Annotated in this window: 84 protein-coding genes, 1 tRNA gene and 5 pseudogenes (2 of these 90 running past the window's edge); 41 read left to right on the top strand and 49 right to left on the bottom strand. The window is 70.7% G+C overall.

What is annotated here, in order from left to right; genetic code table 11:
- Positions 1–1,148 carry the 3' portion of an FtsX-like permease family protein gene (locus tag LN251_RS08190; RefSeq protein WP_458243809.1) on the top strand. The gene continues 211 nt to the left of window position 1, outside the view, so the window shows 1,148 of its 1,359 coding nt (coding positions 212–1,359); the start codon falls outside the window, past its left edge; the stop codon is at positions 1,146–1,148.
- 98 nt (positions 1,149–1,246) lie between these two features.
- Here the strand turns inward: LN251_RS08190 and LN251_RS08195 are convergent, their stop codons facing one another.
- On the bottom strand, positions 1,247–1,783 hold the full coding sequence (locus LN251_RS08195) for an HNH endonuclease (protein WP_058925247.1): 537 nt from the start codon (positions 1,781–1,783) through the stop codon (positions 1,247–1,249).
- A 321-nt stretch (positions 1,784–2,104) separates the two neighbouring features.
- Between LN251_RS08195 and LN251_RS08200 the strand changes: the two genes are divergently transcribed.
- The 14 genes and pseudogenes from LN251_RS08200 to LN251_RS08265 all read left to right on the top strand — a co-directional run bounded on the left by LN251_RS08200 (position 2,105) and on the right by LN251_RS08265 (position 20,954).
- Complete coding sequence (locus LN251_RS08200; protein ID WP_458243810.1) at positions 2,105–3,208, top strand: mechanosensitive ion channel family protein; 1,104 nt, start codon at positions 2,105–2,107, stop codon at positions 3,206–3,208.
- Positions 3,209–3,442: 234 nt separating this feature from the next.
- Positions 3,443–4,654, top strand: coding sequence for an ROK family transcriptional regulator (locus LN251_RS08205; protein WP_458243811.1), 1,212 nt, complete (start codon positions 3,443–3,445; stop codon positions 4,652–4,654).
- Between the two features lie 55 nt (positions 4,655–4,709).
- A complete protein-coding gene (locus LN251_RS08210) occupies positions 4,710–6,071 on the top strand; it encodes an ABC transporter substrate-binding protein (protein ID WP_458243812.1) in 1,362 nt (453 codons plus the stop codon).
- Entirely contained in the window at positions 6,072–7,013 is a 942-nt protein-coding gene (locus LN251_RS08215; RefSeq protein WP_458243813.1) for a carbohydrate ABC transporter permease, read from the top strand.
- A 2-nt stretch (positions 7,014–7,015) separates the two neighbouring features.
- The gene (locus tag LN251_RS08220; RefSeq protein ID WP_458243814.1) at positions 7,016–7,909 is read left to right on the top strand and encodes a carbohydrate ABC transporter permease; all 894 of its coding nucleotides are present in this window, start codon (positions 7,016–7,018) and stop codon (positions 7,907–7,909) included.
- Between the two features lie 7 nt (positions 7,910–7,916).
- On the top strand, positions 7,917–9,182 hold the full coding sequence (locus LN251_RS08225) for a 6-phospho-beta-glucosidase (protein WP_458243815.1): 1,266 nt from the start codon (positions 7,917–7,919) through the stop codon (positions 9,180–9,182).
- Positions 9,173–10,144 (top strand): N-acetylglucosamine kinase, encoded by a 972-nt coding sequence (locus LN251_RS08230; RefSeq protein WP_458243816.1) that lies wholly within the window; start codon positions 9,173–9,175, stop codon positions 10,142–10,144. The genes LN251_RS08225 and LN251_RS08230 overlap by 10 nt, the downstream gene beginning before the upstream one ends.
- Positions 10,145–10,360: 216 nt before the next feature.
- Positions 10,361–11,806, top strand: a complete 1,446-nt coding sequence (locus LN251_RS08235) for a hypothetical protein (protein ID WP_458243817.1) — start codon at positions 10,361–10,363, stop codon at positions 11,804–11,806.
- Between the two features lie 80 nt (positions 11,807–11,886).
- Positions 11,887–12,864, top strand: coding sequence for a glutamate ABC transporter substrate-binding protein (locus LN251_RS08240; protein WP_458244151.1), 978 nt, complete (start codon positions 11,887–11,889; stop codon positions 12,862–12,864).
- A gap of 55 nt (positions 12,865–12,919) precedes the next feature.
- On the top strand, positions 12,920–14,248 hold the full coding sequence (locus tag LN251_RS08245) for a hypothetical protein (RefSeq protein WP_458243818.1): 1,329 nt from the start codon (positions 12,920–12,922) through the stop codon (positions 14,246–14,248).
- Positions 14,245–16,737, top strand: a complete 2,493-nt coding sequence (locus LN251_RS08250) for a tetratricopeptide repeat protein (RefSeq protein ID WP_458243819.1) — start codon at positions 14,245–14,247, stop codon at positions 16,735–16,737. The genes LN251_RS08245 and LN251_RS08250 overlap by 4 nt, the downstream gene beginning before the upstream one ends.
- A 3-nt stretch (positions 16,738–16,740) precedes the next feature.
- Complete coding sequence (locus LN251_RS08255; protein ID WP_458243820.1) at positions 16,741–18,033, top strand: PP2C family serine/threonine-protein phosphatase; 1,293 nt, start codon at positions 16,741–16,743, stop codon at positions 18,031–18,033.
- Positions 18,034–18,130: 97 nt separating this feature from the next.
- Positions 18,131–19,476 (top strand): annotated as a pseudogene (locus LN251_RS08260) (vWA domain-containing protein).
- Positions 19,477–19,531: 55 nt separating this feature from the next.
- A pseudogene (locus tag LN251_RS08265) lies at positions 19,532–20,954 on the top strand (FHA domain-containing protein).
- 4 nt (positions 20,955–20,958) lie between these two features.
- On the opposite strand, the gene LN251_RS08270 reads toward LN251_RS08265, so the two are convergent.
- Positions 20,959–21,948 (bottom strand): methyltransferase domain-containing protein, encoded by a 990-nt coding sequence (locus LN251_RS08270; protein ID WP_458243821.1) that lies wholly within the window; start codon positions 21,946–21,948, stop codon positions 20,959–20,961.
- 67 nt (positions 21,949–22,015) lie between these two features.
- Here LN251_RS08270 and LN251_RS08275 point away from each other — a divergent pair, with 67 nt between their 5' ends.
- The 4 genes from LN251_RS08275 to LN251_RS08290 all read left to right on the top strand — a co-directional run bounded on the left by LN251_RS08275 (position 22,016) and on the right by LN251_RS08290 (position 29,621).
- Entirely contained in the window at positions 22,016–22,429 is a 414-nt protein-coding gene (locus tag LN251_RS08275) for a globin (RefSeq protein ID WP_058925234.1), read from the top strand.
- Between the two features lie 113 nt (positions 22,430–22,542).
- On the top strand, positions 22,543–25,788 hold the full coding sequence (locus LN251_RS08280; protein ID WP_458243822.1) for an FtsX-like permease family protein: 3,246 nt from the start codon (positions 22,543–22,545) through the stop codon (positions 25,786–25,788).
- 1 nt (position 25,789) lies between these two features.
- Entirely contained in the window at positions 25,790–28,504 is a 2,715-nt protein-coding gene (locus tag LN251_RS08285) for an ABC transporter permease (RefSeq protein ID WP_458244152.1), read from the top strand.
- Positions 28,505–28,652: 148 nt separating this feature from the next.
- Positions 28,653–29,621 carry an ATP-binding cassette domain-containing protein gene (locus LN251_RS08290; protein WP_458243823.1) on the top strand — a complete coding sequence of 323 codons (969 nt, stop codon included), beginning with the start codon at positions 28,653–28,655 and terminating at the stop codon, positions 29,619–29,621.
- Here the strand turns inward: LN251_RS08290 and LN251_RS08295 are convergent, their stop codons facing one another.
- The 9 genes from LN251_RS08295 to LN251_RS08335 all read right to left on the bottom strand — a co-directional run bounded on the left by LN251_RS08295 (position 29,622) and on the right by LN251_RS08335 (position 38,975).
- Positions 29,622–30,299 (bottom strand): hypothetical protein, encoded by a 678-nt coding sequence (locus tag LN251_RS08295; RefSeq protein WP_458243824.1) that lies wholly within the window; start codon positions 30,297–30,299, stop codon positions 29,622–29,624.
- Positions 30,296–30,709: an acyl-CoA thioesterase gene (locus tag LN251_RS08300; RefSeq protein ID WP_362995444.1), complete on the bottom strand. Its 414-nt coding sequence runs from the start codon at positions 30,707–30,709 to the stop codon at positions 30,296–30,298. Before LN251_RS08300 ends, LN251_RS08295 begins: the two co-directional genes overlap by 4 nt.
- Before the next feature lie 2 nt (positions 30,710–30,711).
- Positions 30,712–32,376 (bottom strand): energy-dependent translational throttle protein EttA, encoded by a 1,665-nt coding sequence (gene ettA, locus LN251_RS08305; protein WP_058925228.1) that lies wholly within the window; start codon positions 32,374–32,376, stop codon positions 30,712–30,714.
- Positions 32,377–32,501: 125 nt separating this feature from the next.
- On the bottom strand, positions 32,502–32,726 hold the full coding sequence (locus LN251_RS08310) for a hypothetical protein (protein ID WP_458243825.1): 225 nt from the start codon (positions 32,724–32,726) through the stop codon (positions 32,502–32,504).
- A complete protein-coding gene (locus LN251_RS08315) occupies positions 32,723–33,085 on the bottom strand; it encodes a hypothetical protein (RefSeq protein ID WP_458243826.1) in 363 nt (120 codons plus the stop codon). Before LN251_RS08315 ends, LN251_RS08310 begins: the two co-directional genes overlap by 4 nt.
- 60 nt (positions 33,086–33,145) lie before the next feature.
- Positions 33,146–34,564 (bottom strand): TQXA domain-containing protein, encoded by a 1,419-nt coding sequence (locus tag LN251_RS08320; RefSeq protein ID WP_458243827.1) that lies wholly within the window; start codon positions 34,562–34,564, stop codon positions 33,146–33,148.
- A gap of 267 nt (positions 34,565–34,831) precedes the next feature.
- Positions 34,832–35,296, bottom strand: a complete 465-nt coding sequence (locus LN251_RS08325) for a single-stranded DNA-binding protein (protein ID WP_458243828.1) — start codon at positions 35,294–35,296, stop codon at positions 34,832–34,834.
- A gap of 178 nt (positions 35,297–35,474) precedes the next feature.
- Positions 35,475–37,364: a GTP-binding protein gene (locus tag LN251_RS08330; RefSeq protein WP_458243829.1), complete on the bottom strand. Its 1,890-nt coding sequence runs from the start codon at positions 37,362–37,364 to the stop codon at positions 35,475–35,477.
- A gap of 3 nt (positions 37,365–37,367) precedes the next feature.
- Complete coding sequence (locus tag LN251_RS08335) at positions 37,368–38,975, bottom strand: dynamin family protein (RefSeq protein ID WP_458243830.1); 1,608 nt, start codon at positions 38,973–38,975, stop codon at positions 37,368–37,370.
- A 321-nt stretch (positions 38,976–39,296) separates the two neighbouring features.
- On the opposite strand from LN251_RS08335, the gene LN251_RS08340 reads away from it, so the two are divergent.
- From LN251_RS08340 to LN251_RS08350, 3 genes are all read left to right on the top strand, one after another.
- A tRNA-Arg gene (locus tag LN251_RS08340) sits at positions 39,297–39,369 on the top strand.
- A gap of 600 nt (positions 39,370–39,969) precedes the next feature.
- A complete protein-coding gene (locus tag LN251_RS08345) occupies positions 39,970–40,461 on the top strand; it encodes a hypothetical protein (RefSeq protein WP_458243831.1) in 492 nt (163 codons plus the stop codon).
- Between the two features lie 384 nt (positions 40,462–40,845).
- Positions 40,846–41,127: a chaplin gene (locus LN251_RS08350; RefSeq protein WP_458243832.1), complete on the top strand. Its 282-nt coding sequence runs from the start codon at positions 40,846–40,848 to the stop codon at positions 41,125–41,127.
- Between the two features lie 62 nt (positions 41,128–41,189).
- Here LN251_RS08350 and LN251_RS08355 read toward each other — a convergent pair whose 3' ends face one another.
- The 7 genes from LN251_RS08355 to LN251_RS08385 form a co-directional block, all read right to left on the bottom strand.
- Positions 41,190–42,056, bottom strand: coding sequence for a tyrosinase family protein (locus LN251_RS08355; protein ID WP_458243833.1), 867 nt, complete (start codon positions 42,054–42,056; stop codon positions 41,190–41,192).
- A complete protein-coding gene (locus LN251_RS08360) occupies positions 42,040–42,540 on the bottom strand; it encodes a tyrosinase cofactor (RefSeq protein ID WP_458243834.1) in 501 nt (166 codons plus the stop codon). The genes LN251_RS08355 and LN251_RS08360 overlap by 17 nt, the downstream gene beginning before the upstream one ends.
- Before the next feature lie 293 nt (positions 42,541–42,833).
- On the bottom strand, positions 42,834–43,052 hold the full coding sequence (locus LN251_RS08365; protein ID WP_458243835.1) for a hypothetical protein: 219 nt from the start codon (positions 43,050–43,052) through the stop codon (positions 42,834–42,836).
- A 68-nt stretch (positions 43,053–43,120) separates the two neighbouring features.
- On the bottom strand, positions 43,121–43,618 hold the full coding sequence (locus LN251_RS08370; protein WP_458243836.1) for a DUF5949 family protein: 498 nt from the start codon (positions 43,616–43,618) through the stop codon (positions 43,121–43,123).
- Between the two features lie 154 nt (positions 43,619–43,772).
- Positions 43,773–44,063 carry a hypothetical protein gene (locus LN251_RS08375; protein ID WP_458243837.1) on the bottom strand — a complete coding sequence of 97 codons (291 nt, stop codon included), beginning with the start codon at positions 44,061–44,063 and terminating at the stop codon, positions 43,773–43,775.
- 202 nt (positions 44,064–44,265) lie between these two features.
- Positions 44,266–44,907 carry a hypothetical protein gene (locus LN251_RS08380; protein WP_458243838.1) on the bottom strand — a complete coding sequence of 214 codons (642 nt, stop codon included), beginning with the start codon at positions 44,905–44,907 and terminating at the stop codon, positions 44,266–44,268.
- A gap of 176 nt (positions 44,908–45,083) precedes the next feature.
- On the bottom strand, positions 45,084–45,323 hold the full coding sequence (locus tag LN251_RS08385; RefSeq protein WP_458243839.1) for a chaplin: 240 nt from the start codon (positions 45,321–45,323) through the stop codon (positions 45,084–45,086).
- A gap of 340 nt (positions 45,324–45,663) precedes the next feature.
- On the opposite strand from LN251_RS08385, the gene LN251_RS08390 reads away from it, so the two are divergent.
- From LN251_RS08390 to LN251_RS08425, 8 genes are read left to right on the top strand one after another with little or no spacing between them, the layout of a single operon-like run.
- The gene (locus LN251_RS08390) at positions 45,664–46,998 is read left to right on the top strand and encodes a glycosyltransferase (protein ID WP_458243840.1); all 1,335 of its coding nucleotides are present in this window, start codon (positions 45,664–45,666) and stop codon (positions 46,996–46,998) included.
- Positions 46,995–48,422 carry an exopolysaccharide biosynthesis polyprenyl glycosylphosphotransferase gene (locus tag LN251_RS08395; protein WP_458243841.1) on the top strand — a complete coding sequence of 476 codons (1,428 nt, stop codon included), beginning with the start codon at positions 46,995–46,997 and terminating at the stop codon, positions 48,420–48,422. The genes LN251_RS08390 and LN251_RS08395 overlap by 4 nt, the downstream gene beginning before the upstream one ends.
- Positions 48,423–48,431: 9 nt before the next feature.
- On the top strand, positions 48,432–49,802 hold the full coding sequence (locus LN251_RS08400) for an O-antigen ligase family protein (RefSeq protein ID WP_458243842.1): 1,371 nt from the start codon (positions 48,432–48,434) through the stop codon (positions 49,800–49,802).
- A complete protein-coding gene (gene murJ / locus LN251_RS08405) occupies positions 49,793–51,694 on the top strand; it encodes a murein biosynthesis integral membrane protein MurJ (protein ID WP_458243843.1) in 1,902 nt (633 codons plus the stop codon). The genes LN251_RS08400 and murJ overlap by 10 nt, the downstream gene beginning before the upstream one ends.
- Complete coding sequence (locus LN251_RS08410) at positions 51,684–52,439, top strand: polysaccharide deacetylase family protein (RefSeq protein WP_458243844.1); 756 nt, start codon at positions 51,684–51,686, stop codon at positions 52,437–52,439. Before murJ ends, LN251_RS08410 begins: the two co-directional genes overlap by 11 nt.
- On the top strand, positions 52,436–53,587 hold the full coding sequence (locus LN251_RS08415) for a glycosyltransferase (RefSeq protein ID WP_458243845.1): 1,152 nt from the start codon (positions 52,436–52,438) through the stop codon (positions 53,585–53,587). Before LN251_RS08410 ends, LN251_RS08415 begins: the two co-directional genes overlap by 4 nt.
- Positions 53,584–54,234, top strand: a complete 651-nt coding sequence (locus tag LN251_RS08420; protein ID WP_458243846.1) for a lipopolysaccharide biosynthesis protein — start codon at positions 53,584–53,586, stop codon at positions 54,232–54,234. The genes LN251_RS08415 and LN251_RS08420 overlap by 4 nt, the downstream gene beginning before the upstream one ends.
- Complete coding sequence (locus LN251_RS08425) at positions 54,231–55,316, top strand: GNAT family N-acetyltransferase (RefSeq protein ID WP_458243847.1); 1,086 nt, start codon at positions 54,231–54,233, stop codon at positions 55,314–55,316. The genes LN251_RS08420 and LN251_RS08425 overlap by 4 nt, the downstream gene beginning before the upstream one ends.
- Positions 55,317–55,335: 19 nt before the next feature.
- Here LN251_RS08425 and LN251_RS08430 read toward each other — a convergent pair whose 3' ends face one another.
- The 9 genes and pseudogenes from LN251_RS08430 to LN251_RS08470 form a co-directional block, all read right to left on the bottom strand.
- Positions 55,336–56,634, bottom strand: coding sequence for a glycoside hydrolase family 26 protein (locus LN251_RS08430; protein WP_458243848.1), 1,299 nt, complete (start codon positions 56,632–56,634; stop codon positions 55,336–55,338).
- A 471-nt stretch (positions 56,635–57,105) separates the two neighbouring features.
- Positions 57,106–58,119: a chaplin family protein gene (locus LN251_RS08435; protein WP_458243849.1), complete on the bottom strand. Its 1,014-nt coding sequence runs from the start codon at positions 58,117–58,119 to the stop codon at positions 57,106–57,108.
- Between the two features lie 115 nt (positions 58,120–58,234).
- Positions 58,235–58,462, bottom strand: a complete 228-nt coding sequence (locus LN251_RS08440) for a chaplin (RefSeq protein ID WP_458243850.1) — start codon at positions 58,460–58,462, stop codon at positions 58,235–58,237.
- Between the two features lie 406 nt (positions 58,463–58,868).
- Complete coding sequence (locus LN251_RS08445; RefSeq protein ID WP_458244153.1) at positions 58,869–60,140, bottom strand: glycosyltransferase; 1,272 nt, start codon at positions 60,138–60,140, stop codon at positions 58,869–58,871.
- Between the two features lie 29 nt (positions 60,141–60,169).
- Positions 60,170–61,123 (bottom strand): alpha/beta hydrolase, encoded by a 954-nt coding sequence (locus LN251_RS08450; protein WP_458243851.1) that lies wholly within the window; start codon positions 61,121–61,123, stop codon positions 60,170–60,172.
- Between the two features lie 497 nt (positions 61,124–61,620).
- Positions 61,621–65,109, bottom strand: coding sequence for an SDR family NAD(P)-dependent oxidoreductase (locus tag LN251_RS08455; RefSeq protein ID WP_458244154.1), 3,489 nt, complete (start codon positions 65,107–65,109; stop codon positions 61,621–61,623).
- A 279-nt stretch (positions 65,110–65,388) separates the two neighbouring features.
- A pseudogene (locus tag LN251_RS08460) lies at positions 65,389–66,666 on the bottom strand (acyltransferase domain-containing protein); the annotation flags it as partial.
- A gap of 4 nt (positions 66,667–66,670) precedes the next feature.
- Positions 66,671–68,326 (bottom strand): type I polyketide synthase, encoded by a 1,656-nt coding sequence (locus LN251_RS08465; protein WP_458243852.1) that lies wholly within the window; start codon positions 68,324–68,326, stop codon positions 66,671–66,673.
- 34 nt (positions 68,327–68,360) lie between these two features.
- On the bottom strand, positions 68,361–70,094 hold the full coding sequence (locus LN251_RS08470) for a fatty acyl-AMP ligase (protein ID WP_458243853.1): 1,734 nt from the start codon (positions 70,092–70,094) through the stop codon (positions 68,361–68,363).
- A 726-nt stretch (positions 70,095–70,820) separates the two neighbouring features.
- Between LN251_RS08470 and LN251_RS08475 the strand changes: the two genes are divergently transcribed.
- The 3 genes from LN251_RS08475 to LN251_RS08485 all read left to right on the top strand — a co-directional run bounded on the left by LN251_RS08475 (position 70,821) and on the right by LN251_RS08485 (position 73,915).
- Entirely contained in the window at positions 70,821–72,227 is a 1,407-nt protein-coding gene (locus LN251_RS08475) for an MFS transporter (RefSeq protein ID WP_458243854.1), read from the top strand.
- 523 nt (positions 72,228–72,750) lie between these two features.
- Positions 72,751–73,077 carry a hypothetical protein gene (locus LN251_RS08480; RefSeq protein ID WP_458243855.1) on the top strand — a complete coding sequence of 109 codons (327 nt, stop codon included), beginning with the start codon at positions 72,751–72,753 and terminating at the stop codon, positions 73,075–73,077.
- Between the two features lie 31 nt (positions 73,078–73,108).
- On the top strand, positions 73,109–73,915 hold the full coding sequence (locus LN251_RS08485; protein ID WP_458243856.1) for a DUF2637 domain-containing protein: 807 nt from the start codon (positions 73,109–73,111) through the stop codon (positions 73,913–73,915).
- A 941-nt stretch (positions 73,916–74,856) separates the two neighbouring features.
- On the opposite strand, the gene ccrA is transcribed toward LN251_RS08485, so the two are convergent.
- Complete coding sequence (gene ccrA / locus LN251_RS08490) at positions 74,857–76,182, bottom strand: crotonyl-CoA carboxylase/reductase (protein WP_458243857.1); 1,326 nt, start codon at positions 76,180–76,182, stop codon at positions 74,857–74,859.
- Positions 76,183–76,565: 383 nt separating this feature from the next.
- Between ccrA and LN251_RS08495 the strand changes: the two genes are divergently transcribed.
- From LN251_RS08495 to LN251_RS08505, 3 genes and pseudogenes are all read left to right on the top strand, one after another.
- Positions 76,566–76,973 carry a rodlin gene (locus LN251_RS08495; protein WP_458243858.1) on the top strand — a complete coding sequence of 136 codons (408 nt, stop codon included), beginning with the start codon at positions 76,566–76,568 and terminating at the stop codon, positions 76,971–76,973.
- A 162-nt stretch (positions 76,974–77,135) separates the two neighbouring features.
- Positions 77,136–77,556, top strand: a pseudogene (locus LN251_RS08500) (LCP family protein).
- Between the two features lie 332 nt (positions 77,557–77,888).
- Entirely contained in the window at positions 77,889–78,293 is a 405-nt protein-coding gene (locus tag LN251_RS08505; RefSeq protein ID WP_458243859.1) for a rodlin, read from the top strand.
- A gap of 63 nt (positions 78,294–78,356) precedes the next feature.
- On the opposite strand, the gene LN251_RS08510 is transcribed toward LN251_RS08505, so the two are convergent.
- The 4 genes from LN251_RS08510 to LN251_RS08525 form a co-directional block, all read right to left on the bottom strand.
- Positions 78,357–80,276 (bottom strand): AMP-dependent synthetase/ligase, encoded by a 1,920-nt coding sequence (locus tag LN251_RS08510; protein ID WP_458243860.1) that lies wholly within the window; start codon positions 80,274–80,276, stop codon positions 78,357–78,359.
- Positions 80,277–80,348: 72 nt separating this feature from the next.
- Positions 80,349–81,908, bottom strand: a complete 1,560-nt coding sequence (locus tag LN251_RS08515) for a YfbK domain-containing protein (protein ID WP_458243861.1) — start codon at positions 81,906–81,908, stop codon at positions 80,349–80,351.
- Between the two features lie 172 nt (positions 81,909–82,080).
- Positions 82,081–82,941: an ABC transporter permease gene (locus tag LN251_RS08520; RefSeq protein ID WP_458243862.1), complete on the bottom strand. Its 861-nt coding sequence runs from the start codon at positions 82,939–82,941 to the stop codon at positions 82,081–82,083.
- The gene (locus LN251_RS08525; RefSeq protein ID WP_458243863.1) at positions 82,938–85,589 is read right to left on the bottom strand and encodes a CocE/NonD family hydrolase; all 2,652 of its coding nucleotides are present in this window, start codon (positions 85,587–85,589) and stop codon (positions 82,938–82,940) included. The genes LN251_RS08520 and LN251_RS08525 overlap by 4 nt, the downstream gene beginning before the upstream one ends.
- Before the next feature lie 29 nt (positions 85,590–85,618).
- Between LN251_RS08525 and LN251_RS08530 the strand changes: the two are divergent.
- Both LN251_RS08530 and LN251_RS08535 read left to right on the top strand, forming a co-directional pair.
- Positions 85,619–85,780: pseudogene (locus LN251_RS08530) on the top strand (NmrA family transcriptional regulator); the annotation flags it as partial.
- A gap of 807 nt (positions 85,781–86,587) precedes the next feature.
- Positions 86,588–87,895: a nucleotide sugar dehydrogenase gene (locus LN251_RS08535; RefSeq protein ID WP_458243864.1), complete on the top strand. Its 1,308-nt coding sequence runs from the start codon at positions 86,588–86,590 to the stop codon at positions 87,893–87,895.
- Here the strand turns inward: LN251_RS08535 and wecB are convergent.
- From wecB to LN251_RS08565, 6 genes are all read right to left on the bottom strand, one after another.
- The gene (wecB, locus tag LN251_RS08540) at positions 87,883–88,983 is read right to left on the bottom strand and encodes a non-hydrolyzing UDP-N-acetylglucosamine 2-epimerase (RefSeq protein ID WP_458244155.1); all 1,101 of its coding nucleotides are present in this window, start codon (positions 88,981–88,983) and stop codon (positions 87,883–87,885) included. The two genes, LN251_RS08535 and wecB, sit on opposite strands and share 13 nt — an antisense overlap.
- Positions 88,980–89,633, bottom strand: a complete 654-nt coding sequence (locus LN251_RS08545; RefSeq protein ID WP_458243865.1) for an acyltransferase — start codon at positions 89,631–89,633, stop codon at positions 88,980–88,982. The genes wecB and LN251_RS08545 overlap by 4 nt, the downstream gene beginning before the upstream one ends.
- A 102-nt stretch (positions 89,634–89,735) precedes the next feature.
- The gene (locus LN251_RS08550) at positions 89,736–90,728 is read right to left on the bottom strand and encodes a Gfo/Idh/MocA family protein (RefSeq protein ID WP_458243866.1); all 993 of its coding nucleotides are present in this window, start codon (positions 90,726–90,728) and stop codon (positions 89,736–89,738) included.
- Positions 90,729–90,769: 41 nt separating this feature from the next.
- Positions 90,770–91,867, bottom strand: coding sequence for a DegT/DnrJ/EryC1/StrS family aminotransferase (locus LN251_RS08555; protein ID WP_458243867.1), 1,098 nt, complete (start codon positions 91,865–91,867; stop codon positions 90,770–90,772).
- A 159-nt stretch (positions 91,868–92,026) separates the two neighbouring features.
- Positions 92,027–92,560 (bottom strand): arsenate reductase/protein-tyrosine-phosphatase family protein, encoded by a 534-nt coding sequence (locus LN251_RS08560; protein WP_458243868.1) that lies wholly within the window; start codon positions 92,558–92,560, stop codon positions 92,027–92,029.
- Positions 92,557–94,347, bottom strand: a complete 1,791-nt coding sequence (locus LN251_RS08565) for a polysaccharide biosynthesis tyrosine autokinase (protein ID WP_458243869.1) — start codon at positions 94,345–94,347, stop codon at positions 92,557–92,559. The genes LN251_RS08560 and LN251_RS08565 overlap by 4 nt, the downstream gene beginning before the upstream one ends.
- On the opposite strand from LN251_RS08565, the gene LN251_RS08570 reads away from it, so the two are divergent.
- Complete coding sequence (locus LN251_RS08570) at positions 94,338–95,000, top strand: hypothetical protein (protein ID WP_458243870.1); 663 nt, start codon at positions 94,338–94,340, stop codon at positions 94,998–95,000. The genes LN251_RS08565 and LN251_RS08570 overlap by 10 nt on opposite strands.
- A gap of 270 nt (positions 95,001–95,270) precedes the next feature.
- On the opposite strand, the gene LN251_RS08575 is transcribed toward LN251_RS08570, so the two are convergent.
- The 4 genes from LN251_RS08575 to LN251_RS08590 are packed head-to-tail and all read right to left on the bottom strand — an operon-like array spanning position 95,271 to position 101,461.
- Complete coding sequence (locus tag LN251_RS08575) at positions 95,271–96,467, bottom strand: glycosyltransferase family 4 protein (RefSeq protein ID WP_458243871.1); 1,197 nt, start codon at positions 96,465–96,467, stop codon at positions 95,271–95,273.
- Positions 96,454–97,428, bottom strand: a complete 975-nt coding sequence (locus LN251_RS08580; RefSeq protein ID WP_458243872.1) for a D-glucuronyl C5-epimerase family protein — start codon at positions 97,426–97,428, stop codon at positions 96,454–96,456. The genes LN251_RS08575 and LN251_RS08580 overlap by 14 nt, the downstream gene beginning before the upstream one ends.
- On the bottom strand, positions 97,425–98,648 hold the full coding sequence (locus LN251_RS08585) for a glycosyltransferase family 4 protein (RefSeq protein ID WP_458243873.1): 1,224 nt from the start codon (positions 98,646–98,648) through the stop codon (positions 97,425–97,427). Before LN251_RS08585 ends, LN251_RS08580 begins: the two co-directional genes overlap by 4 nt.
- Positions 98,645–101,461, bottom strand: a complete 2,817-nt coding sequence (locus LN251_RS08590; RefSeq protein WP_458243874.1) for an O-antigen ligase family protein — start codon at positions 101,459–101,461, stop codon at positions 98,645–98,647. Before LN251_RS08590 ends, LN251_RS08585 begins: the two co-directional genes overlap by 4 nt.
- Positions 101,462–101,872: 411 nt before the next feature.
- Between LN251_RS08590 and LN251_RS08595 the strand changes: the two genes are divergently transcribed.
- Positions 101,873–103,180: a glycosyltransferase family 4 protein gene (locus LN251_RS08595; RefSeq protein WP_458243875.1), complete on the top strand. Its 1,308-nt coding sequence runs from the start codon at positions 101,873–101,875 to the stop codon at positions 103,178–103,180.
- Complete coding sequence (locus LN251_RS08600; RefSeq protein WP_458243876.1) at positions 103,177–103,794, top strand: acetyltransferase; 618 nt, start codon at positions 103,177–103,179, stop codon at positions 103,792–103,794. Before LN251_RS08595 ends, LN251_RS08600 begins: the two co-directional genes overlap by 4 nt.
- 134 nt (positions 103,795–103,928) lie before the next feature.
- On the opposite strand, the gene LN251_RS08605 is transcribed toward LN251_RS08600, so the two are convergent.
- The 7 genes from LN251_RS08605 to LN251_RS08635 all read right to left on the bottom strand — a co-directional run.
- Positions 103,929–105,092 carry a DegT/DnrJ/EryC1/StrS family aminotransferase gene (locus LN251_RS08605; protein ID WP_458243877.1) on the bottom strand — a complete coding sequence of 388 codons (1,164 nt, stop codon included), beginning with the start codon at positions 105,090–105,092 and terminating at the stop codon, positions 103,929–103,931.
- Complete coding sequence (locus LN251_RS08610; RefSeq protein WP_458243878.1) at positions 105,085–105,801, bottom strand: sugar transferase; 717 nt, start codon at positions 105,799–105,801, stop codon at positions 105,085–105,087. The genes LN251_RS08605 and LN251_RS08610 overlap by 8 nt, the downstream gene beginning before the upstream one ends.
- A complete protein-coding gene (locus tag LN251_RS08615) occupies positions 105,798–107,573 on the bottom strand; it encodes an SDR family NAD(P)-dependent oxidoreductase (RefSeq protein ID WP_458243879.1) in 1,776 nt (591 codons plus the stop codon). The genes LN251_RS08610 and LN251_RS08615 overlap by 4 nt, the downstream gene beginning before the upstream one ends.
- A gap of 410 nt (positions 107,574–107,983) precedes the next feature.
- Entirely contained in the window at positions 107,984–109,678 is a 1,695-nt protein-coding gene (locus tag LN251_RS08620; RefSeq protein ID WP_458243880.1) for a DUF4012 domain-containing protein, read from the bottom strand.
- 364 nt (positions 109,679–110,042) lie between these two features.
- Entirely contained in the window at positions 110,043–111,587 is a 1,545-nt protein-coding gene (locus LN251_RS08625) for a diguanylate cyclase domain-containing protein (protein ID WP_458243881.1), read from the bottom strand.
- Positions 111,588–111,591: 4 nt separating this feature from the next.
- A complete protein-coding gene (locus tag LN251_RS08630) occupies positions 111,592–114,381 on the bottom strand; it encodes a response regulator (protein WP_458243882.1) in 2,790 nt (929 codons plus the stop codon).
- Between the two features lie 360 nt (positions 114,382–114,741).
- Positions 114,742–115,343, bottom strand: partial view of a glycosyltransferase family 2 protein gene (locus tag LN251_RS08635; RefSeq protein WP_458243883.1) — the end only. Its footprint extends 886 nt past the window's final position; only the last 602 of its 1,488 coding nucleotides appear in the window; the start codon falls outside the window, past its right edge; its stop codon occupies positions 114,742–114,744.

Genomic DNA, 115,343 nt, shown 5'->3' on the forward strand with positions numbered 1-115,343 from the left:
CGCTGGGCCTGCTGCTCATTCCGGTGCTCGGCTTCCTCGGCCAGTGCGCGCGCATCGGAGCGGTGCACCGCGACCGGCGGCTGGCGGCGCTGCGCCTGGCGGGGGCCACGCCCTGGCAGACGCGGCGGATCGCGGCGCTGGAGTCGGGGCTGGCCTGCCTGGCCGGTGCGGTGCCGGCCGCCGCCGTGGCCGTACCGCTGCTGCCGCACCTGTGGCGGCACCCCGCCCCCGCCGCCTGGACCGGTATCGCCGTGGTCGCCATGGCCGTACCGGTCCTGGGAGCGGCCGTGAGCGCCCTGGCCCTGCGCCGGGTGGTGGCCTCGCCGCTGGGCAGGGTGCGGCGGACGCGGCCCACACGGGCTCCGGGGCGGCTGTTCCGGGCGGCGACCTGGCTGCTCGCCGCGACGACGCTGGTCATCCTCGTGGGTCCGGTCCTCAGCGACTCGCCCGTCTTCGCCTTCGGCCCGGTGGCGGTGTTCGTCCTGGCGCTGCTGCTCAGCTGCACCGCGGTGTGGCTGACCGGCTCCTCGTCCCGGCAGCTGGGCGAGGGCCTGGCCGTCCGGACCCGCCGGCCGGCGGTCCTGATCGCGGCGGAACGGCTGCGCGAGGACCCCTGGGCGGCCGCCCGGACGCATGCGGGGGTGCTGCTCGTGACGGTGCTCGCCTCCGGGTTCACGGGGGTCCGGCAGGTGCTGCTCGCCGAGGTGCGCGCCAAGAGCGGCGAGGGCTCCCTGACGGCTTCCCTGTCGTACTACACGGCGGGCCTGGATCTGACGGCCGCGGCGATCCTCGTCGGGCTCGCGCTCGTCCTGACGGCGCTCGCGGTCGGCACCGCCGAGTCCCTGGCCACCCGCCGCCGGGGCCTGGCCGCGCAGGTCGCGGCCGGCGTGCCGCGGGCGGTGCTGGCCCGGGCGCTGCTCCTGGAGACCGCGCTGCCCCTGGCGCCCGCGGTCGCGGTGGCCGGCATCGGCGGCTTCGCGATCGGCGCCTGGTACGCCTCGCTCACCTCCGCCACCGTCGTGGCGCCGACACCGGGCCTGCCGCTGCTGGTCCCCGTCGCCGTCTACGCGGCCTGTCTGCTGGCGGTGGCCTGCTCACTGCCCCTGCTGCACCGGTCCGTCCGCCCCGCCGAGCTGCGCTACGCGTGAGGGCGTGACGGCGCGGCCCGGGAGCACGGGGGGCTCCCGGGCCGGACGCCGCATACGGCCGCGGTCGGCGCGACCAGGGGTGTGCGAAGGCCCGGACGTCAGGCGGAGATGCCGTCGATCCGGGCCAGGGCGTCGTCCGCGCCGAAGGGCTGCAGGTACGGCAGCCAGCGCGGGTCCCTATGACCGGTCCCGATGATGCGCCAGGCCAGACCGGTGGGCGGGGCGGGTTTGTGGCGCAGCCGCCACCCGATCTCGAACAGATGCCGGTCGGCCTTGACGTGGTTGCAGCGGCGGCACGAGGCCACCACGTTGTCCCAGACGTGCTTGCCCCCGCGGCTGCGCGGGATGACGTGGTCGACGCTGGTTGCGACGCCACCGCAGTACATGCACCGGCCTCCGTCGCGCGCGAAGAGCGCACGGCGGGTGAGCGGAACGGGCCCTCGATAGGGAACCCGGACGAATCGCTTGAGCCGGACCACGCTGGGTGCGGGGACTGTGACGGTTGCGCTGTGCATGAAGGCGCCGGATTCCTCGAGGGAGACGGCCTTGTTCTCCAGGACGAGGATGAGCGCGCGGCGGAGCGGTACGACGCCGAGTGGCTCGTACGACGCGTTGAGGACCAGGACATGCGGCACGGATGCCTCCTTGGGCGTCGGCGGCGCGTGGCTCGCGCCGGGACGATCTGTGGTCAGTGTCCCCTCATGCCTGGTGGAAGCGCCACCATGTCCCGGTAACGGGCTGGGAGTGTTTTCGACCACATCCCATTCTTCCCCCGGACCGGGATCGGTTTATCCCACCTGCTCAACACGGGGGCGCACGAAGTCTCCTCGGAAGATGGCGGAGATTCGCACACGGTGCCCCGATAGTGTGGTGGGCCTGCCCGTCCGGTGACCTTTTCGTGACCTTGACCGTGTCGCGTGCCGGAGGGCGGACCGCTGCACCTGGAGGTACCCGCCGTGTCCTTGCCCGCCGTCCTACTGGCCGCCGGTTCGTCGCCGTCGCCGTCCCCGTCTCCCTCGGGGTCGACCGCCGTGACGGTCCCCACGCTCCAGGACGCCCAGGAGAGCGCGACCAACGCCGCCAGCTGGGTCGAGCAGAACTGGTCGACGTGGCTCGCGATCGGCCTCAGGGTCCTGCTCATCCTGGTGATAGCGGGCGTGCTCAGAGCGGTCGTGCAGCGGGCGATCACCAAGCTGATAGACCGGATGACCCGCACCGCCGAGGCCGTCGACGGCACCTCGCTGGGCGGACTGCTCGTCAACAACGAACGGCGCCGCCAGCGCTCGCAGGCGATCGGCTCGGTCCTGCGCTCGGTCGCGTCCTTCGTGATCCTGGGCACCGCGGCGCTGATGGTGCTGGGCGCCTTCCAGATCAACCTGGCCCCGCTGCTGGCCTCCGCCGGTGTCGCGGGTGTCGCGATCGGTTTCGGCGCCCGCAACCTGGTCACCGACTTCCTCTCCGGCGTCTTCATGATCCTGGAGGACCAGTACGGCGTCGGCGACACGATCGACGCGGGCGTGGCCTCGGGCGAGGTCATAGAGGTCGGCCTGCGGGTGACCAAGCTGCGCGGCGCGAGCGGAGAGATCTGGTACGTCCGCAACGGCGAGGTCAAGCGCATCGGCAACCTCTCCCAGGGCTGGGCGACGGCCGGCGTCGACGTCACCGTGAAGGCGGACGAGGACCTGGACCGGCTCAAGGCCACCCTGGACGAGGTCGCCGAGAAGATGAGCGCGGAGGAGCCCTGGAACGAGCTCCTGTGGAGCCCGATCGAGGTCCTCGGCCTGGACAGCGTCCTGCTGGACTCGATGGTCGTGCGCGTCTCCGCCAAGACCATGCCCGGCAAGTCCCTCGCGGTGGAGCGGGAGCTGCGCTGGCGCATCAAGCGGGCCTTCGACGCGGCGAACATCCGCATCGTGGGCGGCGCGACGGCCGCCGAGGACGAGGCGGAGGCCGTCGACCCGACGGCGGTGGTCGCGGCCCCGTCGGCCCTGTCCAACCCGGACTCGGCCCAGTCGGCGGCGGCTTCGCCGATAGGGGCGCAGCGCTCGGCGCCCAAGTAGCACCCGAGGAGCCGGGGCAACGGCCACGGCCGAGTCCCACGGAACCCCACCGCCCCCGAGGTAACGACTCTGTTGCCTCGGGGGCGGTTTCTCTTGACGCCCCCTTCGCCCCGGGCTTACGTTCCTTTCCAGCCAATAGGAAACTTTCCTAACAGTGATCACCTGATGATCCACCGATGGACGCGCGTCCCGGGTCACTGAGAAGCTGAGCAGTCGAGAGGCAGGTGTCGACCCATGGCAGGAACCGCCGGTACGCCGGGCACCCCGCGCGTCCTGCGCGCCATGAACGACCGCGCCGCGCTGGACCTCCTCCTGGAGCACGGCCCGCTGTCCCGCACCCGGATCGGCAAGCTCACCGGCCTGTCCAAGCCGACCGCCTCCCAGCTCCTGGCCCGCCTGGAGGCGGCCGGGCTCGTGCTCGCCACCGGTACCACCGAGGGCCGGCCCGGTCCCAACGCCCAGCTGTACGAGGTCAACCCGGCCGCCGCGTACGCCGCCGGGCTCGACGTCACCCCCGAGCGCATCCTGGCCGCCGTCGCGGACGTCACCGGCCGCACCGTCGGGTCGTACGAACTGCCCACCCCCGGCCGCCGTCCGGCCCAGCCCGTGGTCCGGCAGGTCACCGACGCCCTCGACGGCGCCGTGAAGGCGGCGGGGCTGGCCCGGGGCGACATCCACCGCATCGTCATCGGCACCCCCGGCGCCTTCGACCCCAACACCGGCCGGCTGCGCTACGCCTCCCACCTCCCGGGCTGGCACACCCCGGCCCTGCTCGACGAACTCGCCGCCGCGCTGCCGATGCCGGTGGAGTACGAGAACGACGTCAACCTCGCCGCCGTAGCCGAACAGCGGCTCGGCGCGGCCCGCGGGCACGAGGACTTCGTCCTGCTGTGGAACGAGGGGGGCCTCGGTGCCGCGCTCGTCCTCGGCGGGCGGCTGCACCGCGGCTGGACCGGCGGCGCGGGCGAGGTGGGCTTCCTGCCCGTCCCGGGCGTGCCGCTCGTCCGGCAGGTGACCCGGGCCAACAGCGGCGGCTACCAGGAGCTGGCCGGCTCCCAGGCCGTCCCGAAGCTCGCCCGCGAGCTCGGCATCGAGGCCATCCCCTCCGGTCCGTACGCCGAGGCCGCGGCCGCGCTCGTCGAGCGGGCGGCGGCCGAGGACACCGGCCCGCACCGGCTGCTCCTCCAGACGTACGCGACCCGGCTGGCCACCGGTCTCGCCTCCCTCGTCTCCGTCCTCGACCCCGAACTCGTCGTCCTCAGCGGCGCCTCGCTGACGGCCGGCGGCGAGGTGCTGCGCGCCCTCGTCCAGGCCGAACTGGAGGAGCTGGCCGCCGCCCGGCCCCGGCTCGTGGTCGGCGACGTCCGCGAACACCCCGTACTGCGCGGCGCGCTGGAGAGCGCACTCGCGACCACCCGCGACGAGGTCTTCGACACCTCGCGCTGACCTCTCGACCTCACACCCCTCGCCCTAGCCCCTTGCGCCACTGGGAGACCTCGCCATGCCCGAAAAGTCCTGGAAAGTCATACCCGACGTGTCCCGGAAGGCGGCCGTCGCGCTGGCCGCCTCCGCCTCCCTCGCCCTCCTCGCCACCGCCTGCACCGGCCAGTCGAGTGCGGGTGCGAGCGACGACGCCTCCAAGGACACGACCATCAACTTCTGGCACGCCTGGAGCGCGCCGAACGAGGTGAAGGCCGTGAAGTCGCTGGTCGCCGGCTTCGAGAAGGCCCACCCCCACATCCATGTGAACGTCGTCGGCAACATGACCGACGACAAGATCAACCAGGCGCTGCGCACGGGCGGCGACAAGGCCCCGGACGTCATCTCCTCCTTCACCACCAACAACGTCGGCAAGTTCTGCTCCTCGGGCGCCCTGGTCGACCTCAACCCGTTCTTCAAGAAGTCGGGCATCGACCCCGAGACGACGTTCCCGAAGGCGATGAACGAGTACACCCGCTTCGACGGCGACCGCTGCACGGCGCCACTGCTGGGCGACGCCTACGGCCTCTACTACAACAAGACGGCGTTCGCGAAGGCCGGCATCAAGACGCCGCCGAAGACCTGGTCGGAGTTCGAGGCCGACGCCAAGAAGCTGACGATCGCCCAGGGCGACAGCTACCGGCAGCTCGGATTCATGCCGGACTACCACGGCTGGGAGACGACGACCGAGCACTACTTCGGGCAGTTCTCCCCGACCTACTTCAACAAGGCCGGCAAGTCCAATCTCGCCACCGACCCCGCCTTCGAAGCCGGCTTCAGGCTGCAGAAGAAGCTGGTGGACGAGCTCGGCGGCTTCAAGAAGCTGGAGACCTTCCGCTCCAAGCTCGGCGACGAGTGGGGCCCCAAGCACCCCTTCCACACCGGTCAGGTCGCCATGCAGCTGGACGGAGAGTGGCGCCTGGGCATGGCCCTGGACACCAAGCCGACGTTCGACATCGGCGTGGCCCCGCTGCCCGTCCCCGACGACCAGGCGAGCCAGTACGGCAAGGGCTACATCACCGGCACCATCGCCGGCATCGCCGCCACCAGCCACAAGCAGAACGCGGCCTGGGAGTTCGTCAAGTACATCACCACGGACACCGACGCGGTGGTGGGCTTCTCCAACGGCATCCACAACGTCCCCTCGACGCTCGCGGCCCTGAAGTCGCCGAAGCTGAAGTACGACCCGCGCTTCAAGACGTTCCTGGACATCGCCGCGAACCCGAACTCCACGACGTCCCCCGCCTCCATCAACGGCGGCGTCTACCTCACGACGATCCAGGAACTCGGCTACGACTACGAGAGCGGCAAGGTCACCGACCTCAAGGCGGCCCTGAAGAAGACGGCCGCGCAGATCGACACGGACATCGCGCAGGCGAAGTAGATGTCCGCGATCACCCTGGCGTCGAAGCGCCGCCGGTCGGCGCTTCGCACTCTCGCCTTCATGTCGCCCTGGTTGATCGGCTTCGCGGTCTTCTTCGCGTACCCGCTGATCTCGACGGTCTACTTCTCCTTCATGCACTACGACGGCTTCAGACCGCCGACGTGGAGTGGCACGAAGAACTGGACCTACGTCTTCGAGCACTACCCCTTCTTCTGGCCGGCCCTGCGCAACACCCTGTGGCTGGTGCTGGTCATGGTGACCCTGAGGGTCGTCTTCGGCCTCGGCGTCGGCATGCTCATCACGAAGATCAAGACGGGCACCGGGGTGTTCCGCACCCTGTTCTACCTGCCCTACCTCGCCCCGCCGGTGGCCGCGACGATGGCGTTCGCCTTCCTGCTCAACCCCGGTACGGGCCCGGTGAACTCGATCCTGGAGAAGGCGGGCATCCCGGCCCCCGGCTGGTTCAACGACCCCTCCTGGTCCAAGCCGGCCCTCACCCTGCTCGCCCTGTGGGGCATCGGCGACCTGATGGTCATCTTCATGGCCGCGCTGCTCGACGTACCGCGGGAGCAGTACGAGGCGGCCGAGCTGGACGGGGCCTCCGCCTGGCAGCGGTTCCGGTTCGTCACCCTGCCCAACATCGCGCCGATCGTGATGTTCGCCGTCGTCACCGGCGTGATCCAGACCATGCAGTACTACACGCAGCCGCTCATCGCGGGAAAGGTCGCCTCGGGCGTGATCCAGGGCGCGGGCACCCAGTTCGAGCCCGGCTACCCGGACAAGTCGACCCTGACCCTGCCCCAGCTCGTCTACAACCTCGGCTTCCAGCGCTTCGACTACGGCTCCGCGTGTGTCGTCGCCCTCGTCCTGTTCGCCCTGTCCATGGTGTTCACCGCGTTCCTGATGCGGCGCCGGGGCGGTCTCAACCTGGCAGGTGACTGACCATGACCCAAGTCCTGGACCGGCCGGTGCCGTTGAAGGCGCCGGTCTCCCCCGCCGAACGCACCGCCCGCCGCAGATCGCTGCTGCAGTGGATCGCCGTGCACTCCCTCGGCGTCGCGGCCGCGCTGTTCTTCGTCCTGCCCTTCGTGTTCGTGTTCCTGACCTCCCTGATGAGCGACACCCAGGCCCTGAGCCGGGACCTGGTCCCGCACACCTGGGAATGGGGCAACTACCGGAAGGTCTTCGACACCCCGGGCTTTTTGACCTGGTGGCGGAACACGCTGGTCTACGCGGGCCTGGGCACGGTCCTCACCGTCGTGTCGTCGATCCCGGTGGCGTACGCGCTCGCCAAGTTCCGCTTCCGGGGCCGCAATCTGTCGCTGATGCTGGTCATCTCGATGATGATGCTGCCGCCCCAGGTGGTCATCATCCCGATGTACCTGTTCTGGGCGAAGCAGCTGGACCTCTCCGGCACGCTGTGGCCGCTGATCATCCCGATGGCGTTCGGCGACGCGTTCTCCATCTTCCTGCTGCGCCAGTTCCTGATGACCATCCCGAACGAGTACATCGACGCCGCGAAGGTGGACGGCTGCGGCGATCTGCGCACCCTGCTGAAGGTCGTCGTCCCGATGGCCAAGCCGGGGATCGCGGCCGTCGGCCTCTTCCAGTTCTTCTACGCCTGGAACGACTACTTCGGCCCGCAGATCTACGCGTCGGAGAACCCCGGCGCCTGGACCCTGTCCTACGGCCTGGAGTCGTTCAAGGGCGCGCACCACACCGACTGGAACCTGACCATGGCCGCGACCGTGCTGGTCATGGCCCCCGTGATCCTCGTGTTCTTCTTCGCCCAGAAGGCGTTCGTCGAGGGCGTCACGCTCACCGGAGTGAAGGGTTGATCCCCACATGAAACTCACCGTGGTCGGCGGAGGGTCGACCTACACCCCCGAACTCATCGACGGGTTCGCCCGCCTGCGCGACACCCTGCCGATCGAGGAGCTGGTCCTGGTCGACCCGGCCGCCGAGCGCCTGGAACTCGTCGGCGGCCTCGCCCGCCGCATCTTCGCCCGGCAGGGGCACGACGGCCGCATCGTCACCACCTCCGACCTGGACGCGGGTGTCGAGGGCGCGGACGCGGTCCTGCTGCAACTGCGGGTCGGCGGACAGGCGGCACGTCAGCAGGACGAGACCTGGCCGCTGGAGTGCGGCTGCGTGGGCCAGGAGACCACCGGCGCCGGCGGCCTGGCGAAGGCACTGCGCACGGTCCCGGTCGTCCTCGACATCGCCGAACGGGTCCGCCGCACCAATCCGGACGCCTGGATCATCGACTTCACCAACCCGGTCGGCATCGTCACCCGCGCCCTGCTGCAGGCCGGCCACAAGGCGGTCGGCCTGTGCAACGTGGCGATCGGCTTCCAGCGCAAGTTCGCGAACCTGCTCGGCGTGACGCCCGCCGACATCCACCTGGAGCACGTCGGCCTCAACCACCTCACCTGGGAGACCGGCGTACGGCTCGGCGGCCCGGAGGGCGAGAACGCGCTGCCCGCGCTGCTGGCCGAGCACGGCGACGCCATCGCCGCCGACCTGCACCTGCCGCGCGCACTCCTGGACCGCCTCGGCGTGGTCCCCTCCTACTACCTGCGCTACTACTACGCGCACGACGAGGTCGTGGAGGAACTGCGTACCAAACCCTCCCGCGCCGCCGAAGTGGCGGAGATGGAACGGCAGTTGCTGACGATGTACGGCGACCCGGAGCTGACCGAGAAGCCGGCGCTGCTGGCGAAGCGGGGCGGCGCCTACTACTCGGAGGCGGCCGTGGACCTCGCGGCCGGACTGCTCGGCGGCGGCGGGTCGCCGTACCAGGTGGTGAACACCCTCAACCGCGGCACGCTGCCCTTCCTGCCCGACGACGCGGTGATCGAGGTGCAGGCGGCGGTCGGCCCGAAGGGGCCCACCCCGCTGCCCGTCCCCGAGGTCGACCCGCTGTACGCCGGGCTCACGGCGAACGTCACGGCCTACGAGGACCTGGCGCTGGAGGCGGCCCTGCGGGGCGGCCGGGACCGGGTGTTCCGGGCCCTGCTCGCCCACCCGCTCGTCGGCCAGTACGCCTACGCCGACGCCCTCACCGACCGACTCGTCGCACACAACCGGGAGCATCTCGCGTGGGCATGACCGCACGTGTCCTCGCCGTCGACGCGGGCAACAGCAAGACCGACGTCGCCGTCGTGGCGGCCGACGGCACCGTCCTCGCCACGGCCCGCGGCGGCGGGTTCCGGCCGCCGGTGACCGGCGTGGAGGCGGCCGTGGACGCCGTCGCCGCGGCGGTGGACCGAGCCTTCACCGCCTGCGGGGTGACGTCCGTCGAGCATGTCTCCGCCTGCCTCGCCAACGCCGACTTCCCCGTGGAGGAGGAGCAGTTGGCGGCCGCGCTGCACGCGCGCGGCTGGGGCGCGTCGGTGGAGGTCCGCAACGACACCTTCGCGATCCTCAGGGCCGGCGTCACCGAGCCGCGCGGGGTCGCCGTCGTCTGCGGTGCCGGCATCAACTGCGTCGGCATGCGCCCCGACGGCCGCACCGCCCGCTTCCCGGCGCTCGGCCGCATCTCCGGCGACTGGGGCGGCGGCTGGGGGCTGGCGGAGGAGGCGCTGTGGCACGCGGCGCGCGCCGAGGACGGGCGGGGCGAGCCGACGGCTCTCGCGCGCACGCTGCCCGCCCACTTCGGCCTCACCTCCATGCTCGCCCTCATCGAGGCCCTGCACCTGGAGACGGTGGCACCCGCCCGCCGGCACGAACTGACGCCGGTCCTCTTCGCCACCGCCGCCGACGGCGATCCGGTCGCCCGCGCGATCGTCGACCGGCTCGCGGACGAGGTCGTCACCATGGCGACGGTCGCCCTCACCCGCCTCGACCTGCTGGAGGAGGAGACTCCGGTCCTGCTGGGCGGCGGCGTACTGGCCGCCCGGCACCCGCAGTTGAACGACGGCATCCGCGACCTGCTCGCGGTCCGCGCCCCGAAGGCGGTGCCCCGGGTGGTGACGGCGAGTCCGGTGCTGGGGGCGGCACTGCTGGGGCTGGACAAGGCCGGAGCGACAGCCGAGGCGCACGAGCGGGTACGGGCCCACTTCGAGCGCTGACCTGGCGGGAACCGAACTGATTCCGGCGGCGTATTCATGGGCAGGGGGTGGTGCGGGACTCCGAGTCGCGCGCCGGTGCCGTGTCCTCCGGGGGGCGACCCCCGGGCCCCCGGGGCAACAGCACTGCGATCCGATCAAGATCCAGTGAAGACCGGTGCGCATGTCGGTCCCGGCGGCGATACTGGCGGCGACGGATGGCCATGGGGGAGGTCAACAGTGACAACACCGCCGAAGAGCAGTACGGCGCCACCGGGTTCCGGCGTGCCCACCCTGCCCGCCGTACCACCGCAGCCCGCGTCCGCCGCGCCGCCGGGGCCGGCCCCCGCGCCGGAGCCCGCCCCCGCGCGCCGCACGGCCTTCGCCGAGGGCGCCGACCGGCTGCGCGCGGCCGCCACGACAGAGCCGGGGCGGCTGCGCATCATCGGCGCCCTGCTCGCCCTCCTCGTCGTCGCCTTCGGCGCGGTCGCCGCCTGGCAGATGACGGACCGGGCGAGCGCCGCGGACGACGTCCTCAACAGCAGCCAGCCGCTCAGCTCCGACGCGGCCGAGATCTACGCCTCCCTCGCCGACGCCAACACGGCCGCGGCCAGCGGCTATCTCGCCGGCCCGCAGGAGAAGCCCTCCGTACGGCAGCGCTACCAGCGCGACATCGACACCGCGGCGGCCAAGCTGGTCACGGCCGCCGCCAGCTCCAAGGCCGGGTCGCAGTCGGCGCGGACCATCGCCGACCTCAACAAGCTGCTGCCGGCGTACCAGGGCCTGGTGGAGACGGCCCGCGCCAACAACCGGCAGGGCTACCCGGTGGGCGGCGCCTATCTGCGCGCCGCGAACGAGACGATGCAGCTGCAGATGCTGCCGAAGGCCGAGGCGCTGTACCAGCGGGAGAACCAGCGGCTGAACTCCGACTACGCGGACGCCAAGGCCTTCCCGTGGGCCGCGGTCTGCCTCGGTGTCGCCGCCCTGGCCGCGCTGGCCTGGTCCCAGCGGCGCAACTACCTGCGCACCAACCGGGTCCTCAACCACGGCCTGGTCACGGCCTCGGCCGCCTCCGTGGTGGTGCTGCTCTGGCTGGTCGTCGGCCACACCGTCGCCCGCGCCGGCCTGAACGACTCCTACGACCACGGCGTCCGCTCGCTGAACGTCCTGCACGACGCCCGCATCGCGTCCCTGACGGCCCGCAGCGACGAGAACCTCAGCCTGATCCGCCGCGGCGCCGACACCACCGTGGTCGACGACAAGCCCAAGGACACCTACGCCGTCGGGTACGACACCCAGATCGCGAAGCTGGCCGGCTCCCTCACCAAGGCCGGCTCCCTCGCCGACGACGCGGCGGGCAGGAAGCCGGTGAAGGACGCCGACAGCTTCATGCGGGCGTGGAAGGACCGGCACGCCGTCGCCCAGAAGCAGAACGACCAGGGCGACTACCGGCAGGCCCGCGACAAGGTCATCGGCGTCGGCAAGGACCCCACGAGCGTGTGCTTCGACAACGTCGACGCGGCCCTGCAGACGGCGCTCGGCCACGAGAACCGCGAGTTCCGGCAGGCCGCGCGCGGCGGCCGGGACGCGCTGGACGGGCTGCCGTACGGCGCCGCCGTGCTGGCGGTCCTGGCGGCGGCCGGCGCGGTCCTGGGCATAGGCCGCAGGCTGTCGGAGTACCGGTGAGAGGGGGCGTGACGGTGAACGCACGGAGTCTGACCCGGCGTCTGCGGGCCGGCCTGCGCGGCTGGGGCGGAGTGAGTGCCATGGCTGTCGTGTGCGCCCTGGCGCTGGCCTTCGTCCTGCTGCTGCCCCGGACCCAGACGGGCGGCGCCGCAGTGGCCGGCGCGAGCCAGGGGCTCGCCCACGGCGTGCAGACCAAGGCGGACAAGAAGTGCACCGACGGCACGTACCCCCAGGACCAGAGCCTGTCGCCGTCCGGCACCAGCGCCACCCAGGAGAACGTCGACGCCATCAAGTCCCGGGGGCGTCTGATCGTCGGCGTGGACACCAACAGCTACCGCTGGGGCTACCTCAACCCCAACAACGCCAACGGAGCGCTGGAGGGCTTCGACATCGACCTCGCCCACCGGATCGCCCGCGACCTGCTCGGCGACGCGGACAAGGTCGCGTTCAAGGCGATTCCCACCAGCCGCCGGATAGACGCCATCGACGACGGCGAGGTCGACATGGTGGTGCGCACCATGACGATCACCTGCGACCGCCTGGGCAAAGTGGACTTCTCCGCGCCCTACTTCAAGACGGGCCAGCAGGTCCTCGCGCCCAAGAACTCGACGATCACCGGATACAACGCGACCCTCGCCGGCAAGAAGGTGTGCTCGGCGGACTCCTCCACGGCGCTGGAGAACCTCAGGGCGGACAAGGGCCACAAGATCCCCGCGTCCACCGACATCGGCACGGTCGTGCCCAACCAGCTCGACTGCCTGGTGAAGTTGCAGCTCGGCGAGGTCGACGCGGTCGTCACCGACGGCGCGCTCGCCGCCAGCCAGGCCGCGCAGGACCCGACGGTGGAGCTCAAGGGCGGCCTGTTCACCGACGAGTACTACGGCGTGGCGATGAAGAAGGGCTCGGAGGATCTGGTACGTCAGGTCAACCGGACCCTGGCGAACTACATCAAGGACGGCGGCTGGGCCGACTCGTACAAGACGTGGCTGCACCCCACGATGGACCAGGACAACAAGAGGTCGCCGTCGGCGACCCCTCCCGAAGCCACCTACCGGTGACCGATCATCGACTGACGGACGACTGACGGATGACGACAGCAGCGAGAGGTGATCGATGGGCGTCACGGACCCCGCCGGGCCGGTGATGGACCGGGACGAGGTGGACCGTGCGCTGGCGCGGCTCGGCGCGGAGCACGAGGCGATCGAGACCTCGCTCCTGGCCCTGCAGGACCACGCGGGCCGCAGACTCCTCGAAGGTGCCGAGCTGACCGGTGTCACCAAGGAGCGCTGGGCGTCCGCGGAGGCGTCGATCACGCTGCTGTGGGCGTACTTCGACGCCTACTCGGACGCGTTGCGCTCCGCCCGGGAGATCCGTGCCCGCCGCCGCTGGTCCAGCCGCGAGGACCTGGTGGAGCTGACGGAACTGCTGCGCGGCGAGTCCGTCACGCTGGCCGGTTCCACGACCGCCGTGGCCAACGCGCCGACCCTGCAGGGCGGTTCGGGGCGGCTGAGCGAGCAGTTCTCGCTGTCGGCACTGGTGGACCGGATGAACGACCTGTACGCGACGAGCCTGGACATGGTCGTCGCCGCCGACGCGGTGTGGTCGGCGCTGCCCGCCCGGATCGATTTACTCGCCGCGGAACTGCAGCGCACCCGCAAGCTCGCCCACTCCGTCGGCGTGCGCCCCGGCGAGCATCCGGCCGGCGACGACCTGGAGCGCATCACGCGCACGCTGACGTCCCTGCGCGAGCAGGTGGTGTCCGACCCGCTCGCCTACTGGGTCCCGGCGCAGGGCAGTTCGGCGCCCGGGGGTGGCCGTCCGGACCTGACGGTGTACGACCGTCAGGCGCGCGCCCTGGAGGACGTGCGCCGGGAGATCGACGCCGTGCTCACCGTCCGGCAGGACGCCGAGCAGCGGCTGATCCGGCTGCGGGACGTGCTCAGCCGCGCCGACCGCACGCTCGCCGAGGCGCGCACGGCGCGCGGCGAGGTCCTCGCGAAGATCGCCGCAACGGAGGTGCCGGTGGTCAGCGGCCCGCCGACCGCGCTGCAGGAGCAACTGGCGACGGCCGCCGAGTACCGCAGGCACGCCCAGTGGCACCGCCTGTCCCCGCTGCTCGAGTCGCTGGAGCAGAAGGCGGAGGACGAACTGCTGCGCGCCCGCGAGTCGTTGACCGCGGTCACCGCGCCGCTGGCGGTCCGCGCGGAGCTGCGCGGCCGTCTCGACGCCTACAAGGCGAAGGTCGCCCGGCACGGGCTCGCCGAGGACCCGTTCCTGATCGAGCGGTACGCCGCGGCCCGCCGCATGCTGTGGAGCGCGCCCTGCGACCTACGCGTCGCCGAACAGGCCGTACTGCGCTACCAGCGGGCGGCCGCCGAACTGCTCGGCGCCCCGCGGGTGCCGGAGCAGGGCGGTCCCGAAGACCGTGGGGGGGAGTCATGAGCCAGGCACAGCAGACCTGCCAGCGGCCGGACTGCGAGGGATCGTACGAGGACGTCGGCGGCGGCGAGCTGTACTGCGACACCTGCGGTCTCGCGCCGGTCGTCGCGCCGGGAGGCCCGTCCTCCGCGCGCGGCGCCACGGGCTCGGCCGGCGACAACGACGGCTCGGGCAGCGGCGGTTCCCGCCCGACCGGCCGGGGCAGCTCGCGTACGTCGTCGCAGTCGTCGAAGTCCCGGCGCTCGGTGTCGGGGCGGCTCTCGCGCTCCCTGTCGGGCCGTACCTCGGGCCGTTCGGTGTCGGTGCGCAGCTCCGGTTCCAGCTCCGGCACCAGTGGCCGCGGCCGGCTCGGCGCGGGTCTGGTGCAGGTGCCGGACGTGCCGCGGCCCGACCCGCGCGCGATGGTCCTGGAGAACCCCGAGGTGCCCGAGCGCAAGCGGTTCTGCTCGCGCTCGGACTGCGGTGCCCCGGTGGGCCGTTCGCGGGGGGAGCGGCCGGGCCGTACGGAGGGGTTCTGCACCAAGTGCGGCCACCCATACTCGTTCGTGCCGAAGCTGAAGGCCGGCGACGTGGTGCACGGCCAGTACGAGGTCGCGGGCTGTCTGGCGCACGGCGGGCTCGGCTGGGTCTACCTGGCGGTGGACAAGGCGGTGTCCGACCGGTGGGTGGTCCTCAAGGGCCTGCTGGACACCGGTGACCAGGACGCGATGGCGGCGGCGATCTCCGAGCGGCGCTTCCTCGCCGAGATCGAGCACGCCAACATCGTGCGGATCTACAACTTCGTGGAGCACCTCGACCAGCGCACCGGCTCCATGGACGGCTACATCGTCATGGAGTACGTCGGCGGCAAGTCGCTGAAGGAGATCGCCAACGACCGCCGCGCCCCGGACGGCAAGCGGGACCCGCTGCCGGTGGAGCAGGCGTGCGCCTACGGCATCGAGGCGCTGGAGGCGCTCGGCCATCTGCACAGCCGCAACCTGCTGTACTGCGACTTCAAGGTCGACAACGCCATCCAGACCGAGGACCAGCTCAAGCTCATCGACATGGGCGCGGTGCGCAGGATGGACGACGAGGAGTCGGCCATCTACGGCACGGTGGGCTACCAGGCGCCGGAGGTCGCGGAGGTCGGCCCGTCGGTGGCGAGCGACCTGTACACGGTCGCCCGCACCCTGGCGGTGCTGACCTTCGACTTCCAGGGCTACACGAACGTCTTCGTGGACTCCCTGCCGGACCCGGACAACATCGAGGTCTTCCGCGAGTACGAGTCCTTCTACCGCCTGCTGGTCCGCGCCACCGACCCCGACCCGGCCCGCCGCTTCGCCTCCGCGCAGGAGATGGGCGAGCAGCTGACCGGAGTACTGCGGGAGGTCGTGTCGCTGCAGACGGGACGGGCGCGGCCGGCGCTGTCGACCCTGTTCGGACCCGAACTGCGGGTGACGGACCCGGAGTTGTTCCCGAAGCTGCACGGCGAGGTGTCCCGGCTCGGGGCGCGGGCGGTACTGCCGCGGAAGTCGCCGGCCCGGCCGCCCGGGTCCGGCGACCCTTCTCCGGGGATCGTCAAGCCGGTCGACTCCCCCGCCGCCGCCCTCGCGCTGCCGATCCCGCGGGTCGACCCCGCCGATCCCAACGCCGGTTTCCTGGCGGGCCTGATGACGACCGCGCCGGCCGAACTGCTCGGGGCGCTCGCGGCGGCGCCCGCCCAGTCCGTCGAGACCCGGCTGCGGCAGATCAGGGCCTGGCTGGAGAACGGCGACTCCGAGGCCGCGGTCACCTCACTGGCCACCCTCGAGGACGAGGAGCCCGACGACTGGCGGGTGGTCTGGTACCGCGGTGTCGCCGCGCTCGTCACCGGCGACCAGGAGGGCGCGGCGCTCGCCTTCGACGCGATCTACGACGCCTTCCCCGGCGAGATGGCACCGAAGCTGGCGCTCGGCCTGTGCGCGGAGATGCTGGGCCAGCTGGACAACGCCGCCGAGTACTACCGGCTGGTGTGGTCGACCGACCCGAGCTATGTGAGCGCCGCCTTCGGGCTGGCCCGCGTCCAGCTCGCCGCCGGGGACCGGCCGAGTGCCGTGGCCACGCTGGAGTCGGTGCCGGAGTCGTCGATCCACTACACGGCCGCGCGCGTGGCCGCCATACGGGCGCGGCTGCGCGGGCGCACGGCGGTGCCCGGGGACGTACCGTTCCTGGAGGACCTGACGGCCGCCGCCGGGCAGGTCGAGGCGCTGGACGCGTACGGTCTGGACCCGGCGCGCCGGGAGCAGTTGTCGGCCGAGGTCCTCGGGTGCGCCCTGGACTGGATACTCTCCGGGGGCCGGGGTTCCGCGCCCGAAGGGCGGCGGACGCTGCTCGGCAGCGAGCTGGACGAGCGGGGACTCCGCTTCGGCCTGGAGCGTTCGTACCGCACGCTGGCCCGGCTGGCGCGGGGCGGCGAGGAGAGGATCGACCTGGTGGAACGAGCCAACCGTTACCGCCCCCGGACGTGGGTGTAGTTGATGTCGCAGATGCCCCAGTTGTCCGCCTGCCCGAGCTGCGAATGGCCGCTCGAGTCGGGTGACCGTTTCTGCGGTGCGTGCGGATACGACCTGTCCGCACTGCCGCCACGGCCGGACGACCACCCGACGGTCGCGCTGAACAGCCCGGTGGCGGCCCACGAGGGTACGGACCGGCCCGTCGCGCCGGAACCGGCCGGTGCGGCCGGACCGCCCGCCCCGGACGCGGGCGGTGTCCCGCTGCCGCCGCAGGCGCCGCCGACCGGTTCGCCGGTCTCCCCGGCCTCCGGTGTGCGCTTCGACCGGCCGCCGGAGCCCGAGGAGTACCCGTTGCAGGCGCCCGACCCGCGCGTCGCCGACCTCTCCGCGCCCGGCGGGGAGCCCAAGCTGTGCGTGGCCTGCCGGGCGGGCCGCGTGGACGGCGACGGCTACTGCGAGAACTGCGGGCACGCCCAGCCCCGCGAGCGCGACCACATGGAGCAGGAGTGCGGCCCGCTGGCCGCGGTCAGCGACCGCGGGCTGCGCCACCACCGCAACGAGGACGCCTTCGGCATCGGCCACACCGCCCTGCCCGACGGCACCCCGGCCTCGGTGGCGATCGTGTGCGACGGCGTCTCCTCCGCGACCCGCCCCGACGACGCCTCCCTCGCCGCCGCCCGGGCCGCGAGCGAGTCGGTGCTCGCCGCCCTGCCCCGGGGCACGCACCCCCAGCAGGCCCTGCACGACGCGATCGTCGCCGCGTCGCACGCGGTCAACGCCCTGGCCGACGAGCCCGCCACGGCCCGCGAGCACGCCCCGCACCAGAACGCGCCCGCCTGCACGATCGTCGGCGCCGTCGTCACCTCCGGCCTGCTGGTCGTCGGCTGGGTCGGCGACAGCCGCGCGTACTGGGTGCCGGTGGACCGCTCCTCGCCCCCGGCCCGGCTCACCGAGGACGACTCCTGGGCCGCGCAGATGGTCTCCGCGGGCCTGATGAACGAGGCCGAGGCCTACGCCGACGAGCGCGCCCACGCGATCACCGGCTGGCTCGGCGCGGACGCCTACGAACTGGACCCGCACACCGCCTCCTTCAAGCCGGACCGGCCGGGTGTGGTGGTGGTGTGCACCGACGGACTGTGGAACTACGCGGAGGCGGCGCAGGAGATGGCCGAGGCCGTCCCCGCGGACGCCGACCGGCACCCCCTGCACAGCGCGCGGGTGCTGGTGGGTCACGCCCTGGACGGCGGGGGCCACGACAACGTAACAGTGGCCGTCGTGCCGTTCCCGGCCGTGTCCCAGGGGGCAGGATCGGCCTGAGGCCGCATACGGGGAGGCCCCGCGGACCGGAGGGGACCGGTCCGCTTCCAGTCATCGCCTCACGGCTGTGAGGTGCGCGAGGGGGATTCGATCAGGCATGGCCAATTTCTCGAAGTCGAACGTGCCGCAGTTCTCGATGGACGTGTACCAGAACGAGTACCTGCCTGAGGGCGGCCGCGAGGTCAACGCGATCGTCACGGTGACCGCCACCGGCGGCGGCACCGTCGGCGGCGCGGTCACGGCGCCTCAGCTGTACTCGCCCGGCCAGGGCCCGTCCGCGGCCGTGGCACTCATGGTCGACTGCTCCGGCTCGATGGACTACCCGCCGACCAAGATGCGCAACGCCCGCGACGCGACGGCGGCCGCGATCGACACCCTGCGCGACGGGGTGCACTTCGCGGTGATCGGCGGCACGCACGTCGCCAAGGAGGTCTACCCCGGCGGCGGGCGCGTCGCGGTGGCCGACGCCACCACCCGGGAGCAGGCCAAGCAGGCGCTGCGCAAGCTCAGCGCGGGTGGCGGCACGGCGATCGGCACCTGGCTGCGGCTGGCCGACCGCCTGCTGTCCTCCGCCGACGTCACCATCCGGCACGGCATCCTGCTCACCGACGGCCGCAACGAGCACGAGTCGCCCGAGGACCTCAGGGCCGCCCTGGACTCCTGCGCCGGTCGGTTCACCTGTGACGCACGCGGCGTGGGCACCGACTGGGAAGTGAAAGAGGTCACAGGCATCGCCTCGGCGTTGCTCGGCACCGCCGACATCGTCGCCGACCCGGCCGGCCTCGCCGCCGACTTCACGCGGATGATGGAGACGGCGATGGGCAAGGAGGTCGGCGACGTCGCCCTCAGGCTGTGGACGCCGGTGGGCACGACCATCAAGTTCGTCAAGCAGGTCGCCCCCACCGTGGAGGAGCTCACCGACCGCCGCGGCGAGGCCGGCCCGCGCGCCGGGGACTACCCCACCGGCTCCTGGGGGACGAGTCCCGGGACTACCACGTCTGCGTGGAGGTGCCCCCGGCCGCCGTCGGCCGGGAGATGCTCGCCGCCCGCGTCTCCCTGGTCGTCCCGCGGCCCGACGGCACCGCGGAGAACCTGGGCGCCCAGGGCCTGGTCCGGGCCGTGTGGACCGACGACATGACGGCGTCGACGTCGATCAACCCGCAGGTCGCCCACTACACGGGCCAGGCCGAACTGGCCCGGGCCATCCAGCAAGGGCTCGATCTGCGCAAAGCGGGGGATTTCGATGGAGCAACGGCCAAACTGGGCAGGGCCGTTCAGCTCGCGAGCGTCTCGGGGAACGCGGATACTGCGAAACTGCTTGCGAAGGTGGTGGACGTCGTCGACGCGGCGACAGGTACTGTGCGACTGAAGGCGAAGGTCACGGAGGCCGACGAGATGACTCTCGAGACACGGTCGACAAAGACTGTTCGTGTAAAGAAGTGACCGTCAAGACTCCACGCGAAGTGACCTGAAACGAACGAAGGAGGGACGCGCCGACATGCCGACCTGCCCGAACGGACACCAGTCGGGTTCCGACGACTGGTGCGAGGTCTGCGGTCACCGCATGGCCGGTGCCGTACCTCCGCCCCCGCCCCCGCCGCCCCCGCGGGCGGTGGCTACGGCTTCCCGCCGCCGCAGGGCGCCCAGCCCGGCGGCCGCCCCCCGCACCTGTCCGCCGTGCCGGACCCGGAGCCCGAGCTGTGCCCGCAGTGCCGCACGCCCCGCGAGGGCGGTGCGCCGTTCTGCGAGGAGTGCCGGTGGAACTTCCTCACCAACACGGCGACCTCGTACACCCCGGCCGCCCCGCGCCCGCCGGCCCCCGGCCCGAACGCGCGCTACCAGCAGCCGCCCGGCCCGTCGTACGGCGGCGGTGACGCGTACGAGTACCAGGGCTCGCGCCCGTCGCAGGTGAACCGTCCCGCCGAGCCGATCCCGCCCTTCGGCGGCGAGCCCTCCGGCCCCACCCCCTTCGGCAACGACCCCCGTCCCGGCCCCCGCAGGGCTTCGGCAACGACCCGCGCCCGGGCGGCCCCTCCGGCTTCGGCAACGACCCCCGTCCCGGTGGTCCCCCCGGCTACGGCAACGACCCGCGCCCCGGTGGTCCCCCCGGCTACGGCAACGACCCGCGCCCCGGTGGTCCCCCCGGCTACGGCAACGACCCGCGCCCCGGTGGTCCCTCGAACTTCGGCCCCGACACCTCCCGCCCCGTCCCGCCCGGCCCGGCGCCGACCGCGGGCGGTCCGGGCGGTGCCGGTGGCGGCATCCCGCAGGCGTTCCAGCAGCCCGGCCCGTCCGGCCCGCCGGCCCCGCCCGCGTTCCCGCGCGAGACGCAGCGCCCGCCGCAGGGCGGTCCGTCCTTCGGCGGCAACGAGGACGACTGGGTGATCTCCCCGCCCTCGTCCGGTCCCGGCGCCCCGGGCGGTCCCGGCGGCGGCTACGGCTACCCGCAGCCCGGCTCCACCCAGGCCCCGCCGCCCGGTCAGGGCTTCCAGCAGGCACCGCCGCAGGCCGGCCCGGCGACCTGGACCGCGACGATCGGGCCGGACCGCGAGTACTTCATGGCGATGATGCAGCGCTCGGGTCCGGAGGCCGCGGGTCTGAACCTGCCCGCGTACTCGCCCGAGCAGCAGCGCACGCTCTCCGGCAACCAGATCACCATCGGCCGCCGCCGCCACTCCACCGGCGACACCCCGGACATCGACCTGTCGGTGCCGCCGGAGGACCCGGGCGTCTCGCACCAGCACGCGGTGCTGGTGCAGCAGCCGGACGGCAGCTGGGCGGTCGTCGACCAGAACTCCACGAACGGCACGACGGTCAACGGCTCCGAGGAGCCGATCCAGCCCTTCGTGCCGGTACCGCTGCAGGACGGCGACCGGGTGCACGTGGGCGCCTGGACGACGATCACCGTCCGCAGGGGCTGAGCGGTCAGCGGGCCGGCAGGGGCCAGACGTACGGCCCCTCCGGGTCGTCCAGCCAGGCCCACTCGCCGCCGCCGCCGACCGTGACGCCGTACCGCTCGCGCCGCGGCCTGCCCTCGCGCTCCCACAGGACGTACGCCTCCTGCGGGTCGAGGATGCCGCGCGTGAGGGCGGACAGGAAGCGGAAGAGGTCGTCGCCGCGGGCGGCGGCCGGGACGTTGCCGAGGTGCGCCGGCTCCGGCTCGGGGCGGCTCTCGCCGCGCAGCGGCACGAAGTAGGCCGGGGTGTGCAGGAAGCGGCCCTCGGCGTGGCCGGCATCCTCGACCGTCAGGGCGATCAGCCCGGTGCCGAGCGGGGTCAGCACGCGGGCGCCCGGGGCGCACTGGGCGAGCCAGGCGAGCGGCACCGAGGACAGCGTGCAGGTCGCCATGATCCGGTCGAAGGGCGCGCGTTCGGGGACGCCACGGGCGCCGTCGCCGGTGACGACGACGGGCCGGTGGCCGGCCGCGGCCAGGTGCCGCCGGGCCGTCTCCGTGATCTCCGGGTAGAGGTCGACCGTGGTGACCAGGTCGTCTTCGCCGAGCCGGTGCGCGAGCAGGGCCGCGTTGTAGCCGGTGCCGGTGCCGACCTCCAGGACCCGGTCGCCGTCCCGCACGCGCAGTTCGGCCAGCATCCTCGCCATGAGCGAGGGCTGGCTGCTGGAGGAGACGAGGTCGCCGTCGCGCAGCCGGGTGGCCAGCGGGGCGTCGGCGTAGGCGCCGCGCATCCACTTCTCCCGCGCGGCCCGGTCCGGGCTCTCGCCCCAGCGCCGCTCGTACCCGCCCCGGACGCCGACGTAGTAGTAGGGCACGAACAGATGGCGCGGAACCGCCTCGAACGCCTCCCGCCACACCGGGTCGCTCTCCCAGGCCCCGCTGCGCTCGATCTCCCGCACCAGCGCCGCCCGCGCGATGGCGGCGAGGTCGGCCAGTTCCTCGTCGAGGGTGTGCGTGCCCATACGTCCACTGTGCACCCGGATACGTGGGGACCTAAGCCTCAAGTCCTGGTTCCCGGCGTCTGAGAGCATGGAGCACGTGAAAGAGATCCGGCGCGGCACGCTTGAGACGCAGACCTTCTACGAGCAGGTCGGCGGGGAGGAGACCTTCCGCCGCCTCGTCCACCGCTTCTACGAGGGTGTGGCGGACGACCCCGTCCTGCGGCCCATGTATCCCGAGGAGGACCTCGGGCCGGCCGAGGAGCGCCTGACGCTGTTCCTGATCCAGTACTGGGGCGGCCCGACGACGTACAGCGACCATCGCGGCCACCCGCGGCTGCGCATGCGGCACGCGCCGTTCGTGGTGAACCGCGAGGCGCACGACGCCTGGCTGCGGCACATGCGGACCGCCGTCGACGACCTCGGCCTGTCCGAGGAGCACGAGCAGGAGCTGTGGCGGTATCTGACCTACGCGGCCGCCTCGATGATCAACACTCCGGACTGAAACCGGTCACGATCCGGTCAAGTTCGATCTACAAGCGCTTACCCGGGACCCCGCCCCTCTGACAGCATCGCCGGAAGGTCCGGACGTCGTCCGGACGGCCACGGGGGGTCGGGGTGACGGGGTTCGGTGCGCTCGCGCGGTTCGTCGTGCTGCGTGCCCGCGCGCACCGCCCGCTGCTGGCCGCCGCCCTGCTCACCGTCCTGCTGACCACGGCGGTCCTCGCCACCCTCACCGCCTACGCGGGCGCGATCGGCGACGCGGCCCTGCGCCACTCCCTGCGCGACCCGCGCACGGCCGCCGACAGCGCCCTGATCGTCAAGTCCGAGGTGCCCGCGGACCGGCGGGCCGCCGCCGACACCGCCGTACGACAGGCCGCGCGCCGCACCTTCGACGGACTGCCGGTGACCGTGCGAACGCTGGTGCGGTCCGGCCCGTACGCGCTGCCCCGCTCGCTGCAGCCGCCCGCCGAGCGGTCCGGCGACCCCGACCTCACCTACGTAGCAGCGCTGGACGCCACACAGGTGCGGATCGTCGAGGGCCGGATGCCCCGGCAGGCCGCCGGCGTCGAGGCGGCCTTCCCGCAGACCGCGGCCCGCCGCCTGGGGCTGAAGCCCGGCGCCCGGCTCACCCTCACCGACCGGCTCGGCGGCCCGAAGGTGAAGGTCACGCTGACCGGCCTGTACCGGCCGGTGGCGGCCGACGCGCCCTACTGGCGGCTGGACGACCTCGGCGGCCGCGGCGTCACGACCGTCGACTTCACGACGTACGGGCCGCTGCTCGCCACCCCCTCCGTCCTGAGCGGCGGCAAGGTCAGCGCCGGGCAGTCCTCCTGGCTGGTGGCGGCCGACTTCTCCCCGCTGACCACCGACCGCATCGGCGGGCTGCGCGCCGCTGCCCGCGCGGGCGGCGCGGCGCTGCGCAGGCAGCCCGCGCTCGGCGGCTCCACGGCCGTGACCACCGGCCTGCCCGACGTCCTCGACCGCGTCGAACGCTCCCTGCTCGTCTCCCGTTCCACCCTGCTGATCGTCGCCCTGCAACTGGGTCTCCTCGCCGGCTGCGCGCTGCTGCTGGTGGCCCGGCTGCTGAGCGCCGAACGAGGCGGCGAGACCCGGGTGCTGCGCGCCCGCGGCGCCTCCCGGGCCCGGATCGCCGCGTTCGCCGCGCTGGAGGCGCTGTTCCTCGCCGTGCCCGCGGTGGTGTGCGCGCCGCTGCTGTCGGGGCCGCTCACCCGGCTGATGGCCGGACAGGGCGCGCTGGCCCGGATCGGCCTGCACCCGGACGTGCCGGCCGCCGGCCGGCCGGGGGTGTGGCTGGTGGCGGCCGGCGTGGCGCTGGGCTGTGCGCTGGCGGTGACCCTGCCGGCGCTGACCGACGAGAGCCGGCGGCCCGGGCGGGCGCGGGCGCTGCCCGGCTCGGTACGGGCGGGCGCGGACCTGGGGCTGCTGGCGGTGGCCGCGGTGGCGTACTGGCAGCTGGGCCGCCAGACCTCCGGTGCCGTCAGCGGCGACCGGTCGGGCACGCTCGGCATCGACCCCCTGCTCGTCGCGGCACCCGCGCTGGCCCTGCTCGCCGGCACCGTGCTGACCCTGCGACTGCTGCCCCTGGTGGCGCGGCTCGCCGAGCGCCGGGCGGCCGGCGGGCGCGGGCTGACCGCCGCCCTGGCCGGCTGGCAGCTCAGCCGGCGCCCCATGCGCGGGGCCGGACCGGTGCTGCTGCTGGTCCTCGCCGTCGCCCTCGGCATGCTGGCCATCGGACAGGGCGCCTCCTGGAGCCGCTCGCAGGACGACCGGGCCGACTTCGCGGCGGGCGCGCCGATACGCGTCCTGGGCGCGGGGGACGGCGGCCCCGGGCGCACCGAGACCTACGCGGCCGTCCCGGGCGTACGGCGCACCGCCCCCGCCGTCCGCACCGAACTGCCGCTGTCCGGCGACCGTACGGCGACGCTGCTGGCCATGGACACCGCGCACGCGGCGGACACGCTGCTGCTGCGCCGGGACCTGGCCTCCGAACCGGCGGGGCCGCTGCTCGCGTCGCTGGGCACGAGGACGCCGTCGGCCGGTGCGAAGGTGCCGGCGCACACCGCCGGGCTGCGGCTGACGGCGACCCTGAGCAGCGCGCCGCGCACGGACGCCACTGCGGACGTCACGGTGACCCTGGAGGACGCCTACGGCACCCCGTACCAGATCCCGGCCGGTGACCTGCCCTGCGACGGCCGCCCGCACGCCCTCACCGTCCCGGTGCCCGACGGGCCGGTGCGGCTCACCGGCGTGCAGCTGGTGCTGCCCGTACCGGTCGGCAAGGCGGAGCGGCAGCGGCTGACGCTCGGCGGGCTGACGGCGACCGGCACCGACGGACGCGTGCGGCGCGTCGACCTGCCCGGCACCTGGCGGGCGGCCTCCTCCAGCGACAGCGACGCGACCGCGCCGGACGGAAGCACCGACCCCGCCAAGCCGCGGGTGCGTACGTCCGGCACCCCGACCGTCGAGTACGGCACCGGCTACCTGCCGGACGCCATCCACTGGGACGCCGCGGCGCTGACCCTGCGGATGCAGGTGGCACAGCCCACGCCGCGCGAGATCCCGGCGGTGGCCACGGACCGCTTCCTCGCCTCCGTCGGCGCGCGCGCCGGGCAGCGGGTGGACGTGACCGTCGCCGGCGAGAGCGTGCCGGTGCGGATCACGCGTGCGGTGCGGGAGCTGCCGACGGCGGGCGAGACCGACGGAGGCGCGCTGCTGCTGGACCTGCGGGCGCTGAACCGGGTGCTTCAGACGCGGTACGGCACCGGGGTCACCCCGACGGAATGGTGGCTCGACACCGGACCCGGCGACGCGGCCCGGGTCGCCGCGGCGCTGCGCGCGCTGCCCGACCTCGATCCGGCTCAGGTCGTCGTCCGGCAGGAGACGGCGGCACAGCTGCGGGACGATCCGTTCGGCGCGGGACCGGAGGCGGCGTTCGCGGCGGCGGCCGGGGTGGCGGCGGCGCTGGCCGCGGTCGGCTTCGCGGTGAGCGCGGCGGGGTCCCTGCGGGAGCGGGGCGCCGAACTCGCGGTCCTGCGCGCCCTGGGCGCCCCACGCCGCCGGCTGGCCCGCATGATCGCCGTCGAGCAGGGCGTGCTGGTAACCCTGGCGCTGGTGGTCGGCACGGCGCTGGGGACCGTACTGACCCGGGCGGTGATCCCGCTGATCGTCCTGACCGAGCGGGCCACCCGCCCGGTACCGGCGGTCCTGGTCGAACTGCCGCTTGCGCAGGTGGCGTTGCTCCTGGCGGCGGTGGCGGCGGCCCCGCTGGCGGTGACGGCGGCGCTGGCGGTGCGGCGGGGCGATCCGGTGGTGTCGTTGCGGGAGCAGGGGGGTGAGTGAGATGCGTCCGGTCCAGGCCCCCTGGGTCCGTACCCGGCTGCGTTCCGCGCCCGGCGCGGCCGTGGCGCTGGCGCTGCTCGTCGTGCTGACGGCGTGTCTGGCGGCGGCGCTGCCACGGGCGGTCGACCGGTACGAGGACGCCGGTCTGCGGCGGGCCGTCGACCGGGCGCAGCCCAAGAGCACCACGGTCGCGGTGTGGGCGCAGCCGCCCTCGCCGCTGCTGTCGCAGGAACAGCGGGAGGCCGCGCTGCGGCCCGGCCCGCTCGCCGCCCGCTACGAGAAGATCCGGGCGGTCGTGCCGGCGCCCCTGGTCCCCGACCCCGGCCAGTCGACGTACGGCGTACGCACCGCCACCCCCATGGAGGCCTCGGACGGCTGGCTGCCGCGGCCCAGCGGGCTGCCCGCGCGGATCTCCCTCGCCGCCCAGCAGGGCCTGGCCGCGCACGTCAGCGAGGTCAACGGCCGGCTGCCGCGCACCGACGGGCCGGTGACCGCGAGGACGCCGGAGGTCGAGGCCGCCGTCACCGCCGCGACCGCCAAGAGCCTGCGCATCCGCATCGGTTCGCGCATCCACGTGCCCGGCGTGGGCCGTGCCTCCCTCGCCGTGCGGGTCACCGGCATCGTCACCCCGCGCGATCCGCAGGGCGCCTACTGGAGCACCCAGCCGCTGCTGCGCACCCCGGCCCTGGCCGTGGTGCCGAGCAACGACCCCAACAAGGACTACTACTGGCTCGGCGCCCTGCTGCTCTCCCCCGACGCCGCCCCCGCCCTGCTGGGCACCTCCGCCGTCCCGTGGAGCTACTGGCAGTACGCGCCGACCGCCGGCTCCCTGCACGCGTACGACACCGACCGCCTGCGGTCCGTGATCGCGTCCCTGGAGGGCGGGCCCGGGCTGCGCCGGATCGGCGCGCTGACCGGCCCGACCACCACGGTGAGCACCGACCTCGACGACGTGCTCGGCACGTACACGGCGCTGCGCTCCGGCGTCCGCCCGCTCGTCGCCGTGGCCGCCTTCGGCGCCGGCACGGTCGCGGCCGTCGTCCTGCTGATGGCGGGCGGCCTCGCCGCCGACCGCCGCCGCACCGAACTCGCCCTGCTGCGCGCCCGCGGCGCCTCCCTGCGCGGCCTCATGGGACGGCTCGTCGCCGAGACGGCGGTGGTGGCGCTGCCCGCCGGGGCCCTGGGCTGCGGCGTCGCGGTCCTCGCCCTCCCGGACGCCCGCGCCTCGTACGCGATCGCGGCGGCGGCGACGGTCACGGCGGCCGCCTGCGCGACACCCGCGGTGCGGGCCGCGGTCGCGCACCGGGTCGTCCGCGTGCACGGCGGCCGCGCGGACGTGGCGTCGGTACGGCCGTCCCGGCGCCGTACGGTCGCGGAGCTGACGCTGGCCGCCGTCGCCCTGGGCGCGGTGGAGACGCTGCGCCGGCAGGGCGCGCAGGACAACCAACTGACCTCCCTCGCACCGGTGCTGACCGGAATCGTGGCGGCCCTGCTGCTGGTCCGGCTGCACCCGCTGCCGCTGCGCGCCCTGGCCCGCCCGGCCGCCCGGCTGCGCGGCACGGTCGCCCACCTGTCCCTGGCCCGGGCGGCCCGCACCTCCGCGTCGGCCGTGCTGCCGCTGCTCGCGCTCCTCACCGCCCTCACCACCGCCGCCTTCGGCGGCTCCGTCCTGGCGGGCGTGCGCGAGGCCCGCGACCAGGCGGCCCTCCTCGCGGTCGGGGCCGACGCCCGCGTCGAGACGTCGGCGCCGCTGCCGGCGGGGCTGCCCGAGCGGGTCCGCGGGATGCCGGGCGTGCGCGGGCTGACCGCGGTGAGCATCGCCTACCAGGCCCAGCCGGGCGACGGCACGCAGTCGGTGCCGCTGGCGGGCGTGGACCCGCGGGACTACACGCGGCTGGCGGAGCGGACGGGCCTCGGCCCGTTCACCGAGGGCGAGCTGACGGCCCGCAAGTCCTCCTCCGCGGTCCCCGCCCTCGCCTCCCCGGCGGTCGCCAAGCGCTACGGCTCCCGCCCCTTCCCCGTCCGCCTGGAGGACGGCAGCACCATCACCGTCCGCGTCAGCGCCGTCCGCTCCCGCACGCCCGCTGTCACCGGCGACGACTTCCTGGTCGTCGACCGCGCCGCACTGAGCCGCACGGCCGCCCGCCCGAACGCCCTGCTCCTGACCGGCGCCCACCTCGACGGCCCCGCCCTGCGCCGCGCCTCGGGCGACACGGCGAGCGTCCGGCTCCGCTCGACCGAACGAGCCCGGTACGTCGACTCGCCCCTCCAGTCCGGCGCGGAGGACGTCTACACGGCCGCCGTGGCCGCGGGCGCCGGTTACGCCGTCCTCGCCCTGCTGCTGTCCCTGCTCCGCGCCTCCCCCGAACGCGCGGCCCTGCTGGCGAGACTGCGCACGATGGGCCTCACCCGCGGGCAGGGACGGCGCCTGCTGGTCCTGGAGTCCCTGCCGCAGGCGGCCCTGGCGGCGGCGGGCGGCGCCCTGACGGGCTGGGCGACCATCCGCCTCCTCTCTCCCGCCGTCGACCTGACGACCATCGCCCTGGCCGCCCACGACGCCCCCAGCGCCCCGGCGGCCCTGCGAACGGACACGACCTCACTGCTGCTCCCGGCGCTCGCGGTCGTAGCGGTCACGGTGGGCGTCGCAAGCCTCCAGGCCTGGTGGACGGGCAGACGGGGCTCGGTGAGCGAACTGCGAGCAGGAGACACCCGATGAACGTGTGCGCCCTCACCGCGGGCAGTCGTGCCGCTGGGGCGGCACGGGTGGGCGCGGCGGCACCCCGCAAGCGCGGGCAAGCGAAATCCCGTGACGGCGCCCTCGCCCCCGGGTGCCTCACCGACGCGACGCCCAGGAGACGACCTCGATGACCGCGACCAACCCCACGCTCGCCGACCTGACGACCCGCGCCAAGTCCACCCGCAGCCGCCCGGCCTACGGCCACGACGCCCTCATCACCTGCGACCGCCTGGTCCGCATCTTCACCACGGACGGCATCGAGGTCCAGGCCCTCCAGGGCCTCGATCTCCTGGTCCGCGAAGGCGAACTCATGGCCTTGGTGGGCGCGTCGGGCAGCGGCAAGTCCACCCTCATGAACATCCTCGCCGGCCTCGACACCCCCACCGCCGGCGCGGCCCGCGTCGCGGGCCAGGACCTGCTCACGATGACCGCGAAGGACCGCCTCGCCTACCGCCGCACCACCGTCGGCTTCATCTGGCAGCAGACCTCCCGCAACCTCCTACCCTACCTCACCGCCGCCCAGAACATCGCCCTGCCGATGCAGCTGGCCGGCACCCGCTCCCGCGCCTCCCGCCGCGCGCACGCAGAACGCGCCCTGGAACTGCTGGAGTTGCTGGAGATCCCGGACTGCCGCGACCGCCGCCCGCACCAGATGTCCGGCGGTCAGCAACAACGCGTGGCCATCGCCGTCGCCCTCGCCAACGACCCCGCGGTCCTGCTCGCGGACGAACCCACCGGCGAACTCGACTCGCACACCGCGGAACACGTCTTCGCCGCCTTCCGCACCGCGAACGAACGCCTGGGCACCACCATCGTGATCGTCACCCACGACCAAGCAGTCGCCGGCGAGGTCCGCCGCACGGTGGCGATCCGCGACGGCCGCACCTCCACGGAGGTCCTGCGCCGCAGCGAGGTCGACGAGACCACGGGCCACGAGACGGTCGTCGCCCGCGAGTACGCCATGCTCGACCGCGCCGGCCGTCTGCAGCTTCCCGCCGAGTACACCGAGGCACTGGGCATGCGCGACCGCGTCGCGCTGGAACTGGAGCCCGACCACATCGCCGTACGCCCGGACGACAGCGAGGACCGGACGTGATCAGCGGCGGACGCTGACGCCCAGGGCCGCGGCCCCGCCCCCCGCCCGCCGTACGGCGACGGACCCGTAGGGCGTACGCAGCCGCAGCCACGCTCCCGAGGAGAACAGGTCGACGGGTGCCCCGGGCCGCAGGAACCCCAGGGACTGGGCGGCGTGCACGGCTCGGACCGGCAGGGGCGTGTCCCCGATCGTGCGCGACCAGATGTCCCGCCCGATCGCGTCGAGTTCGGACCTGGTACGCCGTTCGGGCGCCAACTCCTCCGTACGGGACCGGAATTCGGCCACCACCGCGCCGACCATGGCACGCAGCGCGTCGGGCGCGGGCAACCCTGACTCCGGCCGCCAGCCGCCGCGCGGCGGCAGCACGCCGGCCCACGGCGGCCCGGTCACGGCGCCCGGTACGGCGGCCGTGGCGCCCGACTCGTCGACCGTCTCCAGGAGTTCACCGGCGGAGACGGTCACGTCGAGCGTGACGTCGAGACCGTTCTCGTAAGGCTTGGCGAGCCGCACCGCGCGGATCGCCAGCACCTCGAAGGACGCCGGCCGCCCGAAGACGGCGAGCGCGGTACCGGCGGCCTGCAACCGCACGGCCGCCGAACGGTCGTAGTGGATCAGCCGGGAGAGGAAGGCCGCGAGGTCCGCCGCCTCCCCCTCGTCGGCGAGGTGGAGCACCGTCATGCGGCGACGGCCTCCTCCTCGGCGTCGTCCCGGTACTCCTCCAGGAACTCCCGCTCCTCGGCAGTGATCCGGCGCGGCCGCTGCGCCTCGAAGTCGAAGGGCACGACGACCGTCGACGCACGCACGTAGACCACGTCGTCGTCCTTCACCTCGTAGGTGATGGTGAAGGACGCCGCGCGTATCTGACTGACCCACAGCTCGATGTCCACCGGGTGGTGCCGGTGGACGAGCTGCCGCTTGTAGTCGATCTCGTGCCGGGCCACCACGGACCCCTGCTTGAAGTCCTTCTCCGGACGGAAGAGGAAGTCGATACGGGCCTCCTCCAGGTAGCGGACGAAGACCGCGTTGTTGACATGGCCGTAGGCGTCCATGTCCGACCAGCGCAGGGGACAGCGGTAGAGATGGCGCAAGATCAGCCCCGGGTCAGCTTCTTGTAGGTGGCACGGTGCGGGCGCGCGGCGTCCGCACCGAGCCGCTCGATCTTGTTCTTCTCGTACGACTCGAAGTTGCCCTCGAACCAGAACCACTTGGAGTCACCCTCGTAGGCGAGGATGTGCGTGGCGACCCGGTCGAGGAACCACCGGTCGTGGGAGACGACCACGGCGCAGCCGGGGAACTCCAGCAGCGCGTTCTCCAGGCTGGAGAGCGTCTCGACGTCGAGGTCGTTGGTCGGCTCGTCGAGGAGCAGCAGGTTGCCGCCCTGCTTGAGGGTGAGCGCGAGGTTCAGCCGGTTGCGCTCACCGCCGGAGAGGACGCCGGCCGGCTTCTGCTGGTCCGGGCCCTTGAAGCCGAAGGCGGACACGTACGCCCGCGACGGCATCTCGACCTGTCCGACGTTGATGTAGTCGAGTTCGTCGCTGACGACCGCCCACAGGGTCTTCTTCGGATCGATGTTCTCGCGGCTCTGGTCGACGTAGGAGATCTTGACGGTCTCGCCGACCTTGATGGAGCCGGAGTCCGGGGTCTCCAGACCCTGGATCATCTTGAAGAGGGTGGTCTTGCCGGCGCCGTTCGGGCCGATGACGCCGACGATGCCGTTGCGCGGCAGCGTGAAGGAGAGGTCGTCGATGAGGACCTTGTCACCGAAGGCCTTGTTGAGGTTGTTGACCTCGACGACGATGCTGCCGAGCCGCGGGCCCGGCGGGATCTGGATCTCCTCGAAGTCCAGCTTCCGCATCTTCTCGGCCTCGGCGGCCATCTCCTCGTAGCGGGCCAGACGCGCCTTGGACTTGGCCTGCCGCCCCTTGGCGTTCGACCGCACCCACTCGAGCTCTTCCTTCAGGCGCTTCGCCCGCTTGGCGTCCTTCTGCCCCTCGACCTTCAGACGGGTCTGCTTGGTCTCCAGGTAGGTGGAGTAGTTGCCCTCGTAGGGGTACGCGCGCCCGCGGTCGAGCTCGAGGATCCACTCGGCGACGTTGTCGAGGAAGTACCGGTCGTGGGTGATGGCCACGACGGTGCCCGCGTACTTGGCGAGGTGCTGCTCCAGCCAGTTCACGGACTCGGCGTCGAGGTGGTTGGTGGGCTCGTCGAGGAGCAGCAGGTCGGGGGCCTCCAGCAGCAGCTTGCACAGCGCCACGCGCCGCCGCTCACCACCGGAGAGGGTGGTGACGGGCCAGTCGCCGGGCGGGCAGCCGAGGGCGTCCATGGCCTGCTCGAGCTGGGCGTCGAGGTCCCAGGCGTTGGCGTGGTCGAGCTCCTCCTGCAGCTTGCCCATCTCGTCGAGCAGGGCGTCGGAGTAGTCGGTCGCCATGAGCTCGGCGATCTCGTTGAACCGGTCGAGCTTGCCCTTGATCTCGGCGACACCCTCCTGGACGTTCTCCAGGACGGTCTTCTCCTCGTTCAGCGGGGGCTCCTGCAGCAGGATGCCGACGCTGTAGCCGGGCGACAGGAAGGCGTCGCCGTTCGACGGCTGCTCCAACCCCGCCATGATCTTCAGCACGGTCGACTTACCGGCACCGTTCGGACCGACGACGCCGATCTTCGCCCCCGGCAGGAAGTTCAGGGTGACGTCGTCGAGGATCACCTTGTCGCCGTGCGCTTTGCGCGCCTTGCGCATGGTGTAAATGAACTCAGCCAAGAGAAACCGTCCGGCAACTTGAAATCTGGCAGTGGGCAGATACACCCCATCTTGCCGTACGGCTACCCCTGGGCGGAAACGCGTTCCGGCCGCCGACTCTGACCTGGGGCTTTTTACCGCCGGGGTCAGTCGGTGTCGCCGGGGCGTCCGGCGCCCGACCGGATCCAGGGCCAGGCGACGGTGCAGACCACGAAGGGGGCGACGAGCATCGTCAGCATCCACAGGCCGACGCTCGCTGGGGAGTAGATGTAGTACTGCCAGCGTTCCGGCAGGAGCGAGGGGGCGAGGAGGAGCACGATCAAGGTGGCCCATGTGGCCAGCACCGCCGCCGCCATGCGTACCGCCGTCATCGGCGTCGCGCCGGCGACAGGGCGGAAACGGCCGCCGCGGCCACCGCCACCGCACCCACCGCCCCGGCCGCGCGGAAGGCGCGGGTGGAGCGCCAGGACAGGACGGACCAGCGGGACTGTGCGGACAGCACCGAGCCCGTGCTCAGCCATGATCCCGCCGAGATCAGCGACAGCGCCGATCCGAGGGAGCCGACGGACAGCGTGCTGCCGACCGAGGCGACGGACAGGGCCGAGCCGACGGAGCCGACGGACAGGACCGAGCCCACCGATCCGATCGACAGGACGGAGTCCTGCGACCACAGGGACAGCACTGAACCAGAGGAGGTGCGGTGTACCCGTGACGCCGGTGGCTTGGTCATGGGGTCATCCTGCCTGCCGACCTTGCGGCTTCGCACGGAATTCCCCGCGAGCCGGCCGCGTCAGCCCCGCGACCGCGCCTCCTCCTTCTTGCGGAGCACGATCAGCGCCGCCCCGCCGATCACCACGAAGCCGATCGCGACGCCCGCGATCAGCGGGGTCGTGCTGCTGCCACCGGTCGCGGCGAGGTTGGTGTCGTCGGCGATGCCGCCCACCGTCGCGGGGCTCGGCTCGCTGAGCGTCTGGACCGCGTCGCCGCTCTCACTGCCCTGCGTCTTGCAGTCGAGGATCCCGGTGAAGCGCTGTTCGAGACCGCCGGTCCCCTTGATGGCGAAGTCGTAGGGCTGGTCCTCCTGCAACGTGATCGTCATAGTCCGAGAAGCGCCCGCCGGAATGCTGTACTCGGTCCCCATCAGGGAGAACGTGAAGGCCTCGTCACCCTTGTTGGCCGCGGTGAGGTCGACACCGCCCTTGGCGCAGTCCCGCACCGCGGAGAGGGCCGGTATGGCCCCCTTCCTCGCCCAGCTCGCGCTCGCGGTCGCCGAGACCGTGGACTCGCTGGAGCCGGCCAGGATCTGCGTCTGGCTGCGGCTGTCGGAGGTGAAGGCACGGCCGACAGGGACGGTGGTCGAGCCCTGCACGGTCAGCTCGGCCGAGCCGGCCGCCGCGTCCTCGGGCACGTCGAAGAAGATCTGGCTGCCGTCGGCCGCGGTGGTGAGCGGCTTGCCGTCCTTGTCGACGATCTCCACGCCGGTGATGGCCGCGTCCGCGGGCGGGGTCAACGTCACCCCGGCCGCGTCGGTGTGCACGGTCACCGGACCGAGGAGCTCGCCGGGGTGCCCGGAGACCGCGGGCGGGTCGAGGGTCAGCGAGGCCTTGGGCTCCGCCACGTCGACGGCGCTTTTCTGCAGGTAGTCGGCGAGTCTTTCGGCCTGCGGGTCGACGGCGTCGACGTCGGCCCCGTCCGAGTAGCGCCAGATGGCCACCTGCGTGCCGGCCGCCGCGTCCTGCTCACTCAGGCCGCCCCGCACACCCGCCTTGGCGGCGAGCGCCGCGAGGTCGTTGACCTGCGGGTAGGAGTTCTGCAGGATCCAGCGGATCCTGCCCGCGTCCCGGTTGGCGCCGAGTGAGGTCCCGCTCCAGGAGGTCTCGTGGTACCGGGCGTCGCGCTGGGTGGGGTTGCGCAGGTCGACGCAGTAAGTCTGCAGGGTGCCGCCGCCGTCGACGGACATCTCGAACAGCCCCGCCGAGACCTGCTGGTCGCCGGCCACCTTGTCGTGGATCACCGCGGAGCCGTAGGTCTTGAGCCCGCCTATGGTGGCGGTCGCCCCGCCCTGGGCCTGTGGGGTCTCCGCGGCCACGGCCGCGCCCGCACCGGTCAGCGCGCCGGCCGCCACGAGTCCGGACACCACCAACGCGGAGGCGAGCCGGGCCCTGGCCCCTCGCCTTCGCGCGCACAGCGCAGAGAACGAAGCAAACACGAATTCCCCTTCGAGCAGGACCCGTCAGTGTGGGGGAACGGTCCCACCAGCAGAATCAGCGGCCCCGAGCGCCCCGGGAGCCATGCCCGGCATCCTAGGGATCCGACGCACCACCCTTGACAAGTCCGATGATCGGACGGCCGATCCGACTCGGAATCGTTATCGCCGGGACGGTTCGCAGGCAGGGCTTATCGACAAATCCACCGGGTTGTTCGGGCGCATTCGCCGATAAGCCGCAGTCCGGTCAGCTCGGTACGGCTCCTGACATCACGTCACGGCGGCAGGTTCCGGATCCAGTTGGGCAGAGTCGTCGGAATCGCCGGGCGGGGTCTCCCAGTTGGGCTCCGTCCGCGGTGCCGCGGCCGCCGGGTCCGTCCTGACCGCCCGCCGGAAGGCCGACGTACCGCGGGCGAGGTCGTGGCCGATCGCGATCGCGTCGAGGTCCGCCGACGTCCAGTTCTGTCCCTCGCGCACATCGGTGCGCACCTTCAGCCTGCCCTGCACGACGACGGGGTCGCCCACGTTGAGGGAGGCCGCCGCGTTCGTGGCGAGCTGCCGGTTGGCCCACACCGTGAAGAAGTTGGTGTGGCCGTCGGTCCAGGTGTTGTTCTCCCGGTCCAGGTACCGCGCGGTCACCGCGAGCCGGAACCGGGCCGACGGTCCCGAGGCCAGCTCCCGGTAGACCGGCCGGGTCGCCACGTTGCCCACGGCGCAGATGATCGTCTCGTTCATCGCGTATCCCTCCCTGACACGCGTACGGGCCCGTCCCGTACGGCTGCGTCTGACGCCGCGACCACGCCTTTCGTGATCGCCGCACCGCCAGACTGCCTCCGTCGGGCCGAGCCCGCAGAGCCCTGTGGACAGCCCCCCGCCTGTGGAGAACTCCGTCACCTGGACGAGCGAACCCCCGTCACACCACACCCACCCCCGCGACCTTCCCGTACTGCTCCCGCACCTCCCGGTAGCGCAGCAGTTCGGCCGCCACCGGGTCCAGGACCCGGGCCCGTCCGCAGCCGGCGGCGGCCTCCCGAAGTCGCCGTTCCGCCTCCGTGCCGTACCGCCGTGCGGGCCCCCTGGTCGCCATCCGGCAGCTCCACTCGATCAGCGGGCCGCCGACGATGCCGGCCATCATCAGCAGCACCGGCACTCCCAGGTTGGGCGCCATGAAGCCGATGATCTGCCCCAACAGCCAGAGTCCACCGACCACTTGGAGGATGGTCATGGCTGCCTGGGCGAGTACGGCGGCCGGCCACCAGCCCGGCCGGGGCGGCCGCCCCGGTGGCAGTCCCGCGCGCGCCGCCAGTTCGTCCAGCGCCTCGGGCAGCCCCTGCGATCCCCGTACGGCCGCCTCGCGCACCGCCTGCGCCCACGGCGCGGGCAGCCCTTCCGAGGCCCGGTCGGCCAGGGTCCGCACCGCGTGCTCCACGCGCTGGCGCGCCGTGGCCTCCTCGTCGACCTGGGCGCGCAACGGTAGTCGCCCGCCGGCCGGTTCGGTCCGGTCCTGGTACCAGCGCCACAGCCGCAGCCAGGGTGTCCCGCAGGCGCGGTTGGCGTTGCGCGCCCAGGCGCGTTCGGCGGCCTCGCCCGCCGCCGTGGCGCCCACGGCGTCCGCGAGCCGGGCGGCGAACTCCTCGCGCGCCTCCTCGCTCAGGCCGGTCCGCCGCCGGGTGGCGTACACGGGCCACAGACCGGCCGCGGCGGCGTCCACGTCGGCCGAGATCCGGCGCGCCGGGGCGCCGCGCTCCGTCACGAACTGGCCGAGCAGCTCACGCAGTTCACCGACGCCGTCGCCCGTGAGCGCCGACAGGGCGAGCACCGTGGCGCCCGGTTCGCCGTACTCGCCGAGCGCGATCCCGTCCTCGTCGAGCAGCCGCCGCAGGTCGTCGAGGACCTGCTCGGTGGCCTCGCCGGGCAGCCGGTCGATCTGGTTGAGGACGACGAACATGACCTCGGCGTGTCCCGCCATGGGCCGCAGATAGCGCTCGTGCAGGACGGCGTCGGCGTACTTCTCGGGGTCGACCACCCAGATGACCGCGTCGACGAGTGCCAGGACGCGGTCCACGTGCTCGCGATGTTGTACGGCGGCGGAGTCGTGGTCGGGCAGGTCGACCAGGACGAGTCCGTGCAGCTGGGAGTCGGCGTCGCCGTTCTGCAGCGGGCGCCGCCGCAGCCGGGGCGGGATGCCGAGCCGCTCGATGAGACTGGCCGCCCCGTCGCTCCAACTGCACGCGATGGGCGCGGCGGTGGTGGGCCGCCGTACGCCCGTCTCCGAGATGGGCACCCCGGCGAGCGCGTTGAACAGCTGCGACTTGCCACTGCCGGTGGCGCCCGCGATGGCGACGACGGTGTGCTGTCCGGACAGCCTGCGCCGCGCGGACGTCTCGTCCAGGACGCGGCCCGCCTCGGCGAGAGTGCGGCTGTCGACCCGGGTGCGCGAGAGGCCGACCAGTTCCCTGAGCGCCTCCAGCCGCGAACGCAGCACGCCGGCGTGCTCGAGCGGGTCGGCGGGCTGCGCGGTGTGCGGGCGGATCTCCAAGGCCGCCGCCTGTTTGGCTGCCGCCCCCTCGGTGACGCGTCGCGCGATGAGCCCGTCGTCCCAGCTCTCGGCCGCTTCCGTGGAGTCGGTACGGCCGGAGTCGTCGTCGCTCTCCACGCGCGCGTGGGCGCGGCCCTCCGCGTCGGTGCGCTTCTGCGCGCGGCCCTCGTCCGAAGCGGCGTCGTCGTGCTGGTCCATCTCGGTCACCGTGTCCCCCGCTCGGTCGGCGTGCTCGGTGTGGTCCTGGTCAGTGACGGCGGTCACCGGTCACCTCTCCTTCTGCAGTACGGACAGCGCGGCGATGAGCTCGGCCTGCGGTTCGACGTGCACGTCGAGCGCGTCCAGGGGCGCGAGCCGGCGTTCGCGCTCGGTGCGCAGCACCCGGTCGAGATGCTCGGCGAGCAGCCGTCCGCCCCGGTCGCGCAGCCGCAGCGCGCCGTGCGCGCCGATCCGCTCGGCGAGTCCCTCGCCCGCCGTACGGGCCCGGCGTCCGCCGAGCAGTGTGGTGGCGACGAGCGCCGCGACCGTCTCGGTGTCGGGGGCGACGCCGCGGTCGAGGTCGCGTACCTCCTCCTCGGCGAATTCCTCCAGTTCCCGCCGCCACCGGCGTACGGCCATCCCGATGCGGTGCTCGGCGCTCTCCAGGGACGGGTCGCGCACCGTGAGCTCCGGGGCGCGCGCCGCGGGTTCGCGCCGCCAGGCGTCGTCGACGCGCTCGTCAGCGGCGGTGACGGCGCACAGCAGCAGGGCGCCCAGGCTCTCCACGAGCGCGTCCAGCAACTCACCCGGCGAACAGTCGAGCGGAAAGGCCCGCCACCGTTTCAGGGCGTCGCCGGCGAGGACGGCCCCGGCCTGCAGCCGCCCGCGCACGCGCGCGTTCTCGCTGTCGTACGCCGCCTCGACGGCCGAGGTGAGCCGCAGCGCGGCCGCGTACTGCGCGGCGGCGGCGCCGGCGAGTTCGGGCATCCGCGCCTTCAGCGAGTCGAGGACCCCGTGCGCGGTACGGGCCATGACGTGCTGCCGGGCGGCCGGGTCCTGCGTCACATGGACGAGCCATGTCCGCAGCGGCGCCACGGCGCTGGCCGGCAGCAGCCCGCCGCCCCAGGCGGACTCGGGCAGTTCGGGCACGGTGAAGCGGGGTACGTCGCCGAGGCCGGCCTTGGTGAGGAGCGCCCCGTACTGCCGGGACACCTCGGAGACCACCTGGTGCGGCACCCGGTCGAGCACCGTCACCAGGGTGACGTCGTACTGCTTGGCTGTGCGCAGCAGATGCCAGGGGACGGCGTCGGCGTACCGGGCGGCGGTGGTGACCATGACCCAGATGTCGGCCGCGCAGATGAGTTCGGCGGCCAGGACGCGGTTGTCGGCCACCAGGGAGTCGACGTCGGGGGCGTCGAGGAGGGCGAGGCCCGGCGGCACGGTCTCGGCGGTCTCCACGCGCAGCACGCGCGCGGGATCCTCACCGGGCAGCAACAGGTCGTCCGTGGGCTCCCGATGAGGTACCCACACGCGCGTGAGGTCGGGTAGCACGCGCATGCCGCTGAACCAGTGATGATCCTCCGGATGGCACACCAGGACCGGCGTGCGCGTGGTGGGCCGCAGTACGCCCGCCTCGCTCACCCGCCGCCCGACGAGGGAGTTGACGAGGGTCGACTTGCCGGCGCCGGTCGATCCGCCCACCACCGCCAGCAGGGGCGCTTCAGGCTCTCTCAGGCGGGGCACCAAGTAGTCGTCGAGTTGCGCGAGGAGTTCGTCGCGGTTGGCACGCGCGCGTGGAGCCCCCGCCAGGGGCAGCGGGAAGCGTGCGGCGGCGACACGGTCGCGCAGGGCGGAGAGTGCGTCGAGCAGCTGAGGCCGTACGTCCAAGGTCACCACATGTGAAGAATGCCCAATTTTAGGGGAATTCTGAAGCATATGAGCACGCCAGCGCGCCGACAGGACAGAAGGGATGGAAGGGATGACTGGGACGCGGGCACGGTCCAGGCATAACGAGTGCACAACACCCGGTGCGTGAGAGCTCAAAAGCGATGCACGATTCGTACCTGCCTGCGATTATCAGGACCGCTTCACCGAACCTCCACATCGAGCCACGGAGGCGAAGCAACAGGGACAAGGATGCGGGAGCCCTATCCTTGTCCCCGGCAACGTCACGGATCGGCCCACACCCGGGCGCCCACGACAGAGGCCACACACCCGGCCCCCGTAGCTCAGTGGATAGAGCAGGCGCCTTCTAAGCGCTTGGCCGCAGGTTCGAGTCCTGCCGGGGGCGCACCGTCTCCGCCCTCCTTCGGGAGGGCGTTTTTGCTGGTCAGGGCAGGTAGCTGTCCGTCGACACACCGGGCGTCCCGCAGTCCCCGAGTCCCAGCAGGTGCCGAACTTCGGACGTGTCGACCACCTCTTCTCCCAAGCGCCACGAAGCATGGGAGCAACGTTCGTGCGGTGACGGCGCGAAAGGCCCGGCGTCTACCGCTGGGCCGCCCTGCAGACCCCGTCCGTCGAGGACTTCGACGGCGAGACGCCCACCCACGAGCGGTGGACACCGGCCCGTCGCAGCATCAGTCGCCGGTGACGTCACTCGCTCGACGCCGACCGGGGCAGCCGTGCCGCGTTCCCCGGCGAGATGGCGGCGGGTCGGGCCGTACTGGTTGCCCTTCGGGCCACTCATTCACAGTAATGGGAACCGCGGTAGGACTTTCGTGCTCCGAACACTCCTGACCTGGTGTTTTCTGTCGATCACAGTCTCCTGGCGCCTCCTGCGGCCCGGGGTGAACAGGATGGCTGGATTGCCACCGATCACGTTGCGGGGCCTTCTGAAACACGGGGACATCCCCACCAGCTTCCTCATTCAACACACAGAGAAAGGCGCGGAATGCCATCCTTCAAGCGCTTCGGGTCCGCTGTCGCGTCGGCCGCGGTCCTGACCTCCCTGGCCATGGCCCTCTCCCCGGCAGCCATAGCGGCCACGACCCCGCAGATCACCAAGCATGTCCCTGTCGTTCAGGAAGTGAAGACCCAGGCCAGGTCGGTGACCTGCGCCGCTCTGAGCGCTCAGCTTTCTACGCAGCTGAAGGCCGCCGAGACTGCCCTGGCCGCCACGCCGCCCGATGTCGTCGCGGCCCAGGCGGCTATCACCGCGGCCCAGGCTACGGTCGTCCAGCTTCAGGCTCAGCTGTGTCTCCCGACGCCGCCCGTGACGCCGATCTGTGCGGCTCTCGCTCTTCAGCTCCAGCAGGACCTCAAGGCCCTGATCGCGGCGGTGACGACCGTCCCGCCGAACCAGGACCAGATCACTCTGGCGCTGAACGCGGTGCTCACCACCAGCGCGGCACTCAAGGCCAACGCTTGCGTGAACGCCGCCTGACCGACCGCTCCTCGCGCGGTGCCGACCCGAGGGGCTGTCAGGGCGGGCCGGTGATTCACTGAGCAAGCCCCACCTCGGTGTCTCCCAATGTGACGTTGGGTTGAAGGGTCTTCACAGGCAGCTGCCTGTGAAGACCCTTCTTTCTTCGAGCATGCGGCGGAGCACTCGTTCGTGGGGCACGGTAGGGAAGTCCGTCCCGCCCACCTGACGCCCCGCTACACTCGCCGCCGCCACGCCACTGACCAGGTGCGTGCGCGTGCGTGCGGGTCTTCAAAAAGGATGACGCACCGCTGAACGCCGTGACCCTGCGCGAGCCTCGGCGTTGAAGGGGAAGTGCGACGGCGAGTGGTGCCGACGCACTTGCCTATCCAGAAGGAGAACGTGATGTCTCGCATCGCGAAGGTGGCCGCGGTCGCGCTCGGCACCGGTGCCGTCGTCGTCAGCGGCGCCGGCCTGGCCATGGCCGACGCCGGAGCCCAGGGCGCGGCCGTGGGCTCGCCGGGCGTGCTGTCGGGCAACGTCGTCCAGGTCCCGGTCCACATCCCGGTCAACGTATGCGGGAACACCGTCGACGCGGCCGGTCTGCTGAGCCCGGCCTTCGGCAACACCTGCGCCAACATCAGCGGCCACCACGACAACAGCGGTGGCTACGGGGACGACAACTGACGCACCCGCGGGAAGAGCCCCGGCACCTCTGGCGCCGGGGCTCTTCCCGTATCCGGGCCCGATCAGACGTACCGGTAGATCCGGCTGACGTCCTCCATCTGGTCCGGCGTCACGTCCCAGGGCGGCATCTTCTCGTGCCGGGCGACGATCCGCCCGTGCTGTTCGTCGCCCACGCCGGGCTGCTTGGCCGGCAGATAGCGGGCGCCCTTGTGCCGGGCCTGCCAGCGGGTCCACTGGAGATCGACGAAGGCGTGGTGGAGCCAGAACACCGGGTCGTTGACGGAGGCTCCACCGACCATCGCGCCGCCGACCCAGCGGTGCACGCGATTGTGGTTGCGCCAGGTGACACTGCCCCGCCCGGTCCCCCACCCCTCCAGCTTGTTGCGGAAGCCCTTGGTGACGGTGGAGTTCCAGGGCGAGACGTCATAAACGCGCTCCCTGAGTGCCGACTCCAGCTCGCTTCGCGTAGGCAACGCGATGGGGTCACGGGCCCGCCCGAGGTCCCGGGTCAGGAACTTCCCGTCGGTGACACCCTCCTTGATGGTCCAGTGGCCGGCCGCATAGGCGAACGGCCCGGTCGTCACCCGGTGGTCCGTGCGGCGCCCGTTCCCGCCGAGCAGGTCCGCGGTCCAGGGCGTCGAGGCCGCGGTGCGGTCGCGGGTCCAGTCCCAGTACGGCACGCTCACCGAGGAGTCGACCCTGCGCAGCGCATCCTCCAGCTCCAGCAGGAAGCGGCGATGCCAGGGCAGGAAGGAGGGCGTCATATGCGCCGCGCGCAGACCCTTCTCCCCGTCGGAGGTGTAGTACTCGATGTGCGTCCGCACGAACTCGTCGTACTCCCCCCGCCGTTTGATCTCCAGCATCGCGTTCACGAACCGCCGCTTCTCGGTGCTCGTCAGCGTGCTGACGTTCTTACGCGTGTACGTCATCGTCTTCCCCCATGTGCAGGTGTCCCCCCATGTCCGTCTGTTCGTCGCTCATCGGCCTTGGCGCCATGTCCCGCAGGTGCTCCCCGGGCCCCACCTCGTCGACGGCGGCGCGGGCGGCCTCCAGGGGAGTCGAGTAGGAGCGGTAGTGGTCGACCATGCTCAGCCAGGTGCCGTCGGCCCGGCGCATCAGATGCAGCGGGCGTCCGTCGATGGTGACCTGCCAGTGCTCGCCGACGGCGCCGTGCGCCGCCATCGCGGTGGCGGTGGTCCTGAAGCCCTGGATGCGCCGGCCGTGGTAGGTCTCGTCGAAGGCCTCCTCGCCGAGCCGGGGCTCCCCGCTCGCGGGCCTCGAGGCGGCGACGACGGGCGCGAGGGCCAGCGCCATCGCTGGCGTCAGCAGCCCCCGCAGCATCTCCCGCCGCGTTCCGGCTCTCGTCGGCTCCCCCTCCGCGCCCACCGCCACCCCGCCTGCACTCACAACCATGACTCGCTCCTCGTCCGATCCGGGTCGCTCGGTTCTCCGAAGCGCTAACCGACCGTCGCGCCGTGCGGTCACCTTCGCGGGGCCAACAGATGGACACAGGGTGCGCGGACCGACGGACGGAGACGGTGCGTGGAGGCCGACGGCTGGACACGGGGTGCGGACGCTGCAGACGGCCATAAGCCGAGGGGTGTCGACGGACAGACGCGGGCTGCGGGGGCCGACGGACGGACACAGGCACGTGAGAGGCCCCGGAGTGGTCGCGGTCGTCCGGGCCCGGCGGGTACGTCGTCCGGCTACAACCCGGGAGCGAGACCCACGTTCGCGCCGGGAGCCGTCTGCACGACCGGGGCCGGCACGCCCGCCTCAGGCAGCTTCAGGTCGGACAGCCCGCCGCTGACCGGCAGCTGCGGCAGGACGTGCTCCGGGATGAGCCGGCCTTTGACGTACCGCGGCCCGCCGGGCCGGCCCGGCGTCGGCAGGGGGATCTCGCCGCCGATCCTGGGCAGTTCCATGCCCAGGGACCGAACCCGGGGCCCGTGCCGGCCCGCCGCGCCGTGTGGCTGCCCCGCGGCCACCGCCGTCAGCCACGCAGCCTGCGGGCCGGCAGGACGACGTGCGCCGCCGCGTTCAGGGTCTCCTCTGCGCCCGCGAAGGCGGCGAAGGCCTCCGGGTCGACGGGCTTGCCCGGCTCGGCCTCGGGCCAGGGGCGGGAGGTGAACACCAGGTAGGCGTAGCCCCGTTTGGTGACCGCGGCGAGCCATTCCGGCGGCGGGGTGCACTGGGCATGGGAGCCGGGCAGGGTGACGACGGCGTGGCCGCCCTCGACCAGCAGGCTCAGCGGCAGGCTCGGCCTGGCAGCTGCGTCGGTCAGCTCGCCGCCGAGGGAGAGACCGACGCTTCCCAGCAGTTCGGCGACGGCGGCCGACGCGGCCTCGGGGCCGGCCGCCGCGTCGCCGAGAGGGTAGGCGAGCAGGTAGGGCATGTCGCCACCGGGGGCGTTGCCGCTCCAGGCCATCACGACGAGGGTGCCCAGTTCGGCGGGGGCGAGGGGGCGGGTTCCGCTTGAGGTTGAGGTCACCGCGCGACCTTATCGACGGCCCGGAAGGCGACCGGGCGGCTTCTCACCCGCCCGGGGGACGCTCTCCGCCCTCTCCACACGAACGAGGGACTCACCTCGAACAGCCCGCGGCACTACGTGACTTCGGTTCGATGTGATGCAGCGCTGGAGTGACTCAGTGCTGGAGCGGCAGGCCGCCGAGCAGTCCGCCCTTCTTGTTCAGCGCCCCCGTCGCGCCCTTCACGTTGCTCAGCAGGGAGTCCTTGTTCTCGGTGTCGAGCGCGTTCGACCGGTGCTGCAGCGGCATCACGTCGCGAGGCATGAGGTGCCCGCTGGTGAGCGTGTTCACGGCGCCGTTGAGGCTGGTGGGCGTCACGTCCGAGGCGCTGTAGGCGAACGCGGGCGCGGCGGCGCCGGCGAGGGCGACGGTACCGGCAACGACAGCGGCGGCCTTCAGAGACTTCATCGGATTCCTTTCATCGGGCAACTCACGTCACCAGGGGGATTTCTGACGCCGTGCCCAACGATCCACGTCCAGGAGGGAAACCCCGTGCGCAGAAAACGTCTCTCATCCTCATATGAAAGGCCGCCGAATAGCCGTCGAAAAGCCGCCCGGCCGACCCTCGCTGCGGATCGGTCGGGCGGCCCCCTGAGTTCGCCTCTCGCCGTCACTCGACGGGCAGCGCCGGCGCCGCGGGAAGCGAGGGCGTCGGCACCGGCAGGCCCGGAAGGTCGGCAGCGGGCAGGCGGCCGCCCAGCAGGGTCGCGGTGATGGTGCTGACCAGCCCGGTCACCACGCTCGTGACGGCCGGCACCACCTGGCTGACGTCCCCGGAGGGGATTGCCTGGAGCAGGGCGTCGATCGCCTTGTGCAGCGCGGCCAAGGCGTCGCCGGTGAGGTCGGCGGCGGCCCGTGGCCTGGCGTCCCAGCTTTTCTCGGCGAGCGTCGGCAGGGCGGGCAGCGCCTGGGTCGCGGGTGCCGTGCGGACAGCGGCGGAGACCTTGGCGAGGGCGTCGATGGCGGCCTCGCCGAGCGTGCCGGCGTCGGCGGCCGGGAGCCGGCCGTTGTCGGCCTTGAGGACCGCGTTCAGCAGGTCGGTGACCGGGGTGAGGACGGTGCCGAGGTCACCCAGGCTCTTGACCGGGGTGAGGAGCGCGTCCGCGCCGGGGACAGGTGCGTGGGCCGCGGCCTGGACACGCTGCTCCCGGGCCGACGCGCCGTCGGCCGCCAGGGCGGCCGGTGCGGTACCGACGAGGAGGGCGACGCAGAGTGCGCAGGACGCGATACGCAGTGCGGGCAGACCACGCATGGGGGTTCCTTCCGGTGGCGCAGGGGACCTGTTGGCCACCGTGGGACCGCCCCTCGCGCCCCGCAACTGCACGGCCCCGTTCGGGGCAGCGCGAACCGGCCGCTCGCCCGCGGAGGAACCACGGGAGGGCGGCCGGCGAGGGAGTGCGCGCCTGAAGGCAGCGCCGTCGAGGGACGTCAGTTGTTGACGCACTCGTTGCCGAACACGGGGTTCAGCAGGCCGGTGGTGTCGGTGGAGTTGCCGCAGACGTTGACCGGGTTGTGGATCGGGATCTGGACAACGTTGCCCGACAGCACACCCGGCGAGTGGGCGGCGACGCCGTGCGCGTCGGAGTCGGCGGAGGCGAGACCGGCACCGCCGGCGACCGCCGCAGCGGCGGCTGCGGTAAGGACCAGGCCCTTCGCGATACGCGACATGGAGAGGTGCTCCTTGGGAGTTGACACAACTTCCGGGCGAATACCCGGCGCTGTGTCAACGCGTGACGCGCCAGCGGGTTGTGCCGCCAAAGGGGTGATCCGGCGACAGGCCATAATCCATCAATCCAACCTATTTATCCGACTTCAACCGGTTTATGCCAGCAGTGATTAGAGTCGCGCACCTCCTGACGCAGCCATGCAGCCGGCCGATCGCACGCCTCTCGCTCCCCGGGGTTGTTCGATCTCGGCAGCGCTCCGCGGCTCGGCGGTGACCAGCCGGCCTACCGGCTCGTTCCCCAGCGGGACGCCCGAGCGCCACCCGTGAGCGAGGAACCGCGCAATGCACCTGCCAGCACCCGACCCCCGGCCCCGGGTCCTGCACATCACCCAGCCGGTGGACGGCGGGGTCGCCCGTGTCGTGACGGACCTGACGCGGGCCCAGCTCGCGGCCGGTCTGCACGTCTCGGTCGCCTGCCCCGCGAGCCGCCTCGCCGACGAACTGAGGTCGCTCGGCGCCGACGTACACCCCTGGCGGGCGACCCGTTCGGCGGGCCCAACACTCGTTCGAGAGGTACGCCGACTGGTGCGGGTGCTCGCCGAGGCGCGGCCCGATCTGGTGCACGCGCACAGCGCGAAGGCGGGGCTGGCCGGGCGGCTCGCGGTGCGCGGGTGCGTCCCCACGGTGTTCCAGCCGCATGCCTGGTCGTTCGAGGCGGTCGACGGGGGCATGGCGGCGCTGGCGCTGCGCTGGGAGCGGTGGGGGGCGCGCTGGGCGTCCCGGGTGGTGTGTGTGAGCGAGGCGGAGCGCGCGACCGGTGCGCGCGCCGGGATCGCCGCCCGCTGGGCCGTCGTGCCGAACGGCATCGATCCGGGGCGTTTCCGTCCCGCGGCCGTCGACACCGTACGGGCCGCGCTGCTTCCGGACGTCGATGCGGCGGCCCCGCTGGTGGTGTGCGTGGGGCGGCTGTGCCGGCAGAAGGGGCAGGACGTCCTGCTCGACGCCTGGTACGCCGTCCAGGACCGGCTCCCCGAGGCCCGGCTGGTGCTGGTCGGGGACGGGCCGGATCACGACGAACTGCGCTGCCGCGCACCCGAGTCGGTGGTCTTCGCCGGGGCCGTGCCGGACGCCGCGCCCTGGTACCAGGCCGCCGACCTGGTCGTGCTGCCCTCGCGCTGGGAGGGCATGGCACTCGCCCCGCTGGAGGCGATGGCCTGCGGACGCCCGGTGGTCCTGACGGACGTGGACGGAGCCCGCGAAAGCCTGCCACCAGCCCTGCGGCCGGCCGGCCGACCCCTGAAGAATCCGGCGAACAGGAACCCTGCCCCGGCCCCCACCCCCGGCCCGGGAGCGGGCTCCCGGGACCCGGCCGCCGCCTCCGCTGCGGGCGCCCACGGCGCCCCCGCGACCGACTCCGCGAACCCCGCGGCCGTCCCCACGCCCCGTTGCCTCGTCCCGCCGGGAGATCCGGGCGAACTCGCCGACGCCGTGTCCTCGTTGCTGCTCGATCCGTTGCTCCGGGAGTCGCTCGGGCATCTGGGGCGCCGACACGTTCTGGCCACGCACGACGTGCGGCACGCGGCCGAGGCGGTGGCGGGCGTGTACCGCGACCTGCTCGGCGACGTGTCCGCCGCTGCCGCCGTGCCCTCCGAGTACAGGGAGTCCATCCACTCGTGACCGCGGAAAGTACCGTCCCCTCGCCCGGCGGGCAGCCACGGGACATCGGGTTCTCGGCCGTCTCGGTCATGCCCGCGCGCACCGCCGCGGCCGGCTTCCGGTTCCCGGCCCGCCGCCCTCCGGTGCGCGCCGCCTCCCCGGTGCCGCTGCTCGCCGCCGACGTCACCGCCGCGGTCCTCGGCGCGGTGGCGTTCGCGGGCGTCGAGCAGGGCCCCCTGCTGCTGGCCCTCCTGGTCGCCACGTCGGTGCTGCTGCGCCCGCAGCCCCCGCACTCCGCCCCCGGCGTCCTCGACGAACTCCCGGTCGTGTGCGGCCGGATCGCCGTGACCTGGGCGGCGCTCGCGGCGCTCGTCGCGGCGTACGCCCCGGCGCACGCGCTGTCCGCCCGCACCCTGCTGCTGGGCTTCCTGCTCCAGTCGACGGCGGATTGCGCCAGCCGCGGCCTGGTGCACTGGCGCCGGCGCACCGCCCTGCTCAGCCGACCCCGCACCGCCCTGGTCATCGGCCCGGCGGCGACCGCCCAGCGTGTCGCCGCCGCCGTCCTGCGGCACCCTCGCTGCGGGGTGCGGCCGGTCGGGATCGTGGCCGAGCGCCCCGAGGGCACTGGCGGGCTGCCGGTGCTGACGAGCGGTCAGGAGGTGCAGCGGGCGCTCATCCAGAACGGCGTACGGGACGTGCTCGCCGTCCATCCCTCGGTACGGACCGAGCAGGGACCGCTGCTGCGGGCGCTCGCCGAGTCGGGGTGCACGGTGTGGGAGGTCGACGCGGACTCACCGTCGTACCCGACCCCGGACCGGCTCGCCGGGTTCTCCTGCCGACGGCTGGACATGGGGCAGGGGCCGCGGCGCGGGAGCACGGGCAAGCGGCTGCTGGACGTACTGGTCTCCGGGACGCTGCTGCTGCTGGTCATTCCGGTGCTGCTGGTGTGTGCGGTGGTGCTGCGGGTCAGCGACGGACCGGGGGTGGTCTTCCGGCAGGAGCGTATCGGCAAGGACGGCCGGCCCTTCACGCTGCTGAAGTTCCGCACCCACCGTCCTGTCGACGAGCGCGAGTCGGCGACCCGCTGGAGCGTGGCCGACGAGGCCCGCATGTCCTGGTTCTGCCGCTTCCTGCGCCGTACCTCGCTCGACGAGCTGCTCCAGCTGTGGAACGTCTTCCGGGGCGACATGAGCCTGGTCGGCCCGCGTCCAGAACGCCCCTACTTCGTCGCCCAGTTCAGCCAGCACTACCCCGGTTACGCGGCCCGCCACCGGATGCGGACCGGGATCACCGGGCTGGCCCAGATCAATGGTCTGCGCGGCGACACCTCGATCGAGGACCGGGCGCGTTTCGACAACGCGTACATCGACAACTGGTCGCTGTGGCACGACGTCTGCATCCTGCTGCGCACCGCGGCCGCACTCGTACGGCCGACGGGGAGCTGAGCGACGCCCATGAGCCATGCCCTGTTCCTGCCCCGCGTCCGCGAGTGGCCGCCGGTCCTGCCCGTGCTCGCCGTGCTCGTCCTGCTCGGTCTGCCGCTCACGCCCACCGGGGAGAGCGGCGCGGGTCCCGCGGACGCGGTCTCCGCGCTCGTGGTGCTGTACTGCGCGATCCGTCTCGTACGGGACCGTCGGCGCCCCCTGTCCCGTACGGCCGCCGTGGTGCTGGGCCTTCCCGTGCTGGGGCTCGCGGTCGCCGCGACGGGGGCGTCCTCGCCGGGCACCGCGATCACCGGTCTCGGCCGTTACCTCCAGATCTTCGTCCTGGTGCCCGCCGCCGTGCTCCTGCTCATCCGCGGCCGCCGTGACTTCCGGCTGCTGGCCTGGTCGTTCGTGGGGCTGGCGGTGTGGCAGGGCGCGATCGGGGTCAACCAGTACGTCACCGGGACCGGCGCCTCGTACCAGGGCCAGGACGTCCGCGCGGTGGGCACGTTCGGGCCGACGGACGTGATGGGCATGGCGACGGTCGTGTCCTTCGGTCTGGTGTGCGCGCTGGGTCTTGCGCTGGGCCCGGCCTCGGTACGGCAGCGGATCGTCGCCATCTGCTGCGCGCTCGCGCTGCTCCTCCCACTCGCGCTGTCCTTCAGCCGCGGGGCGTGGATCGCGACGGCGGCCACCTGTGCGGTGCAGCTGGTGCTCGCGGGGGTGCGGCGGGCGCTGAAGGTGGCGGCCATCGCGGTCGCCGCCGGGGTGATCCTGGTCGGCGGTCTCGGGGTCGGGTCGGCGATGCTGCAGGAGCGGATCGACAGCATCACGCGGGTCACCGACGCGCCGGACCGGTCCGTGGCGGACCGGTACGCGATGTGGGCGGCGGCCGTCGGCATGTGGCGCGAACAGCCGCTGACCGGCGTGGGGTTGAAGGGGTTCCCGGACCACCGGGACAGTCACGCCTCGCTGGCCCTGTCCTCGGGCAGCGACACGGAGGGCGCGGGCGCGGCGTACCTCAAGCAGCCGCTGCTGTCCCCGCACAACATGTACCTGCTGGTGCTGGCGGAGCAGGGCCTCGTCGGGGCCGTCGCCCTGGTCGGCGGCTGGCTGGCCCTGCTGGTGTGCGGCCTGCGCGGGCTGTGGCGGGCGCGGGTGCCGGGCACGGGGCTGGACTGCGCCCTGATCGGCACGGGCCTGCTGATCTGGCAGCTCATCGACTTCGCGTACGCGGACATCGGCGGCCCGTCGACGGTCCTGACGGCGGTGGTCTTCGGGGCGGTGGCCTGGTGGGCGCTGGACGGAGCCGACGAGGCCGGGCCCCGGGCCCGACGGTCGCCGGGAGCCGTCGAGCGGACCCTCGGCGGCGCCGAGGAGGCCACGCGCCGATGCCGGTGACACCCCCGGGCATGCCCCGGATCACCCACGTCCCCGGCGCCGCACCGCACCCCGGGACGCCGACGAACCCGGCGGGTGTGCCGGCGGTCCGCTCCTTCGGGGACGCATCGGAAGTCCCGGCAGTGCCGACTCCGACGGACCCGTGGGGTGCCCAGGACCCGACGGATGCACGGTCCTTGGGAAGCGCCCCGCACATCGTTCCCGTAGGCACGCGCAACGCCGAAACCTCCCACGGCCCCGTCGGTCCCCCCTCCTCCCCGATCCCACCGGGCCCCCGCGCCGGCGACGACCAGGAGCCGGGAAGCGGCTCTGGCGACCCGGCTGCTGAGGCATCCACTCCCTCCGGGCGGTTTCTCGCCAAGGCCGCTCTCGTCACCGCCGGGTTGTCCGTCGCCGGGGCGTTGCTCGGGCTGGTGCGGGATCAGGCGTTGGCCCGGTTGTTCGGGGCCGGGAGTCAGACGGACGCGTTCCTGGTGGCGTGGACCGTGCCGGAGTTCGCGGCGACCCTGCTGATCGAGGACGGGCTCGCGTTCGCGCTGATCCCGGCGTTCAGCGCGGCGCTGGCACGGCGGGCGCAGGGCGTTCCAGGCGACCCCGTCCGCGCCCTGGTCGGGGCCACCCTGCCGCGCCTCACGCTGGGCTTCGTCGCCACGGCCGTCCTGCTCATCGTCACCGCACCGCGCCTGGTCGAGGCCCTCGCCCCGGGCCTGCCCCACCCCGCGCTCGCCGTCGACTGCACCCGGCTGACCGCGACCTGCGTGCTCAGCTTCGGACTGGCCGGCTACTGCAGCGCGGCCCTGCGCGCCCACCGCCGCTTCCTCGCCCCCGCCGCGATCTACGTCGCCTACAACACCGGCATCATCACCGGGATGTTCGCCTTCGGCGGCCGCCTGGGCGTGCGGTCGGCGGCGGTGGGCGTCGCGGTGGGCGGATGCCTGATGGTCGCCGTACAACTGCCTTCCTTGAGACGGCAGTTGCGCAGGCGCGCGGAGACGGCGGCCGCCTCCGCCCCCGATCAGGCGCGGCCCATGGAGTTCGCCCTCGTCGCCACCGTCCTGCTCTTCGCCCTGTGTCGGCAGTCGCAGGTGATCATGGAGCGGTTCCTCGCCTCCCGTCTCCCGGCCGGCGCCATCTCGCACCTGAACTACGCGCAGAAGGTCGCCCAGATGCCGATGGTGCTGTCCATGATGCTGTGCACCGTCACCTTCCCGGTGGTGGCCCGCGCCCTGGCCGAGGGCGACACCGAAACGGCCCGGATCCGGGTGGAGCGGGACCTGTCGCTGGCCGCGTGCATCGTGCTCCTGGGCACGGCGGTCGTGATTGCCTGCGCCCCGCAGATCGTCGAACTCCTCTTCCAGCGCGGGGCGTTCACGCCGAGGGATTCGGCGGCGACGGCGGGCGTCATGCGCGTGTACGCCCTCGGGCTCCTCAGCCAGACTCTGGTCGGCGTCCTCGTCCGGTCCTACTTCTCCGCGGGCCACCCCCGCTGGTACCCGGTCGGCGCGATGACCGCGGGCATCGTCGTGACGGCCTGGATCGGCGCCTTCACGGTGCTGCCGTGGGGCGTCGAAGGCATCGCAACCGCCAACGCCGCCGGCATCACCGTCACCGCCGCCCTCCTGCTGGCCGGCATGGGCCGAGGCGGCATCCCGATCCGCACCCGCCGGGTGCTGGCGGAGCTGACCAAGCCGCTGCGCGCCGCGGTGGTGGCGACGGTGGCGGGCGCCTTCGTCGCGCACCACATCGCCGCCCCCGTGCCCGCCCTCGCCGCCGGCTGCCTCACTGCCACCACGGTCTTCCTCCTGCTCGGCCTGGCTCTCGGCGCCCAGGGCCTCGACCCCGCGCTCCACTCCGTACGCACCGTCACACGAAGGTTCTCGCATGGCCGCTGACCGCCAAGACACCGGCAGACGACTCACCCCGGGCCCGGTTCCCTGGGTGGCGATGTACCACTCGGTGGACGCATGCCAGGACGACCCGTATCGGATCACGGTCACCCCCGAGCGGCTGGAGACCCAGCTGCGGTGGTTCAACCGGCGGGGCCTGAGGGCCGTGTCCCTGGCCGAGCTGCTCGCGGCGCGCGCCCGTGGCGAGGGCCGCGACCTGATCGCGCTGACCTTCGACGACGGGTACGCGGACTTCGTCGACAACGCCCTTCCCATCATCGGCCGTTGGAACTGCGGCGCCACTCTCTTCGTCCTGCCGGGCCGGCTCGGCGGCAGCAACGCCTGGGACGCCCGGGGCCCACGCAAGGCGCTGCTGACCGCCGATGGCATCCGGCGCGCGACCGCCGAGGGCGTCGAGATCGGCTCGCACGGCCTCACCCACCTCGACCTGACGAAGGCGGACGACAAGACACTGCGGGCCGAGGTCGTCGAAAGCCGGTTTTTGCTGGAGGAGTTGACCGGCGCACCGGTCGCCGGGTTCTGCTATCCGTACGGGACGATCGACCGGCGGGTCGTCGACGCCGTCAGGGACGCCGGTTACGCGTACGCCTGTGCCATCGACCCCGGCCATCTGACCGGCCCGCACGCCCTCCCGCGCGTCCATGTCGGGCAGAACGACCACGCCGTACGCCTCTTCCTCAAGCACCGGCTGCACCGGCTGCGCCGCCGTCCCGTCGGGGGGACGCGATGAGGGCGCTGCATGTGATCACGGGCCTCGGAGTGGGCGGCGCCGAGCAGCAACTGCGTCTGCTGGTACGGCATCTGCCCGTCGACTGTGATGTCGTCACACTCACCAACCCGGGTGCGGTGGCCGACGGTCTGGCCGCCGACGGGGTGCGGGTCACCCATCTCGGCATGGCCGGCAATCGCGACCTGGCCGCGCTGCCCCGGCTTGTCCGGCTCATCCGCTCGGGCGGCTACGACCTCGTCCACACCCACCTCTACCGCGCCTGCGTCTACGGCCGGCTCGCCGCGCGGCTCGCCGGGGTCCGGGCGATCGTCGCCACCGAACACTCCCTGGGCGACTCGCAGATGGAGGGCCGGCGGCTGTCACGCGGGGTGCGTTCCCTGTATCTCGCCAGCGAGCGGCTGGGCCGTTCGACCGTCGCCGTCTCCCCCACGGTCGCCGAGCGCCTGCGCCGCTGGGGCGTCCCGGCCCCCCGGATCGAGGTCGTCCCGAACGGCATCGACCTGCCCCGCTTCCGCTTCGACCCCGACCGGCGCCGTCGGACCCGCCGCCGCCTCGGCCTGCCTGAGGACGCGTATGTCGTCGGCGGCATCGGACGCCTGGCCCCCGGCAAACGATTCGACGTCCTCGTCCACGCCCTCGCCCGACTCCCCCGCGACCACTGGCTGCTGCTGGTCGGCGGGGGCAGCGAGGAGAACGTGCTCCGCCGTACCGCGCATGAGGCCGGTGTCGCGGGCCGGGTCCTGTTCACCGGCGAACGCCCCTACGTGCCCGACGGCACCCCGGGCCCCGACCTGCCCTCGCTCGCCTCCGCGATGGACGTGCTCGCCTCGCCGTCGCCGGAGGAGGCCTTCGGCCTGGCGATCGTCGAGGCCCTGGCCTCCGGACTGCCGGTGCTCTACGCCTCCTGTCCGGCGATCGAGGACCTGCCCCCGCACCAGACCGCCTCCGCGCGTCGAGTTCCGGGCGGCGTCGAGGAGTTCGCGGCCGCCGTCGCCGCGACCCGCGCGCGGGGCCCCGCTCCACGGACGGCCCCCGAGGCCGCCCGCCACTACTGCATCACCCGCAGCGCCGCCCGGCTCATGGGCGTGTACACGGCCGCGGTGTCCCCTTCGTCGTCCCCGCCACTCCAGGGAGCCCCCTCGTCATGACCGAAACCCTCACCGCCCACCGCCGCCCGGCCGTCACCCGCTCCAGGACCCTGCCGCCCTGGACCCTGATCGCGGCCGGCGTCCTCGCCGGCGGCCTCCTCGGCAGCGGCTACGGCCTGGCGAAGCCGCCGACGTACACGGCCACCAGTTACGTCGTCGCCGTTCCGACCTCGAAGTCCGACCCGGCGTCCGCGCTGGGCTTCGCGCAGGCCTACGGCCGGGTCGCCACCCAGCTCGCGGTGCTCGAGGACGCGCAGGGGTGGGCGGGCGTACCGGTGCGGACACTGCAGTCCAGCGTGCAGGCGGCGACCTCGCCGGACGCGCCGATGGTCGCGATCACGGCCACCTCCTCCCGCCCGGACCTGGCCGCCGACATGGCCAACGCGGTCTCCCGCGCCCTGACCCAGCACTCCACGGACACCAGGAGCGAGACCAACGTCGAGCTCCAGCAGTTCGCCCGGGCCACCAAGCCGACCGCGCCCTCCTCCGCCTCCCCGGCGGTGACCGGCCTGGTCGGCGCGAGCGCGGGCGGGCTGCTCGGCGGTCTGGTGCTGCTGGTCCGGCCCCGCCGCAACGCCGACGGATCCGGACACGCCCTCTCCGTGCCGTCCCCCGCCGTCGCCGCCGAAGCCCACGGGCAGCTGTGACGTACACGACCGAACTGATCACTGAGGAGGCCGTCTTCGCCGGGCTCGGCCCGGAGTGGGGGCGGCTGCACGGCCGGTGCGCCACCGCGACCCCCTTCCAGAGCCATGCCTGGCTGCACTCCTGGTGGCTGTCGTACGGCAGGCGCGGACGGCTGCGCCTGCTGCTCGTGCGGGACGGCGGTGAGCTCGTCGCCGCCGCGCCCCTGATGCGGGTGCGCCGGCCCGTGCCCGCGCTGGTGCCGCTCGGCGGGGCCATCTCCGACTACGGCGACGTCCTGCTGGACGACGGGCGCGGTGAGGACGCGGTCGCCGCGCTCACCGAGGCCCTGTCCGTCTGGGCGCGCACCTCGCTGATCGACCTGCGCGAGGTGCGGCCGGGCGGCGCGGCCGAGCGCGTCTACGACCGCTGGCGCGGACCCCGACGGCGGGTGGCCGACTCGCTGTGCCTGGAACTGCCCGCCGTACCCATGGACGAACTGGTGGCCCGGCTGCCGTCGTCGAAGGCCCAGCGCCTGCGCGCCAAGCTGCGCAAGCTGGACGCGCTCGGCATCGAACGGCATGGGGTGGGCCCGGACGAGGTGGACAAGGCGCTGCGGCGGCTGCTGGAGCTGCACGAACTGCAGTGGCAGGGGCGGAAGGTGACGTCCGAACATCTGCGGGAGCGGTTCCTTGAGCATCTGGTGCGGGCGGTCGGGCCCATGGTGCGCTCGGGGGACGCGGTCGTCACCGAGTTCCGGCTCGACGACGACGTGGTGGCCGTCGATCTGACCCTGCTGTCCCCGCTGCTGGCGGGCGGCTACCTGTACGGCGCCCATCCGTGTCTGCGTGAACGCAGGGCGGACGTGACGGTGATGCTGCTCGACGCGTGCACCCGGCACGCCCGCGGCACGCTGAGCCTGCTGCGCGGAGACGAGCCGTACAAATACCACTGGCGCCCCGAACCCGCCGTCAACCAGCGGCTGTTGCTGGCCCGGCGGCGCACCGCCCCACTGCTGGCCGCGGCCCTTTGCGACGTGGCCGCGCGGCAGCGGAGCAAGGAGGCCGTGCGGAAGTGGAGGGAGCGCGGTGGCGGCGGGCCGTGAGACACCCGCCGCCTCCGGGTCACCTGCTGCGCGACCACCAGTCGAAGCGCAGGCACAGCTTCCCGCCGAGCCAGGACTCGACCCAGTCGCCGAGTTCGACGTGCGAGCAGTTGGCCGGCTGCGTCGGTGTGGGTGTCGGCACGGGGGTCGGCACCGGTGCCGGCTTGGTGGACTGCGGGGTCGGGGTCGCCTTGTCGGTGCGGCCGAAGAGGACGGACCGGTAGACCGCGGACGACCGCGGGTTCTGCCCGCACTCGAAGACGCCGTGCGGGCAGTAGTCGGTGAGCGAGTTGTAGAGCGGCTTGTGCTCGTCCATCCAGGCGAGCATCCGCTTCATGTACTCCGCGTTGTCGCCGTTGCGGAAGAGTCCCCATTCCGGATAGGAAATGGGCTTACCGTGCGATCCGGCGAAGTCCACGTGTGCCTGCAGGCCGTAGGGCTCTTTCACCTGTTCGTCGAACGACATTCCGGATGGCTGGTCGTACGAATCCATGCCGATGATGTCGACCGTGTCGTCCCCCGGATAGCACTGCGTCCAGGGAATGGCGTCCCGGCCGCGGTTCGGTGCGAAATCGAACCGGAATCTCTGGCCCGGCACCGAGCGCATGGTGGTGACGATCCTGTTCCAGTACGTCTTCCAGGTCTCCGGGTCCGGCCCGCAGCGGGAGGTGTACGTGACGCCGTTCATCTCCCAGCCCAGCACGATCACCGTGTCGGGCACCTTCAGCTCCACCAGCCGCTCGGCCAGGGCCCTGAAGTGATGGTCGAACGTGCCGGCCGCGCCCAGTCGCAGCAACCGGCCCACCCGCGCGTCTGAGACGCCGTCTTCGTTGTGGTCGAGCATCGGCACGTTGAGGACGAGCATCCGGTCGTCCCGCTCGGTGCGCCAGTCCGCCCACACGTCCAGGAAACCGGGGGCGCCCTCGATGTCGCTCCAGTGGTTGCCGGGCAGGTAGGTGTGTCCGACGCGCAGGTCGGCGCCGCCCAGCCAGGTGCTGAGCTCGGCCATACGGTCGATGCCACTGGCACCGGAGTCGAGGAAGGCGCCGAACGCGGGCGGGTCCGGGCGGGGTTGCACGGCCGGTGGGGTGACGAGGGCCGACGGGCCGGCGCCGGCGGGCGGTGTGGTGACGACGGCCGGAGGCGTCGGCGGCGGTGGCTGGGTCGCGGGGAGCGCCGGCGTGGGAGCGGGCGGATCGCCGACCCGCACCACCCCCGCGGCGAATCCGGTGCCCGAGGCCAGCACAGCGGACGCGGCCACGGTCACGGCCACGACGGCCAGCACCCGGGACCTGGGACGTCGCTTCTTTCGGTCCATGCCCGCTCCTTTCTGAAAGCCGATTTCTGAAGTCCGGTCACTGACACTCAGTCACATGAACAGGACTTACGCCACCGCCGTTACGGCCGACGAGTGAGAAGAAATTGATGACCGTGTCGCTGTTCGACATTCGCGTCCCCGCCGATCTCCTGCGAATCGACCCGAATCCCTTTCGAGGCGCATGTGGTCGCCGATTCGACGCGAAGTCCCGTTTCCCGATCGCGTTTTGTACGGCAGCCTTACCGCCTCGCGCGCATGGCGCGCCAGGCGCACTCCCCCCTGACGTCCCCCCGACCGACCTGTCGGACGTGAGCGACCGGTCCGACGACGAGAAAGCGGGGGCGATCCCGGCGCCCGGACGGCCCTCACCGAGCGAGACCCCGACGCGGGCGTACCGCTGATCGCCCTTCCCCGCACGGGTGCGGGTGCCGGACGAGAACCCGTCCGGCACCCGGTGCGATCCCCTCGCCGCTACCGCCGGGACGCGGTTCGGCCCCGTCGGTACAGCACGACCCCGGCCACCATCATCGCGGCGCTCGCGCCGGAGGCGGCAAGCATGGCCTGACTGTTGCTGCCGGTGTGGGGCAGCTGGGGCGGCGGGGTGTGATGGCCGCCGCCGGGCGGAGGCGGGGTGTGATGGCCGCCGCCGGGCGGAGGCGGAGTGCTCTCATGGCCGCCGTAGGGAGGCGGGGTGTGATGGCCGCCGCCGGGCGGAGGCGGAGTGCTCTCATGGCCGCCGTAGGGAGGCGGGGTGTGGTGATCACCACCGTACGGGGGCGGGGTGTGGTCCCCTCCACCATAGGGCGGAGGCGTGGTCTCGCCGTACGGAGGCGGCGTGTGGTCCCCCCCACCCTTGGGCGGAGGCGTGGTCTCGCCGTACGGAGGCGGCGTGTGGTCCCCCCCACCCTTGGGCGGAGGCGTGGTCTCGCCGTACGGAGGCGGCGTGTGGTCCCCCCCACCCTTGGGCGGAGGCGTCGTCTCGCCGTACGGAAGCGGCGTGTGGTCCCCCCCGCCCTTGGGCGACGGGGAGTCGTGCCCGCCATCGGGCGTTGACGTGTGGTCGACGTGTCCGGGAGGCGGCGTGTTGTCGACATGCCCGGGTGGCTGGGTTTGGTCGCCGTGTCCGCCATGACCGGTCTCGCCGTACCCCGTGTCGCCGTAGCCGGAGTCCTCGTCGCCGTATCCCGTGTCTTCGCCGTAGCCCTCGTGCGAACTCCGGTGTACGCGATACTTGTGGGAACCCGAGTCGTTCGCACAGCGGTTGCCGAACGCCGGATCGAGTCCGGCGACCGCGTTGACGGAGTTACCGCAGGCGTTGACCGGCACCTCGACGGGGACCTCGACATTGTTGCCGGCCAGGACGCCCGGCGAGCCCTTGACGGCCGCACCCGCCTGCGCGTCGGCAAGGGCGGGACTGGCGTACAGGGACAGGATGCTCGTCGCGGCTGCGGCCGCGACCATTCCCTTGCTCAGGGTCTGTCGCACTCTCGTTGTCTTCCTGCTGGGAGAAGTGGGAAAAGCCGGCCCTGGAACGGAGAGAAGACGTCCAAAGGCCGGCCACGACACAGCCGCAGCGGCTGGTGCGTTGAGCGTTACGTCGTCAGTCGTTGCTGCATCGGTTACCGATCACGGGGCTCAGCAGAGCGGTGACGTTCGTCGCGTTGCCGCACTCGTTGCGCGGAGCGTCGATGGGGATCTGGATCACGTTGCCCGAGAGGAACCCTGGGGAACCGATCGCAACACCCTCGGCTTCGGCGTCCGCGAAAGCCGGGGCGGCCGCACCGAGAGCCATGATCACACCCGCGACGACGGCAGCGGTCTTCTTCATGAGCTTTCCCTTCTCTGCGGTCATGTCCTGGTGACGGCCGAAACCGAGCGAGCACAGATTGAACGGCTCGCACCATGACCTGCAGGCTGCACAACGAGGCATAGACAGCCGGAGAAACCACGGAACACACGCCGCGGGACAATTCACTCGAACGCCCTGTCATGATTCCGCGATTTGCCCCGGGAGGAGTAACAGACGCTTCCCCGATGCGGATCGGAAATCTGAAAATCTGCGCAGGGCGGCTCACCTGGAAGGGGGCCGACCGCCGACGGTGTTGCCGGCGAAGCAGGTGATCCGCATGCCTCGGCCAGCCCTCGCGCAGGCGCCGGCGAGCCGACGTCACCCGTTCAAGGTAGTGGTTCGGCGCGGTTCTATGGCGATGCCTGGTCCGTCAAGTCGCTCGGATCTATAGATAGGTGTTCAGCACGCTGCAAGCTTGGGAAACTCCATTTTCTGCCCTGAGTACCCGGCCAAGCCTCGAGGCCGCGTCGGCGTAAGCCGTACCAGTGAGAATGCGGAGACGTTGGGTGAGGTTGGAAGCCGTCAGACTGCGGGCCGGCAACGGTTTGGGCCCGGCGCCCAGTCCATGCACCCGATCTGCCCAGTAGAATTGATCGCCGAAGAATGGGCAGACAAGCGACGGCTTTCCGGCACGCAGCGCTGCTGCTGTGGTTCCCGCCCCACCGTGGTGGATGATCGCGGCCATCCTCGGAAAAAGCCAGGTGTGGGGTGTTTCCCGCACCGCGAGCATGTCGGGCTCACTCGTTCCGGGCACGCCGGCAAGCACTCCGCGCAGTCCTGCCCGTCGCAGCGCCTGCCGGACGAGGTCGCTGGTGGCCGCGGGATCCTTGGGCGTCATGCTGCCGAACCCGAAATAAACGGGCGGTGGGCCATCGGCGAGGAAGTCCAGCAACTGTCGGGAAGGTTCCCAGGACGGCTCTTCGTGATGCCAGAATCCGGTCACATGGACATTCCTGCCCCAGTCAGGCGGTCTCGGCACGATCGAGGAGCTGAACGCACAGAGCACTGGCGCGCGGCGGATACGACGCATTGAAGCCCGCAAGGACACGGCCGGCAGGCCGAGGCCCTGTCGGCGCCATTCGTCGATGAAGGGACGGAACATGAGCCAGGAACCGGCATCGACCGCGTCAAAACTCAAGCGGTTACCCAAGGAGCCAAGCAGCTTGGCAGCCGGCATCAACGGGTGCGGGAATTCTCTGGTGGGCTGGCTGGGCTGGAAGTGAATGATCGCGTGTGGAACTCGTAGGAACTGGCCGAGGTGAATGCCGAGGAAGCCAAAAGAAGGGGCCAGAACCAAGTCGGCTCCCTTCGCTCCCACCTGTGTCTCTTCGAGCAGATCGGCGATGTGAGGGCGCAATACCCTCCTCATGCCGAGGATGAAGGAAACAGGATTACTCCCCGTTTCCAGAAGTTCTCTTCCCTCTGCTGACTCGATGATCTCCGCGGGATCCGCAACGAGGGGGTGGAAGTCGATCCCGGCCTCGCCGACGAGAGGCGAGTAGCGCACGCTGGCGAGGATGCGGACTCGATTCCCCTGGCGAATCAGCTCTCTGCCCAACGCCAAACAGGGTTGAACGTCACCGCGGGACCCCGCAGCGAAGATCATCACTGTTCGCCCCATGCCATCCCTTTCTCGGCCGGGTCCGCATCGAACCATGACCGACAGGACCTCCGCGGAAAGCTGCACTACTTGAGTGATCTCATCACGGCAGGCCAAATGACGTGCAGTTCTCGCTGCCAATACGGCCAGGCATGCGTGCCCGGCTGATAGAAGTGAGTCGTGACCTCTACGCCCGCCGAGCGAAGCGAAGAGGCGAACTTTTCCATGGGCTTCGGAAGCATCGCTTCAGCCACTGCGCCTACTAGTACCTGATCGTAGCTGCGATGAATGTCCAACGGGCCCGGCACGCCATTTCCTGACGAGAGATGCACGTGCGTGCCCCGGAAAGCGTGCGGCATGGCGGCAGGGTTGTGCGCCTGCCAAACGTCGGAATTCTTGACGGGGTCTCCCCAGACACGTCTGATGTCGATGCCGTCCCTCTGGGAGCCGAGCGCCAGGGCAATTCGGACAGCGGGGTCGTTCAGATCGACGTAGGAACTCATTGCGGCTGCGTACCGGTACATTCCCTGGTGATGTGCCGCGTAGTTGAGAGCGCCGAAGCCTCCCATGGACAGACCGATGATCGCCCTCGAGGAACTGGCTCGGTATGTCCGCTCCATAAGGCGCACCAGCTCACGCGTATGGAACGTCTCCCACCGTGGCTCACCGGCGTGCCAGTCACTGTAATACCCGGCTTTCCCGGCGTCGGGCATCACGACGAGCACATCTGACGACTGCGCCAATTCCTCGATATCGGTCTCACGAGTCCACGAAGTGTAGTCGTCATCACCGCCGTGCAGCATGTACAGGGCTGGGAAGTTTTGCTTCGGACTCTGCGCCCAGTTCTTGGGCAGAATGACCCGGACGGGGATGACACTCTTCATGGCCGGCGAGCTCACCATGAGGTCCTGCGTGCGGGAGTCGATCCTTTTCACGGAAACAATGTGAGCCTCCGGGGCGACCGGCAGGCCGTGATTTCCTTCCGCCGCCGTCGACACTCCCGCGGTCATTAGTAGAGTAAGGAGCGAGAGATATGTCACGCGCCCGAGGCTGCGCGGCCGAAGGCGACCGGCAAAAAGTCTGGCCAAAAGATTCACGCCGCGAAGTCTCCTCGAGATGACATGGAGGTGCCGGGAATGAGGGATTCCAAACCAGACCATGCCTGAATTGCACTACTGAGCACCAGTGGACACACCGGAGGCTGGGCAACAAAAGACCCACGCTCTCGCACACTCCGGGCATATGAAAAGCTCTACCGGTTCCTTTGCTCCCTTGCCGCGGTGCACTCCCCCGGCACACCTTGCCAAAAGGGTGAACATCTGCCCTTGGTTCTTGCGGCATATGCCGAATGTTGCGTCACTGGAGATATCCAACCGGTGGGCAGCCCATACCTCTCGGGGGTGCGGCTTCGGTGGCTGTAGCAAAGCAAGAGGCTACGGTCGCGGCCGAGCCGCGATGGGCCCCTGGGGGTGTTGGATCGCCAGTCGGTGCCACACTTGTGGCACCGACTGGCCGGTTGATCTGCCTCAGACGGAATTTATCCGTGGTCAGCAGGTCGGTGTTCGACCGCCCTGAGGGACTGCGTCAGGTGGCGAGCGATCGTGGCGACGTGCGGCGGATCGATGAGGGAGAGGTGGTCACCCTCAACCGGGACGATCTCGAGGGCGGGACAAAGGGGTGCCCAGCCGAGATCAGCCTCCGGCCTGAGGTAGCGCGGGTCGAGGGCCGTGGTGAGCGGCTGAGCCTGCTGAGCACGGTAGAGGACTACGGGACCGTTGTGCGGCCGCGGTGCGTAGCGTTCACCGACGCGCGCGTCGAGATACGAGGTCCGCTGGTGTTCCATGATCCCAGGGCTCATGTCGAGGCCCGACTCCGCCACCAGGCGCATGACCAGATCGATCTGCTGATCCTCGGGGGTGGCGGCCAGTTCGTCGTACGGCAGTTGAAGGTCATGCCCGTAGGTCTTCCGTACGTACTCGGCGAAACGGCCGAACCGCTCCAGCAGTACGTCCTGCGAGTGCAGGCCGGGCAGAGCGGCGGGAAGGATCGTGTCCACGAGGCCGAGGAAGCCGATGTCCTCTCCTGCTGCCCGCAGCTGTTGCGCCACTTCGTAGGCGAGGCAGCCGCCGAAGGACCAGCCGAGAAGTCGAAACGGTCCGTGCGGCTGGATGTCTTTCACGAGGCCCAGATAGTGTGCCGCTTTCTCTTCCATCGTATCGAGCGTGCTGATCCGCTCCATCCCGTACACAGGCTGGTCAGGCGGCAGGAGTTCCGCCAGCGGCCGATAGACGGAAGTCGGTCCCCCGGCGGGGTGGAATGTGAACAGCGGAGCCTTTGCCGTGCCTGGGCCAGGCTTCCGCAATGTGGTGATGACGGACTCGGCGGCCGGGTTGACTGCCGGCCGAATGAGGTCCGCCACCCCGGCCACAGTCCGCTGCGCCAGGATGTCCGCTGCGGTGATGTCCAGGCGGACATCACCGACTCGGCGCTGGATCGCCTTCACGAGCTGCTCAGCGCTGCCCCGATCTCCGCCGGCCGTCACGAAGTCGGCTCGTACGTCGCTGGGCGGACTGTGCAGGACCTCCGTCCAGGTGCTGGCAACCAGGCGCTCGGCGGCATCCCGCGGTTGGATCGTCGACGGCAGGACGGGATGCGGCCGACAGGTGGGTCTGCTCTGGGGCGAGGACGGCGCCTGCTTATTGCCGTCGCCCAGTCCGAGGTCGCTCAGCAGGGCGTCGGCGACCTCCCGCAGCGTCGCGCCCCGCAGCATGAGGTCCGTGGGCAGGGTGACAGCGAAGTCCTGCTGGACGGCGTTACGGATGCGTACGGCCATCAGCGAGTCAAGGCCGAGCGCTGGAAGAGGGGCCGTCTCGTCGAGGTCAGCAACGCTGAAGCCCATGATGGCAGCTGTGCGTTTGACCAGCCTTTCGAAGACCTTGTCGGCCGCGTCGGCACCGAGTGCTGCGACACCGTCGGGGCCGGCCCAGTCGTCGCCGGCGGTGGTGTCGTCTGTGAGCGTTTCGCAGAAGAAGGGGATGTCGATCATGCCGGGGAATGCCTCGAGCACTCGGCGCGTGTCGAGGTGCACGACACCCGTGTGCGTGCGGTTGCGGACGACGAGGGTCTGCAATGCGTCCAGGCCTTCGGACAAGCTCAGGCTCTCCAGCGCCATGTCGCGCTGGGCAGGGGCGGCGCCGGTGTCGCGCCAGGGACCCCAGGCGATCGAGAGGGCGCGCTTGCCTTGGGCCCGGTGCTGGTACGCCAACGCGTCCAGCCATGCGTTGGCGGCCGCATAGGCGGCCTGGCCCGGCGAACCGAGAAGTGCCGCTGCGGAACTGTAGGAGACCCACCAGTCCAGTTCGTGGCCGCCGAGTGCCTTCTCGAGTTGCAGTGCTCCCGTGACCTTGGGGCGCAGGACCGCGTCGACGTCGGTCGGCGCCAGGTCGGTGATCATCCGGTCATGGAGAACTCCGGCGCAGTGGGCGATCCCGCGCAGGGCGTGCCCTTCGCTGCATGCCCCGTCGACCAGTCGTGCCGCCACTTCAGGGTCTGCGATGTCTCCCTGCACCACAGTGATCGAGGTGGCGCCGCCCGACATCTCGGCGATGGTCTTCTGGGCTTCCGGCGAAGGGGGTCGCCTGCCGTTGAGGACCAGGCGGCCCGCGCCTTGGTCGACGAGGCGGCGCGCCGTCGCCAGGCCCAGGCCCGTGAGACCGCCGGTGATGATGTAGGCACCGCTGCGCCGGACGAACGGCGCCTTGTGCTGCTGTTCCATCAGCTCGGCGCGGGTCAGACGGGCTACGAGACGGGTTCCCAGACGCCAGACGACTTCGTCTTCGAGGCTGTCGCCGAGCAGTTCCTGGACGAGGTCGTCGGCGGAGCCAGGGTACAAGTCGAGGTCCACCAGGCTCGCCCTCAGGCCGGGCTCCTCCAGGCGCAGGACGCGGACGAGTCCGCGAAGACAGGCCAGGCTCGGCACCCCGGCTTCAGCCTGTGACGTCGACACGGCCCGTTCAGTGACCAGCCAGAGTCGCGGTGGTGTGGCAGGGGCATTGGACGCGAGGTGTCTGGCGACCTGTGTGGCTGTCTGCAGCGCTTCTGCATGGTTGGCCTGTGCTGGAGGGGGCAGCAGGAGGACTACGGCCCGGTTGGCATGGCGCTCGGTGCCGGCCAGCCAGTCGGCGAGTACCTGGTCTGTGTGGTCTTCGGAATACGTGCCGGCTGTGGTCTGTACCCGTCGCTGCTTCAGGGCGGTGTGGAGGGCAGTGGTCACAGTGGCGTTCGAACGCGCGGAGGCCTCGTCGCTCAGCACGAGCGCGCTGTCGAGTCGGCCGGGCAGCGGGGCGGGCGACTTTTGCCACTGGATCTCGTAGGTGAACGCTTCTAGTGGCTTCGGTACCTCTGCGCGTTCGGCGCTGTGCAGTTGGACACCTTGGGCCGTGATGTACGTTCCTGACCCGCTCGCGACCACGTTCCAGACCGGCAGGGTGTCGGCCGGAGGCGTCGGTGCGCCGGCAGATGGCGCAGACTTCGGTGCGGTGGGGTGTGCTTGGATGCCGAGGGGCCCGTCTGCCGTGAGGTTGTGAACGTGCATACGGTGCACGGCGACAGGGACAGTCTGGGAAGGATCGCTGCCGGGGACAGCGTCGTGCGCATCAGCCGTGTCTGTTCCGGCCGGCGCGTAGAGCACTGCAGTGAGCGCTTCTTCGACGGCCCGGGAGGCCGATTCCCCCTCTGTGGTCGGTGCCCAGTGGCTGATGAGGGCGGGTTGCGTCCCGGGGGTGTCTTGGGGTGTGTTTTCGGGAGGCTCTCCCAGGACGCGGACCTGAGCTGATGCATAGCGATGCCAGGTGCCGTCGGTGGCGCGGGCGTTGATGGTTGCGACGGCGGCTTCTTCGCCGGGTTCCCACATCACAGTGACGGGTGTGCTGCTGGCGATCGGCAGCCATCCGTGCAGGGCCAGGCCGTCGATCCCCACACAAGCGCTCGCGTCGCAGTCTTGGGCTTCCCGGGCTGCCTCGATCATGATGGCGGCGGCTGCGGGCAGGGTGAGGACCGGGCAGCCGTGGAGGTGGCTTTCGGGAGCGGGGGCAGTCCCGACTCCCAGGTCGGTTTGCCACAGGATGGTGTCGTTGCGCGGATCGTCGATACGCGTGCCCAGCAGGGCGTGGCCGACGTCGGAGGCGGCGGTTGCCCGTCCTGGGCGGCCGAACCAGTAGCGTTTGTGCCGCCACGCCGGAGTGGGCAGGGCGACGCGCGTCCCGACAGGCCACAGGCGCTCTTCGGTCAGATGAACTCCGGCGAGGTGCAGTCGGGTGAGTGCCGTGCGCAGGTCGACTGCCTCATCTCCCTCCTTGCGGAGCAGGGAGATGACCGGTGCCCCGTGTGCGTGGAGCGTTTCGTTCAACGGAACGAGCGCGATGGGGTGGGGTGAGATTTCCAGGAAGAGGTCGTGCCCGTCTGCCGCCGCCGCCTCGACCGCCTGATGAAGGCGCACGGGGCGCCGGAGATTGGCACACCAGTAGTCGGCATCGGCGTGGACGTCTGCGCGGGGGTCTTCGTGCACGGTGGTGTACCAGGGAAGGTCCGCCCGTCGGGGACGCAGCGCTGCCAGCGCGTTGTGGACCCTCGGCAGCACGGGATCGACTGCCGCGGAGTGACCTGCTCCCGCTACCTCGAGGAGCCGGGCGAACACTCCTTGGGCCACCAGTTCTTCCACCAGTGCCTGCACAGGCCGCGCGGGTCCAGCCACGGTGCACCTGAGGGGAGAGGAGTGCACGGCGATGCCGACGCCGGGGTGGCGCGACAGAACCGCTGAGCGGGTCTCGAGCGGAAGCTCGACGGCGGCCATCGCCCCGAGGCCCTGGGCGTCGATGGCGGCCAGTTCTTCGGACCGGCGCAGAATCACGCGCAGACCGTCAACCAGGTCGAGTGTTCCTGCGGTGACCGCCGCACTGACTTCCCCCATCGAGTGACCGATCACGGCGGCTGGCCGCACACCGTAGGCTTCCAGGGTTCGCGCCAGCGCGATCTGCATTCCGAACAGCAGAGGCTGGACGTGGTCGACGTGGGTGGAGGACGGCGACGGGGTCAGCATGCTGCTGAAGGGGAGCCCCGTTTCGGCCAGGTAGACCGGGTCGAGGTCGCGCACGGCTGCGGCGAAGAACATGTCCTCTTGGAGGAGTCTTCTGCCCATGCCCTGCCACTGGGATCCGTAGCCGGAGAACACAAATACCGGCCGCCGGGTAGGGGCCGATCGTCCTGCCGGGTCGTCAGGTGACGGAGAGACGATGCCCGGCAGCTCCTCGCCGCGCGCCAGAGCGGCCAGTAGTGCTGCGGCGTCCTGGCCGGTGCGCGCGGTAATGGCCGCGCACTTGGGGCCTCGCCGGTGGCGGGCAAGCGTGTGCGCGATGTCAACCAGTGCGGGTGCGTCCTCGGCCGCGGTCAGTCGGGCGAGGCCGGCTGCCGCGTCAGCGATGCGATCCGTTGACCGAGCCGAGACGATCAGTACGTGTGGGCCGTCGTGGCAACGGTCTTCCGTCTGCACTCCGGGAAGGGACGGGACAGGCTTGGTGGCGGGTGCCTGTTCAAGAACGACGTGCGCGTTGGTGCCGCCGAAACCGAACGCGGAGACACCGGCCCGCGCAGGCCCGGGAAGGCCGCTCCGGCCAGGGGGTGGCGGCGGTGACGACCCGCAGCCGCAGGGCCGGGAAGTCGATGTGCGGGTTGGGGGTGTGGAAGTGCAGGCTCTGCGGGATGCGCTGATGGTGCAATGCCAGGACCGTCTTGATGAGACCGACGATGCCCGCGGCTCCCTCGAGATGGCCGAGGTTGCTTTTGACCGACCCGATCAGCAGCGGCTGGTCGGCCGGTCGGCCGCAGCCCAGCACAGCACCCAGTGCGCTGGCTTCCATGGGATCGCCCAGGAGGGTACCGGTACCGTGTGTCTCGACGTAGTCGATGCTGTCGGGCTCAACCTGTGCCTGGTCAAGCGCTGTGCGCAGAAGGCTCTCCTGAGCTGCGGGGTTGGGGGCCATGAGCCCCGCAGAGCGTCCGTCGCTGTTGACAGCGGTGCCCTTGATGACGGCCAGGATCGTGTCGCCGTCGCGCTGGGCATCGGCGAGCCGTTTGAGCACGACAACGCCGCAGCCTTCTCCTCGGGTGATGCCGTCAGCGCAGCCGTCGAAGGGCTTGCAGCGTCCATCGGCGGCCAGCGCCCCGGCCTCCTCGAAGGAGGCCGTGACCACAGGAGACAGCAGCACGTTCACACCGGCCGCCAGGGCGGTGTCGCACTCGCCGCTCCCCAGGCTCCGGCAGGCGTTGTGCACGGCGACCAGGGACGATGAGCAGGCCGTGTCGATCGTGAGGCTGGGTCCGTGCAGATCGAAGACGTACGACAGTCGATTGGCGGCGATGCTCCCGGCCGCCCCGGTACTGGTCCAGGGAGTGAGTCGCGAGGGATCAGACGTGGTCAGATGACCGTATTCGAGGGCGCTCAGTCCGACGAACACGCCGGTGTTGGTGCCTTCGATCCCGTGCGCCGGCACTCCCGCGTGGTCCAGGGCTTCGCAGCACACCTCCAGCAGCAGTCGTTGCTGAGGGTCCATGACCTCGGCTTCGCGCGGGGTGATGCCGAAGTAGTCGGCGTCGAAGGCATCGATGTCGTGGAGGAAGGCACCGTAAGGGCTGGTGTCCTCAAGCAGTTTCCTGGCGCCGGGACCGGTGGCGAAATCTCGCCACCGTCTGCTCGGCACCTGCCCAGTAAGGTCACTCCCCGTCAGAAGGTGTCTCCAGAAGGTGTCCGCCCCGCTGATGCCACCGGGCAGGCGGCAGCCAATGCCGACCACCGCGACAGAGCATGGTGCCGAAGGGGCCGTACGAACGTGGTCGTTGTCCGGGCGGAGTCCCTCAGCGAGTGGCTGCTCGGGACATGCTCGTGGCTCCCCGCTTTCGACAGCATCTTGTCGGACGGGACACAGGTGCTGCACGAGACGTTCCATGGTTGGGTGTTCCCACACCAGGGTGGCGGGCAGCGGGCGTTTCAGCAGCCGTTCCAGACGTCCGGCCAAGTCGACTGCGTCACGGGAGGTCAGGCCGTAGGCCGCCAGCGGAGCGGCGGGGTCGATTTCTTCCTCTGGCACCCTGCAGAGGTCACTGACGAGTTGACGCAGGGCTGCCCGCAGCCCCGGTGCGGAGATGGGGTCGTCCTCGGCTTCCGTGGCCGCTTCGGTGTTGGGTTGCATGGTCTCTCCCCGGGTGCTCCGTCGTGTGGGCCCGCTAGTCGCCGGTGCGTGCCGCCCAGGTACCGGCCAGGTACAGGTCACGGCATGCGCTGCGGGCGACCTTGCCGCTGGTGGTGTGGGGAACCGCCCCAGGTTGCACGAGAAGGAAGTCGTGGACGGCAAGGCCATGCTCGGAGGCGACCGCGGCCCGGACGGCACGCGTGACCTCCTCGAGAACGGAGTCGGCATCCGTAAGGTCCCGGCCATGCTCAGCGACGACGACCAGGCGCTCCCCGCTGGCAGTGGTCACCGCGAACGCGGCGATATGGTGAGGCCGGATCACCGGATGTGCCTTTTGTACTGTGTCTTCGATGTCGTGCGGATAGTGGTTGGTGCCGTCGACGATCACCAGGTCCTTGAGACGGCCAGTCACGTAGAGTTGCTTGTCGTGCCACACGCCAAGGTCTCCGGTACGCAGCCAGGGCTCAGTTCCCTCGAGAACTGCGCGGAAGGTGGCCTCACTGCTTTCGGCGCAGCCCCAGTAACCGCGTCCGATGTTCGGTCCACGAAGCCAGATCTCCCCGATCTGCCCGTCTTCTCGCCGCCGGTGTGTCGAGGGGTCAACGATGGCGATCTCCTGGCCGGTCGGCCGGCCGCATGCGACGAGTTCGACGACCGACTCCTCTTCGCTGTCCTCGACGACGTGCGCAACCCCTTCCCGCAGCGAATGCCTGTCAAAGGCGGTGACCGTCGGCTCTTCGCCAACGGGAGAAGCAGAAACGAAGACCGTGGCTTCGGCAAGCCCATAGGAGGGGCGCATGGTCGTGCGTTTCATACCGACCGCCGAGAATGCCGCCTGGAAGCGATCCAGGGTTCGCGGTGCGATGGGCTCGCTTCCGTTGACCATGGCTGCAACGGAGCCGAGCGTCAAAGCGGCCCGTTCGTCATCAGTCACCCGTTCGACACAGTAGTCATAGGCGAAGTTGGGTGCCGCGGTGATGGCCCCTTTGTGCTGAGAGAGCAGGCTCAACCAACGGCCCGGCTGTTGGATGAACGCCAAGGGATCCATGAGAACCGAAGGGATATGCCCCATGATGGGCAAGGCGACCGCGAGCACGAGACCCATGTCATGGTAAAGCGGCAGCCATCCCACAGTACAGTTGCGCCCTCGGTGGATGTCGTAAGCATCGAGCGCCTGCCGAGCGTTGATGCATACGTTGGAATGTGTGATCTCCACGCCCGACGGGATCCGGGTGGAGCCGGAGGTGTACTGCAGGTAGGCCACATCACCGGGTTGGGGGGCTCGTTCCTCGACAGGAGGCTGCTGCGCGAGCTCCTGCATGTCCGATTCAGTGACGATGCCGCATCGGCCCACGATGCCTCGGGCGGCGCAGAAATCCGCGAGGGGCCGGCGGTGGTCCTCCACGGTCAACATCAGGACGGGGGCCGCGTCCTGAAGGACGGCCGCAAGTTTGTCCTTATGGCCCGGAAGGAATGGGGTGAACAGCGGGACGGCGATCGCTCCCGCGCAGATGGCACCCAGAAAGCCGACGATGTATTCGAGGGACTGCGGCGCGACGATCGCGACTCTCTCACCTGCAGCACCCATGTTTCGCAGGCCTGAGGCGGTGACGCGTACTCGGGTGTCGAGTTGCTTCCACGTCAGGGATGTGACTGTTCCCCGGCTATCAGTGCTGTGGTCGACGAATGTGAAAGCCGTTTCCTCCGGGGTGCGCGCGGCCGTGTGGGCAAGCTGATGGCTGAGTGTCTCTGTGACCGACGATGGCACTGACTCACCGACCTTCGTTTCAGCACGGCAAAGAGCCCCGGGATCAGTCGGGCACAGCCGAACGGGATATCACACGGTGAAGTTCTGATTAGGAGTACATAGCAGCACAAAGAGTGAAACACGGCATCGACCCCTTCTCCACATGACACGCCGCCACCTGGACGGCGCGCGGCCCGTACATCGGCCGGCGCGTTTTGAGAGCTCGCCTACGCCAATGTCCCCAGGTCGGGTCTGTTGTTCCGAATTGCGGGCCTCGGCGGGTGTGGAGTCGCGGGGCCTGCAACACTGCCGTCGTCGCGGTAGGCCAGTCGAATGAACCACCGTGGCGACGCCCGGGAGGGCTGCGCTTCGAAGACGACGACGGCTTCTCTCAGATGCCACCGACTGCTCCCCGGACAAGTGGGGGCAGACTCCGGTTTCTCCCGGCTCCATGGCCGCGAGCTGCTGAGAACAGCTCGCCGCGCCGATCGTGCCCCTATGGGACAACCTTGACGTGGCACCAAGACGTCCGGACGAAAAGCGCCTCGCCCCCCGACCGCCTGATGCGCCCATCCGCCGGGGACTGCGCGTTTTCCACGTCCGGGGCAATCTCGTTGATGGATGTTCAGCGAAACCGACCTCACCTGCCTCACCGCGGCGAGGCACACCGGAAAGGCCAGTGGTTGACCGTCAGGACAGATTAGTTTCGGGCACAAATGTCAGGAGCATCGTGACAGGTAGGGAATCATGGGTCGACTACGTGTACTAAGCATCGTCACAGCTGTCGTCCTCTCGACCTTCTTGACGGCCCTGGACAACACGGTCGTGAATCTCGCCCTCCCGCAGATGAGCACTGAACTCGGCATGACAGACACTGATGTCAAGTGGGTGGCGACTTCATACCCTCTGGCCCTCGCCAGCTTCTTGCTGTTTGCCGGGCGTCTGACGGACGGAAAGGGCCGACGATGGTCCCTGCTGACAGGTGTCGCCGTGTTCACGGTGTCGTCGGCCTGCTGCGCTTTGTCGACCACAGGAGTGGTGCTGGCCTGCCTCCGCGGTGTCCAAGGCGGCGGCGCCGCCTTCATTTTGCCCGCGTCGCTTGCCTTGATGTCGCACGATCTCCCCAGCCGGGTACGGACTGCGGGCTTCGGCGCAACGACTGCCGCGATGGCCTCCGCTTTGGCCTTTGGACCTGTGATCTCCGGCGTCGTCACGCAGCACCTTGGATGGGAGTGGCTGTTCGTCATGAACGTCCCGCTCGGCGCAGCCAGCTTCGTTGTCGCTGCCCTCGCCCTGCCCCGCGGCCCTCGTCCACCACGTGCCACACATGATGCAGCCGAAGGGTTGCATCGCCACATCGCGCTGGCGTGCCTGTCCATCGCCTCCTTGGTCTACTGCCTGATCCAGGCGCCCTCCACGGGGCTCGGTGAGCCGTCCGTGATCGTCTCAGGGATCACCGCCGTCAGCGGTGCAATCGTGCTGGTGTGCAAGAAGCGCCGCAAGCGCAGCGGTAGCCCCGCGGTGGGGCAACTTCTTCGAGCCCGACCCTTTGCGGGCGGGCTCATCACCCAACTCCTGTGGGGCCTGGGAGTGACCGGGGTGTACTTTTATACGTCCCAATTCCTGCAGAGTGCCTTACACCTCAGCCCGACAGAAGCTGGGCTGACATTCACTCCGGTGGTTTCGGCCCTCTTCCTCACAGCCCCATTCGTTTCCGTCATGGCCAAGCGGTGGGGAGATGGTCAAGTCGCCGCCACAGGTCTGATGTCGGTTGCCGTAGGACTGCTGCTGATTGCCCTCGGCAGTCTTCAGGGCCAGCTCCTCGGACTCATGCCCGGTCTAGCGGCGGTAGGAGCAGGCTCCGCCTTGGCTCTTCCTCTGACGACTCGCGCCCTGGAATCTTCACCCCTCCACCTGTCCGGGTTCGCCGCCGGCCTGTTCAGCGCTACCCGCGAACTGTCTGGGGTGCTCGGTATCGTCCTGGTGGGTGCAGTAGTGACAGTCAGAGATTATGCGTCCGTGGCTCAGGGAGCCACACAGGGGCAGGCATTCTTGGCGGGCTACCAGCTGGGTCTGTGTGTGGCAGCGGCACTCGTGGCAACCGGAGCACCTGTGGCCGTATGGGCCCTGCGCCCCATCAAGTGCACGCCCTAGTGTTCGCGCGTTCGGCGCCGCGCCGGACGTCTTCCCGGTCGTTGACTCTGCGGTGTCGGATGATCCAGTGGTTGGACCGGTCGGCGCCGGTGCTGCACTGCCTCAGCAGGGCGTGGCACGACGCGGGTAGCGGTCCGACGTCCGCCGGCAATGCAGTCAATCTCACCGGGACGCGGGACGAACCCAGCCATCTGCCATCGTCACCGTGAACTCGGCCAGCCGGATCACTGCCGTGACACATCCCGGAAGCGTCGGGGCCGCCGTCGTGACCGCCACGACGGCGGGGGCACCAGCGCCCCGGACGCCTTGCACCACAGGGGGCGGTACCGCCTGCGGGCTGACCTACACCCGCAACCTGCCTTGATCACGATCGATACGAGCCGCAACCTTCGCCGTCTCAGGCGCGGCTACTATAAAAGCACAGTCGGCCGGGATGCCCGTAAAGCAGTAAGTAGGCGTTGTGATTGATCAGCATTCCCCGCCTCATGCGATGGCCTGTAGGTCTGCCCAACACCTGCACAACATGTTTGTCTGGCTGATGATTCACCCGTTCGCGGCGCAACCGCCAACTGGGGGCATCGTTACTCGCTACATGACGAAGGCAAGCGAGGAACAGACCATCGACCCTCTCCCGAAGAGGACCCGCCCGAAAAGTAACCGTGTCACGCGACTGGGCTCCTTCACTTATATTCCGCAACCCGTCAGCGACGAAACGTCGAACGGGGTTCTCGCGAGGGGGGGACTGTCCATCACGCTTGATGCAACCGATGAGGACCTGCAGGATTTCATGCAGACTTTGAGTGTTCTGGAAGGTGGCCTCTCAAGACGCTGGATGGAGTTGGAAGCCTGAGTGCCGACACGAAAAGACGGGCAACCACGCCATGTACGAAGAAGACCCAACGCCCTATTCCGATTTTCCCGCCGAATTTTCGTACGGCTACAATGACGCCAACGAATATCAGGCTCAAGTTGGAATTCTCCATCCTCCTCTGACGCCGCCGGAGTCAGACTGGGATCCTGCTGAAGAGCTGGCCTTTATACTGCGTGATGCTGTCGAGGCGGAGCAGGCCAGAATTCCGGCAGCACGCGGCGGGGAACCTGCGGATGCGAGATCTCATCAGGAAAACTTGGCGCAGATCACCGCAGAGTTGCCACCTATCAAGGCCGCGTCCCCGGGCCATCGCAGGGCGCGAGCACGACACAAGGACAAGCTGCTCACTCTCAGTTACTGCACTGGCGCAGTGGTGGCCGTCATCGCGGCGACGGTCAGCGTGTTCGGTGGGGTGATTGCTTACGATCCACTTCTGTTCATCGCCGCAGGCCCCACCGCCAGCAGCGTCGTCTCCTGGTGGCCTCTTCTGATCTTCGGCCCCTGGCTGGTGGCGTCGCTGTCCATTCTGCGCCACGCGCTGCACCGGCGCCGGTCCTTGCACTCCTGGTGCGTGGTCCTGGTGTTCTCCTCCATCGCCATGGCCTTGTGCATCGCCCAGGCCCCGCACAACCTCATGGGCAGGGCGGCGGCTGCGATGCCGATCTTCGCCTCTTTGACCTGTTTCCAGCAGTTGGTACGCCAGATCACCCTGACCAGGCCACCCCGGCGTCCATCGCGCCGACACCGACTGCAGCCGACCGGGGCACCCGTGGGTGGCGCGCCGTCGAACAGCGGACCCCACGGCTCTGTCAGGTGACGCTGCCAGCGAGACGGCTCGTGCGAGCGGACAGCTGTCCATCGTGACCCGTGCGTGCCGCTCCGGGCACGCGTCGAGTGGGTCACCCTTCTTCGTCTCGCAAGAGACTGGCCGCCGCCGGCACTGGCGGCCCGCACAGTCATCCACACAGGACCCAAACGGTGCCGCCGCTGCTTCGCCGACAACGGCGGCACCGGGGCCCCTCCGGCCCGGTCGGCGACGTGGGGAGGACCGGATGAGCCCACACCGCAACCCTGCGAGCGGCGCAGCCCCGGCGCCAGCGGTGTGCCGCCGAACGGAGGAGCCCAGACTCCGCGCACAACACCTGCAGACGCCTGGGGGCGGCCGTCGGCTTCCTCCGGAGTCGCGGCTCACCTTCCACGAGCTTCCGGATTGCGAGATCAGCCGTGCGGGCCGAACAGGGGGCCGCACGGCTCTCGTGGCGTCGGCGTGGAAGCGGTTGCACGGGACCGGCGGAAAGGACCATCGATCAGACGCGGAGCAGCAGCCATCGGCCGCTGCTCGAACGCCCAGCCGAGACCGGCGTCCTACAAGGTCGCGTTGACCGCCCCGTCTCGAATCCGGCCGATGGCCGGCCATCCCGAAGATCACGGCTCCCCTGGTCGGCCCGTCTGAAGGCGAGATGTCCGCCGTAGGTTGGCCGAGGAACGCGCATCGCCTGAGCATGTGGCCACGTCCCCGCGCCTGGTCCCGTGTCCGCCGCCCAACCGGTCACGGCCGGTCGCCGCCGCCGGCTCCGCCGGGGCTCGCACGTTGCCGAGACCCGGCTGACCACCGACATCGGGCGACGCTGACACCCATGTCTGACTCCATGCAAATGGAGCGGCCGGAATTTCATCAGACCGCTTCCTCGCGTGGAGTTGCACAGCGGGCCCGACTGTCCCCCTTTCCGGCCGAGCCCGCTCAAGGTCGATTCGGACTTACCTGCGGAACGTCCTGAGACGGTGCTCCCCGATCTTCTCGCGAGCGTTTGGATCGGTAACACCCAAGCCGGGATGAGGGGCGAGACACAAAACGCCTACCTTGCCGATGTGCTGATTGGTTTGAACGCTGCGGGCCGCAACCCCGACTTCATCCAAGGTGTATGTCGCGGAAAGGGCCGGCACCACATGCCCCAAGGCGATGAGTCTATTGACTTCCCACTGCTCGTGGAGGTTTGCGCCGTGACTCCCGATGATTCTCTTCAGGCGCATCCAAAGGTATCTGTTGTCATAAAGGTGCTCGTAACCTGTGCTCGATCCACAGGTCACGACGGTGCCCCCACGCTTGGCAAGGAAGACGGAAGCGCCAAAGGTCTTCCTCCCGACGTGCTCGAACACGATGTGCGGGTCCTCCCCGACCATGTCGCGGATGGCTCGCCCCATCCTCTTCCACCCCTCGGGCTGCTGCAGAATCGCGGGGTCACCATCCTCGAGGTCGGCGCGGTTGATGACCGCATGGCATCCGAGCGCTTTCAACAGCTCTGCTTTTTCAGCCGAGTTGACAACGCCGATAGGGATCCCGCCGCCGTTGAGGACCAGCTGAATGGCGTAGGATCCCAGCCCTCCGGTAGCGCCCCAAACAAGGACGACATCTCCTTGCTTCATCTGCGCTCCGCGGTCGCTCACCAACATTCGGTAAGCAGTGCTTGCGCACAGCGGATTGACTGCCGCCTCCTCCCAGGTCAGAGCAGCGGGCTTAGGCATCAACTGGCTGGCCCGCACCACTGCATAATGCGCAAGCCCTCCATAATTGGTCTCGAAACCCCACGCCTTCTGCCCCTCTCCAAGCATTCCGTCCCGATGGGTGTCGTGGTCCTGCTCGTCGACGTAGGCGGGGGAAATTACAACATGATCACCCACTTTCCATTTTCGTACGGAAGAACCTGTCCTGACGATGACTCCCGATGCGTCGGAGCCGACGATGTGGTAAGGCAAGTCGTGACGTTTCTCCCAGCCACCGGCCTTACCCATCTGCTTGAGGAACTGGAATGTGGGGATCGGTTCGAACATCGCCGTCCACACAGTGTTGTAGTTAATCGAACTGGCCATGACCGCAATCAACGCCTCATCGGGCGCCAGATCCGGCATGGGTACCTTGTCAATGACAATGGATTTGCGTACGTCCTTGTCCTCCATGGACTGAAAGACGTCGATGTCTTCTTCGCGCACGGTGGCAGCTGGGAAATAGTCTGGGACCGGGAGGCCTTCCAGGTCCGCTGCCTCGGCACCAGCGATGACCGCTTCGGACATGGACGTCTGCATCATGACTCCCTGTTGACCAACGTCGGCGACGTTACTGCCCCCGCACTTTCCGTTCCCAGGAAGCCCTCACCCAGCCAGTAGCGCAAGCGCAAGGAAAGCAGTGTGCTCCAGGCCCCGGAAAAGTCCCACGTCAACTGGGCAGTGCACACTCCCGGTCCGCCGGGTTCTTCTCCCCTAATGGAGCACGACGCCGCGTGAGAGGCCAGTGGGACACGCGACGGAGGAGACGGCGCCGGCTGGGGTGACGCCCGAAGCGACCCCGGAGAACGCTTCACCCTGCCGGGGTTCACCTACGGCCATTGGGGTGAAGGGGAGCAACCACGCGGTCCGGGCGGAGTTGTTCAGGGCGCTCCGGTGGACGGGGTTACTCCAGAAGGGACCAGCAAGTGATCAAGAAGGTTATGGCTGCCGCGGTGGTCGCCGCTTCCGTTGTCGGAGCCTCGGCGGTCTTCGCGCCCCAGGCGCTGGCCATCGGGAACGATGGTGGCGTCAGCACCGCCAACGGCAACGGTGCCGCGCAGATCTACGGCAACCAGGCGACGTACGGGAACATGAGCCCGCAGATGGCCCTCATCCAGGGTTCGCTGAACAAGCCCTGCCTCGCCCTGCCCACGAAGGCCAACACCCAGGCGCTGACGACGGTCACCACCGCCCTCCAGGATGTCCCGATCCTCTCGGCTCCGCAGAACCAGCAGTGCACCGAGAACAGCACCCAGGCCAAGGGCGACGAGCCGCTGTCGCACATCCTGGACAACATCCCGGTCCTGTCGGGCAACGGCTCCCGCAACAACTGATCGGGTGACGAACGCAGCGGGCCGCCGAATTCTCGGCGGCCCGTTCGCTTACCCACGGAACGAACGTCCTCCTGCTGGGCACCGACGGCCGCGACACCATCACGCCGGAGAAAAAGCGGTAGTTCCACGCGGGCGGTATCGCCTGACTGCACGGACGTGATGATGCTCGTCCATCTCTCCGAACGCCGGGACCGGGTGAGCGTGGTCAGTCTGCCGCGCGACTCCCTCGCGCAGATTCCCACCCGGTGCGACGACTTCACCGGGAAACAGCTACCGGCGCATCCGGCGAAACCCAACAACGCCTATGCCGAGGGCGGCGCCCGGCTCACCGTACGAAGCCGGCCGGCACCGGCTCGGCGGCGGGCAGTCCCTGCAGTACGTCCGCTCACGCCATGTGGACGGTTCGGCGGACCTGGGCCGGATTCAACGGCAGCACCGGTTCCTGGTCGCGGCGTTGCGCGAACTGATGTCCCGGCATGTGCTGACCGACCCGGAAGCGATGCTGCGCATCGGCCGCACCCTCCTCGGCGCCGCTTCCGTCGACCAGGGCTTCGGGAGCGGTGATCTGGTGGAGCCGTACTGAGCCGGGTGTCGCTGTCGGGCACCGAGTTCGCAGTGTCGAGCCGACGCCCTCGATGACCGGGTTGAAGCCGGCGATCGGCACCGTGGGCCGCTGATCCCGGTGGGACGGAACCCCCTCCCCAGCGATCCGCCGGACATGCGCTCCTCCTTGCCTCTCCAGGGAAGCTCACTCGTGTGTCGGTAGCGAGATAACACTTTCTCCTCCGCGCTGGGCCGAATGGGGCAAACGGCGCAACCAAACCCCCACTCGGTGGTTGGTCAAATCGCGGCTCTACAACGGGGTCCGCTCTCCGAAACTCTGCACCGGAGTCCGCTCTCCGAAGGGAAAGAAACATGAAGAAGCTGTGGGCAAGCGCGGCCATCGCCGCCTCCATCGTCGGCGCCACGGCTGCGACCGCCGCCCCTGCCTTGGCGATCGGCAACGACAACGGGGTCACCACCGTGAACGGCAACGGCTCCGTCCAGAAGTACGGCAATCAGGCCACGCACGGCGACATGAGCCCCCAGCTGGCGCTCGTGCAGGGTTCGCTGAACAAGCCCTGCCTCGCCCTGCCCTCGAAGGTCAACACCCAGACCCTCGGGACGGTCGGCACCGCCGTCCAGGACGTCCCGATCCTCTCGGCTCCGCAGAACCAGCAGTGCACCGAGAACTCCACCCAGGCCAAGGGCGACGAGCCGCTGTCGCACATCCTGGACAACATCCCGGTCCTGTCGGGCAACGGCGCCGGCAACAGCTGACCGCAGCACCGCCGAAGCGGGCCGCCGAACACATCGGCGGCCCGCTTTCGTGTGCGCGGGCGGCTACTTGAGGTACAGCGCCTCGATCTCGGCCGCGTACGCGGCCCGCACGGCGTGCCGCTTGACCTTCAGGGACGGGGTGAGCAGGCCGTTCTCCTCGTTGAACTCCCCCTCGACCAGCGTGAACGCTCGGATCGACTCGGCGCGCGAGACGGCCTCGTTGGCGTAGTCGACGGCCCGCTGGACGTCGGCGCGCATCCGGGGGTCGTGTACCACCTCGGACATCGGGGTGTCGGCGGGCAGTCCGCGGACGGACAGCCAGTGGGCGACCGCCTCGGGTTCGAGGGTGATCAGGGCGGCGACGAAGGGCCGGTTGTCGCCGACGACGACGCACTGGCCGATCGGCGGGCGGCTGCGCAGCCGGTCCTCCAGAACGGCCGGGGAGACGTTCTTGCCGCCGGAGGTGACGAGGATGTCCTTCTTGCGGCCGGTGATGGTGAGATAACCGTCCTCGTCGAGCGCGCCGAGGTCGCCGGTGGCGAACCACTCGTCCCGGAGCACGGCGTCCGTGGCCGCAGGGTTGTTCCAGTAGGCGCCGAAGACGATGCCGCCCTTGATCAGGACCTCGCCGTCGTCGGCGATGCGCACCGCGGTGCCGGGGACGGGCTGGCCGACGGTGCCCGGGCGGGGCCGCAGCGGGGGCACGATGGTGGCGGCCGCGCTGGTCTCGGTCAGGCCGTAGCCCTCGTAGACGATGATCCCGGCGGCGTAGAAGAAGAGGTTGAGGTTGCGGTCGAGCGGGGAGCCGCCGCTGATGGCGTAGCGCATGCGGCCGCCGAGTTCCTTGCGGACCCGGCGGTAGACCAGCAGGTCGTAGAGGGCCCAGGCGGCGTACAGCGCGGGACCCGGGCCCTTGCCCCGGTCGAGGAACTTGTCGAGGTAGGCCGCTCCGAAGCGGACGCCGACACGGTCGGCGCGGTCGAAGGAGGCGCCCCGGCCGATCTTCTCGGCGGTCGCGCGGCCGGTGTCATGGATCTTCTCGAAGAGATACGGCACGCCGACCAGAAATGTGGGGCGGAACTCCTTGAGCGCGGGCCGGAGTTCGTCGGGCTTGATGCTGGGACAGTGGCCGATCTCGATGCGGGCCATCAGACAGGCGATCTGCAGGGTGCGGCCGAGGATGTGGGCGAGCGGGAGGAAGAGGAGGGTGGAGGCCTGCTGGCGGGTGACCTCCTTGAAGATGGGGTGCAGCAGCTCGACCGTGTTGGCGGCCTCGGCGTGCAGGTTGGCGTGGGTGAGCACACAGCCCTTGGGCCGGCCGGTGGTGCCGGAGGTGTAGCAGATCGTCGCGATCGTGTCGGGCGTCAGGGCGGTACGGCGCTTGGTGACCTCCTCGTCGGGGACGTCCCGGCCGAGGACGGTGAGCTCGGTGAGCGCGTTTTCGTCCAACTCCCAGGTGCGGGGCGGTGTCTGGTGGCCGGTGGTTCCGGTCGTCACCGTGGCGGTGTTGCCGGCGGTCTCGGTGACGACGAAGCGGGCGCCGGAGTCACGGACGATCCACTCGACCTGCTCGGCGGAGGAGGTGGCGTAGACCGGGACGGTCTGGCCGCCGGCCGCCCAGATCGCGAAGTCCAGGACCGTCCACTCGTAGCGGGTGCGGGACATCACCGCGACCCGGCCGCCCGGTTCGAGGCCGGCCGCGATCAACCCCTTGGCTACGGCGCTCACCTCGTGGGCGAAGGCGGCCGCGGTGACCGGCTGCCAGGTGCCGTGCAGCCTGCGGCGCAGGATCACCGCGTCCGGGGCCTCGGCCGCGTTGGTGTGGGGCAGGTCGGCGATGCTGCCGGTGGCGGGTGTCCTCGCCATCGGCGCGGTGCGGGCCTCGCGCACCGTGCCGGACGCGTCCCTGACGACCTCGACCCTGGTGCGGGCGGCCAGGTCACCGCGTTGTTTCGCCCGCTTCAGATCCTTGCGTACGCCCATGACGGCTCCCGGTCGGCTCGGACTGGGAGCACAACTTACTCGTAAGTAAGGAAGAGTCAATGGGGTCGGGGTTCACTTCATGCTGCTCGCCTCGTCGATCGCCTCCGCCAGCTGGTCGACGTCCCGGTCCTCGGTCTTCTTCGCCAATGCCTGGGCACGCTTGCCGAGTTCACCGAGGCCGGGGTTGCCGGGGAGGGAGCCGGTGCCGTCGGGCTCCGGCGAGCGGGTGCGCAGGGTGTCGGCGAAGTAGGCGGCCGTCGCGGTGACCTGGAAGCGGCTGGGGGCGCTCCACACGTCGTCGTGCAGGGCGTCGGTCTCCAGCTGGCCGGACTCCTCGTGCGGGGCGCGGGACTTCGGGTCGAGCCAGCGGACGCTCGCGGTGGCGAGGTGGCCGTCGGCGCCGGGCTTGGTGCGCACCGCGTACAGGGCGGTGACGGTGTGGCCGGGGCCGACCTCGCCGCCGTCGACGTTGTCGTCGCGGAAGTCCTCGTCGGCGACCTTGCGGTCGTCGTAGCCGACGAGGTGGAACTCGGCGACGGTCTCCGGGTCGAAGGCGACCTGGGCCTTGGCGTCCCGGGCGGTGAGCTCGATGTTCTGCGGGAGTTGGTCGACGAAGACCTTGCGGGCGTCGTCGTCGCCGGAGACGTAGGCGGTGTGGCCGTCGCCCTTGTCGGCGAGGCGTTCCATCAGGGCGTCGCCGTAGTCGCTGCCGACGCCGACCCCGAAGAGGGTGATGCCGTGGTCGCGGCGTGCGCGGGAGACGCGTTCGAGGATGGAGTCGGCGTGCGTGTCGCCGGTGTTGGCGAGACCGTCGGAGATCAGTACGACCCGGTTGGTGGCGCCCTCGCGCAGGCCGTCGGTGGCGGTGGCGTAGCCCTTCTCGACGCCCGCGCCGAGGTTGGTGGAGTCCTCGGTCTCCAGGTCGTCGACGGCGCCGTGGACCCTGCCGCGGTGGCCGCCGAGGCGGGTCATCGGCAGGACGGTCCGCGCCTCGTCGCTGAAGGTGACCAGGGCGACCGAGTCGTCGTCGCCGAGCTGGTCGGTCATCGTGTCCAGGGACTTCTTCGCCAGGTCGAGGCGGCCGGGCTCGCCCATGGAGCCCGAGACGTCGACGACGAACGTGAGCGCGGCGGGCGGGCGTTCGCCGGAGTCGGCGGCGCGGGTGGCGAGGCCGACGCGGACGAGGGACCAGCCGGCCCTGTCGGTACGGGCCCCGTCGACGGTGACCGAGAAGCCGATGCCCTCGGGGCGGTCGTAGTCCTGGCGGAAGCTGTTGACGAACTCCTCGGGGCGCACCTGCGAGGGGTCCGGCAGCCGGCCGTCGGCGAGGACCCGGCGGGCGTAGCCGTAGGAGGCGGTGTCGACGTCGAGGGCGAAGGTGGAGAGGTGGTCGGCTGACGGGCTGTCGTCCGGGCTCTCGGCGCGCTGCTCCCCGGCCGCCGCCGAGCCCGCCGGGGCCGGGAGGCCGCCGGTGCGGTTCGAGCGGTCCGCCGAACTGCTGTTGTCCTGGCCCGCGCTGCACGCCGTGAGCAGCAGGCCGCCCGTCGCCGCGAGGGCGAGCAGGGTGACGCGCAGCCGTCGGGTACGACGGTGTGCCGTGCCGGGCCCTGGTGTTCGGTGTCGCTGCTCCATCTTCCGTGCCCCCTCTGCCGATTGACCGGTGGTTCGAACGGCCGTATTGGCGTCGCCGTCTGTGACTGTGACGGCGGAGGGGGTCGGAACGTGCGTGACGAACCGTTGCGGATGGATCTCGAAGCGGCCACGATCATGGCCCGTCGAGACAGGTGGGTGACCCTCCGTTGACCTAGGAGACCACGTCCTTGCGGGCGAAACCGCGGAAGGCCAGGGCGAACAGGACGAGCGCGTACGTTATGGAAATCGCCGTGCCCTGGATCATGCCGGACCACTCGGGATGCGGCTGGACGGCGTCCGCCCAGGCGAACTGCCAGTGCGCGGGCAGGAAGTCCCGCCAGTGACCGAGGGCCGTCACGGCGTCCAGGACGTTGCCGACGATGGTCAGGCCGACCGCGCCGCCGACCGCGCCGAGCGGCGCGTCGGTCTTGGTCGACAGCCAGAACGCCAGCCCGGCGGTGACCAGTTGGGACACGAAGATGTACGCCACCACCACCAGCAGGCGCTGCGTGGCCGTGCCGGTGTCCAGCGCGCCGCCGGTGGGGATCTGCAGCGGGCCCCAGCCGTAGGCGGCCGTGCCGACGGCCAGGGCGACCACCGGCAGCAGGATCATCGCGGCGAGGCTGAGGCCGAGTCCGACGACGAGCTTGGACCACAGCAGGCGGGCGCGCGGCACGGGCGCGGCCAGCAGATAGCGCAGGGAGGACCAGCCGGCCTCCGAGGCGACGGTGTCCCCGCAGAACAGGGCGACCGGGATGACCAGCAGGAAGCCGGCCGACACGAACAGGTTGACGGCGGCGAAGTTGGCGCCGGACGCCGTCGCCGTGTCCATCAGCGTCACCCGGCCGTTGCCCTGGCTCGGGTTGCCGATCGCGAAGGCGATCAGCAGCACGAACGGCAGGGCGGCGAGGATCGCGCCCATGACGAGCGTGCGGCGGCGCTTCAACTGCCGTATCAGCTCGACCCGCAGGGGCAGGGTGCGGCCCGCGCGGTAACCGGAGGCGGTCTCGGTGCGCTCGACGAGCGTGCTCATGCGGAACCTCCGATCAGGGTGAGGAAGGCGTCCTCCAGGCGGCGGTGCGGGCCCACCGACTGGACGGGCACTTCGAGCCGTACGAGCTCGACGACCAGGCGCTGCGCGCTGCCGTCGGGGTCGAGCCGAACCAGGAGGCCGCCGTCGACGGCCACCGCGGAGGCGACGCCCGGCAGGGTGGCGACCTTCTCGACGACCGGCTCCGCCACGGGAGCGGCGGTGCCGACGAGCAGGGTGTCGCCCGAGCCGACGATCTCCCCCACCGGGCCCGCCTGGACGAGCCGGCCGCGGTCCATGACGACCAGGTGCGTGCAGGACTGCTCGACCTCCGCGAGGAGGTGGCTGGAGACGATGACCGTACGTCCGGCGGCCGCGTAGCGGATCATCACCTCGCGCATCTCGCGGATCTGCGGCGGGTCCAGGCCGTTGGTCGGTTCGTCGAGGATGAGCAGGTCCGGCAGGCCCAGCATGGCCTGGGCGATGGCCAGGCGCTGGCGCATGCCCTGGGAGTAGGTGCGCACGGCCCGGGCGAGCGAGTCGCCGAGTCCGGCGATCTCCAGTGCCTCCTCCAGATGGGCGTCCGCGGACGGGCGGCCGGTGGCCTGCCAGTACAGCTCCAGGTTCTCCCGGCCGGACAGGTGCGGCAGGAAGCCCGCACCCTCCACGAACGCGCCGACCCGGGAGAGGACCGGGGCGCCGGGGCGGATGGCGTGCCCGAAGACGCGGATCTCACCGGCGTCCGGCTTGATCAGGCCCATCAGCATGCGCAGGGTGGTCGTCTTGCCCGCGCCGTTCGGCCCCAGCAGGCCGAGGACCTGGCCCTTCTCGACGCGGAAGGTCACCTCCCGCACCGCGTACCGGTCGGCGGAGCGGGCGTACCGCTTGCTCAGGCCGGTGATCTGCAACGGGATGTCGGCGAGGTCTGGGTCGGGAGGGGGTGCCGCGGTCGTGCGGCGGCGGCTCGTCAGGAGCAGGGCCAGGGCGATGAGCGCGCCGGCCAGCGGCAGCCACCACACCCAGGACGGGAGCGGGGCGGCGGCGGTCGTCACACCGGGGGCCGTCGGCACGGTGAGGTCGCCCTTCAGCGAGACGGTGTACGTCGCCGGGGCGGTCGGGGAGGCGTAGCCGAGGTCGGTGGAGGCGAGGACCAGGCGGAGCCGGTGACCTTGCTCGACCTCGTGGTCGATCGCCGGGAGGGTGATCGTGACGTCCTTGCCGGCCTTGGCGCCCTCGACGCGGACGGGCGTCACCAGCTGCGAGGGCAGTACGGGCGTGCCGCCGCCGGGCCCGACGTCGTACACCTTCGCGAAGAGGACGGCGTCGTCGCTCGTCGACGTCACGTGCACGGTGACGGTCGGCGATCCGGTGACGCGCAGGCCGGTGCCGAGCGGCGCCGACTCGAAGCGGGCGTACTGGCCGGGGAAGTCCAGCGAGACGCCGACGCCGAGCGAGGACAGCTGGGCGAGGCCGCCCGCGCCGCCGAGGCCGGGCAGGGCCGAGACCCCGGGCGGAGTGGCGCCGGGCGGGTTGTCGAAGCGCTGCCGGGTGCCGCGCAGGGCGACCGGGCGCCGTCCGCTCTCCAGGCCCGGGTAGGTGGTGTCGGTGGCGCCGCGCAACTGGGCCGCGCCGCTGGTGGAGTCGACACCTCCGGTGCGGGTGACGCGGAAGGCCGGGCCGGTGTCGGTGCCCTTGTCGTCCTTGAGGTACCGGTCGAACCAGGCACGCACGCGTGACTGCGTCCGCCCGGTCTCCATGTCGCCGCCGTCGTGCCCGCCGGCGATCCAGTCGACGTCCACCGGGGCGCCGTTGGCGCGGATCGCCTTCGCGGCCGCGTCCGCCTGGCCGAGCGGGAAGAGGGAGTCGGTCTGGCCCTGCATCAGCAGGGTGGGCACCTTGATACGGCTGCCGACGGCGGAGGGGGAACGGGCCTGGAGCAGCTCGCGGGCCCGGGCGTCGGGCCTGCCCGACTCGGCGACCCGCTCGTACATCCGGCACAACTGCGGTTCGAATTTCTCGCAGCCGCCGCCGGAGTTGACGAAGATGCCGGCCCACAGCTTCTTGAAGACGCCGTTCGGGAACAGGGCGTCCGCGAGGTTCCAGTAGGTGATCGCCGGGGCGATGGCGTCCACACGCTGGTCGTAGCCGGCGGCCAGCAGGGAAATCGCGCCGCCGTACGAGGCGCCGGCGACGCCCACGCGCGGGTCGCCGGGCTTGTCGAGCTGGACCTGGGGCTGCTCGGCCAGCCAGTCGATGAGCTTGGAGACGTCCGCGACCTCGCCCTTGGGGTCGTTGAGGCCGATTTCGCCCGTGGACCTGCCGAAGCCCCGGGCGGACCAGGTCAGTACCGCGTAGCCGTCTCTGGCGAGGTCCTCCGCCTGCTGCCGTACGTCCTGCTTGCTGCCGCCGAAGCCGTGGGCCAGCAGCACGGCGGGCCTGCGGCCGGCGGGGCCGGACGTGAAGTACGAGGTGTCGACGCGGACACCGTCGATGGCCATGATGCGGTCGGTCTCGTGCACCGGGGGCTTGCTGTCCGAGGCGACAGCCGTCCACGTTCCCGCGCCCGCGAGTACGACGACGGCGGCCCCGGCGGCCAGCAGCCGTCGGGGCCTCCGTAGCAGCCCTCGCCGGTGGGGCAGTCGAAGATCCATGCGTCAACGGTACGGGGCGTCGCTGAGAGTTCGAAAAGGCCGTGCGCGCCTCCGGTATGAACTGGACGATCCTGCGTCCGGGCGGCTTCGCCTCCAACGCCTGCGCCTGGATCGAGACGGTCCGTACGCAGCGCGCAGTGCTCGCCCCGTTCGCCGACGTGGCGCTGCCGGTCGTGGACCCGGCGGACATCGGCCTCGGGGAACATCGGTACAGCCTTTGGCCCTGAGATGGGTCATGGTCTGGTTGCGTTCGGTGCGACACGGAGTGTCCGGGGTGAATCCAGCGCGAGCGCGTTGGATGATGAGGCATGGTGCGCGAGGAGAGCCGCGGGTGGGCTGAGACCGCCATCGCCGGATTGCAGGTCCGTGGCGATGGTGTGGCTGCGATACGCCTCCTCGGGTGGGAGTGCGTTCTGCCGCTCTCGGTAGTCAGGACGGTCGTTGTCGCGCCGCTGGCCGAATGGCCGCCCGCTCCCCCGCCGATGACGGTTCCGGGCGATGAGGCGGCGACCCCGCCCGTGGCCTTGGAGCAGCAGGCGCGTTGAGCCAGTGGACACGCGCACTTGTGCGCCGAACCGGCGCTCGTGCCGGCGGCCCCCCGATCCCTGCCCGGCATCGGGGGGCCGCCGCGTGTGCCGATGGGCTACTCGCCCTGGTCGGAGTCCGTGTCTGAATCCTCGATCTCGCCGGGCTGGGGCCAGCAGCCGAACGGGCGAGGTCGCGGGCGACGGCGATGTCCTCGCTTCCCTCGAACGCGGCGACCACCGATCCTGCGCCCAATAAACCGCCTGCTTCCGAAACTTCACCGCACTTACCGACTTTCGGCCGGACTCGGCACCGTCCCATCACGTGTCAGAGTCAAGGACAGACGATCGCTGGCCCCTTCGTGTCGGCTCACTGAAATGAAGCTGCGGAGATAAGGTGCGTAGTGCTTTGTCAATGCGTGTCGGCTATCTTCGGTCGCCTGCGCAGCTGGTTGCCGCTCGGAGGAAACAGCCGTGCAAATCTGTGTGGTGGCGCTCGGAAAGATCGGCCTGCCCCTGGCCGTCCAGTTCGCGGCAAAAGGCCACCACGTCATCGGCTCCGACGTGGACGAACGAGTCGTACACCTGGTAAATGAGGGCGTTGAGCCTTTCCCCGGCGAGGCTGAACTCGCTGAGAGGCTGAAGAGCGTCGTCGGGGCGGGGCGGCTGCAGGCCACCACCGACACGACCGCGGCGGTCGCGCACGCCGAGGCGGTCGTCCTGGTCGTTCCGGTATACGTCGACGCCCAGGGCACGCCCGACTTCGGCTGGATGGATACAGCGACGCAGGCGGTGGCGCGCGGACTGCGGCCGGGCACACTCGTGTCCTATGAGACGACACTGCCCGTCGGTACCACTCGAGGGCGCTGGGCGCCCATGCTCGAGCAAGGCAGCGGGCTGACCGCGGGCCGGGACTTCGCTCTCGTCTTCAGCCCCGAAAGGGTCCTGACCGGACGCGTATTCGCCGACCTGCGCCGCTACCCCAAGCTGCTCGGCGGCATCGACGTGGCCTCCGCCCGCCGAGGTGTCGAGTTCTACGAGTCCGTCCTCGACTTCGACGTACGCGACGAACTGACTCGTCCCAACGGCGTCTGGGACCTCGGCTCGGCGGAGGCCGCGGAGTTCGCGAAGCTGGCCGAGACGACCTACCGTGACGTGAACATCGGGCTGGCGAACCAGTTCGCACGGTTCGCGGACCGCATCGGCATCGACGTGGAGCTGGTGATCGACGGCTGCAACTCGCAGCCCTACAGCCACATTCACCGGCCTGGCATCGCCGTAGGCGGTCACTGCATTCCCGTCTATCCGCGCATGTATCTGTGGAACGACTCGGACGCGACAGTCGTACAAGAGGCCCGTACGGCCAATGCCTCGATGCCCGAGTACGCGGTACGGCGGCTTGCGGAGGTGTACGGCGACCTGACCGGCGCAGGCGTGCTCGTATGGGGCGCCGCCTACCGGGGCGGCGTCAAGGAGACCGCATTCTCCGGGGTGTTCCCCGTCGTCGAGGCGCTGCGGGCGCGCGGCGCCGAGCCGTACGTGTCCGACCCGCTGTACACGGCCGATGAGCTGAGGGCACTCGGCCTGCCGCCGTACAGCGGCCAGACAGTCACCGCCGCTGTCGTCCAGGCCGATCACGACGAGTACCGAGAGCTCGGATCCGACCGGTTCCCGGAGGTGCGCGTCGTGGTCGACGGGCGGCGGATCACCGACCCCGATCGATGGGCCGGGGCCGAGGTGATCCTGCTCGGTGCGCCGACCCGGACGGCTCAGCGGGCTTGAGATCCGCTCACGCGATCTTCCAGCGCCCGCACCACACGGGGTGCTGCTTCGCCGTCGCCGTACGGCACGCCGCGTGAGCTCTTGGGCGCAGGACGCAGGACGGTGTCACGCCATGCCTGGGAGCCCAATGCACGGGGATCCGGCACGAGTGCGTTCCAGCCGCCCCGGAGCGTTTCGGGCCATTCCGTCTCCGTACGGAGTGTCGTGCAGACGCGCTCCAGGAGGAACGCCTCTTTCTGGAGTCCTCCCGAGTCGGTGATCACGCCACGCGAGCCGAGCACCGTGCGGATCAGCTCGGCGTAGGGAAGGGGACGGCTGAGGCGGAGGGAGCCGCTGTCGAGCTTGATGCCGAAGTCCTCTGCACGTGCGAGCAGCCTGGGATGGGCGGCCAGGGCGACGGGGACCGGCAGACTGGCCAGGGCATCCACGAGAGCGGCCAGGCGGTCGGGACGATCCGTGTTCTCGGCCCGGTGCAATGTGGCGAAGACGTAGGGCTCCTGGGCGTCGGCGAAGGCCGGAAGTGCGGCGGTGGCCTTGCCCCTCAGCACCTCGTCCCTGATGCGCAGGCACGTGTCGACCATGACGTCCCCGGTCAGGACCACACGGTCGGCCAGGCCCTCGGCTGCCAGGTGGTGCACCGCCTCCTCGGTGGGTGCGAGCAGCAGATCGGCAGCGTGGTCCGTGAGGACGCGGTTGTGCTCCTCGGGCATCCGCCGGTTGAAAGAGCGCAGGCCCGCTTCCAGGTGGGCGACGGGGATGTGCTGTTTGGCAGCGGAAAGGGCGCCGGCAAGAGTGGAGTTGGTGTCTCCGTAGACGAGCACCCATTCGGGGCGTGCGGCGGCGATGACGGGATCGAGGGCCGCCAGGATGGTGCCGGTCTGCACTCCGTGGGTGCCCGAGCCGACGCCCAGGTGCACGTGGGGCTCGGGGATGGAGAGGCCGGTGAAGAAGACGTCGGACAGATCGGCGTCGTAGTGCTGACCGGTGTGGACGATCATATGATCGTGCTCCGTATTGCCGAACGCTGCGGCGACTGCGGCAAGTTTGACGAATTGGGGTCGCGCCCCGACTACACTCATGACCTTCATGGGCTCGACTTTTCTCGGTATTGAGCTGAAAGCTCCGTCAGAATTCCGTCGTTCTCCGAGTAGAGATTCCCATTGCTCGGGCACTCCCAGAGTCCGACCCGATCCGGCAGTGCGCGCAGACGCTCGCCGGCAGGTCCCACCCATCCGATCCGTTGGGCAGGGACACCGGCGACGAGGGCGAAATCCGGTACGTCCTTGGTGACGACGGCCCCCGCGGCGACCATCGCCCAGCGGCCGATGCCGACCGGAGCCACACACACTGAGCGTGCGCCGAGTGACGCGCCCTCAGCGACCCGTACGCCGACCGCCTCCCAGTCGCCGGCGCGCTTCGGACGCCCGTCCGCGCCGACGGCACGAGGATTGCGGTCGTTCGTGAGGACGACCGCGGGCCCGACGAAGACGCCGTCGGCCAGTTCGGCGGGCTCATACACCAGCGCATGGTTCTGAATCTTGACCCTGTGGCCGATCTTCACTCCGGGTCCCACATAGACACCCCGGCCCACGACGCAGTCGCAGCCGAGCACGGATTCCTCGCGGATCTGCGCGAGTTCCCACACCGTCGTACCCGGGCCGAGCACGGCCGACTCGTCGACCTGCGCACCGGGCGCGATCCGCACCTGCGCAAACGCCACCTCACCGCTTTGGTTCATGTACTGAGCAACGAGCACTGACTGCTGCGGGTACTGCTCTCCGGGTACTGCTCTGCGGGTAGCCTCGGCAGGCTGGTTCCTGGACCTCGGCAGGGGTGCTCGTCATGACCGCTGGGGGGCCACCGCCAGGGTCGGCGTGCGCGGGCGTCGCAGGCTCACGGATGCCTTCCGCCGTGCCGAGTCGAGGACCGCCTCCGCCACCTCCACCGTCCTCAGTCCCTGATCGAGCGTGACGATGTCAGTGGCCTTCCCGTCCACGGCATCACGGAACAGCTCGTGCTCGACGAGGAGCGGCTCACGCTTGGGGATGGCGTAGCGGACCATGTCGCCCTCGGCCACACCGCGGAAGGCGCGCAGGGCCTCCCACTCGGTGGCCACCGCTCCGTTGGCGTGGAAGGTCAGGTCTGCCGTGAGAGTGTCGGCGACGAGGCAGCCACGCTCGCCGGTCACCGACGTGTAGCGCTCCTTGTGGGGGCTGAGCCAGTTGACGAGGTGGCTGACCAGGGTGCCGTCGCTGAGGTCGCCGACCACGGAGACCATGTCCTCGTGGAGTCGGCCGCTCTTGGACACCGTGCGCGCGCAGAGCGAGACGTAGTCGTGGCCGGTGACCCAACCGGTGAGGTCGATGTCGTGGGTGGCCAGGTCCTTGACGACCCCGACGTCGGCGATGCGGTGCGGGAAGGGTCCCTGGCGGCGCGTGACCACTTGGAAGACGTCCCCGAGTTCTCCCGCCTCGAGTCGGGAACGCAGGCTCTGCAATGCCGGGTTGAACCGCTCGACGTGTCCGACACCGGCGACCAGTCCCGCTCTGTCGAAGGCGTCGACCAGTCGCCGTGCGGCCGTCGCCGAGTGGGCGAGCGGCTTCTCGATCAGCGCGGACACGCAGTTGTCGGCCAAGGCCAGGCCGACCTCCTCGTGCAACGCCGTGGGACAGGCGACCACCGCGTAGTCGAGTCCACGCGCGAGCAGCTCATGCAGGGTGGGGACGACAAGGGTGTTCCGGCCGGCGCCCGTGGTATCGCCTGCCGGGTCCATGACGCCCACCAGCTCGACGCCGTCGAGCGACGACAACACCCGGGCATGGTTGCGTCCCATGGCTCCAAGGCCGATGAGCCCGGCCCGCAGGGTGCGCCGGCTCACCGGCTTCTTCCGGCATCGTTCACGGCCTGTGCGACCCGCTCCAGCTCGGCCTGCCGCAGGGTCGGGTGTACCGGGAGGGACAGAACCTCCGTCGCTGCCCGATCGGTCTCGGGCAGGGGCGGGCTGCCCTGGTCCTGATAGGGCCTGAGTCGGTGGATCGGGGTCGGGTAGTACACCGCGCTGCCGATGCCCTGTCGCGCCAGGTCCCGCTGCACGGAATCCCGGAGACCGCCCGGGATGCGGACCGTGTACTGGTGGTAGACGTGCCGCGCACCGTCGGCCTCCTGCGGGATGGACAGCGCCTCGATGTGGGTGTCGAGCACCTTGGCGTTGGCTCTCCGCCGCTCCGTCCAGGCCGGCAGCTGCTTCAGCTGCTCACGGCCGACGGCCGCCGCGACGTCGGTCATCCGCATGTTGGCCCCGACGATCTCGTTCTCGTAGCGCTGCTCCATTCCTTGGTTCCGCAGAAGCCGAAGGGTGCGGGCGAGGTGCGGGTCGGCGGTCGAAATGATGCCGCCCTCGAGAGCGTGCATGTTCTTCGTGGGATAGAAGCTGAAGCATCCCGCCTCACCGAAGGTGCCGACGGGGCGTCCGTGCAGCGTGGCTCCGTGCGCCTGACAGGCGTCCTCCAGTACGGCGAGCCCATGGCGTGCGGCAAGTTGCATCAGCTGGTCCATGGGCGCGGGGTGCCCGTACAGATGCACCGGCATGAGCGCGGCGGTGCGCGGACCGATCACCGCTGATACGGCGAGCGGGTCGAGGCAGTAGGTGCCGGACGTGATGTCGGCGAAGACTGGATCGGCGCCTACCAGGCGTACTGCGTTGGCGGTGGCCGCGAACGAGAACGAGGGCACCACGACCTCGTCTCCCGGCCCGATGCCCAGAGCCATGAGGCTCAGCTGCAGGGCGGAGGTTCCTGAGTTGACCGCTACGCAGGCGCGGCCGGCGACCAATGCGGAGAACGCGTCTTCGAACGCGGCCACTTCCGGGCCCTGGACGACACGGCCACTACGCAGAACGCGTACGGCCGCAGCGATCTCGGCTTCTCCGATCACGGGTCTGGCCGCCGGGATCGATGGAAGGGAGCGGGTCACTGGACTTCTCCGTTCGGGGGGCGAAAGAGAGTCGACCCACGATCAACTGCTGCTCGCCCCGTCCGGTTTTCCTGCGCGCCGCGTAGCCACCCTTTTGGACGATCGCGATACGACCGGCTCCACCGCCCGAGGCGAACGGCGACATCGATGACGCATCGCTCACAGCCGAACCAGTCCGCTCACCTCCCTGGCGATCTCCAGGGCACACTCGTACAGCTCCTCACGAGGCCCGCCCCAGGGGTCCGAGATGTCGTCCTCGGCCTGCGGGACCGGGGCCGCGGTACCGCGACGGTTGGCAGCCGCCGCCACCACGGCCTCGAATCCGCCCGCACCCTCCCCTGCGGCTCCCCCGTTCGCGAGCCGCACGAACTCCTTCAGGGTGAAGCAGCGCCGCATCGCCGCCGGGGCGAGGCGGACGGCCGCCTCGCGGTGCTCGCGCGCGAGTCCGAGGACCAGTGGGGCACCCGCCAAGAGCTGTGCGGTGAGCGGCCGGGAGACGAATCCGGAGCCGTCGCCGCCCAGCCGTTCCAGGACCGCCCGGGTGGTGTCCTCCATGCGGGGACGGTGACACGCCTGCGTACCGGCGCTCTCCGGCCGCAGGACCGAACCCGGCGGCAGCCTCGCCGCCAGAAGGCGCTCGGCGAGCACCGAGCGGTACACGTTGGCCGTGCAGACGAACAGGATCCGTGTCATGTCCCGTCCGCGGTGCGCGTCACCGCCGGGGCGGCCGCATCCTCCTGCGTGGCCGACGTACGCGGGGCGGGCAGCTCGCCGTAGGCGCCGTAACGGCCGTAACGGCCGCCCTTGGGAACCGGAGCCATGCTGAACACGGTGCCGAGCACGCGCGCGCCCACGCGCTCCAGCGATTCCCTGGCGGTGCGCACCTGGTCCCGGTTGGTCTTCCCGGCCCGTACGACGAGCAGCGCGCCCTGGGTGAGAGAGGCGAGCCCCGCGGTGTCGGCGACCGGCAGCAGCGGCGCCGTGTCGATGATCACGACGTCGTACATGTCCGCGAGCTCGCGCAGCACCTCTTCCATACGCGCCGAGGCGAGCAGTTCCGCGGGGTTCGGCGGCACAGCGCCGCTGGCGAGCACCGAGAGCCCGCCGGCGACCTTCTGCATCACATCCTCGACACGGGCCTGTCCGATGAGCACCGTGGTCAGACCGCCGTCCTGGACGAGGCCGAAAGCCGGTGCCACGCAGGGGCGGCGGAGGTCGCCGTCCACGAGGCAGGTGGAGACGCCGGCCTCGGCGAGGGATCGGGCGAGGTTCATCGCGATGTTCGTCTTGCCCTCACTGGGCACCGAGCTCGTCACCATGATGATCCGCGGCGGATCGTCGACCTGTGAGAACTGCAGGTTGGTCCGCAGCTTGCGGAACGCCTCGGCACGCTCGGAGTACCCGTCGGCACTGATCAGCGGCTGCCTTGGGGCGTTCCTGTCGTACGGGATGGTGGCGAGGCCGGGCATGTCGGTGAAAGCACCCAGTGCCTCGCTCGTCTTGAACGTGGTGTCGAGCGTCTCGAGGAGGGCCACCAGCCCGGCGGCGAGCAGCAGGCCGCCCACCACACCCGCGGCCAGGTTGAGCAACGGGCGGGGCTCTGTGGGAGAGGTCGGGGCGACGGCTGCCTCGGTGACGCCCATGGAGACCGGGGAGACCGGGCGTACGGACGCGTCGTCATCGGCCCCGTCGCCCTTCTTGGATGTCGAGGAGACCGGCCGCTTGGGGGTCTCCAACCGCTCGACGACCGAACTGAACCGCTTTGCCACGGCGTTGGCGATGCGCGCCGCGCGCCGGGGCGCGGTGTCCCGGACGGTGATGTCGATGAGCACGGTCTTGAGCGGGACGCCGGCGGTGATCCGGGACGCCAGCTCCTCCGGAGTGGTGTGCAGCCGCAGCTGTTTCACCACCGGAGCGGTGACCTGACGGGTCCTCACGATCTCGGCGTACGACTGCACGCGCGCCTGCGAGAACGTCTGCCCCTGGTTCAGATCGATGGTGTTCTCACCGGCGCGGGTGGCGACGAAGAGCTGCGTCTTCGCTTCGTAGACGGGGGTGCTCGCGTTTGTCACGGCGAGCGCCGTCCCGACCGCGAGAACCAGACAGACCACGACTGTCGGCCATCGTCTGGCAAGAGCCTTCAGGAATCCTTGGAGATCCAAGCTGCACCCCTCACGGGACTGAGGGAACCACCCGAATCTGGGCTTTCTGTTCCCTATGGACGATGTCGACCATAGGGACTCGGACTCTTCGAAAGAGGGAGCAACCGCCTGTGTCGCCCTCTCGAAAGACCCTTGCGACGCGCACCGCGCGAGCCGGGACTGGGCCAATCCGGTGACTTCTCGCGCCATCAGACTAACGAGTGTCGTTATGTTCTCTTTGCGCCCTGTATCCAGGTCTTGGTGTCCGCACCGAAATGACGGCCGCCGCACGATCAGGCCCCGGACCCAAGTCGAGGAGATTGAAGAAGATGACAGCATCACGCAGATGGCGGGCCGCTCTGGTGTCGGCGGCCTCGACTGCCATTCTCATCGGAGCACCGCTGATCGGGGCGCAGGCCGCGTCGGCGCAGCCGTACCCGCCGCCGCCTCCGCCCCTGTCCGTCAGCAGCACGACGGTGACAGCCGGGGATTCCCTGGACTTCAGCACCGCCGCCGGGGTGTTCGCCCCCAGGTCGAGCGTCACGGCGCTGCTGGAATCGACCCCGGTCGTGCTCGGCCACTTCCGGGCCCGGGCCGACGGATCGGTTTCGGGGACCGTGACCATCCCGGTGAACACCATCACCGGCTGGCACGTGTTCCGGCTCACCTCGTCTCACCCCGACCCGAGTGTCGGCGTCAGCATCTACGTGCTGGGCAGTGTGAAGCCCACCCCGCCCCCCAAGCCGCCGCACCACCCGGGCAAGCCCGGGCACCACGGCTCCCCGGGACACGTCGGCCACAACGGAGGTGGCGTCGGACGCAGCGACTCCCACGAACTCGCCGCAGCCGTCGACCCGGCGAGCTACCCGGGCGCCGAGAAGCTCGCGACGACGGGCAGTGACAAGGCCCTGGTGATCGGCGGCACCGCGACCGCCCTCCTCACGGCCGGTGGTGGCACGATGCTGGCCGTGCGCCGTCGGCGCAGCTCCTGACGATCAGGGCGTGCCCACAGCAGGACCACGGCGTCCCGGCCCCGGCCGGGACGCCGTCCGTCTGCCCGGAACCTGCATCGGAGCCACCGCGCTGCTCACCCGATCCGGGGCGTGAGCGCGGGTTCGCGGACCTTCGCCCGCAGGCTTCGGCGAGGGGACCACCCTGAGGCGGCCGGCCTCGCCGCGGGCCTCCTGCGTGCCGGCGAAGTCACCCCCGGCTCTCCTCTTCCGCATGAGGTACCCCTCGCGGACCCTGGGCCTCCAGCGGGGTCACATCGTCCCGGCACGGACCACATTCCTGTACAGCCGTTCGAGTTCGGCGACCTTCAGGGAACCACGCTCGGTCCGGTCGATGAGCCGGTTGTTGGCAAGGCGATCGGCGGCATCCAGTGGCCCCGTGCCTGAGAGGGCATCGGCCAACGTGCTGACCAGCGGGTCGGGAAGCAGGTCCGCCAGCAGGCCGTCCGCCAGCAGTTCCCGGTAGGGCGCGATGTCGGAGAGCAGCAGCCGGCACCCGGCAGCCGCGGCCTCCAGCACCGAGGAGCTTCGCTGGTCGGACCGGGGGACCGAGATCGCCACATCGCTCGCGCGCATCAGGCTGAACAGCTCGGCCTGGCCGAGCCGCTGATCGACGAGGGCGACCCGGCCGGACAGGTCTCGTGCCCGGGCGCGCAACAGCCCGAGATACTCCTGCTGCGCCTGTCTGGCGGCCGGGTGAGCCGGCTGATGACCCGCCACCAGCAGGAGGAACAGGTCCGGCCGGACCCGCGCGGCGCGGGAGAAGGCCGCGAGGATCTCGTGTGTCCGGTAGACGTCCGACGTGCTGCGGACCGACAGCGCGACCGTGGCTTCCGCCGGAATGCCGTACTTCGCGCGTGTCACCCGGGGATCGGCTTCGTGTCCGGCATCCAGCAGCGCGTCCGGTACGCCCCAGGACAGGACCGTGATCCGTGAGCGGAGGACCCGGTACCGGCTCGCGACCAGCTCAGCCACCTCCCGGGAGGTCGGCACCACGCGCGCGGCCCGCCGCAGCGCCAGCCGAGCGACCAGCGCCCGGCCGGGATGCCGGTCCGCCGCGCGCAGTTCGGAGCCCCACGGCGTGACAAGCAGCGGCACCGCCGGGCGGGCCGGCAGCAGAAGGGAGAGCGCCCCGTGCACACCGAGCGAATGCACGTGGATGACATCGGGCCGCGCACCGCGCACCTCGCGGCGCAGCCAGTGCCCCGCGCGCAGCACCCGCGACGCCCGGCTCCCTCCGGCGGGGGCGGATGTGATGCGCCAGTCATCGGGACGCAGGCCCGGCCCGTGCCAGCTGCAGACCGTCACCTGATGCCCCCGCAGGGCCAGGTCGTCCGCCCAACGCCGGGTGTGCGCCGACGTCGCCGGCGCGAGCAGGACGACGCGCAGCGGCGCGGCCGACGCAGCGTCCATGCCCCGCCGTAGCGGGACGTGATCACGATCCAGCACGGTGCTCCCTGAGCACGAAACGGCCCTTGCCCGCCGCTGCTCGCAGCCGCCCGGTCGGGCTCCTCGTGTAGCGCTCCCACGCGGTGCCCACCGCCAGCCATCGCGGGTCGGCGAGCGCGCGTCCGGCCGCGGTCAGCAAAGCGGTGTGCAGGCAGTGGTAGGCGAAACTGGCGGGCGCGTGGTGCCGCAGGTCGTATCGGGTCCAGTACCCCAGGTCGAACTCGGGCAGCGAGTCGCGCAGCCGGTCCGCCACGCGCTCGTGGACAGTCCCGCCCTGATACCCACTCAGCTCGCACAGACCGAAGAGGGCGAAGACCGCACCGTTGAGAATGTGACTGACCGGGTCCGACGGGCACTCCTCGGGAAAAGGGCGCCCCAGTCGGTCGTAGTGCGAACAGCCACCCGCCTCCAGCGGCCGAAGCATCAGTTCCACCGCACCCTCGCTCGCATCGAGAAAGGACCGCTCGCCGGTCGTGGCGTGTGCGCGCAGCATCACGGACACCGCCAGGCCCTGAGCCATGGCGGAGTACCAGCCCGGGCGTACGCCGTACCGCGGCACCGGTACCGGATAGCGCCAGCCGCCATTGCCGTCCTGGGCGGCACGCAGCCACCCGGCCTGGGTCAGCAGAGCCCGGATGCCCGACGGCCGTTCGTCCGCAGTGGCAGGGGACCATCCGGCGGCCAGCGCGCGGGTGTGCTGGGCGAGCGCGTACAGGCTGACCGAGACCGGGTTCCGGTACGTTGCGCCGGTCACGGCACGCGTCACCACGACGTGCTCGTGGTCGAGCACGCTCCCGGCGGTCATCGGCCGCAGGTCGAGCGGGTATCTCCCCGGTGGGCCGGTCGGCGTGTCACCTGGCGGTGTCGTGACGTCGACCGGGAAGCTCGGCCGCCGCAGATCGCGTACCGCCTTCCCCGCCATGCCGGCGAGGGATGCTTTGGACCACGTGCTGCCCTTCACGCCTTCCTCCGGTGGAGCGGCCGGCGTCGCCCCCGCGCGGCCAGCGCCTGGTGGTACAGCCCGTCCACCTGGCTCACTGTCCCGGCGATGTCGAACTGCCGGAGCGCGAGTTCGCGGCCGCGGCCGGCCATGCGGAGACGCGCTGCGGGATCGGCGACCAGTGCGTTCACGGCCTGTGCCAGTGCTGCCGCGTCGGCGGGTGGGACCAACAGGCCGGTACGGCCGTGCTGGACGGTGTCCGGCAGGCCACCGACCTCAGTCGCCACCACGCCCTTGCGCATGAGCAGCGCCTCCACCACGGTGTAGCAGGCGGACTCGTCCATGGAGGGGTTCACCAGTACGTCCAGCCCGGCCATGACCGAGCTGATGTCGGACCGGAAGCCGGTGAACCGGATCCGGTCGGCGACGCCGAGCCGGGCGGCGCGGCGTTCCAGCTCTCTCCGGTACTCTCCGTCGCCGACCAGCTCGTCGCCGATCACGAAGAACCTGGCGTCGGGGTTCTGCCGCAGAATCAGCGGGACGGCGTCGATGAAGACTTCGTGCCCCTTGACGCCGACCTGGCGGAATTCGCGCAACTTGCTCGGGTACATGTAGGCGACCATGCCGATGGCCGGCGTGTCGGCGCCGAGCCCGAACTCCCGGCGGAACGGGCCCGCCGGCGTGGCCGGATCGAACCGGTGCACGTCGCAGCCGTAGTAGCTGACGGCGACCGACCGCGCTCCCATGGCCCGGTAGCGGTGCGCGATCGCCCGGCACGACCCGAGCACCAGGTCGTCCCGACGCAGCGAGAGCCACTCCAGGATCCGGAAGGGAGCCATCCGTAGATGCACCAGTCCTGGAACCTGCGACACGACCAGCGCCGGCCTATGGGCGAACGACGCCACTCGTGCCGCGAGCATCGCGATGATCAGATGCGAGTGGATGACATCCGGCTTGTACTGCCTGACGAACTTCATCAGCCGCCACTGCGCGGCCATCAGCCCGGGCAACTGCCTGATACGACGGGACAGTCCGAACCCGATGATCTCCACCTGGACGCCCCCGATCCTGCGCAGCCGCTCGGCGAGCGGGCCTTCGCGAGGAAGCACCGCGCAGACCTCGTGGCCGAGCTCGGCCAGCCCCCGCACCTGATCGTGGAACCAGCTCCCACCGACGGCGGTCGAGGTGATCTGGAGGATGCGCAGCCGCCGCGGGGGCTTCCCGCTCTCGAACGTACTCATGGCCCCACCGGCGCGGGCGCCGACGCCAGTACCGGTGCCGACGCCCGTACCGGTGGCGATTCCGGCACCGGTGCCGGTGCCGCTTCCGGCCCCCGTGACGGGCCGACCGGAACCGGCTTCGCAGCCAGAATGATCAGCATCAGGGCGGCCAGCAGAGGGGGCACCAACAGGACCTCACCGAACAGCGAGCAGACCCCGGCACCGACCATGGCCAGCAGCGCCGCCTCACCCGCAGGATCACCGGAGCGGATCGCCCGCCAGGCCCGGCGGGCGCCGAGCAGGGCAAGTGCGCCGATTCCGAGCGCCCCCACAAGCCCCGTCTGCGAGAGAACGGTCAGATACGTGTTGTGCGCGAATTCCAGGAGTGGGAACTGTAGGAACATGACCTCGTAATCACCGGTGGCTTGGTAATAGGCGGGCAACTGGGCGGCGAAGTTCAGGTATCCGACGCCGAAAGCCGGGTGCGCCTCGAACATCCGCAGGGCACTGCTCCACAGATCGAGCCGTACAGCGGAGTTGGCGTCCGGGGCGCCGCCGAGGATCGAGTCGAACCGGGCCGCGATCGCCGCGGGCAGCAGCGGCAGCATGCAGGCCACGCCGGCACCCAGGGCCAGGGCACCGCGCAGTGATCTGCGGGCGGCATAGAGCGCGATCATCGCGATGCCCGCCAGATAGGCCGCGCGGCTCAGCGAGTACGCAACCCCCAGGGCGAGCACGACGACCGCGGCGGCGGTCGCCAGTCGCGTGAGGCGCCCCCGGACGGCCGAACAGCGTCTGATCAGGACCGCGGTCGCCATGACGAGCAGGGCCCCCACGGCGTTGTGGTTGGCTGTGCCCTCTTGGGTGATGGCCAGAACAGCGGTGTCGGCAGGCGTGAGGTCCGCCTTCATGGCGAAGATGGACCCGGCTTGGGCGATTTCGATCACCGCCAGAATCACACTGCCGCAGCAGAACACCGTGAGCGCTCGGTCAAGAGCGGGTCCCGGCGGGGCGATCAGTGGTACGAGCAACAGCGGCGCGCACGTCAGCAGCAGGTACTGCCAGTTTCCGGTTCCCTGCAGCCGGGTGTCGCCGACCACGGCGCTGGCGGCCGCCATATAGGCGACCGTGCCGATGGCGATCAGGGCGCCGATCAGTTTCGGCCACGCGATCCCCGCGCCGGAGACGACGCGACCCAGCAGGCAGACGAGCATCAGGGCGGCCAGCCGTCTCGGGCTGATGAGCGTTGTCCCGATGTCCGACTGCGAGAGCGGGATCGCGGCTGCGAGCACATAGAGACCCGCGTCCGGAATCAGCAGGCAGGCCACGACGATGACCGCAAGGCCGACGGCGGCGCCGACCAGGCTGACGGCGGGGCCGTACGTCATCGCGAGGTAGCCGACACCTGCCGCGGTCGCAAGTCCCGCCGCGACCAGGGGGGTTCGCCTGAACATCATGGACCTCACGTACCTCGGATACACGGTCTGCCGGCGGTAGCCGCCCCCCTTGGCCACCAGCCGGCCGACAGGTCGGGGCGCAGGGGCGGGCTGCCCGCTCTCGGTGGCGGGCCGAGCCGGAGGATGCTGGCCGGCGCGGACGCCCCACCGCACACCCCTGCCGATCAGCACCGCGAACACCAGGTATCCGGCCGAGTCGGCCGCGCCGGCTCCGACTGCCGCGTAGCGGGGGGTCAGGACTCCGAGCAGGGCGACGTTGACCAACCCACCGATCAGGGTGGCCACGATGACCGGCCGAAGCAGGTCGGTGGCCGCCAGATAGGCCTGGAGCGAACGGGCCATGCTGAACAGCACCAGGCCCGGGAGCATCGCCCAGATCACCTGCACGGCACCGGAGTACGGCCGCCCGTAGACCGCCGGGATCAGGACGGGGGCAGCTGCCGCCACCATGGCGGCGGACACGGCGGCGGCAGCGAAAACGGTCCGGGCGATCCTGGCCGCCGCCCGCGCGTCGACGGCGCCCGACGTGACCGCGGGAAACATCACCAGTGCGACCGCCGTCGGAAGCAGGAACATCGCCTCGGCCACGGGCAGTGCGACGGCGTACATGGCCACGGCCGTCGCCCCGGCGAGCAACTGGATCACCGGCACATCGAGACGCAGCATTCCGTAGTGGATGAGATTCGGGAGATAGGCCCTGAGGGCGAAGCTGCCGAAGGTACGGGGGGACACCCGTTCACCGTCGTCGTGGACCCGGGTCGTGGTCGCGATCAGCAAGACCCCCGCGCAGAGCAATTGCCCGGTCAGCGCGGACAGAAAGCAACTGGTGGGGGTCAGTGACCCTGTGGCGAACAGGCCGCAGACGCCGACCATGTGGCAGGCCGCGGGGACGGTGCTCGCGAGGTTGTAGGTCCTGACCCGGCCGCGGCCGATCTCGGCCGTGCCGAGCAGCGTGGTCAGCAGGGTCACCGGGCACATGGTGGCCGCGACCAGAGCAAGCCGGAACGGCACACCGAGCAGCACGACCGGCAGGAGATGACCGAGCAGCAGCCACAGCCCCGCCAGTGCCGAACCGGGAACCAGGGAGAACACCACGGTCCACCGGACGATCTGGCGGTACGCGGTGTGTGAGGTTCCGGCGAACCGGGCGTTGGCGCTGTCCATGCCCAGGACCGTGACGATGCTCAGCACAGTGGGGACCGAGATCATGACCGCGAAAGTGGCCCGGCCGTGCACCCCCAGGTCCCGCGCTGCGATGACGCCCGCCGCGAAGCTCATCGCCGTGGCGAGCAGTCGCGCGGTCAGTGTGCCTCCGATGGCGGCCGGGCTTACTCCCGGCAGTCGGACGCGGAGGCCTTTCATGATCGACTGCACCACGAAAACAGCCTCCGGAGTCGCGAAACGGGATCGGTACCGCAGGGACGGCGGATGTGGTCACCACCTCGGCACGCGCACAATGTAGCGGCATAAGTAACTCAAAGTGGCAAGTTGAGCACACAGAGTAGTAGCGTTTCTCGGCGTCGAGCCGGTCACCGCCGGCGTACGCAGACGCCGGACGGGGTTGTTCCGGTGTGGACGACCCGGCCGGACAGGGGAACGCCGTTGTGAAAGTGCTCAGTGCGTTCGGAGCACGTCCGCCGTTCGTCAAGCGTGCGCCGATCGTGTGGCAGCTCGCCCAGCCGGCCGGGGCCGACGGACTGATCGCCGACTTCGGCGACCTACACAAGGAGGGGCCGGCGCTCGGTACCCGATGCGGCACCGTAGGGCGGCTTCGGCGGAGGTGAGGACATGAGGATCTGGATCTTCAACCATTACGCGGCCCCGCCCGACTGCGCCGCCGGCACCCGGCATTACGAGCTGGGACGGGTGCTGGCGGCGAAGGGGCACGAGGTCACTGTCTTCGCCAGCAGCTTCAGCCATTTCAGCAGGCGCGAGGAGCGGCTCGCGCCCCGCCAGAAGGTGGCCGGCCGGACCATCGACGGCGTCCGCTTCGTCTGGGTCCGCACGCCGCCGTACACCGGCAACGGACACCGCCGCGTGCTGAACATGGCCCACTACGCGGCCCGGGTGCTCTCGGTGCAGCTCCGCCTGAACCGGCCGGACGTGATCGTCGGCTCCTCGGTGCACCTGCCCGCGGTGCTCGCCGCCTGGCTGGCGGCCCGCGGCCGCCGCGCACGCTTCGTCTTCGAGGTGCGCGACCTGTGGCCGCAGACCCTGATCGACATGGGCGCGCTGCGCGCGAACGGGCTGCCCGCCCGGCTGCTCCGGCTGGTCGAGTCCTTCTGCTGCCGGCAGGCCTCCGCAGTCATCTGCCTCCTGCCCGGCGCCTCCGACTACCTACAGGCCCGTGGCATCCCGGCCGACAAGATCAAATATGTGCCGAACGGGATCCCCGACCTCCCGCCGCCGGTGGATCCGAGCCTGCCTGCCGGCCGGGACGGTGAGGAGTCCGCGGACCAGGCCGCCGACCTGATCGACCGGATCAGCCGCTTGCGCAAGGACGGCTTTCTCACCGCCGGTTACATCGGCTCGCACGGTCCGGCCAACGGGGTGGCGACCATTGTCGCGGCCGCGGCGGAGTTGCGGACCGCCGGCCATCCGCAGGTCGCTGTGGTGCTGGTCGGCGACGGCCAGGAGAAGGCCGCGTGCCAGGAGCTCGCGCGCCGGCACGGCCTGGACAACGTGCTGTTCTGGCCGCCGGTGCCGAAACGGGCCGTGCCGGCCGTGCTGGCCGAGCTGGACGTGACGCTGTTCTGCCTGCGCGATGTCGCGGTCTTCAAGTACGGCCTGAGCAGCAACAAGCTGTTCGACTACTTGGCGTCCGGCAAGCCGGTGCTGTTCGCGAGCAATGCGCCCGGCGGCCCCGTACGCGAGTCCGGCGGCGGCGTGTGCGTGCCCGCCGAATCCCCGGCGGACATGGCGGCCGCGTTGGCCGGGCTGGCCGGGATGAGCCGGTCCGAACGGGAGCGGATGGGTGAGCGCGGCCGCCGCTGGGTGTACCGGCATCACGGCATGACCGCTCTGGCGGGCGCGTTCCTCGACGCGGTCTCGGCACCGGCGCGGCGCGAGGAGCCGGTATCGGAGGTGCGGCCGTGACGCTGCACATCGTGGGCGCGGGCGGCTTCGGCAGGGAGACGCTGGACGCGGTGCGCGCGATGGCCGCGGCACCCGAGGTGGTCTTCGTGGACGAGCACCCGGCAGCCGCCGCGGTGGAGGGCTGTCCGGTGCTCGTTCCCGGGCAGTTGGCCGCGCCCGACGGACAGCGCGACGAGTTCGTCGTGGCGATCGCCGACGCCGACGCGCGCCGAAGGCTGGCCCGGGAGTTCGAGGATCGTGGCATGCGAGCGGCCAGCGTGATCGACCCACGGGCGGTGGTCTCCCCCGGCGCACGGATCGGGCGCGGCTGTGTTGTGCTCGGCCAGGCGTTCGTCTCCACCGGCACCGTCATCGGCGCCCACGTCCAGGTCAACTACCAGGCCAGCATCGGTCACGACACGGTGCTCGACGATTTCGTGACGATCCTGCCGGGGGCCAACATCGCCGGGAACGTCACCGTCGGCGCCGGGTCCACGGTGGGCAGCAACGCCGCCGTGCTGCAGGGCCGGCGGATCGGGCCGTCCGCGATGGTCGGCGCCGCGGCACTGGTGACCCGCGACGTCACACCGGGTCAGGTGGTCGTGGGCGTGCCCGCCAGGCCCCGGGAGCCCTGACCGTCCGGTTCGGTCAAGGCTCCTGGGCTTTCGGCGCCGACGCGATCAGGCCCGCCCCGAGCATCGCGGCCGGGACCCGGGCGCGGTTGTGGCCCTCGCGCCCGAGTCGTGCAGGCCGGTACATCATTGCGCGGTCAGCGGGCACCGACCGGCATCGGCCGGTCCATCGCGTTCGGCGCCGTGGTCGCCCGCTCTACGGCGGTGCTCACCGCGTCGGCGATCTCGGCCACCTCGGCCTCGGTCAACCGGTGATGAACCGGCAGCGAGAGCATCGCCTGGGCGACGGCCTCGGTCACCGGTAGTTCCGCTGCGAGCCCGGTGCCGCCGTCCCGCCGGGCGAAGAGCGGCTGCCGATGCACCGGCGGGAAGTAGATCCGTGCTTCGATTCCCCGGTCCAGCAGGTCGGCGAGCACTTGGTCTCGGATGCCGGGAAGCAGGCAGGTGTAGAGCGCCCAGGTGCCCCTGGTGTCGGACACCTGATGGGGCGTGGTCAGGCCGGGCAGCCCGGTCAGCCGCCGGGTCAGCGATCGAACGATCTGCTGTTTGCGCCCGAGGATGCCGTCCAGCTTGCGCAGCTGCACCCGGCCGATCGCGGCCTGCATCTCGGTCAACCGCCAGTTGTAGCCAAGGCTTTCATGCTGGTACAGACCGGTCTGACCATGGTTGCGGAGCAGCCTCAGCCGCTCCGCGACGCCCGGGTCGTCGGTCAGCACGATGCCGCCCTCACCAGTGGTGATGTTCTTGGCCGGGGTGAAGCTGAACATGGCCGACCGGCCGACGGTGCCGACCGGTCTGCCGCGGTACTGGGCGCCGGCCGCCTGTGCTGCGTCCTCCAGCAACGGCACGCCGGCCGCAGCGCACACCCGCGCCAGCCCGTCGAGGTCCCCGGGCTGCCCGGCGTAGTGCACGGTCATGACGGCCCGGGTGGCCCCGGTGATGCGGGCCGCGACCGATACCGGGTCGAGGTTGAAGGACCGCGGATCGATGTCGGCGAACACCGGGGTGGCCCCGACGTGACACACCGATGTCGCGGTGGCGACGAAGGTCATCGACGGGACGATCACCTCGTCGCCGGGACCGATGCCCTCGGCGAGCAACATCGCTTGCAGCGCGGCCGTGCCGGTGCAGAACGTCACACCGAACCGCGCCTGATGCCGGTCGGCGAACTCCTGCGCGAAGGCTTCGTTCTCCGCGCCGTTGGTGAGAACACCGCTGCACAGGACCCTTCGTACCGCCTCCGCCTCCTCCTCACCGAGGTCGGGACTGGCAAGCCGGATCCGGACGTTGCTGTCAGGCACCTGAGAGCATCCTTTCTGGACTGCGGGCGATCGGATCTTTGTCGTGGCTGACGGTGGCTCCGGTCCCGGCCAGGACCGTCCAGACGGTGAGGAACATGATGGCCAGGTCGAGCCGGAAGCTCTGGCGCAGGACGTACCGCAGATCCCACTCGATGCGCTCCGGCCAGCTCAGCCGCTGCCGCCCGTGCACTTGCGCCAGGCCGGTCAGGCCCGGGACGGCCAGCAGCCGCAACTGCTGACGATCGGTGTACCGGCGTACCTGGTAGGGCAGCGTCGGCCGCGGCCCGACCAGGCTCATCTGTCCGCGCAGCACGTTGACCAGCTGGGGCAACTCGTCGAGAGAGGTGCGGCGCAGTACCCGTCCGACTGCGGTCACCCGGGCGACGTCGGCGTCGCCCGGTGTGTCCGGTCCGTCCGGGACGTTCCGCATCGTGCGCAGTTTCAGCAGGACGAACGGGCGGCCGCCGCGGCCGACGCGGTGCTGCCGGAACAGGACGGGTCTGCCGTGCGCGAGCAGGTGCGCCAGCGCGGCGATCGCGCAGAGCAGCGCGGCCGGCACGATGATCAGGCCGAGCACGACCAGGTCCAGGAGTCGCTTGCCGCGGTACGGCTTGCGGTGAGGCAGCCGGTTGCCGCCGGGCCGCGCGGTGGACGCCTGCGCAATGGCCCAGCCTGTCCGGTGCCGGCCCGGTGCGGGCGGGGCGGTCACCTGCTGGCCTCCGCTCTGCCGGGCTGGCCGGGCAGCACGGCCTGGTCGGCCGACTCCTCGGGACCGTCCGCCGTGGCGAGGAGCACCAGGGCGGCGCGTACCTCTTCGGGATCGGTGAGGTGAGCGATGCCGGTGACCTCACCGGCCTCGAGTGCGGGCACCGGCACCTGTCTGACCAGCGGATGCCTCGGCCGGTGGTCACGTTCCCCGGCACCCAGCAGGTCCTCGGTCAGCTTTTCGCCGGGCCGCAGCCCCGTGAAGACGATCTCCACGCGCCGTGACGCTGCGGCGGCCATCCGGCGGGCGAGGTCGACGATGCGGACCTGGTCTCCCATGTCGAGGACGAGGACCTCGCCGCTCTCCCCGACCGTCACAGCCTGCAGCACGAGCTGGACGGCTTCGGTGGCCGTCATGAAGTAGCGGGCCACTTCCGGATGAGTCACGGTGAGGGGTCCGCCCGCGTCGATCTGCGCGGACAGCGAGCCGAGCAACGAACCCCGGCTGCCCAGGACGTTGCCGAACCTGACCGACACCCAGGTCCCGGGAAACTCACCGGCCATGCGCGCGGTGAGCCGCTCGGTGATCCGCTTGGAGGTGCCGAGGACGCTCACCGGGTCGGCCGCCTTGTCCGTGGAGACGTTCACGAACGACCGCACGCCGCAATCCGCTGCCGCTTGCAGCACGTTCAGCGTGCCGGTCACGTTCGTCTTCAGCGCCTCGGCCGGATACCGCTCGAGCAGCGGCAGATGTTTCACCGCCGCCGTGTGGAACACGATCTCGGGGCGGGCCTGCGCGAAGACTTCACGCATGCGGGAGGCATCCCTGATGTCGGCCAGCACGACCTCGTCGGAATCGAGCAGCGCACGGCCGTGCAGTGCGAGCTGGATCGCGTGCAGAGCTGATTCGTCCCGGTCGAGCATCACCAGCGACGCGGGACCCAGACGGTGCAACTGGCGGCACAGCTCCGAGCCGATCGAGCCACCGGCGCCGGTGACGAGGATGCGGCGCCCGGCGAATTGAGCGGCAGCCGACTTCAGGTCCAGTCGGACCGGATCGCGTCCCAGCAACTGGGTGATCCGCGGGTCGCGGACGTCGTCGATCCGCGCCGGTCCGGCGACCAGTTCCTCGATGCGCGGAATCACCTTGGTGGACAGACCGACCGACTCGGCCAGCGCGATCAGCTCGCGGATCACCTGGCCGTCCCGGCACCCGCCGGCGATCGCGATCACCATGACCGTCGCCCCGGTCTCCGCGGCGACCTCCGCCAGCCACTCCCGCCCGCCGCGCACTCGGATCCCGCAGATCCGCAGCCGGCGCTTGGCCGGGTCGTCGTCCAGCAGGGCGACCGGTTGGTACTGCGCGCCAGGCTGACACATGAGCCGTTGCACCAGTTGCGCTCCGGCACTGCCCGCGCCGAACACGATCACCTTGACGGCGGTCGGCGCGGGCCGTCGAGGTCTGCGCCGGACGGTCGCCGCCGCGGTCCTGACGGTGATCATGCCAAGCACGCCGACCAGAGCGGCCAGTCCGGCCACGGCCGGCCTGACTCCCACCAGGGGCAGTCCCGCCCGACACATACCCCACAGAAGGAGCCCGGTCAGCGCCGCGGAGACCAGTACCGCACTCAGTTCCGGGCCGGTCTCCGCCTGATAGCGCCCGGAGTAGAGCCCGCACACGGCCCCGGCCAGCACCGCTGCCACTCCCGTCACAGCACAGACGACGAGCAGATCGCCGGGTCCGACGAACACGTCGGACGCGCCGCTGCTGGTCATGCCTGCGATGAGTAAGCCGCATGTCCAGGCGACCGCGTCCATGGCGGCCTGCACCACCGGTCGGCGGCACCGGCCGGCAACGCCGGACCAGCCACCCAGCCGGGCTCGGCTTTCCTGTGCGGTGTGGAACACCGCAGGATGAACCGCTGTCAGCTTGTCTTTGCCCGCGCATTCCCCACGCAAGGTGAACCCCGATCAGCAGGATGTCAATTGCCGAAGACCTATTTCGGCACTTCATTGACGGCATGTCCACGGACGCTGCCGCGTCCTTTCGGGTGGATCAGAATGTTTCTTTTGATCTCGCGGACTTTGATTTTCCGTGGATACGATTTCGCCGCCTGCAGGAACGACTCCCGCTGCACCCTTCGTGAGCGGGCGCGGGCCCCTCAGGGTTCACTCGGTCAGCCCGACTACTTCACGCACGGCTGCATATGTACCTTGGTGATCTGCGGCCGCGCCAACGGCTGCGAGGGCACCACGGGGGGCCGACTTGAAGCCGGTTCCACCAGACGAACGTCCACTTCTCGCGTCTGACCGGGCAGAAGTTCCACCTGCGTGCCGAGCACCGGGTGACCTCGCTCCTCGGTCGACGACAACAGAAGTCGCCGCCCGTCCAGCGTCGCGCCGGTGAACCGGGCACCGGAACTGGCGTACAACGAAAGCCAGATGCTCGTGGAGCCCGGGGGGTGTGAGTGCCGGGGGTCGTCGGAACGCAGAGCGACGAGGGGAGGCAGGCCCACAGCGGGAGCACCGTTCGTCACCTTGATCCGCACCACGCTGGAACGGGTGCCGCCCTCGCAAGGACCAAGCTCGTAGGCCAGCGACCGCCCCAGGTAGTAGTCCATTTTGTTGCCCGCGGAATTGTTGACCACGAGATAGGCGAACGGCCCTGTTCTCTCGGGGACATCGCCGGCCAGCCCGGCTTTTTCGAGTGCCGACTCGGTGGAGGCATCTCTGCTCCACACACGCAGTCGGCCGTCGCTGGCGTTCTGCCCCAGTGCGTGGAGGAGGGCCACCGAATCGTGCCCGTGGCCCAGCAAGGCGGCAGCGACCGCCTGCGCGACCTGCACCAGGAAACGTTTTCGCTCGATATTGCTGTACGACGCGTAGAGGGTGCTCTCGGTGAGCTCCACGGTGTTCTCCGCCGTCAGCTGCTTTCCGTCCGGAAGTCGGACCGGGCCTGTGGCTTTGAGGACACGGGCGAGTCCTACCGGATCGGTTGCGATGGCCCCGTCGAGACGTTGCCCCGTAAGTCGCTGCCACAGGCCCACCCAGACCTGCGCCGCATACGGAAAATGAGCGGACAGATTGGAATTGGCCAGCCCCTGGGTACTCTCGGTACCGCTGTACCGGCGGTCGAAAGCCGGTCCGAAGTTCGCCACGGGGGTGTCGGTACGCGGCAGCGTGTCGTCCGACGCGAAATTGTGCAAAGTGATGCCACCACGGTCGGCGGTCAAGATACCGAAGGCGCCTACGAGACCACCGGTGCCCCGGGCCTCGGCATTGTTCTGGAAGGCAAGAAAATAGGAGCGTGGCGCCGTGCCGCCCAGAACAGGCGTCAGCAGCCGCGTCGTCGACTCCGCCTCGGAGACCGAGTCGGAAAGGCGCGCCACCCGGTCGGAGAGCCGCTGCCGTACCAGGTCGAGGCGACTGACCACCGTGGAGCCGGGCAAGCCGTCCAAAGTGGTCCGGACTCCGTCCAGTTGGCGGTGCATGCCCCCCAGCAGGTCCGTGACGGCCGAAAGCCGGCGGAGGTCGACGCGCCCCTGGTGCACCATCCGCCCGGACGCGAGCATCTGCTGCAGTCGCACAGCCTCCGGCAGCACCCCGGTGACCATGTCGTCGGCGGCGACACTCAGCCCCCGGGCAGAGCGGAGCGGGGGGCCCATCAGTGGAAGACTCTCGGCTGCGCTCCACACCGGCGTGCCGGCCGCGCTCCGGGCGGCCGCTGTGTGTTTCCGGATGTCGTCCAGCACCTCGGCCGAGGGCTGGCGATGACCGATCATCTCCGTCTGCAGTCGGTCAGTGGCCACCTGAGCAGCGGCAAGATTGGTCTGGACCGTGCGGAGCTCCCACACCAGGACACCGGCCAACGCTACGGACAACAGACCGACGGCTCCGGCGCCCCAGAGGAAGGTTCGGTGGCGGCTCCGTAGCATCACGCCCGCGAATGCCCGCGTCCTCGCCGCAGCGCTCTTCCGGCTGCATCCCGGATCCTTCCCTGCCTCCCCTGCCTTGCCTGCCTTCCCTGCCTTCATTGCCTACCCATGAATCGAAGGGTCCACCGGAACCAAGCATTTGGATCGGATCAGTAATGACAGTCACTGAGGCCGTTGCAAAATTCACCACGCCACGTGGCGGGAAAGTCGGTCCGAACGGCCTATCACCTTCACTCGTGAAGTCCGGGAGTCTCCCCGGGGCCGGGACGACAGGAGTCCGGGCCCCCACCGTGCCCGGGGACGAGAGGGACTACTGCGTGGATTCGAAGAACGCGGCCTGGTTCTTGCCTGCCGTCTTGGCTTTGTAGAGAGCGGTGTCGGCGTCCCGCAGGGCTTCTGCAGGCGTGATCGGTCTGGTGACGCTCCTGACCCCGATGCTCGTCGTCACGTGCACCGAATGGCCGTACCCGAGGGTGAAGGGGGCCGTGATGGAGTCGAGAATGCGGGTGGTGTATTCGTGCAGCGTGCTCGCGTCCACGCCTTCCACGAGGAGTGCGAACTCGTCGCCGCCGAGTCTGGCCACCAGGTCCTGCTCGCGGACCCTGCCCGTCAGCCGCCGTGCGACGTCCACCAACAGTTCGTCTCCGACCGAGTGTCCCAGCGTGTCGTTGACGTCCTTGAAGCCGTCGAGATCGAGCATCAGCAGTCCTGCGCAGGCAGTGGTGGAGCACCGCTCGAGGGCGGTCTCCAGACGTTCGTTCAGGAGCGTGCGATTGGCCAGACCCGTCAACGGGTCGTGGGTCGCCTGATGACTCAGAAGCTTCTGGAGCTCCGCCTGCTCCTGCAGCGAGGCGGCGAGGGCCAAGGCTCGCGTCCGCGCGGCGGCGGCCGTCTCCTGGGCGTACTGGGCCAAGAACGCGATGCGCAGCACCAGCAGCAGCGACAGGGCCGCCATCATGCCGACGATCACGGTGACATGCATCGGTTGATCCCGAATGCCACCGACGTCGGCGAGCACGATCAACGGCCCCATCAGGATGAGCGCGATCAGGATCGAGAGTCGCCGCCGGGGCATCCTCTCCTGGGTCTCGGCGAGTCGCAGCGGTCGGGCAACGGAGGAGTGTAGCGCCGCCGACCCCAGCAGGAGGGACGAGACCATCCACCCCACTTCGGACACGTTCTCCGCGAGCGCGGTCCCATGCGTCGCCTCGGTCCCGTAGTAGAGGCCGTCGGAGGCGAGCAGGACGAGCAGCCATCCGATGCACATCAGGAACGACGGTGTGCGCGTGCCGGTGGTGAACATCAGCCACGCGGCCAGGGACAACAGCACCAGGTCGGTGACGGGATAGGCGATGGACACCGCCATCGGCCACGCGGCAAGCCGGCTGCGCAGGTAGGGGGCGATGATGAACGTCCATGCCAGAGTGGCGAATCCCAACGTGACGATTCCCGCGTCCAGCAGCCCCGCCCAGTGCAGCCGGCCCGCGTGCTTCCGGGCCAGGGTCACCAGACCGGCGGTGAACAACACGTAGCTGCCCAGGTAGAACAGGTCGGCCATGCCGGGGAACGGAACCTCGGCACCGCGGATCTGGTAGAGACCCCAGATCATGTCCGCCACCGCGTACGGTGCCATGGCTGCCGCGAACAGATACCACGGAAGGGCCGACGGCGGCTTGTTCCTGACCACCCCCACCAGGATCGCGACGACGACCGAGGCAGAGATCAGCACGGCCAGCATGTAACGCGCCGAGGAGGAGGTGAGCAGGAAGGTGACGATCACCGCGGTTCCTGTTGCCGCGTACGTCCAGGCCGCAGCCTCACGGCCGGCGAGCAGCCCGGCCCGAACCTTGACCACGTCCTCATCCCGGTCCGCGTCGGCGAGGACGGGACCGGAGCGTCTCCAGGGTGCGGCAGGCTCGGTCCAGCTCCTCCTGAAGGCGGGGGGCGGCCTGAGTCAGTGGGGCCGGATCTCCGGCCTCGGCGTAGTGTTCCAACTCCGCGCAGCAGTCGGCGAGGCCCTGGGCTCCGATGTTGCCGGCAGCGCCTTTGAGACTGTGTGCCACCTCTGCGATTTCCTCGCTGTCGTGGCGGTCCAGCGCGTGGAAGAGTGCGCTGGTCATCTCGGGGGCGCGGACGAGAAAGTGGTCCACCAGCCGGTCCACCAGTTCGTTCTCGCCCGGGGAGCCGTCGCCGCGCAGTTCGTTCAGCCGCTGCTCGATGGAGTCGTGCGGCACCTCGTCGTCCGTCTGCTGGCCGGCCGGGTTGACCCAGCGGGCGAGGGTTGCTTCCAGCTCGTCCGCAGCGACGGGTTTGGAGACGTAGTCGTCCATGCCCGCGGCCAGGCATCTCTCGCGGTCCTCGGCGAGAGCGCTGGCGGTCATCGCGATCACCGGCAGGTGCGTGTCCCCGTGTGCTTCGCGGCGGCGCAGTTCCCGGGTGGCGGCGTAACCGTCCATCCGGGGCATCTGACAGTCCATCAACACACCGTGGTAGGTGTGTTCTTCGACCATCCGCAGGGCCTCGATGCCGTCGGCGGCGGTATCCGTGCTGTAGCCGAGGCGGGCGAGCAGGCCATGGGCCACCAACTGGTTGATCTCGTTGTCCTCGACCAGCAGCAGATGGCCGCGCCGGGGGGGCCGGGGGATGGCCGGAGCGGGTGCCGTTGCTGTGGTCGTCACGGGAGGTGTCCGGCTGGTGAGTTCGACCAGGGCATCCATGAGTTGGGACTGCTGGACGGGCTTGGCCAGACTGCGGGCGATGCCGGCAGCGTGCAGTTCGGCAGCGGGCAGTTGGGCGCCGGAGCTGAGCAACAGCAGCCGTACACAGGCGAAGGTCCGATCGGTGGTGATGCGGCGGGCCAGTTCCAGGCCGTCCATCTCGGGCATGTGCATGTCCAGGAGGGCCAGGGTGAAGGGGCGGCCCGCAGCCGCTGATTCGTGCAGGGCCACCAGGGCCTGGGGGCCGCTGGAGACCGTCGTCGGCTGCATGTGCCATCTGCGCAGCTGAGCATCAAGGATCAGCCTGTTGGTGTCGTTGTCATCGACGACCAGGACCCGCAGCCCACGGAGCGTGCTGGGGTCCAGAGGGGCCGGGGGTGGTTCAGGGGTGTCCGGTGTGCGCACGGGCACGCGGAAGAAGAACTTGCTGCCCTGGCCGGGCCGGCTGCTGACGCCGATGGAGCCGCCCATCGCCTCGGTGAGCCTCCGGCAGATGGCCAGGCCGAGACCGGTTCCTCCGTAGCGGCGGGTGGTTGAGGCATCGGCCTGGGAGAAGGCGTCGAACATCCGCTCCTGATCGGCCTCGGCGATGCCGATGCCGGTGTCGGCCACTTCGAAGCACAGCCATGGCACATGCCCTGCGGACGGCCGGGGCCGGTCCGGGCGGACGCTGAGTACGACCTCGCCTGCCTCGGTGAACTTCACCGCATTGGATGCCAGATTGAGCAGTATCTGCCGCAGTCGGCCGGCATCCCCGTACACCGTCGCGGGCAGTTCGGGATGGCAGTCGCTGAGCAGTTCCAGGCCCTGGGCCTGGGCGGTCTGCGCCACCAGCGAGACGACCTCTTCCACCAGCACCTGGGGGCTGAAGGCGACGCTGTCCAGTTGGATCTTGCCGGCCTCCAGCTTGGAGAAGTCCAGGATGTCGTTGATGAGCGACAGCAGTGCCGAGCCGGCGGCCTGAATGCCCTCGGCATAGCGGCGCTGCTCGGCATCCAGCGTGGTCCCCAGCAGCAGGTCGCTCAGCCCGATGACGCCGTTCATGGGGGTACGGATCTCATGGCTCATCGAGGCGACGAACTGAGACTTCGCCTGGGACGCGGCGATCGCCTGGTCGCGCGCCTCCGCCAGGGCGGCTTCGGCATGCTTGCGCTCGCTGATGTCACGGACGAAGGCGTTGAAGCAGCGCGCCTTCGCCGACTTCATCCGCCACACTGTCAGTTCGACCGGGATCTCGTGGCCGTCGTGGTGCAGGGCGCTCAGCTCGATGCGGCGGCCCAGCACATGAGTCTCACCACCGGCCAGCACCCGCTTCAGACCTGCCGTGTGTGCGGCGCGGTACCGCTCAGGGAGAATCGTCTCGCTCAGCGGACGCCCCATCACCTCGCGGTGGCTTAAACCGAAGAGCTGTTCGGCGCTGCGGTTCCAGTCGATGACCAAGCCGTCCTCGTCGATGGACACGAAGGCGTCCCGGGCGGTCTCGATGACCGAGCGGGCTTGGTCCTGCAACAACCGCAGGGCTTCCTCCCTGCGCCGCTGGCCCTCCGCCTCACGGACGAACCCGCGCACTTCGAGGGGCTCGCCCGCGGGGTCCCGCACCACCCAGGACGTCGTCTCGGTCCATATCCAGTGCCCGTCGGCGTGCCGCAGCCGCAGACACACCACCACCCGGCCGTCGCGCAGCAGATCCCGCTCAGCCCACTCGAAGTCCTCCACGTCGCCCGGATGCACCCAGGAACCGACCTTCGTCCCCACGATCTCCTCCGCCGGCCGCCCGAACAACGCCGACGCCGACGCAGACACCTCCAGGTAGACGCCCGGGACCGTGCGGCGGAAGACCATGTCCGCGGAGTTCTTCACCAGAATCCGAAACCGCTCCTCGTCGTCGGCCGCGTATTGCCCTGGTGCGTCCGGGGGCTTGGGTTCCATCATCCGCCTCCACATGTCGTGCACGGCCGCGAGCTGCGGCCGGGACTGCCGACAGACCGGTCGCGGTCTCGTCGGCACGGCGTCTGCGAGCGACGTGTGATGAGCAGCGTCCGCTCACGGTGCGACCCCGAACCACAAGGTCAGCCACCTGCCCAGCGGTTGCGGTTGCGTAGGACTCTTCAAGCGAAGGACGAACGAGGGAAGATCGCAAATCGGGCCACGGCCGCACCCTTGGACGGAGTAGGCAGGCCTGGCCAGGAGTTACCGGCGGGCTGCGGCATTCGGGTGACCGGTTGCCCGTCACCACTTGCCCGCCGCGTCGTGGACCAGGCCCCTGACGGTGACTCAGTTCCGCCTGACCGCTCACGCACGATCGCCTCCGCGCTCCTTCACGTGACCGGAGGTGCCGAATCCGGAGCGGGTCATCGAGCCCCACGCCTGGGGAGTCCGGCGCAGGGCGTCCCACAGGCCGCGCAACCGCCACCACGCCGTCAACTGGCGGTATCCGATGTTCTCCGCGACCACCCCGACGAGGGCGCCCCAGACGTCCCGCCATCGTGTGAAACGGTGGAAGGCGTACTCCTCCACCGCGACCGAGACCAGGCTGACCACGATGGCGTAGGCGTAGGCGGCGAGCAGGAAGCGCCACAGGAAACCGACGTCGACCGCGCCGATCAGCACGCCGAGCGGGACCAGGACGAGGCTCGCGAGCTCCACCACCGGGGCCAGCAGTTCGAAGACCACGTAGAAGGGCAGGGCCACGAGGCCGATGCGGCCGTAGCGCGGGTTGCAGATCATGCCACGGTGCTTGAGCAGGATCTCCGTCAGGCCCCGGTGCCACCGCCGCCGCTGATGACCCAGAACCTTCAGCGTCGAGGGCGCCTCGCTCCAGGAGATCGGCTCGGTGACGAAGACGATGCGGTAGTCGCGGCCCTGCTCGCGCATGTGCCGGTGGAGACGGATGA

The sequence above is a fragment of the Streptomyces sp. MAI_2237 genome, from assembly GCF_054189285.1.

What these genes read in the sequence shown, in the direction of transcription:
- LN251_RS08205 (WP_458243811.1), top strand. Translation starts at nt 3,443, where the DNA reads ATGGCAGGAACCGCCGGTACGCCGGGCACCCCGCGCGTCCTGCGCGCC.
- LN251_RS08210 (WP_458243812.1), top strand. Translation starts at nt 4,710, where the DNA reads ATGCCCGAAAAGTCCTGGAAAGTCATACCCGACGTGTCCCGGAAGGCG.
- LN251_RS08215 (WP_458243813.1), top strand. Translation starts at nt 6,072, where the DNA reads ATGTCCGCGATCACCCTGGCGTCGAAGCGCCGCCGGTCGGCGCTTCGC.
- LN251_RS08220 (WP_458243814.1), top strand. Translation starts at nt 7,016, where the DNA reads ATGACCCAAGTCCTGGACCGGCCGGTGCCGTTGAAGGCGCCGGTCTCC.
- LN251_RS08225 (WP_458243815.1), top strand. Translation starts at nt 7,917, where the DNA reads ATGAAACTCACCGTGGTCGGCGGAGGGTCGACCTACACCCCCGAACTC.
- LN251_RS08240 (WP_458244151.1), top strand. Translation starts at nt 11,887, where the DNA reads ATGGCTGTCGTGTGCGCCCTGGCGCTGGCCTTCGTCCTGCTGCTGCCC.
- LN251_RS08245 (WP_458243818.1), top strand. Translation starts at nt 12,920, where the DNA reads ATGGGCGTCACGGACCCCGCCGGGCCGGTGATGGACCGGGACGAGGTG.
- LN251_RS08250 (WP_458243819.1), top strand. Translation starts at nt 14,245, where the DNA reads ATGAGCCAGGCACAGCAGACCTGCCAGCGGCCGGACTGCGAGGGATCG.
- LN251_RS08255 (WP_458243820.1), top strand. Translation starts at nt 16,741, where the DNA reads ATGTCGCAGATGCCCCAGTTGTCCGCCTGCCCGAGCTGCGAATGGCCG.
- LN251_RS08270 (WP_458243821.1), bottom strand. Translation starts at nt 21,948, where the DNA reads ATGGGCACGCACACCCTCGACGAGGAACTGGCCGACCTCGCCGCCATC.
- LN251_RS08275 (WP_058925234.1), top strand. Translation starts at nt 22,016, where the DNA reads ATGGAGCACGTGAAAGAGATCCGGCGCGGCACGCTTGAGACGCAGACC.
- LN251_RS08285 (WP_458244152.1), top strand. Translation starts at nt 25,790, where the DNA reads ATGCGTCCGGTCCAGGCCCCCTGGGTCCGTACCCGGCTGCGTTCCGCG.
- LN251_RS08290 (WP_458243823.1), top strand. Translation starts at nt 28,653, where the DNA reads ATGACCGCGACCAACCCCACGCTCGCCGACCTGACGACCCGCGCCAAG.
- LN251_RS08295 (WP_458243824.1), bottom strand. Translation starts at nt 30,299, where the DNA reads ATGACGGTGCTCCACCTCGCCGACGAGGGGGAGGCGGCGGACCTCGCG.
- LN251_RS08310 (WP_458243825.1), bottom strand. Translation starts at nt 32,726, where the DNA reads ATGACGGCGGTACGCATGGCGGCGGCGGTGCTGGCCACATGGGCCACC.
- LN251_RS08315 (WP_458243826.1), bottom strand. Translation starts at nt 33,085, where the DNA reads ATGACCAAGCCACCGGCGTCACGGGTACACCGCACCTCCTCTGGTTCA.
- LN251_RS08325 (WP_458243828.1), bottom strand. Translation starts at nt 35,296, where the DNA reads ATGAACGAGACGATCATCTGCGCCGTGGGCAACGTGGCGACCCGGCCG.
- LN251_RS08345 (WP_458243831.1), top strand. Translation starts at nt 39,970, where the DNA reads ATGCCATCCTTCAAGCGCTTCGGGTCCGCTGTCGCGTCGGCCGCGGTC.
- LN251_RS08350 (WP_458243832.1), top strand. Translation starts at nt 40,846, where the DNA reads ATGTCTCGCATCGCGAAGGTGGCCGCGGTCGCGCTCGGCACCGGTGCC.
- LN251_RS08355 (WP_458243833.1), bottom strand. Translation starts at nt 42,056, where the DNA reads ATGACGTACACGCGTAAGAACGTCAGCACGCTGACGAGCACCGAGAAG.
- LN251_RS08360 (WP_458243834.1), bottom strand. Translation starts at nt 42,540, where the DNA reads ATGGTTGTGAGTGCAGGCGGGGTGGCGGTGGGCGCGGAGGGGGAGCCG.
- LN251_RS08365 (WP_458243835.1), bottom strand. Translation starts at nt 43,052, where the DNA reads ATGGAACTGCCCAGGATCGGCGGCGAGATCCCCCTGCCGACGCCGGGC.
- LN251_RS08375 (WP_458243837.1), bottom strand. Translation starts at nt 44,063, where the DNA reads ATGAAGTCTCTGAAGGCCGCCGCTGTCGTTGCCGGTACCGTCGCCCTC.
- LN251_RS08380 (WP_458243838.1), bottom strand. Translation starts at nt 44,907, where the DNA reads ATGCGTGGTCTGCCCGCACTGCGTATCGCGTCCTGCGCACTCTGCGTC.
- LN251_RS08385 (WP_458243839.1), bottom strand. Translation starts at nt 45,323, where the DNA reads ATGTCGCGTATCGCGAAGGGCCTGGTCCTTACCGCAGCCGCCGCTGCG.
- LN251_RS08390 (WP_458243840.1), top strand. Translation starts at nt 45,664, where the DNA reads ATGCACCTGCCAGCACCCGACCCCCGGCCCCGGGTCCTGCACATCACC.
- LN251_RS08400 (WP_458243842.1), top strand. Translation starts at nt 48,432, where the DNA reads ATGAGCCATGCCCTGTTCCTGCCCCGCGTCCGCGAGTGGCCGCCGGTC.
- murJ (WP_458243843.1), top strand. Translation starts at nt 49,793, where the DNA reads ATGCCGGTGACACCCCCGGGCATGCCCCGGATCACCCACGTCCCCGGC.
- LN251_RS08410 (WP_458243844.1), top strand. Translation starts at nt 51,684, where the DNA reads ATGGCCGCTGACCGCCAAGACACCGGCAGACGACTCACCCCGGGCCCG.
- LN251_RS08415 (WP_458243845.1), top strand. Translation starts at nt 52,436, where the DNA reads ATGAGGGCGCTGCATGTGATCACGGGCCTCGGAGTGGGCGGCGCCGAG.
- LN251_RS08420 (WP_458243846.1), top strand. Translation starts at nt 53,584, where the DNA reads ATGACCGAAACCCTCACCGCCCACCGCCGCCCGGCCGTCACCCGCTCC.
- LN251_RS08430 (WP_458243848.1), bottom strand. Translation starts at nt 56,634, where the DNA reads ATGGACCGAAAGAAGCGACGTCCCAGGTCCCGGGTGCTGGCCGTCGTG.
- LN251_RS08440 (WP_458243850.1), bottom strand. Translation starts at nt 58,462, where the DNA reads ATGAAGAAGACCGCTGCCGTCGTCGCGGGTGTGATCATGGCTCTCGGT.
- LN251_RS08445 (WP_458244153.1), bottom strand. Translation starts at nt 60,140, where the DNA reads ATGGTTCGATGCGGACCCGGCCGAGAAAGGGATGGCATGGGGCGAACA.
- LN251_RS08455 (WP_458244154.1), bottom strand. Translation starts at nt 65,109, where the DNA reads ATGATCGAGGCAGCCCGGGAAGCCCAAGACTGCGACGCGAGCGCTTGT.
- LN251_RS08465 (WP_458243852.1), bottom strand. Translation starts at nt 68,326, where the DNA reads ATGCAACCCAACACCGAAGCGGCCACGGAAGCCGAGGACGACCCCATC.
- LN251_RS08475 (WP_458243854.1), top strand. Translation starts at nt 70,821, where the DNA reads ATGGGTCGACTACGTGTACTAAGCATCGTCACAGCTGTCGTCCTCTCG.
- LN251_RS08480 (WP_458243855.1), top strand. Translation starts at nt 72,751, where the DNA reads ATGTTTGTCTGGCTGATGATTCACCCGTTCGCGGCGCAACCGCCAACT.
- LN251_RS08485 (WP_458243856.1), top strand. Translation starts at nt 73,109, where the DNA reads ATGTACGAAGAAGACCCAACGCCCTATTCCGATTTTCCCGCCGAATTT.
- ccrA (WP_458243857.1), bottom strand. Translation starts at nt 76,182, where the DNA reads ATGATGCAGACGTCCATGTCCGAAGCGGTCATCGCTGGTGCCGAGGCA.
- LN251_RS08505 (WP_458243859.1), top strand. Translation starts at nt 77,889, where the DNA reads ATGAAGAAGCTGTGGGCAAGCGCGGCCATCGCCGCCTCCATCGTCGGC.
- LN251_RS08510 (WP_458243860.1), bottom strand. Translation starts at nt 80,276, where the DNA reads ATGGGCGTACGCAAGGATCTGAAGCGGGCGAAACAACGCGGTGACCTG.
- LN251_RS08515 (WP_458243861.1), bottom strand. Translation starts at nt 81,908, where the DNA reads ATGGAGCAGCGACACCGAACACCAGGGCCCGGCACGGCACACCGTCGT.
- LN251_RS08520 (WP_458243862.1), bottom strand. Translation starts at nt 82,941, where the DNA reads ATGAGCACGCTCGTCGAGCGCACCGAGACCGCCTCCGGTTACCGCGCG.
- LN251_RS08525 (WP_458243863.1), bottom strand. Translation starts at nt 85,589, where the DNA reads ATGGATCTTCGACTGCCCCACCGGCGAGGGCTGCTACGGAGGCCCCGA.
- wecB (WP_458244155.1), bottom strand. Translation starts at nt 88,983, where the DNA reads ATGAAGGTCATGAGTGTAGTCGGGGCGCGACCCCAATTCGTCAAACTT.
- LN251_RS08545 (WP_458243865.1), bottom strand. Translation starts at nt 89,633, where the DNA reads ATGAACCAAAGCGGTGAGGTGGCGTTTGCGCAGGTGCGGATCGCGCCC.
- LN251_RS08550 (WP_458243866.1), bottom strand. Translation starts at nt 90,728, where the DNA reads ATGGGACGCAACCATGCCCGGGTGTTGTCGTCGCTCGACGGCGTCGAG.
- LN251_RS08560 (WP_458243868.1), bottom strand. Translation starts at nt 92,560, where the DNA reads ATGACACGGATCCTGTTCGTCTGCACGGCCAACGTGTACCGCTCGGTG.
- LN251_RS08570 (WP_458243870.1), top strand. Translation starts at nt 94,338, where the DNA reads ATGACAGCATCACGCAGATGGCGGGCCGCTCTGGTGTCGGCGGCCTCG.
- LN251_RS08565 (WP_458243869.1), bottom strand. Translation starts at nt 94,347, where the DNA reads ATGCTGTCATCTTCTTCAATCTCCTCGACTTGGGTCCGGGGCCTGATC.
- LN251_RS08585 (WP_458243873.1), bottom strand. Translation starts at nt 98,648, where the DNA reads ATGAGTACGTTCGAGAGCGGGAAGCCCCCGCGGCGGCTGCGCATCCTC.
- LN251_RS08595 (WP_458243875.1), top strand. Translation starts at nt 101,873, where the DNA reads ATGAGGATCTGGATCTTCAACCATTACGCGGCCCCGCCCGACTGCGCC.
- LN251_RS08615 (WP_458243879.1), bottom strand. Translation starts at nt 107,573, where the DNA reads ATGACCAGCAGCGGCGCGTCCGACGTGTTCGTCGGACCCGGCGATCTG.
- LN251_RS08630 (WP_458243882.1), bottom strand. Translation starts at nt 114,381, where the DNA reads ATGATGGAACCCAAGCCCCCGGACGCACCAGGGCAATACGCGGCCGAC.